A 108,819-nucleotide genomic window follows, 5' to 3' on the forward strand; every position below is an offset into this window, starting at 1 on the left:
CCGCCCCGCCCCCCCCCCCCCACCCCCCCGCCCGGGGGCGCGCGGGGCCGGGGGGGGCCCGCCCCCCCCTCCCCCCCCCCCCCCCCCCCCCCCCCCCCACTACCCTGCCGTCGGTCAGCCTACCCGTCGTCGTGACAGCCAGGCCGATATGCCCAGCATCATGATCGGGGGCAAGGCATAGGCAATGCGGTAATCAAACTTCAGCGCGCCGGCCATGCGCCCGAAAAACATCTGCAGCAGCAGGAAGCCGAGCGCGAACAACATGCCCAGGAACAGGCGTTTGCCCATGCCACCGCTGCGTAGCGAACCGAACGCAAACGGCACCGCAGCCAGGCATAGCGCCAGCACGTTCAACGGATAGAACCAGCGGCTCCAATACGTATCTTCGTACTCGCGCGCGTCCAGGCCGTTACGCTTGCGGTAATCAATGCTGGTCTTGAGCTCAGCGGCGTTGAGGTTGCGCGGTTTGGCCAGGCCAGAGGCCAAGGCAGCCGCGTCCAACTTGGAAGCCCACTTCTCGCTGGCCAGTTCCTGGCGGGTGACCGAGCGCTCGCCGAAGGTATCGCGACGTACCCCTTCCAACACCCAGCCCTGCGTATCGTGGCGCGCATTCTTGGCATAGGTCAGGGTCAGCAGACGCCCGTCCTCGCCCAGCTGATACAGGCGCACATCGTGCAACAGCAGGGTCGATTGACCATCAGCACTTACCTGTTCCTCACCGGTCTGCGCATTGAGGAACGTGTCGCCCTCACGCGCCCACAGGCCCGAATAGCGCGCGGTGGCAATGTCGGTGTTGTAGCGGGCGCTGGTCTTCAGCGCATCGGCGCGGCCCTGCGCCCACGGCGACAGGGTTTCGCCATTGACCACCATCAACACGGTCAACAAGGACAGCGAGATCGCCACCGACACCGCGATCCGCCGCCGCGACAAGCCGATCGCGCGCAATGCAGTCAATTCCGAGGTTGCGGCCAGTTGGCCCAGGCCCATCAGGGCGCCGATGACAGCAGCCATCGGGAACACGGTGTACGCCCGGCGCGGCAAGGTGTATGCCACCCACGCCAAGGCGTGACCGAAGCTGTAATGGCCCTGGCCGATTTTCCCGGCCTCGCCGGACAAGGCCATGATGGCGTCCAGGCCCAGCAGCACCATCCACACCACCAGCACCGTGAACAGCACGGTACGGCCTACATAGATGTCATGAATCCGCGGCAGCAACCTCATGCCTTTGCCCCCACACGGCGGCTACTCAGGCGCCCATCACGGAAGTACAGCCACACCGCCAGCAACAGCAGGGGTAAGGTCAGCCACCACATGCCCGCATCCACCGGCAGCTTGCCTGCCGCCAGCCATTGGCGGCCAAGAATGCTCAGGCTCACGCCCAGCGTATAGGCCAGGAAGGCCAGCATGATGCGGCCGTAGCGCTGCTGTCGCGGCGCGCTGCGGGCCAGCGGCAGGGTCAGCAAAGCAAATGCCAGCGCCAGCAGCGGCGGGGTGATACGCCAATGCAGCTGGGCCTTGGCCTCGGGCCGGGCATCGCCCAGCAACTGCGTGGTTGGCATCATTTCCGGATCATTCTGGTCGCGTACTTCGTCGCGGTCCGGCAGCGCCACTTCGTTGCGTGCATAGCGCATCAGCCGGTAATCCAGGGTTCCGCTCTCCGGACCTTCGACCCGGTAACCGTCTTCCAGCCGCAGGTAGCGCTGGCGCTCGCCTTCGAAGAACATCGCGCCGCTGTTGGCCGAGACCACGTCGATACGGCCTTCTTTCTGCCGCTGCATGAACACCTTGCCCATCTTGGTGCCGTCGCCGGCCAACGACGACAGGTAGACCACGCCACCACCGGCCAACGGGGTGAACTGGCCCGGCTCCAGGCCGGCCACCACCATGCTGCGGCTGGCGTCCTGCAGCATCCGCTCGGCGCTGCGGTCAGCCCAGGGGCCCAGCCACAGCGAGCAGGCCGCGACCAGCGCCACGATCGGCACGGTCAGCAGCAGGATCGGCTTGAGCAGGCGCTTGGGGCCGACGCCGACACCGGTCAACACCGCCATTTCCGAGTCGCGGTACAGCCGGGCAATCGACAGCGCCAAGCCCAGCATCAACGCCAGAGGCAGGATGATGGGCAGGTAAACGATGAATTGCAGACCCAGCTGGGACAACATCAGCCCGGCGGGGATGCGTCCATCGGCAATGCGGCCGAGGATATCGACCAGCACACCGCCCATGCTGACTACCAGAAGTACGGTCAAAGTGGCCAGAAAGCTCTGGAGGAAGTCACTCAGAAGGTAGCGGTCAAGCTTCGCCATAGGGTCGGTGGTTTAAACTCTCGGTTTAGTCCGCAGAACGCCCGGCCTCGATGGCCCCGCGTATACAGCCTGCGATTGTACGGATTTGGCAACGGAATCTGATCAATGTCTCTGGAATTCACCCTGAACCACGCCGCCCCCACCTCTGCCGAGGTGGATTGCATCATTGTTGGCGCCTTCTCTGACAAGTCGCTGACCCCGGCCGCAAAGGCCGTGGATACGGCCTCTGGCGGTCGCCTGACTGCTCTGATCGAGCGCGGCGACGTCGGCGGCAAGACCGGCAACACCACCCTGCTGCACGACCTGGCTGGCGTCAGCGCCGCGCGCGTGCTGGTGGTTGGCCTGGGCGACCCGGCCAAGTTCGGCGTGGTGCAGTACCTGAAGGCCGCCGGCGATGCCGCCCGCGCCCTGAAGGCCGGCAACACCCGCAGCGCGCTGTTCACCCTGAATGAACTGGAAGTCGGCGGCCGCGACGCCGCCTGGAACGTCCGCCAGGCCGTGATCACCGCCAACCATGCCAGCTACCGCTACACCGCCACCCTGGGCAAGAAGAAGCCGGAAGCGCCGGGTCTGGAGTCGCTGGCCATCGCCAGCAGCGACGAAACCGCGCTGCTGCAGGGCCAGGCCATTGCTGCCGGCGTGGAATACGCCCGCGAGCTGGGCAACCTGCCGCCGAACTACTGCACCCCGGCCTACCTGGCCGAATCCTCGCTCAAGTTCGCCGCCGAGCACGAGGGTGCCGAAGCCGAGATCCTCGACGAGGCGCAGATGGAAGCGCTGGGCATGGGCTCGCTGCTGGCCGTGGCCCGTGGCTCGGCCAACCGTCCGAAGCTGGTCGTGCTGAAGTGGAGCAACGGCGGCGACGCCAAGCCCTACGTGCTGGTCGGCAAGGGCATCACCTTCGATACCGGTGGCGTCAACCTGAAGACCCAGGGCGGCATCGAGGAAATGAAGTACGACATGTGCGGTGGCGCCAACGTCATCGGCACCTTTGTCGCCACGGTCAAGGCCAAGCTGCCGTTGAACCTGGTGGTGGTCGTGCCGGCAGTGGAGAACGCCATCGACGGCAACGCCTACCGTCCGTCCGATGTGATCACCTCGATGTCGGGCAAGACCATCGAAGTGGGCAACACCGACGCCGAAGGCCGCCTGATCCTGTGCGACGCGCTGACCTATGCGCAGCGCTTCGAGCCGGCCGCGCTGATCGACGTGGCAACGCTGACCGGCGCCTGCATGGTGGCCCTGGGCCACCAGACCGCCGGCCTGATGAGCAAGCACGACGACCTGGCCAGCGAACTGACCGCCGCTGGCGAGAACGTGTTCGACCGCGCCTGGCGCCTGCCGTTGTGGGATGAGTACCAGGGCATGCTGGATTCCAGCTTCGCCGACGTCTACAACATCGGCGGCCGCTGGGCTGGCGCCATCACCGCTGGCTGCTTCCTGTCGCGCTTCACCGAAGGCCAGCGCTGGGCGCACCTGGACATCGCCGGCGTGGCCAGCGATGAAGGCAAGCGCGGCATGGCCACCGGTCGCCCGGTCGGCCTGCTGACCCAGTGGCTGCTGGATCGCGTTGCCTAAATAACTCCGGGGTCGGAAGCGGGTTTTGCCCGGTAAAACCCGACTCTGACCCCGGTTTTGACCTTGGCTTTCCCGCTTCCACTCCCCTTCCAAATTCCAAGTGACCTGATGCGTGCCGACTTCTACCTGATTGCCAAGCCGCGCTTTCTCACCGAGCCACTGAAGCTGGTGTGCGAACTGGCGCGCAAGGCCAACGATGGTGGCCTGTACACGCTGGTACTGGCCCGCGACCAGGCCCAGGCCGAGGAGTTGGACGAGCTGCTGTGGTCGTTCGACCCCGACGCCTATATCCCACATCAGATCATCGGTGAGGACGTGGACGAAGAAGAGGCCATCGTGCTGATCGCCACGCCGGGCGCCGAAGCACCAGAGCGCCCGCTGGTGATCAACCTGCGCGACGAGCCCTACCTGGGTGCCTGCGACCGCGTGCTGGAAGTAGTACCGGCCGACCCGGCCGCACGTGAACCGCTGCGTGAGCGTTGGCGCCAGTACAAGGCGGCCGACTACACGCTCAACAAATACGACATGTAAGGGACTACACGCATGCGTCTGCTGATTGCCATCCTGCTGCCGTGGCTGGCCTTTTTCACCATTGGCCGTCCGATTTCCGGCATTGTCTGTCTCATCCTGCAGATCACCTTGATTGGCTGGCTTCCCGCTGCCATCTGGGCCGCATATGCCGTCAGCCAGTACCACACCGACAAAAAGATCCAGCGCGCACTCGGCCGCTGATCCCCCTCCCGCTTTTACCGGTTCCCCCGCATGACCCAACTCGCCTCCAGCTACGACCCCAAATCCTTTGAAACCACGCTCTATGAGTCGTGGGAGAAGGCCGGCCTGTTCAAGCCGTCCGGCAAGGGCGAGCCCTACACCATCCTGCTGCCGCCGCCGAACGTGACCGGCACCCTGCACATGGGCCACGCCTTCCAGCAGACGCTGATGGATGCGCTGATCCGTTACCACCGTATGCGTGGCTACGACACGCTGTGGCAGGTGGGTACCGACCACGCCGGCATCGCCACCGAAATGGTGGTCAGCCGCAACCTGGCGCTGGAAGGCAAGGGTGAAACCCGCGACTCGCTGGGCCGCGATGGCTTCATCGACAAGGTGTGGGAGTGGAAGGCACATTCGGGCAACGTGATCGAAGGCCAGATGCGCCGCCTCGGCACCTCGGCTGACTGGTCGCGCAGTACCTTCACCATGGACGCGGGCCCAAGCGAGGCGGTGATCGAGTCCTTCCTCCGCTGGCACGAGCAGGGCCTGATCTACCGTGGCCAGCGCCTGGTCAACTGGGACCCGGTGCTGAAGACCGCCATTTCCGATCTGGAAGTGGAGAGTGTGGAAGAAGACGGCTTCATGTGGTCGATCGCCTACGCGCTCAACGACGGTGCCAGCTATGAGCACGTCGAAGTGGATGCCGACGGCGTCGAAACCCTGCGCGAAACCCGCAACTATCTGGTTGTGGCCACTACCCGTCCGGAAACCCTGCTGGGCGATACCGCGGTGATGGTGCATCCGGAAGACCGCCGTTACGCGCACCTGATCGGCAAGAGCGTGACCCTGCCGCTGACCGGCCGCAGCGTGCCGGTGATCGGCGACGATTATGTCGACAAGGCCTTCGGTACCGGCGTGGTCAAGGTGACCCCGGCGCATGACTTCAACGATTACCAGGTCGGCGTGCGCCACAGCCTGCCGATGATCAACCTGTTCACCACCACCGCCACGCTCAACGAGAACGCCCCGGACAAATACCGTGGCTTGGACCGTTACGAAGCGCGCAAGCTGATCCTGGCCGAACTGGAAGACCTGGGCATCCTGGTCGAGACCAAGGCGCACAAGCTGCAGGTGCCGCGTGGCGACCGTACCGGCCAGGTGATCGAGCCCTATCTGACCGACCAGTGGTTCGTGAAAATGGACGGACTGGCAAAGCGCGGCCTCGAACTCGTTGAAAACGGCTCGATCAAGTTCGTGCCGGGCAACTGGATCAACACCTATCGCCATTGGATGGAAAACATCCAGGATTGGTGCATCAGCCGCCAGCTGTGGTGGGGACACCGCATTCCGGCGTGGTTCGACGAAGCTGGCAACTGCTACGTCGGCCGCAACGAAGCCGAAGCGCGTGCCAAGGCCGGGCTGGCTGACGACGTACTGCTGACCCAGGACAGCGACGTACTGGAAACCTGGTTCTCCTCGCAGCTGTGGCCGTTCTCCACCCTGGGCTGGCCGAATGAAGCAGCGATGGCCGAGCGCGGCTTCGACCGCTACCTGCCGTCGAACGTGCTGATCACCGGCTTCGACATCATCTTCTTCTGGGTGGCGCGCATGATCATGGCCACCGACAGCTTCACCGGCCAGATCCCGTTCAAGGACGTCTACATCACCGGTCTGATCCGCGACGGCCAGGGCCAGAAGATGTCCAAGTCCAAGGGCAATGTGCTGGATCCGCTGGACATCATCGACGGCATCAGCATCGACGACCTGGTTGCCAAGCGCACCCACGGCCTGATGCAGCCGAAGATGGCCGAAAAAATCGAGAAGGCCACGCGCAAGGAATTCCCGGACGGCATCATCGCCCACGGTGCCGATGCGCTGCGCTTCACCATCGCCGCGTTGGCCACCCATGGCCGCGACATCAAGTTCGACATGAGCCGCGCCGAGGGCTACAAGAACTTCTGCAACAAGCTGTGGAACGCCAGCCGCTTCACCCTGATGAACACCGAGGGCGCGAGCTTCTCTGGCGTACCGCAGGCGCGTACGGATGCTGAGAAGTGGATCCTGGCGCGCCTGGCCAAGGTTTCGGCCGAAGCGCAGCAGCACTACGCCGACTACCGCTTCGACCTGTTGTCGCAGGCGCTGTACGAGTTCGTCTGGAACGAATTCTGCGATTGGTTCCTGGAACTGACCAAGCCGGCGCTCAATGGCGACAACGCCGAGGATGCGGCCAGCACCCGTCACACCCTGCTGTACGTACTGGAAGCAGTGCTGCGCCTGCTGCATCCGTTGATCCCGTTCGTCACCGAACAGCTGTGGCAGCAGGTGGCACCGCGTCTTGGCATCAACGCCGAGTCGTTGTCGCTGCGCGCCTACCCGACCGCGGAAGAGTTTGCCGGCGATTACGCGCAGGCCGAGGTCGACGTGGAATGGTTCAAGACCATGGTCAGTGCCCTGCGTCGTGTGCGCAGCGAGTTGAACGTACCGCCGTCCAAGCAGGTTCGCCTGCTGCTGCAGGGCGGGCAGGACGCGGACCGCAGCCGCCTCGATCGCTTCGCCTCGCAGCTGCGCTTCCTGCTCAAGCTCGAGAGCATCGATTGGTTGGCTGCTGATGCGGTGACGCCGCCGGCTGCGGCTGCCATTGTCGGCGAGCTGAAATTGCTGGTGCCGCTGGAAGGTCTGGTTGATCTGGATGCCGAGCGTGCGCGTTTGGACAAGGAGATCGCCCGCGTTTCTTCGGAGAAGGAGAAGAGCGAGGTCAAGCTGTCCAAGTTCACCGACAAGGTGCCAGCGGCGGTGGTTGAGCAGGAGCGTGTGCGCTTGGTCGATTGGAACAGCCAGTTGGCTGGCCTGCAGGAGCAGCGTGCGAAGCTTTGAGTCTTGCTGATTGCTGTTGTGGAAAACGCCGCCTTCGGGCGGCGTTTTCTTTTTGCGCGTTGACCATCGAAGGGCAAGGAGCGAAGAGCCCCCTCATCCGCCCTGCCGGGCACCTTCTCCCGCACGCGGGAGAAGGGAGTGCAATGCGCCATGCACGTCTACGGGTTGACTGAGTTACTCGGGCTCAAGCGCGCAGTGCCGATCGCGCAGGGAGCCTGCGGGCCGAATAAATCTGTGCAATCCAATCCCTTCTCCCGCCTGCGGGAGAAGGTGCCCAGAGGGCGGATGAGGGGGCTTTTTGGCGTCTTGCTTTTGAGTTTTGACTTTGCCTCCCCGCAGCCCCCCCCCAATCCCAGCTACGCTCCCCCAGCACCCCAACGCCGGAACCCAATGTCCCTCGGCATCTTCTGCGCCGTCCTGTTCGCCGCCCTGCTCCACGCCAGCTGGAATGCCATCGTCAAACTCGGCGGCGACAAGCTGCTGACCACGATCCTGGTCACCGGCTGGGCCGCGATCCTGTCCGCCATCGCCCTGCCCTGGCTGCCAGCCCCCGCCGCAGCCAGCCTGCCCTGGCTGGCCGCATCAGCCATCCTTCAAACCGGCTACTACGCCTTGGTCGCCCGCGCATACCACAGCGCCGACATGAGCCTGTCCTACCCGTTGATGCGCGGCTGCGCGCCGTTGCTGGTCGCCATCGCCGGCAGCTGGCTGTTCAACGAGCATCTGTCTGCCAGCGCCTGGAGCGGTATCGCACTGATCAGCACCGGCATCCTGTGCATGGCCGGCAGCAGCACCGCTCGCAACATCCGCCTGCCGCTGTGCATCGCGCTGGTCATCGCCAGCTACACGCTGGTCGACGCACACGGCGCGCGCCTGTCCGGCAACGCCTTGAGCTACACGCTATGGCTGTTCCTGTTGTCCGGCCTGCCGCTACCACTCTGGGCTTTGCTCGTTCGTCGCCAGCAACTGGGCAATTATCTGCGCGGCAATTGGCAGCGCGGACTGGTCGGCGGCATCGGCACCACCGCATCGTATGCAATCGCGCTGTGGGCGATGACCATCGCGCCGGTGGCGGTGATCGCCGCACTTCGCGAGACCTCGATCCTGTTCGCCCTGCTGATTTCGGCGTTGTTGCTGAAAGAGCACATCAGCCGCAAGCGTCTGCTCGCGGCTGCGCTGATCATTGCTGGCGTAGTGCTGCTACGGCTCGCATAGCACCAGCAGATCTCAGAGCGGCGGCATCACGCTGATGTCGTCATCCACCAGCTCCATTGCCATCACCAGCGCGTCTTCTCGGCCACTGGCGGTCGGGTAATAGCGCGGGCGGCGGCCGATCTCGTTGAAGCCTTCGCTGTGGTACAGCGCGATCGCCGAAGTATTGGATGGCCGCACTTCCAGAAACACACGCAACGCGCCACGTTGCCGCGCAACGCGTACCAACTCGCGCAGCAGGCGCCGGCCATGACCGCGCGACTGGCACAGCGGGTCCACACAGACATTGAGCACATGCGCTTCATCGGCGGCGAGACTGAGTACGGCATAACCGACAATGCCATCGTCCTCCACCAATACCCGGCTCGGATAGTCCGCACGCAGGCAATCCTGGAAGATGCCGCGCGTCCATGGAAACGGATAGCCGCGCAGCTCCACTTCCATCACCGCATCCAGGTCCCCTTCGTGCATGGGACGCAGGACCGTTCCCGGCCTGGTCATTGCCGCGACTTCCGCCGCAATGCTCTCAGCTGCGGCCACAAGGCGCGCTTGGCGGCGGGATTGGCGCGCAGTTCGGCCAAAGGCCAGCTGTCCATCATCGCCCGCGTCTGCGGGTCGTTGGGATTGCAGCCGGATGCGCGCAGCAAGGCGATCTGCAGACGGTCAGGCATGCGCAATCCACCGCTGCGCCTTGCAGCGCCCGTCGCGCCAGCAGTGAATACCGGTGCGGGCGCGGTACTCGGTGCCTGCGGTGCCTTTGCCGCTGCTTCGCGCGCCACTACAGGCGCGGCCGGCGTGGACACCGCCGCTTGCTGCGGCGGTGCCTGCTGCATCACCGTCGGGGCGCTATCGAACGCTGGCGCGGCGACAGCGGGCGGCGCGTCCAGCGCGCCGCCTTCCAGATAAACGGTGTAGCCCATCGCCTGCAGCCATGCCTGCTGCTCGGGGGTCCACACCGGCTCGGGCGAGAAACCGATCACTGCACCTTGCCGGCCGGCTGCCGCCAGCGCTGCAACAGCCACAGCACCGGGCCGGACAGCGCGTAGATCACGCCGACCACCAACAAGGTCCGCGCCGGGTCCAGCACCACGATGGAGATGACGATGGGCACCAGCGCCAGCACCACGAACGGCACGCGCTCCGAGCGCGGACCCTTTTCATTGCCGCCCTTGAAGCTCCAGAAGCGGATCCGGCTGACCATCAGCAAGCCGGCCACGATGGTCACGCCCAAGGCCACGTAGCGCAGTTCCTCGCCACTCCAGCCCAGGTCGCCATCAGCGAAGGCCCACACGAAGGACATCATCAAACCGGCCGCCGCCGGGCTGGCCAGGCCGACAAACCAGCGCTTGTCGACGGTGCCGACCTGGGTATTGAAGCGGGCCAGGCGCAGTGCCGCGCAGGCCGCGTACAGGAAGGCCGCCGACCAGCCGACCCGGCCCAGCACGTCGCCATCGAACTTCAACGAGGACAACGCCCAGTGATACATCACCAGCGCCGGCGCCATGCCGAAGCTGACCAGGTCGGCGAGGGAGTCGTATTGCACGCCAAATTCGCTGCTGGTACCGGTCAGACGCGCAACCCGGCCGTCCAGCCCGTCCATGACCGCCGCCACGAACACGGCGACACTGGCGTTGACGAACTGCCCGTTGGAGGCGGCGATGATCGCGTAGAACCCGGCAAACAGCCCGGCAGTGGTAAACAGGTTCGGGAGCAGGTAGATGCTGCGCGAACGCGGTGGTGGTCTCAATTCGTCCATACCGGGGAGTTTAATCGACTTGCCAGCCACGTCACCGGGTGCTGCAATCGTTGCCTGCCCCGTTCCGGCGTCTGGAGTTGCCATGCTCACCCTGTCCCGCCTCTGCTGCCTGCTCCTGCTCACCGCCTCTGCCAGCGCCTCTGCCGGCAATCTGTACAAGTGGAAAGACGCCAACGGCGTGACCCAGTACTCGGAGCGGCCACCGGCCGGCAAGCAATACGAGACCCGCCGCATCACCGACAGCGGCGCATCCGTGGCCGAAACCACCGCACCGGCGGAGGCTGCCGAGTCGTCGCAATGCGTTGCCGCACGGCGCAACCTGGAGCTGCTGAACGGCAGCGGCCCGGTCATGCATGACACCGACGGCGACGGTAAACCGGACGCCGCCCTGGACGACACCCAGCGCAGCGCGCAGAAGCGCCTGGCTGAAGCCGCCGCCGCAGCATATTGCAAGGCTGGACCGAAGACCTGAGCTGGTAGCTGACAGGCAAAGCCGGCAAAACCGGGGTGGGGGGGGGGGGGGGGGGGTGGGCGAAAGAGCGCACGCGCCCCGCGGATTTGGGGGCGGCCCGGGGGTGGGGGGGGGGGGGGGGGGGGGGCCGGGGAGGGTTGGGCGGCCCCCCCCCGGGTTGGATAAGCAACGAGCGGCCCCCCCCGCCCTCCCCTCCCCCCCCCCCCACACCCCCCCCCCCCCGGCCTCGCCCGCCGCCCTCCACACACCCCCCCCCGCCCCCCACCCCGGTTTTTTCCCTGACCCCGGTTTTTCACTTCGGGCTGGCAATGCGAGCAGGCTGCAAGGCTGGCAAAATAGGGGATCGTCCGTTTTGCGAAGCCCCCTGCCATGCGTCTTTCCCGCTTCCACCTGCATACCACCAAGGAAACCCCTGCCGACGCCGAGCTGGTCAGCCATCGGCTGATGCTGCGCGCGGGCATGATCCGCAAGCTGGCATCGGGCCTGTACACCTGGTCGCCGCTGGGCCTGCGGGTGCTGCGCAAGGTGGAAGCCATCGTCCGCGAGGAAATGAACCGCGCCGGTGCGGTGGAACTGCAGCTGCCGACCATTCAGCCCAAGGAACTGTGGGAAGAGACCGGTCGCTGGGAGAAATTCGGCGGCCAGCTGCTGAAAATCAAGGACCGCAAGGAGCAGGAATACTGCTACAGCCCCACCGCCGAGGAAGCCATTACCGACTTCGCGCGCCAGGAGCTGTCCAGCTACAAGCAGCTGCCGGTCAATTTCTACCAAGTGCAGACCAAGTTCCGTGATGAAATCCGTCCGCGTTTCGGTGTGATGCGCTCGCGCGAGTTTCTGATGAAGGACGCCTATTCCTTCCATCTGGACGACGCCAGCCTGGTCGCCGAATACGAGAACATGAAGGCCGCCTACACCCGCATCTTCACCCGTCTGGGTCTGGAGTTCCGTGCGGTGCAGGCCGATTCCGGTGCGATCGGCGGTGACGCCTCGCAGGAGTTCCACGTCATCGCCGATTCCGGCGAAGACGCACTGGTGTTCTCCACCGGCTCGGATTACGCCGCCAATGTGGAGGCCGCGATTGCCGCCGATCCGGCAGCGCGCGGCGCCGCCAGCGAAGAACTGCGCAAGATCGATACCCCCACCCAGAAGACCTGCGAGGAAGTCGCCGCGCTGATGGGCATCGCCCTGCTGCGCACGGTGAAGTCGATCGCGGTAATGACCACCGAAAATGAATTCGTGCTGGCGCTGGTCCGTGGCGACCATGACGTCAACGAAATCAAACTGGCCAAGGTTGCTGGCCTTGCCGATTACCGCATGGCCAGCGAGGCCGAGATTGCCGATTATCTGGGCAGCGAGCCGGGTTTCCTCGGCCCCTTGAATCCGCGCAAGACCATCCGTGTGGTGGCAGACCGCGAAGTCGCGGCAATGGCCGATTTTGTGGTCGGCGCCAATGAGAAAGGTCTGCATATTGCCGGCGTCAACTGGGGCCGCGATCTGGCCGAGCCCGACGTTGCCGATATCCGCAACGTCAAGGCCGGCGACCGTGCCTGTGACGGCGGCGAGCTGAAGATCACCCGTGGTATCGAAGTCGGCCACGTATTCCAGCTGGGCCGCCAATATGCGCAGGCACTGAAGGCCACCGTGCTGGACCAGAACGGCAAGGCTGCGGTGATGGCGATGGGCTGTTATGGCATCGGCGTGTCACGCATCGTCGCTGCCGCCATCGAACAGAACCACGACGACGCCGGCATTATCTGGCCGGTCAGCATGGCGCCGTGGCAGGCGGTGGTATGCATGATCAACCCGAAGCAGGATCCGACGGTGACCGCAGCCGCCGAAGCACTGCTGGCCGAACTGCAGGCCGCTGGCGTGGATGCCGCGCTGGACGACCGCGGCCTGCGCCCGGGCCAGATGTTCGCCGACATGGAACTGATCGGCATTCCGCACCGCATTGTCGTGTCAGAGCGTGGCCTGGCTGCAGGCACGGTTGAATACCGCGCCCGCAATGCAGCCGAAGCAGAGAACCTGGATCAGGCCACGGTGATCAGCAAGATCGTCGGCTAAGGCTTTGTGCTTATAACGCCGGGACATTGTCCCGGCGTTTTCATTTCCGGATAACATCAAAAACGCTATTTATTTGTCATTCCCGTTACCAGCCCGCTATGCTTTGCTGCGCTGCCACGGAATGGCATACACCCCAACCCATTATCCGGAGTAGTTATTCGATGAGTATCGATCTGTCCCAGCTGTCGGCCAAAGAACTGGCCGTTCTGATCCGCGACGCACAGAAGCGCAAGACTGTTGTAGCCAAGCGCCAGCCCATCGCAAAGGCCCGCGCCCTGGTTGCGGCTGCGGCAAAGAAGGCTGGTTATACCGTCGAAGAATTGTTCGGCAGCGGCGCTGCCGTTGCAGTGAAGGCTCCGCGTGGCGCCAAGGCCAGCAAGGGCGCTGCCAAGACCGGCCGCAAGCTGCCCAAGGTTGAGCCGAAGTACCGCAACCCGGCCAATGCCGCTGAAACCTGGACCGGCCGTGGCAAGCAGCCGCGCTGGCTGGCTGAGCACACCAAGGCAGGCCGCAAGGTCGAAGATTTCCTGATCCAGAAATAATAAATCTGGAATTGGCATTACAAAACGCCGGCAGATTGCCGGCGTTTTCTTATTGCATTCCTGTATTCGCAGTAGTTACAAATTGCTTGTTGTCGGCGTTCGCTGACCAGGCCATCAACAAAGTCGCACGGATAAGCGCAGCGCATCCGGGGAACCCGGTTCGATTGAGCTTGCGAGCCATCCGCGAACGGACCCGGGTGCGCTGGGTTTACCCGGGCTGCACAGGCTGAAGCACCCTGCGCCACTGCAACTGGCAGCGCCACTCGAATAAGCTCGGCAGCGCCTGAAGCAGTTACAGATTCTTGCGCGCCGGCACCAGCAGGTTACCGAACAGCAGACCCGCCACCAGCGCCATCACCACATTGACCACGGTCAGCAGCGCCGATTCGCCTGCGCTCACATTCTGCTGCTGGATCAGGCTCAATACACCGCGCAGGCTGGTACTACCGGGCACCAGCATGATGATGCCGGGCAGGCGGATGATCGCCCCCGGGCGCTGGACGATGCGTCCAAACAGATTGCCAGCGGCAGTCACCGTCATCGCCGCCAGAAAAATGCCGGCCGGCGCGCCCCACTGCTGCCCGCCATAGCGGGAAATCGCATAACCGGCGACCGAGGCGGCCATTACCCAGAGGTAATCGCGCCTGCTGGCACGGAACAGCATGGCAAAGGCAAACGAGGCCACCAGCACCGAGCCCCATTCCACCCAGTTCGATTGCGGTCGCGAGGCACGGATTACCGGCTCCAGCCCAATCGAGTTGGCGATGGTGACCGCGATCATCGCGCCCACCGTGAGTTTCATGATGGTCGTCAACGCGCCGGCAAAGCGCGCCGTACCAGATACCCAATGCCCGCTGGCCAGCTCGTTGACCGAGTTGGTCAGCGCCATGCCGGGCAGCAACACCACCAGCGAGGCGATGATGGTGGAATTCATGTTCAACGGGCCGATGAAGCTGGCCACCAGCACTGCCACGAAACCCGCCAGCAATGCCGCCAACGCTTCGCCAGCTTCGCGAGTGGCAACGCGGCGGTCGGTATAGAACAGCATCAGGCCGATCAGCAGGCCGGTAATGCCGGCGGTGGCGATATCCAGCCACGGCAGCCGCCACAAACCGGCCACGCCGGCCGAGCCCAGAGTGAACGAGGCCAGCAACTGGATCTTGCTGCGCAGGCCGCCGTCCTTGTCGAGCTGGCGCAGTGCGGTATGCCCCTGCGCGATCGACATCTGCCCGGCGGAGACCGCATCGGCAATCTGGTCAGCCATCGCCAGTTTGTGCAGATTGGTATCGCCCGGGCCCAGCCGGATCACGCGGGTGATATCACTGGAACCAATCGCCCGGGTCGGGTCGCTGAAACTCAGGATCAAACCGGTCGGGTTCGACCACGGCTCGCAATCCAGGTCCAATTGCTGCGCCAACGCCACCACCGCCGCCTCCAGACGCTGGGCGGTGGTGCCATAACTGTGCAGGCGCCCAGCCATCTCCGAAACGAAGGCCACACGTTGCGCATAGGTAGCGCGATTGGAAGCAGTGGCCGGGGCGGCGGCAAGGGTTTCGGCAGACATGGCCGCTAGTATCACCTGAAGCGGATGAAATACTCATCTGGCTTGAAGGGCGGACAGGGTATTCTCCGTATCCAATGGTGACCATGAAAGACATTCCACCGCCCGATTGCGCTCTGCCTGCCGATGCGGACGGCCTGCTCAGGCTTTCCGGCAATTGGACCTTGGCGACCGCGCTGCGCTCGAGCGAGGTGCTGCATGCCCAGACCGGGGCGGTAACCGGCATTGATGCACGCGCCATCGACCGGCTGGATTCGGCCGGGGTTCTGCTGCTGCTGCGCTACGCGCACAAGCTGGGCCTGCCGGATGATGCGCTGCAGTTTCGCGCCGACCATCAGGCGCTGGTCTGCACCATCGAGGAAGTCGCCGACGAGCGGCCCAAACCGCAGCGCGACTTCGGTGTGGCGGCAGCCCTGGATCGCCTCGGCCGCTCGGTACATGCCATTGCCGGCAACATCGTGGTGCTGGTCAATTTCCTCGGCGAGAACCTGGCCAAGCTGGCGCGGTTGTTCCGCCAGCCCCGCCGCTTCCGGCTCACCGCTGCGGTCAACCAGATGGAAGAGGTTGGGCTGAACGCGGTGCCACTGGTGGCCCTGTTGTCGTATCTGGTGGGCGCGGTGATCGCCTTCCTCGGCTCCACTATCCTGCGCGACTTCGGTGCGGAGATTTACGTGGTGGAGTTGGTCTCCATCGCCTTCCTGCGCGAATTCGCGGTGCTGCTCACCGCCATCGTGCTGGCCGGCCGCACCGCCAGCGCCTTCACCGCGCAGATCGGTGCAATGAAGGCGCGCGAGGAGATCGACGCCATCCAGACACTCGGATTGGACCCGATCGACCTGCTCGTGCTGCCGCGCGTGGTCGCCCTGCTGATCATGCTGCCGCTGCTGACCTTCGTGGCGATGATCGCTGGCCTGGCCGGCGGCGTCACCGTTGGCGCGTTCGACCTGGATATCCCGCCGCAGATGTACCTGGCGCGCATGCACGACACCATCGAGGTGCGACACATGCTGGTCGGTCTGTCGAAGGCACCGGTGTTCGCGCTGATCATCGCCCTGATCGGCTGCCTGGAAGGCCTGAAGGTGGAAGGCACGGCACAGTCGGTCGGCGAACGCACCACATCCAGCGTGGTGCAGACGATTTCGCTGGTCATCATCCTCGACGCGCTGGCCGCGTTGTGGTTCATGCACATGGGCTGGTGATGCGATGAGCACGATGGAGAACGCCAACACCGACGGCAGCGATCTGGCCATCCGCGTACGCGGGCTGCTCAATCGCTTTGGCAGCCAGACCGTGCACGACGGGCTGGATCTGGACGTGCGCCGGGGCGAAATCCTCGGCGTGGTCGGCGGCTCGGGTACCGGCAAATCGGTGTTGATGCGTTCGATCCTTGGCCTGCGCACGCCCGATGCCGGGCAGATTGAAGTGCTGGGCGTGGATGCGCGCTCGGGCAACCCGGCCGACCGCCTGCGCATCGAGCGCAATACCGGCGTGCTGTTCCAGGACGGCGCGCTGTTCTCCTCGCTGACGGTTGGCGAGAACGTGCAGGTGCCACTGAAAGAGCATCATCCCGAACTCAGCGAGCGCTGGCACTACGAGCTGGCATTGTTGAAGGTGAAACTGGCCGGCCTGCCCGCCGATGCCATCAACAAACTCCCTTCGCAGCTCTCCGGCGGCATGCGCAAACGCGCCGGTCTGGCCCGTGCACTGGCGCTGGATCCGCCCTTGCTGTTCCTGGACGAACCAACCGCCGGCCTCGATCCGATCGGCGCAGCCGCATTCGACCGCCTGATCAAGACCCTGCAGGAAGCCCTGGGCCTGACCGTGTTCCTGATCACCCACGATCTGGACACGCTCTACGCCATCTGTGACCGCGTCGCGGTGCTGGCCGACAACAAGGTCATCGCCAACGCCCCGTTACCCGAAATTGAACAACTCGACCATCCGTGGATACGCGAATACTTCCACGGCCCCCGCGCCCGCGCTGCGCGCGGCCTCCAGCACGAGCACGCTTGATATGGAAACCAAAGCCAACTACGTCCTGATCGGTGCCTTCACTCTGCTCATCGGCGTTGCCCTGCTCGCCTTTGGACTATGGGCAGCCAAATACTCCTCCGACCGTACCTGGCAGGAGTACCAGGTGGTGTTCACCGAAGCGGTGACCGGTCTATCGGTGGGCAGCCCAGTGCAATACAACGGCATCGCGGTCGGCTCGATCACCGAGCTGACCCTGGCCCCGGATGACCCGCGCAAAGTGGTGGCCAAGCTGCGCCTCAACTCCACCACGCCGGTCAAGACCGACACCCGCGCCAAGCTGGCCATCACCAGCCTGACCGGGCCGTCGATCATCCAGCTCAGCGGCGGCACCCCGCAGGCTGCCGCGCTTACCGCAGTCAGCAAGGAGCCGGTGCCGACCATCGCCGCCGCGCCCTCGGCCCTGCAGAACATCACCGACGTGGCCAACCGCGTGGTCGAGCGCATGGACGAACTGCTCAGCGATGAGAACGTCCGCAAGATCACCACCACCCTGGCCCATCTGGAAACCATCAGCGGCGGCCTGGCCGACCGCGATGAAGGCACCCAGGCCTTGCTGGTGGAAGCCCGCGATGCGGCGCGCAACCTCAACCTCACCCTGGGTTCGGCCAACGGCGCCATCAAGAACCTGGACGAGAACGTGCTGCGGGAGCTGCCGGCGACGATGGACAAGCTTGATGCAAGCCTGGCCAAGCTTGACTCGGCCGCTGGCAATGCCGACGCCATCCTTGGCGAGAACCGCGCAGCCATCAACAGCTTTGCCAACGACGGCCTGGCCCAGCTCGGCCCGACCCTGACCGAATTGCGCGGCCTGATCCGCGACCTGCGCCGGGTCAGCGACCGGCTGGAGAACAACCCGGCGCGCTACCTGCTCGGCCGCGACGCCCCGAAGGAGTTCGAACCCAAATGAAGCGCATTCCCCTGATCAAGCTGCTCGCACCTGTCTGCCTGCTGGCGCTGGCCGGCTGTTCGGCTTTGGCCGGCGGTGACCGCCAGTCCACCACCATCTACGCGCCGCAGGTGCGGGTACAAGCCGATCCGGCGTGGCCGCAGGTGAGCTGGCAGCTGGCCATCGCCAAGCCCAGCGCCGCCCGCCTGATCGACAGCCCACGCATCAACGTGCGGCCGACGCCAGGCGAACTGGAGGTCTATCGTGGCGCCACTTGGTCACAGCCGGCCACCGATATCCTGGAAGACACCTTGCTGCGCGGCTTCGAGGATTCGGGAAAGATCGACGCCGTTGCGCGCATCGCCACCGGTATCCGCTCCGACTACAAGCTGACCACCGACCTGCGCCGTTTCGAATCGGACTACCGTGGCGGCGAGCTACCGGCAGCAACCATCGAACTCAACGCAAAGCTCATCCACAGCCTGGACCAGCGCGTGGTTGCCGCCCGCACCTTCGTCGTCGCCGAACCAGCTGCCAGCGCCGAGATCAGCAGCGTCGCCGCCGCCTTCGAAGCAGCGTTGAGCAAGACCAGCGTCGAACTGATCGGCTGGACCCTGCTCAGCGGCCAGCGCGACGCGGCACAGCTGCGATCTGGCGGAAAGTAAGGTTGATGCGCTCGCCCGACACCCGCGCAGTCTTGGGCAGCGCATGCTGATAGTCGCGCTGGCAATGCCCGCGCATCAGCAGCAGATCACCATGGCCGAGCAGGTACTCGGCCTTCTGCGCGGGATCATCGCGTCGGCGCAGTAGAAAGCGCCGCGCAGCACCCAGGCTCAGCGAGGCAATCACTGGCGTAGCCCCCAGTTCGGGCTCGTCATCGCTATGCCAGCCCATGCTGTCACGACCATCGCGGTAGCGGTTGAGCAGCACGCTGTTGAAGGGGGCTGCACAGGCCTGCTGCAGCTGTTCACGCAACTCCAGCACTGCAGGCGCCCAAGCGTGCGGAAGGAAATCGGCGCCCGAATACCGGTAATGCGCATCGGCATCGCCCATCCAGCAACTCAAGCGCGGCGAATCCAGCAAGCGGCCAAACATGCGGATGCGGTGGATTTCCCAAGGCACCTGCGTGCGCAGAGCAAGCAGCAGGGCATCGGCCTGCTCCGCCGGCAACCAGGCCGGCAGTTGTTCGACGTCGGTCAACGTGTCGGGAAACAACATCACAAAGATGCGGGGCGACGAGGCCGCCCCGCCCTTTCACTCAGGCACGCCGGAACGGCACGCCGGTCTTCTCTTTCAGCTCTTCATCGCTGACACCTGGCGCGGCTTCCACCAGCACCAGTCCATCGGCGGTCACATCGAAGATTGCCAGGTCGGTGATGACGCGATCGACCACGGCAACACCAGTCAACGGCAACGTGCAGTCCGGCAGGATCTTGTGCTCGCCGTTCTTGGCGGTGTGCTCCATCAGCACCACCACGCGCTGCACGCCGGCAACCAGGTCCATCGCGCCGCCCATGCCCTTGACCATCTTGCCCGGCACCATCCAGTTGGCCAGATCACCCTTGTCGGTGACCTGCATCGCGCCAAGGATGGCCAGGTTGATGTGGCCACCGCGGATCATCGCGAACGAGTCGTGGCTGCCGAAGTAGCTGGCACCCGCACGCGCGGTGACGGTCTGCTTGCCGGCGTTGATCAGGTCAGCATCCACTTCCGCTTCGGTCGGGAACGGGCCGATGCCGAGCAGGCCATTTTCGGACTGCAGCCATACATCCACACCTTCGGGGATATGGTTGGCCACCAGCGTCGGCAGGCCGATGCCCAGATTCACGTAGGCGCCATCAGTCAGTTCGCGCGCGGCGCGCTGTGCCATTTCGTCACGGGTCCAGGCCATCTCAGTTCCCCTCCTGACGCACGGTGCGCTGTTCGATGCGCTTCTCCGGCGTTGCGTTCAATACGATGCGATCGACGTAGATGCCGGGCAGGTGGACCTGATCCGGATCGATGGCGCCCACCGCCACGATCTCCTCCACTTCCACCACGCAGACCTTGCCAGCCATCGCGCAGGCCGGATTGAAGTTGCGCGCGGTCTTGCGGAACAACAGGTTGCCGGCCTCGTCCGCCTTCCACGCCTTAACCAGCGAGACGTCGGCCTTGAGTGCGGTTTCCAGCACGTAGTGCTTGCCGTCGATCTCACGGGTCTCCTTGCCTTCGGCAACGATGGTGCCGTAGCCGGTCGCGGTGAAGAACGCCGGGATGCCAGCGCCGCCGGCACGCAGGCGCTCGGCCAGGGTGCCCTGCGGGTTGAACTCCAGCTCCAGCTCGCCGGCCAGGTACTGGCGCTCGAACTCCTTGTTCTCGCCCACATAGGACGAAATCATCTTCTTGATCTGGCGGGTCTCCAGCAGCTGGCCCAGGCCGAAACCATCGACGCCGGCATTATTGGAAATCGCGGTCAGGCCCTTGACCCCGCTGTCGCGCAGCGCGGCAATCAGTGCCTCGGGGATGCCACACAGGCCAAAGCCACCTACGGCAAGGGTTTGCCCATCGGCCACGATGCCGGCCAGGGCGTCGGCGGCGCTGGCAAAAACCTTGCCGCGTTGCCGGGTCGGGGAGAGATCGCTCATCGCATCACGCTCACAGTGCTGAAGATGCCCATATTCTAGCCATACCGCAGGGGCAACCCCCTTGGACTTTCGGCCAGCGCGGCAATTCCGACCAGTATGCAGACCTGTTCATCGGGCACAGCTCCCCAGACCCGATCAACAACTGCGGCACCAACGCAGTTACCGCAAACGCGACACAATCAACGGCCCCGGTTAGTGGCCTGCCAGCTCACCGACAACGCACCGCAGTGCGTCCTGCCAAGCTGGCAATGTGAGGTTGAAATCACGCTGCAGCTTGGTAGTGTCCAGCACGGACCAAGCCGGACGCTGCGCCAACGTTGGGTACTGCGCGCTGGAGATCGCTTGCACAGTGGGCGCTTTTGCCAGCACGCCCGCAGCGACCGCCTCCTTGAAGATCGCTTCGGCAAAACCGTGCCAACTGGTATGTCCGGATGCAGTCAGATGCCATGTTCCTGACAAATTCCCCGGATGCTGCAGTACCTGTGCAGTGACATCGGCGATCAGTGCCGCCGGTGTCGGCGTCCCAACCTGATCTGCCACCACCCGCACTTCATCGCGCTCGGCGCCGACGCGCAGCATGGTGCGCAGGAAGTTGCTGCCGTGCGAGGCGTACACCCAGGCGGTGCGAAAGACCAGATGACGCCCCCCTGCGGCCCGTACAGCATCTTCGCCGTCGCGCTTGCTGGTGCCATAGACGCCGAGCGGTGCAGTTGTTTCGCTTTCAACATAAGGTGCAACGCCCTGGCCGTTGAACACGTAGTCGGTGGAGTAATGCACCATCGGTACACCATGTGCCGCGCACCACTGCGCGATTACACCCGGCGCCTGTGCATTGACCCGGAACGCAGCCTCCGGCTCCTGCTCAGCCCTGTCCACTGCGGTGTAGGCTGCAGCGTTGACCACGATTGCGGGTTGCAGACGATCCAATAGCGCGGGCAGGCTTTCAGGTGCATCGAGATCCGCGACCTCGCAGGCACTGCCATCGGCGAGCTTGCCGCTGCGCGTGGTGGCTACTACGCGGCCGAGCGGAGCCAGCGCGCGCAACAGTTCATGACCAACTTGACCATTACCGCCGAACAACAGAACCGTCATACCCTGTAGACCGGCAGGCAATCTTCTGCGATGTCCCTTAGAAAGGGCGTGTTCTCGTCCTTCGCCGAGAGGATGGGAGCACTGATCGGCCAGTCCACCGCCAACGTGGCGTCATCCCAGCGAATGCCAGAATCGGCTTCCTTGACGTAGACGTCGGTGCACAGATAACTGAAAACCGCACTCTCCGAAAGCACCGCAAACCCGTGTGCAAACCCTTCCGGTATCCAGAACTGCCGCTTGTTCTCTCCACTGAGGATCACGGCCTCCCAACGGCCAAAGGTAGGCGAGCCGCGACGGATATCCACTGCCACGTCATACACCTCACCCTCCAGCACGCTGACCAGCTTTCCCTGGGGCCGTGGCCATTGATAATGCAAGCCGCGCAAAACTCCCTTGCTGGAGGACGAGACATTGCTTTGCACAAAATTCCCAGGCAGCCCGAGCGCAGCAAAGCGCTCCGCATTCCAGGATTCAAAGAAGAACCCTCGCGCATCACCAAACACCGCCGGCTCAATGACAACGCATCCGGGCATGGCGGTTTTTATCACTTTCACGGAACAACACCCCGCTGCAGAAGCTTCTGTAGATACTGTCCATACCCATTTTTTGACAATGGTGCAGCCAGTGCTTCGAGCTGTTCGGCAGTGATCCAACCCTGACCATAAGCAATTTCTTCAGGACAGCACACCTGCAGGCCTTGGCGGGTCTGGATGGTCTCGATGAAATTCGACGCCTCCAGCAAAGAAACATGGGTGCCGGTGTCCAACCAGGCATAGCCACGCCCAAGCGGTTCCAGCTGCAGCTTGCCTTCATCCAGGTAGCGTTGATTCAGGTCCGTGATCTCCAGCTCACCACGCGGCGATGGCTTCAACTCGGCGGCATAGTCGCTCGCGTTGCCGTCGTAGAAGTACAAGCCGGTCACTGCATAGTTGGAGCGCGGTTCGGCCGGCTTCTCAACCAATCCGACAACCTTGCCGTCTTTGCCGAACTCGGCAACACCATAGCGCTCAGGGTCACTGACCCAATACCCAAACACCGTGGCACCGGTGTCGCGTGCATCGGCACGTTTCAGCACCTCACGAAGACCGGTACCGTGGAAAATATTGTCCCCGAGCACCAGACAGCTGGGCTTGCCGCCGACAAAATCGCGACCAATCAGGTAGGCCTGCGCCAAACCATCCGGACTGGCCTGCACGGCATACTGGATATCCATTCCCCATTGCGAACCATCACCCAGCAACTGCTGGAACAAGGCTTGTTCGTGCGGGGTATTGATGATCAGCACCTCGCGGATCCCCGCCAGCATCAAGACACTGAGCGGGTAATAGATCATGGGCTTGTCATAGACCGGCAGCAATTGCTTGCTGATGCCCTTGGTGATCGGATACAGCCGCGTACCAGAGCCGCCAGCCAGGATGATGCCTTTACGTTGCGTCATGGTTGTTCCCTTGTTGGCCCGCACAGACATGCGGGCGCTGGATCCTCGATATCAGGCTTCGGTACCGATGCGCTGCAAGCGATAGCTGCCGTCCAGCACGTCGTTTACCCACTGCTGGTTTTCCAGATACCAGTCGACGGTGAATGCGATGCCTTGTTCGAAGGTGTACTTCGGCTCCCATCCCAGTTCGTTCTTGAGCTTGGAAGCATCGATTGCATAGCGGCGATCATGGCCGGGGCGATCGGTGACATAGGTGATCTGTTCGCGGCGTGACTTGCCGTCGGCGCGCGGGCGGCGTGCGTCCAGCAACGCGCAGATCGCCTGCACTACTTCGATATTCTGCTTTTCGGAATTGCCACCGACGTTGTAGGTCTCGCCAACCTTGCCCTTGGCCAATACGCAGCGGATCGCCTCGCAATGATCAGCAACAAACAACCAGTCGCGCACCTGTTTGCCGTCGCCGTACACCGGCAACGGCTCGCTGGCCAAGGCCTTGGCAATCACCAGCGGAATTAGCTTCTCCGGGAAGTGGTACGGACCGTAGTTGTTCGAGCAGTTGGTGGTCAGCACTGGCAGACCGTAGGTGTGGTGGAATGCCCGCACCAGATGATCGGACGCTGCTTTGGACGCCGAGTACGGTGAGTTCGGGGCATAGGGCGTAGTTTCGCTGAACTTGCCGGTTTCACCCAGCGTGCCGTAGACCTCATCGGTGGAGACATGCAGGAAACGGAATGCACCCGCTTCATCAGCTGGCAGCGCCTTCCAGTAGTCGCGCACGGCCTCCAGAAGGCCAAGCGTACCAACCACATTGGTCTGGATGAAGGCTCCCGGGCCGTCGATCGAACGGTCCACATGGCTCTCGGCGGCAAAATTCAGCACCGCATCGGGGCGGTGTTCCGCCAGCAGGCCAGCCACCAGCGCGCTGTCACCGATATCGCCACGGACGAACAGGTGATCCGGATTGCCCTGCAGGCTGTCCAGCGTCTTCAGGTTGCCGGCGTAGGTCAATGCATCCAGATTGATGACCCGGATGCCCTTGGCTACAGCTTCCAATACAAAATTACCGCCGATAAAGCCGGCGCCGCCGGTCACAAGCCATGTGGTCACGCGGTGATACTCCCGTTGTTGCGTCTGCTGGGCAGCAAACAATCTCTACAAGGATATAACGCGCCCCGTTGCCAGGCCTGCACCATTGACAACGAAACCACAGTAGTCGGACATTGTCCGGACATATGGCCGTCCTGTTTCGCACCATACGCATTCGCATGGAGCCTATAACCCGGCTAGAATCGAGAAAACTTGTCCCCGGCCCGCGCCGGCCCCCCGATCAGCAACCGAAGGACCCCGCAGCACATGAAAATCCTCGTCGCGTACAAGCGCGTGGTGGACTACAACGTCCGCATTCAAGTCAAGCCGGATGGTTCCGGCGTTGTCACCGATGGCGTCAAGCTCTCGCCGAATCCGTTCGATGAAATCGCCCTGGAAGAAGCCCTGCGCCTGCGCGACAAGGGCATCGCCACGGAAGTGATCGTGGCCACCATCGCCCCGGCCGATGCCCAGGCGCACCTGCGCAACGGCCTGGCCATGGGCGCCAACCGTGCCATCCACGTGGTCACCGACCAGGCCATCCAGCCGCTGACCGCCGCCCGCACGCTGCTCAAGCTGGTTGAGAAGGAACAGCCAGACCTGGTCATCCTCGGCAAGCAGGCGATCGACGACGACGCCAACCAGACCGGGCAGATGCTGGCCACTTTGTGGGCGCGTCCGCAGGCCACCTTCGCCTCCAAGGTTGAGATCGCCGACGGCAAGGCCACGGTTACCCGTGAAGTCGACGCCGGTCTGGAAACACTGGAAGTCGATCTGCCGGCGGTGATCACCACCGACCTGCGCCTGAACGAGCCGCGTTTCATCAAGCTGCCGGACATCATGAAGGCCAAGGCCAAGCCGCTGGAAACCCTGCAGCTGGCTGACCTCGGTGTTGAAGCCGCCGACACGTTCAAGACCACCCAGTACGCCGCGCCGTCCAAGCGCAGCAAGGGCGTGATGGTGAAGGATGCTGCCGAACTGGTAGCCGCACTCAAGCAGAAGGGGTTGTTGTAATGGCCAAGATTCTCGTCATCGCCGAACACCTGGACGGCAAGCTCAACAGCGCCGTCGCCAAGACCGTGTCGGCAGCAACCGCAGTGGGCGGCGATATCCACGTGCTGGTGCTGGCCGCCGACCCGGCCGCCATCGCTGCTGAAGCCGCGCAGATCGCCGGCGTCAGCAAGGTACTGACCATCGCCAATCCGGCCAATGAGCACGCGCTGGCACAGGTACAGGCACCGCAGATCGCCAAGGCTGCGGCTGGCTACAGCCATGTATTCGGCCCGTCGACCACCACCGGCAAGGATGTGATGCCGGCCGTGGCCGCTCTGCTCGGCGTCAACCAGGTCTCGGACCTGATGTCGGTAGAAGGTGCGCATACGTTCAAGCGCCCGATCTACGCCGGCAATGCCATCATCACCGTCGAGGTGCCCGCCGACCAGGTCGTCGTCGCCACCGTACGCGCCGCCTCCTGGCAGGAAGCGGCCAAGGGCAACAACGCTCCGATCGAGGCACTGAGTGTCGACGCCGCCCTGCCCGGCCATACCCGCTTCATCGGCCTGGCGGCTGGCAAGAGCGACCGCCCCGACCTGCAGAGTGCCAAGCGCGTGGTCTCTGGCGGCCGCGGCGTAGGCTCGGAAGAGAACTTCAAGGTGATCTATGCGTTGGCCGACAAGCTCGGCGCCGGCGTTGGTGCCTCGCGCGCCGCGGTGGACGCAGGGTACGTGCCCAGCGACATGCAGGTCGGCCAGACCGGCAAGATCATCGCGCCGGAGCTGTACATCGCCGTGGGCATCTCTGGCGCCATCCAGCACCTGACCGGCATCAAGGACGCAGGCACCATCGTCGCCATCAACAAGGACGGCGATGCGCCGATCTTTGAGATTGCCGATATTGGCTTGGTGGGTGATCTGTTCACCTTGCTGCCCGAGCTGGAAGCGGCCCTGTAAACCATCAGGATCAGGGCGCTGCCGAGCTGGAGCGCCCCGACCCTGAGCAAGCGGCAGGCTGGTTTTCAGCTACAATCATCGCATCAAGATGATTCTGCCGAGCCATGACAGATAACCAAACGCAGCAACCGGCCGCAGATTCCCCTCCTGCCGGCGCGCAGCACTCGGCCGCCCCCCCATATCTCGATTGTTTCCCCGGTATACGGCTGCGTCGGTTGCCTGGAAGATCTGGTCGACCAAGTTGCTTCCAGCATCAGCGAATTGGGCCGAAGTTTTGAGCTCATTCTCGTTGATGATGCGAGCCCGGATGGATCGTGGCAGCGGATCGTCGAGCTTTCAGCGACCCATCGCTGGCTGCACGGAGTTCGCTTGGCGCGTAACTTCGGCCAACATGCCGCGATTTCAGCAGGCGTCAAGCAGGCGCGTGGCGAGTGGGTGGTCGTTATGGATTGCGATCTGCAGGACATCCCCTCGGAGATCCCGCGGCTTTATCGGCACGCGGTACAAGGCAACCATGACATCGTCTTTGCCCAGCGCGTGCAACGTCAGGACGGTGCGCTCAAACGTTTTTCCTCGTGGGCGTTCTTCAAGCTTCTTACTTGGCTCACCGGGATCAAACAGGACTCAAGTACTGCCAACTTCGGCGTGTTCCGTCGCGCCGTCATCGACGCGGTAGACGCAATGCCGGAACGGGATCGTTGCTTCCCCTTGATGATCAAGTGGGTCGGTTTCAACATGTCGTTCCTGCCGGTGGAACATGGTCGTAGAACCCACGGCCAGAGCAGCTACAACCTCAGGAAGCTGCTCAAACTGGCACTTGAGATATCGCTGAGCTACTCCGAAAAGCCCCTTCGCATGGTTGCAGGTCTTGGCATGGCCGCTTCGGCATTTGCCTTCCTGCTGGTTGGCTTTGCGGTGCTGCGCTGGTTGTCCGGCGATGTGGCAGTAGCTGGTTTCACAAGCATCGTGGCGTCGATCTGGCTCAGCAGTGGCCTGGTTCTTTTCAGCCTTGGAATCGTCGGCCTGTATGTCGGCCAGGTGTTCCGCAATGCACAGGGACGCCCCAGCTTCATCCTTGCTGAGAAAACAGCGTCATGAACCAGCACGTCGAACTTCGCCAGGGAAACGCCACAGCGCGCCTGCGGCTGACGCCTTGGGACCAACGAAGCCTTGGCCTGCGCACCGCAGAGCTATTGGAAATCACCGGAACCGGCAACGAGCTTTCCGAGCTGTGGACGCACGTTGATGCCTGGCTTCTGGAACATCGCATCGAATACAGCTTTGGACGGATTGCTACAGACGCCCCGCAGCTCAAGGAAGCGCTACAGAACCACGGCTATCACTTCATCGAGACCTCAATCCTATTGTCTCGTGCAAGAACCGAAGAGTGGCCCAGAGTATCGAAATCGCTGAAACTGGAGCTGGGCGCACCGTCGCCTGAAGACCTTGACGAGCTCAGGGACATCGCGTTCAGCGACTTCCACCATGGCCGTTTTCTTGAAGACCCGACCATCCAACCCCAGCTGGCGCGAGCACGCACCAGCGGCTGGCTCGATGACCTGCATGAACGTGAGAGCCTCAGCAGCGCGCGACTGCACGGCAAGAACATCGGCTTTATCGCCGACACGATAAACGCGGACGGCGTTGCCGACCTCATCCTGTATGGCGTCTCATCCAGCTATCCCATGCTTGCACTTCCCTTGTGGGTAGCTGCCTTGCAAAGGCTCAACGACATGGGGGCAACGCGCTACCAGGCCATGGTGTCGGCGGCAAACATCCCAATGCTCAATCTTTACCTGCGACTTGGATTCTCGGTGACCTCAGTGCACTACGGATTCCGGAAGTGGCAAAACTCAATTGACTGATTAAAGGCAACCACCGCAAATGAAGACCGACCTGACTCCAAAGATTCTTGAGATCATCGCGTCGCTGAGCGAGGTCCCGGGGACTACGATTACTGCGGAATCCTCGCTCATAGGCGAAGGTCGCGTACTTGACTCCATCAAGCTCGTGGAGCTTTGCGTGGAACTGGAAGATCTCGCCAGCGACCATGGCTTTGATTTCGACTGGACCTCGGAAACCGCAATGTCCCGTTCACGCAGCATGTTCAGGACTGCAGGGTCATTGGCGACCGAATTTGCCACGCAACAGGCCGCGCAAGTCCAATGATCCTCGTCACTGGAGCCAGCCGAGGCCTGGGAGCTGCAGTATGCGAACGACTCAGCGCAGCAGGCGCCGATGTGGTTGGGCTTGCCCGCACTCCCACAGAAGCCAGCTACCGCATGCTCCCGCTGGACGTAACCTCCTATGAAGGATGGCGCTCGCTGGCACAGAACCTGAAGCGGGAAAAGGCGCAGGTAGAGGCACTCATCAATGTTGCCGGTGTCGCATCGATGAACCTGGCCGTAACCACTCCAGAGAGTACTACCCGTCATGTGATCGAAACCAATCTCATGGGTTCGATCTTCGCCTGCCAGACCATCGCTCCTCTGATGATCCGCAGAAAGACAGGAAGCATCATAAATTTCAGCACCATCGCCGTACACCTCGGACTCAAGGGCGAGTCGATCTATGTAGCATCGAAAGCCGGTGTCGAGGGCTTTTCAAGAGCATTCGCACGTGAGATGGCAGACTTCGGAATCACCGTGAACTGCATCGCCCCGGGCCCGATCCGCACGGAGCTGCTGAGGGGAATCAGCAACAGCCAGATCGACGCCATCGTCCAACAACAGATTATCCGCACCGTATTTGACCGCGATGCCGTCTGCGACACCGTGGATATGCTGCTTGCTCCAACGGCGCGCGCGGTTACCGGGCAGGTTATTCACATAGGAGGTGCATGATGAAACTGCTGGAACTCTTGCAGGAAAGGTGGGAAGGCTCGCATGAACCCTTCCTTATCTATCAGGGCAATGAACTCCGCTTCTCGGATGTACAGAGCAGCAACAACACCGACCTGTCACTCGTCCGGCCTGGGGATGTGGTTGCATTGATTGGCGACTTTGAGCCCTCTGCGATTGCATGCCTGCTGCGGCTGATCGACCTGAAGGTCATCCTCGTCCCACTCACGCGGGAAACGGCACAGGATCACGACTACTTCTTCGAGACTGCCGCGGTCGACGTGGTCATCGAAGGCAGCAATGTCACCCGGCGCACGGTTGAGAACACCAACCCACTGGTAACTCGACTGCGTGATATCGGGCATGCCGGGTTGGTTCTGTTTTCAACAGGAACAACCGGCAGGCCCAAGGGCATCCTGCATGACATGACATTGTTCCTGCAGCGCTTCAGTCAGCCACGCCCGACATTCCGGACGTTGAGTTTTCTGTTGTTCGATCATATTGGCGGCATCAATACACTGTTGCACACGGTCTTCAATCGCGGCGTAGTCATCTCGCCCAGCGAACGCTCGGTCGAGGGTGTGCTGGAAACCTGCCGCAAGTATCAGGTAGAGGTACTGCCCACCACGCCGACCTTCCTTCGCATGCTACTGATGAGCGGACTCATCCCGGATGCATTTCCACCGTCGATAAAGGTAGTCACGTATGGCACCGAACGGATGGATCAGCCAACGCTGAGCGCGCTGTGTGAGCTGCTGCCCGCCGTTGATTTCCGGCAGACATTCGGCATGTCCGAGCTCGGCATTCTTCGCGTGAAGTCCGAGTCGCGGGATAGTCTTTTCATGAAGATCGGCGGAGAAGGAGTCGAGTCCAAGGTAGTAGACGACGTCCTGAAAATTCGCTCTGCAACCCGCATGCTTGGCTATCTCAATGCGCCGTCGCCTTTTGATGAGGACGGCTGGTACGACACCAAGGACATCGTTGAAACCCGCGATGAATACATCAAAGTCACTGGCCGGATCAGTGATGTAATCAATGTCGGCGGGCTCAAGGTCATGCCATCGGAGATCGAACGGCATGCATTGGAATTTCCAGGTATAGCGCAGGCGCAAGCTTTCGCACGCGAGAACCCGATCACCGGGCAGCATGTGGAATTGGTGGTCGAAGCATCGGCGGGCTCTGACGTACAGATTCCGCAACTACGCGAGTTTCTCGCAGCACGCCTGCAGCCGCATATGCAGCCGAGACGGGTCAAGCTTGGCGCGATCCAGGTCGGCCATCGCTTCAAGAAGAAGTGAACATCCTCGCGACCTCACCCCAGGCGCGCCTCATGATGCGTCCTGGGGGAATCGATGAAGCGCATGACTTTGGCAAACAAGCGTGGGGAGCGTTCTGTTCGCTCCCCACGCCAAGGCAGGCAGCGCCCTGCTGACCGATGCAGGCAATCGCCCGAATCAATCGCTTCGTGAACCATCTGGCTGCACAGCAAGTTCTGCCTTCAACCCGCCTCCACTCTGAATCCAGCATCCATGAGCTACGTCTTTATCGCCCTGACCATACTTCTGACTGTCTACGGCCAAATTACGCTGAAGTGGCAGGTAGGACTGAATCCAGGAGCGACCATCGACGGTTTGAATCCGCGCGCGATCCTGACCCTGCTATTGAATCCCTGGGTCATCAGTGCCTTCGCCGCGGCATTTGGCGCGTCGCTGTGCTGGATGGCAGCCATCGGGCGCATGCCCTTGAGCAAAGCCTATCCCTTTACCGCCTTGAGCTTCCCGTTGGTGGCGATATTGACTGTCTGGCTCTTCCGGGAGTCTTTCGACTCGCATAAGATCGCGGGCACCGCCCTGATCATTTTGGGGGTAGTGGTTCTTTCACGCTCAGGGACTTGAAAATGGCACAGAAAACGGATGGCTTACACGCAGTACTTTCGCACCCGCGAATCTACGACTTTCTGCAAAACCTGCTTGGCGCCAAACGTGCTCGCTCCAAGTTGATTGCTGATCACATCAGGCCCCGTCCGGGCGACCGCCTTCTGGATATCGGCTGTGGTACCGGTGAACTCTTCAGTCAGCTCCCTGACGGATTGCATTATGTGGGATTCGATCTTTCCGAGCCCTATATCGAGGCAGCGCGCCATCGCTATGGCATGGCCCAGTTCGAATGCATGGATGTTTCCAACTACCAGGTTGCAGGCAGCGACGAACAACGCGCCGATCTGGTGCTGGCAATCGGTATCCTCCACCATCTGGACGACGATCAGGCACGCGCATTGATGCGAACCGCCCACGCGGCACTGAAACCGGGCGGGCGCTTTATTTCGCTGGACGGCACCTACGTAGATGGCCAGTCCACCATCGCTCGCGCCCTGATCTCGCGTGACCGCGGGCAGAGCATCCGCACCCCCGAAGCCTATAGAGCTCTGGGTGAGGCGGAGTTCGACAAGGTAGAGGCTCGGGTCAGAACCGATATGCTCTACGTCCCTTACACCCATTACGTCATGGAATGTGTGCGCTAGGCCCTTTGCCAGCCGCTATCAGGAGCAGCAGTGATCCCGTTCAACAAGCCTTATATGACCGGCCAGGAGCTGGTGAATATCGGCCGCGCGCACAGCAACGGTCATCTGAGCGGGGATGGCCCGTTCACCAAACAATGCAATGCATGGCTGACTGAACGCACCGGCGCCAGCAGTTCGCTGCTGACCCACTCCTGCACCGCCGCGTTGGAAATGGCAGCCCTGTTGCTGGATCTGACACCGGGCGATGAAGTGATCATGCCGTCCTATACGTTTGTGTCCACCTCCAATGCCTTCGTCCTGCGCGGCGCAGTGCCGGTGTTCATCGACATACGCGCCGATACGCTCAACATCGATGAAACCTTGGTCGAAGCTGCAATCACACCTCGGACCAAGGCGATCTGCGTAGTGCACTATGCAGGTGTCGCGTGCGAGATGGATACGATCCTCGATATTGCCGCTAGACATGGTTTGGCCGTGGTGGAAGATGCCGCACAAGGCATCATGTCCACTTACAAGGGCCGCCCATTGGGCACCATCGGCGAGCTCGGCGCATTGAGCTTCCATGAAACCAAGAACATCATCTCAGGCGAGGGCGGCGCATTGCTTTGCCGCGACCGGACCCATGCCGAGCGCGCTGAGATCATCCGGGAAAAGGGCACCAACCGCAGCCGCTTCTTCCGCGGCCAAGTGGATAAATACACTTGGGTGGATGTTGGCTCGTCCTTCCTGCCCGGCGAGATCACCGCCGCCTTCCTCTCCGCCCAGATGGACGCGGCCGAACAGATCACCGAGAAACGACTGGCAATATGGGACAGCTACCACGCTTGGGCCGAAGCCCACGAACGCAATGGCAGCGTGCAACGGCCGACGGTACCTGCCCACTGCACCCACAATGCACATATGTACTACCTGTTGCTGCCTTCACTTGAGACCCGTACCCGCTTCATTTCGGAGATGAAGCAACGTGGCGTGCAGACGGTGTTCCACTACATCCCGTTGCATTCCTCCCCGGCCGGCCAAGCATACGGACGGTGCGGTTCGTTGATGGACGTAACCGATGACATCAGTGTGCGCCTGGTTCGAATGCCTCTGTGGGTAGGTGTTGAGCAACAGATGGAAACGATTCTTGAGCAAGCCGACCTGGCGCTCCAGGCTGCACTCGCCTGAGTGCGGCCCCTGGCGCCCAGGCCGCCAGGGAGCTAGCGCGATATCGCCCCCAGCAAGCTTGTCCGGTCCCGGCTGGCGGCAAGGCAACCTGAATCCTTGGCCAAGCCTCCCTGCTCAAGGCTGACCCGCCCTTACATGGCCTGTCGCTATAATTGGGCGTTCCCCTGCAAGGACCGGAATCTATGACGCTCCCCTGCTTCAAAGCCTATGACATCCGCGGGCGGGTGCCGGAAGAACTGAACCCCACCTTGGCCGAACGCATTGGTGCAGGTACCGATACCTTGCTCGGCCCTGGCCCCGTGGTTCTGGGCTATGACATCCGCTTGAGCAGTCCAGAGCTTCATCAGGCCTTGGCTCAAGGCTTCCGCAATGCAGGCCGTGACGTGATCGACATTGGCCTGTGTGGGACCGAAGAAGTCTATTTCCAGACCTTTCACCGCAGCGCTGCCGGGGGCGTGATGGTGACAGCAAGCCACAATCCCATGGATTACAACGGCATGAAGCTCGTACGCGAACACTCGCGTCCGATCAGCGGCGATACTGGCTTGTTTGACGTGCGCGACTACGCCGCAACTGCCAGTGAGTTGCCTGCTGGCGGCGAGGGCAAGCTCTTCCAGGACCCGGACAAGCGTGACTACATTGCCCATCTTCTGGGTTATATCGACAGCAGTGTGCTGAAGCCATTGAAGATCGTCGTCAATGCCGGCAACGGTGGTGCTGGCCTGGTAATCGACCAGTTGGCCCCTCACCTTCCATTTGAGTTCATTCGCATCCAGCATGAACCTGATGGGCGCTTTCCCAACGGCATTCCCAATCCGTTGTTGATCGAGAATCGTGACGCAACCGCCAACGCCGTGCGCACCCATGATGCCGACTTCGGCATCGCCTGGGATGGCGACTTTGACCGTTGCTTCTTCTTTGATGCGCAGGGCAACTTCATCGAAGGTTATTACCTGGTTGGTCTGCTCGCCACCGCACTGCTGAAACGCAATCCGGGCGGCAAGATCATTCATGATCCTCGCCTGACCTGGAACACGGTGGAGATGGTCGAGCAAGCCGGTGGCATACCGATCATGAGCAAAACCGGCCACGCTTTCATCAAGGAACGCATGCGTGCCGAAGACGCAATCTACGGCGGCGAAATGAGTGCTCACCACTATTTCCGTGAGTTCGCGTATTGCGACTCGGGCATGATCCCGTGGCTGCTGATCGCCGAACTCGTATCGCAGAGCGGTACCAGCTTGGGCGACCTGGTCGCAGATCGCATGAAAGCCTTCCCTTGCAGTGGTGAAATCAACTTCCGGGTCGACGACGCAAAAGCAACCGTGGCACGCGTGATGGCGCACTACACAGATCAGAATCCCGTCCTCGACTACACTGACGGCGTCAGCGCCGAATTCGATCAATGGCGCTTCAATCTACGCAGTTCGAATACCGAGCCGCTTCTACGTCTGAATGTGGAGACGCGTGGCGATACACAATTGCTGCGCACCCGCACTGAAGAGCTCACCGCCCTTATCGGCGGCAGCACAGACCAACACTGACCAGGACGCATACATGTTGCCCATTGTTCCCGTCATTCTTTCCGGTGGTTCTGGCACCCGCCTGTGGCCACTTTCCCGCGAAGCCTACCCCAAGCAGTTCCTGCCACTGGTCGGCAAGGACACGATGCTGCAGGCAACCTGGAAGCGTGTTGCGCAGATTGCTGGCGCACCTCCTATTGTTGTTGCCAACCAGGAACATCGGTTCATGGCGGCCGAGCAACTGCGTGAGTGCAAGGTTACCCCACAGGCACTGATCCTCGAACCGGTAGGCCGCAATACTGCCCCCGCTATCGCCATCGCCGCCCTGCAGGCACTGGCAACTGGTGAAGACGCCCTGCTGCTGGTACTACCCTCTGACCATGTGGTCCGCGACCAACACGCATTCCACCAGGCCGTGGCACAGGCCGCCATCGCGGCTGAATCCGGCAAGTTGGTGACATTCGGTATTGTGCCAACCGCCCCCGAGACAGGTTACGGCTACATCAAGGCAGTAATCGGTGAAGGCGTGCGCCCGGTTGAGAGATTTGTGGAGAAGCCAGATCTGCAAACCGCCAAACAGTATGTCAGTTCAGGCGAGTTCTTCTGGAATAGCGGCATGTTCCTGTTCAAGGCATCGCGCTACTTGAATGAACTGGAAAATCTGCAGCCAGCCATTCTCGCAGCCTGCCGCAACGCGCTCGACAACGCCGGGCGCGACAACGACTTCATACGTCTTGACGCAGAAGCATTCGCTGCAAGCCCAAGTGATTCGATCGATTACGCGGTAATGGAAAAAACCGTCGACGCTGCTGTTGTACCGCTGGATGCAGGCTGGAATGACGTGGGCTCCTGGTCAGCCCTCTGGGAAGTATCAGACAAGGACAGCAATGGAAATGCCTGCCATGGCGACGTCATCGCACTGGACTGTAAAGACAGCTATGCCTATGGCAACCGACTGATCGCCATGGTCGGCTTGCAGGACACCGTTGTTGTGGAGACCGACGATGCGGTATTTGTCGGCCACAAGGATCGTGTTCAGGACGTCAAGGAAATCGTCGCCCGGATCAAGAAAGAAGGGCGTAGCGAGGCCAGCGCACACCGGAAGGTTTATCGCCCCTGGGGCGCATACGACTCGATCGATAACGGCACTCGCTTCCAGGTCAAACGTATTACGGTCAATCCCGGCGCCACCCTGAGCCTGCAGATGCACCACCATCGCGCGGAGCACTGGATTGTCGTCAGTGGTACGGCTGAGGTTACCCGAGGCGAGGATGTGATCCTCCTGACCGAGAATCAAAGCACCTATATTCCACTTGGCGTAACCCATCGCCTGAAGAATCCAGGCAAGCTACCGCTCGAGCTGATTGAAGTACAGTCCGGCAGCTATCTGGGCGAAGACGACATTGTGCGCTTCGAGGATAGTTACGGACGCGCCTGATCGTTCACACCTGGAAAAGCCCTGCACAAGCAGGGCTTTTTTTATAGCCAATCAGCGGAAGCCCTGTAGGGAACATGCCGTGCGGGAGAGGATCGGTTGCTGCATCTCCAGCACTATCTGGCAAACGGCATCAAAAAACCTTTCCCTGCGTCGCACTCATCCCTCGTGATGAGTACGACACAGATCAGATCAGCTCTTCGCTGCCAGCACTATTCCCTTGTAGGTGACTTCGCCAGCACCGTTCGTCAGCACGCGCAGCTCCAGATTCTTCACAGGCTCATCAAGGCTGAATTCGATGGTGTGCAGTTCCACCCCATCCCCCTTCACCTCAACCGTACCCAATGTCCTGCTTCCGCCTTCTGCCACGACATCCAACGTCGCCACCACCTGCTGCGCAGGGTCTGCAGAACCAGACACCTCGAATGAAGCGGTGTAGCGCCCCCGCCCTAGCACCATATACGGCCCATACTGCAGAAAACCTGCTTGACCCTGCTTGGCCCGCAACGCGCCATCAGCTGCCGTCCATTGCCCAACTGTCTTCGAGCCGTCCGGTGCCGCCAGTATCTGAACTGGCTTGCGCAGCTTCATGCTCCAGCCGGGAATATCCTCGGCAATGTTCCGCGGAAAAACGAACACTCGCAACGAACCAATACGGGCCTCTCTAACGGGTTGTCCCACATATCGCGTCAACTCCCCCCAGTTGATCGCTGCGACTTCTACATCTTCAAGCAGCAGAAAACTCTCACCCTGCCACGCCTCGGGCTCATACCAGCGGTCAGAAGACAGATGCCGCATGGGCAATGGCAGCCCATTGAAGATATTGATCTGACGCGTCTTTACCGCGCCATCAGTCAGCACCGTGGTTACCCCGGCGTTCCAGTAGCCAGCATAACCATACCGAAGCCCCATTGACGTCAACTGATCAATCCGCGCGTCGCGCTGGGGATTCATCCAACCAGGATTGATGAACGACCCTGGACTAAACCGAACCAGATTGCCCGTTGCAAGCAACAACGCCAGCCCGACCACCAACGCAGCCCCGAGACCCGGCGGCTTTCTGAGCGGTGAGCAGAGCAATACCACGAGACACAGCACGACCGTTGGGGCGAGGTAGCGCGCCACAGCCACCGGATCCGTCATGTCAGCGATGGTGGTGGTGACATGCAAGAACAAGAAGCAGGCCGCCACACCTGCGACCAAGCCACCTGCAAATCGGGCCCGGTCACTGCTGCTTCGGCAAAGCTCAACTATCTTCCACCCCATCAAGACCAGCAGAATCAACGCCGCACTCATTCGAAGCGCTGCGTAGATACCGACTGCGCCGATGACATTGCCACCAGCCGTTGGAATCCCCCCTAGCAGCGCCATCAATGCCTGGAGGGTATGCGCGGCGTTGTCGACCATCCCGTCGAAACCAAGCCATCTGGCTGCACCCACGCCCTCGTTGTTGTTTACATGCCGCAGCGTCCACGTGCTGAGCATGACCCCCACGATGCATCCAATAGCCGTCGCGCCCAGCACCGGGAGCAAGGCCCGCAGCCTGCCCTCCCAGTTCTTGCCCCACAGGTATGCCAGCAAGCCACAGCACAGCGGCAAGACATAGGTCGCCAACGCCCGCTGCGGGTTGCTCCACGCAAGCAAGGCGACCACGACAACCAGGACCAGCAGCCAAACCGGCCGGCGCCGTGCGTCGGCGGTTATAACGCTCCACGACAGCATCGCAGTCAGACAGGTCAACATGACCATGACCCCGTAGGCGGCCTGTCCGAAAATGTCCTCGTCGATATTGGCTGAAATACCGCCAGCAAGAGCCGCAAGCGCCAGCAATCGCTGCCAGACCTTACCGCCCAGCAGCCCAGAGAACCACCAGATGCATGCGAGAATCAGTAGCGAAGTGACAGCTCCAACAACTGCAAATGCGGCATAGCTGTTGTCAGTAAAGAACAACAACAGCCACACCCCCAGTTGCGGGAAGACAACCATCAAATCCTTGTTTACGTAGTTCCAGCCCGGCGGAAAGAAGCTGCCGGTATCGTGCATCTCTTGCGCCAGCAGGCTTCTGACCGAAGAATCCGAGTGAAACGCCCCCTTGTAGCCGGTGAACAGATACACCACCAGCAGCACCAGGTTCAGCGCCAACAAGAGTGAAGCAAGGGTATTTCGCCCTCGATCACTGGCCACATATGCGCAAATACGTGCCAGCCCCGCGCCCAGCTTGCTACCGACCGAGGGGAACGCATCTGAAGTGGATTTACTCACAAGGGATTTCCATACATCCAGGCCAGTGTTGTGGAGAAGTCATACGCAGGCATCGCACCAACCCTGGCCAATACCTTTTCATTTGTGCCACGCAGTGACTTGACCTCGTTGTCGCGTACGAATGCCGGATTCACGCGCACTTCGATGTTGTGCCCGGACAGTTCACGTAGCGTCTCCACCACCCGCTGCAATGACCACTCGACCCCCGAACATATGTTGTAGACCTCACCACTTGCTGGAACAGCCAGCAATCGCGAGTACAGTACAGCGACACAACGCACGTCATAGAAATCACGTGAGACATCTATGTTTCCGAGCTCGATCACCGGAGCGCGTCGTTGGAAATGCGACACGATCTTCGGGATGAGGAATCGCTCTGATTGACCGACTCCGGTGTAGTTGAAAGGCCTGACAATGGTGATCGGCAGCTGATCCTTCCATAGCGAAGCCATGGCTTCCATGGCCATCTTGCTAACCGCGTAGTCGTTCTGTGGCGAGTAGGGCGCACACTCATCGAGTATTCCCCCGACGTTACCGTAAACGTTCGCACTGCTCGCCAGCAGCACGTGCGCTGGCGGCGTTGGAAGTGCCGCCAGCGCTTCCAGCAAATTACGTGTACCCACGATATTGACGCGATAGATCTCGTCAGCGTCACCATGGGCAACAAAAGAGATCGCCGCCAGATGCACCACGAGTTCAGGCTGCAATTCATGCAGGAGTCGACGCAACCCCTCGCGATCCAGCAGGTTCACCGAACCCGATGCGAGCGAGCCCGTGCCACCAGAGAGATTGAGCACCTCGCATCCATCGGCGAGCAGCCGCTCGATGACATAGCGTCCGGTAAAACCGGACGCTCCCGTCACCAGTACCCGCTTACCGGCCAGGTCAGAAAGAGAAGCCACGCTCATTCCTCTTAAGATCAGCTTCCACCATCATCTGGCAGAGCTGCTCCAAGGTGGTCTGCGGCTTCCAGCCAAGAATACGCTCAGCCTTCTCTGGGTTACCGATCAAAAGATCGACCTCTGCCGGGCGGTGGAACTTTGCATTGATACGCATCACCGTCTTGCCGGTGGCGGTGTCAATTGCAGTTTCGTCCTGGTCGCTGCCGCGGAACTCCACTTCGATACCTGCACCCTTGAACGCCATCTGCACGAAGTCACGCACGGTTTCGGTACGGTTGGTAGCCAGAACGAAAGTGTCCGGCTGATCGGCCTGCAGCATGCGCCACATTCCTTCCACGTACTCCTTGGCGAAGCCCCAGTCACGTTTGGCATCCAGGTTGCCCAGCTCCAGGCAGTCCAGCTGACCCAGTTTGATCTTTGCCACCGAATCGGTGATTTTGCGCGTTACGAATTCACGCCCACGCAGCGGGCTTTCATGATTGAACAAGATGCCGCTGGAACCAAAGATGTCATAGCTCTCACGGTAGTTGACCGTGATCCAATGCGCATAAAGCTTGGCAACACCATAGGGGCTACGCGGATAGAACGGCGTTTCTTCGATCTGCGGAATTGCCTGCACTTTTCCGAACATTTCCGACGTCGATGCCTGATAAAAGCGGATCTTCGGATTGATCAGACGAATTGCCTCAAGCAGATGCAGCGCGCCGACACCAGTGATCTGCGCGGTGGTCGTGGGCTGTTCGAAGCTGACGCCGACGAAGCTCTGCGCGGCCAGATTGTAGATCTCATCCGGCTGGATCTTCTGCACCATCGCAATGGTGGTGCCAAGATCGGTCAAATCGTACTCGACAAGATGCAGATTGGGGTGTTTGGCAACGCCCACTTCCTCCAGGCGCCAGAAGTTGACCGAACTGGTGCGACGGTAGGTACCGTGGACTTCGTAGCCCTTGGCGAGCAGCAGTTCAGTCAGATACGCACCGTCCTGACCCGTAATACCAGTGATGATTGCCTTCTTCATGGTCTCTCTTCTTCAATAAAAATGATCAATTCGGTATCGAAGCCATTCTCCGCGCACCAGAACCTGCCGCGACTGGCTCCGTTGTTCGTCAAGCCATTGATGGGGGCGCGCGCCGGGATACGCCCGATGCCGCAAAATCACTCCCATCTGGTGGTAAATACCGGAAATCATGCCGCGCCTGTTCACGACTGGGCATGGGCCTGCCCAACGAATGACGCGCGCCCAACACCCCAACACCATTTACCTGGCATGACATTCGGCTCGCCAACATACTCAAGCAGCCCCCTCCTCAAGGCAAGTGAACTGGTCGGCCCAGTCGGAGAGAGATGACTCAACAACGCCACACCAGCGCAGGCGCCGACGCGCCGGCGAATCTTCGTCCGGTGATCCAGGCCCAAGCAGCAGGACATCGACCGACCGGGCATCGACGGGTTCTTCCGGCAGCATGTCTGCCGGGCACCCGAGCAGCTCGAGCGTGAAACGACGCGCGTATCGATATGTCCCATCGCCGTCGGCGGATACCGGCTCAATTCGCCATCCAGATGGCGGCGCAAGCAGCAGTTCACGTAGCCTGGACAGATTCGTCTTTGCCCCATCAATGACAAGCGACCCGATATCGACAAAGGCCTGCCGCGCGGACAGCTTGGCCGTAAAGCCCCACGCCAATGCCTGACCCAATGCGCCTTCATCCACGGGGCGCCCACCAGCAGCCAAATGCCGGCCCAACGCCGACAACAGTCCACGCTGCGAACCAGGCGACTCTGCATAGAACTCTTCGATCGCCCGCGCGTAGTCGGTGGCACATTGACGCGGCTTGTGCACCTCCAACATCAGTGCCTTGCCCGCAGCGGCCAGCTTCGCTCGTCGCGCTGAATCCCCGTGGAGACTTATCAATGCTTCCCGCAAGGCGGCATCATCAAACTCGTCGGGCAGTTTTATCAGGGCATCATCAGGTAGATCAGCCATGGATCCATTGGCATTGACTACTGTAGCCAAACCATAATTCAAGGCATCCAATACTGCTGCCGAGGTTTCGCCGCGCGACATCGAGCGCAATTGAACAGCAATATCGCCGGCCAGTAGATACCCGTGGAAATCCTCAGGACTCGCAAAGCCGGTAATTCGAATACGCCCACTCGCTGGACTGGACTGGATCCGGCGACGGATTGCATCGCCATATTCGTTGGGATCTCCCTCACCGACAAAAACCAGATAGCAACGTTCATCCTGTGCCAAGGGAGATGCCAGCCATGCATCGAGCAGGCGCGCGTTGAGTTTTGATGGCGCCATGAAACCGAAGCTGCACACCACGAATGCATCGGCAGGGAGATCCAATGACGTCCGTGCTGCGGCCTGGTCGGCAGCCGTGAACAGAGCTGTCGCCCGCATCAGTGGCACCTGCTTCCAGCGAACGGCATCTGCACCGGGATAGAAATGGTCAGCCATCCGCGTGGATACCGGCGAATGGACAATCAAGCCCAACGCGGCAGCAAGAACCGGGTAGTTACAGGGATAGTCCCGAACCAGCACCTCGTGTTGATATGCAGCGAGCTTGACCAGCGGTTCATAGCCGTGAGACCGATACAGAACGTCGGCCCAAGTCCCCCGCATACCCATTGCGAGCTCGCGATAGGCAGCCAGGCCACTAAGGAAGAAGTCGTGCAGAACAACGACCCCTGGCACCCGTTCGAGCAGCTCAACCATGTGTACATGAAAAGCTGAATTTCCGAAGTGATAGATCACTCGATCATAGCTGGCTCCATTGGCTTGAAACCACGCCAAATCACGAACCCGCGCCGCGCCGATGACTGCGCCACCCGCAACGTCCTGCTGTGCAATGATGACGTCAATTTCATAGTGCCTGGCCAACTCTGGAATCAGCTGGGCGCTGTAATCAGCGATACCACTGCGCTCTGGCGGCAAGGGCGACACATATGCCAATCGCGGCCGCGCGGGTGCCGTTGGCCTCGCACAGCATACCTCCATCGCCTCGATGGCCTTGATCGCACTTGCATCCCAGGAGAACTTTGAGGCCTGCACCGGCGCGTGTGCGAGCAGACGCTGGCGGAACGCCTCATCCGTCAAGCCCTGTGCGATTTTCTCCATGATCGCGTGATCGTCGTATGGATCGAACAGCGCCTCTTCCAGCCCAATGACCTCGGGGAGACTGGAGGTACCCGCACCGATTACCGGTGCACCACATTGCATCGCTTCAAGCGCGGGCAAGCCAAAGCCTTCATGCCAAGACGGGAACACAAACAGGCGGGCAAGATTGTAGAGCCCCACCAGATCCTCGTCAGACACGAAGCCGGTAAGCACCACTTCGTCTTCATCGAGGCCGCAATCGCGCATCAGGCGAGTCAATTGTTGCCTGGGCTCCTCATGCACAGAGCACACAATCGCCAACTGGTGGGCAGCACGCAGCTGCGGCGGCAGCATCGCATATGCGCGAATCAAGCCTTCGATATTCTTTCGGTAGTCGATGCCACCGGTATACATGACAAACGGACGATGCAAGGCGTACTTGCCGCGCAACCCTGGTTCATCCAGGAGATCAGGATGCAGGCGTTTGAATCCGCCATCGATGGCAGACGATATGTTGACAACATCTGTGGAATCGAAGCCGAGATGATCGACGGCCTCTTGCGCAGCTGAAGATGATATTCCGAGCAGCAGGTCTGCCCTGCGCATGTGCGCCACTTTCTCGTGATACCAGCGCGCCATGGTCTCACTGCCCAGATAGCGCTTCTGATAGATCAACGGAATCAGGTCGAACAACGTCACCGCGGTTCGCAGCCGCGACTCGCCGACACCAACACTGGTGATGGCAGGTTCACCCAGCCCTTCAAAGAGGCTGGAGACATGCACGATGTCCGGCTTCAGCGAAGCCAGGAAAGCATCCCGCAATCGCTCATCAACGCCATCATCAACGGCCAAACCAACACTACGCACCGGTAGCCAGACATGAAAATGATCTTCTGGCAGCAGGCCCTCGAACGCCTTGATGATCGGCTCGATGCTATCTGCAAAGCTGCCATTGAGCAGCACACGAATCTCATGCCGACCAGCATTGCGAGCCATCGCCGTTGCCAATGACAGCGAATAGCGTCCGATGCCCCGGAAGCGACTGCCGGTCTGCGCACCCTGGAGATCAATGACGATACGCACTTAGTTTCTGGCTCCTGCAACGGAATGGCGCAGACGCAACAGGCTCTGCTTCGCTTGGACGGAAATGCCCTCTGGCAAAGGAGCTGAAAGCATGCTCAGCAGTGCATCAGAGTCCCTGTCGGTCCGGACATTGTGGGAAGCCGCGATCGCAGCAGGACGCGTGACTACGCCATGCAGTCGGCGCAGGTGACCATCCAACGAAGGAACCACATTGATTGCTCGACGAGCGATGCGTCTGAGCACAACGGATCGAGCAGCACGCTGCAGTGCACTGCGCATCTTGCGCTTGATGAGCTGCACGAGACGCGAGAACGCGGCAGCCAGGCGTCGAGCCAGGTACACGGGAGCTTTCAACATGGCTCTGGCCGAGCGCGCAAGTACACGCAAGGGCGCTGTGACTACCCACGAGGTACTGCGGTGTATCACCATCAGGTCAGCATGCAGGTGGGCTGCTCGAGCCAAGGCAGCATCCCGCTCCTCGGATACCGCTCCAATTGCAGCGGCGACTGCATCAGCCGTCATCCGATGGGCTTCCAGCAACTGTTCTTGAAGGCTGCTGGCTCGACTCAATGCCTCGGCTTGAGCGTCCAGCAAGGCATTCTCGCGATCACGGGCTTCGAGGCCCATACGCAATTTCTGCTGTTCAAGAACCTCTCCTTGCTGGAGCAGAGTCTGCTGTACCTGGGCCCTGGCTTCTTCCGAACTGGAAACATCACTCAAGGCTCGCGCCAGCTCGCCACGCAGCACCGCGATGTCCCGATTCAGTGTCGAGGTAAAGGTCGAGGTTGCCGTCCCAGCCAGACTGAAACGGTCAAAAACGTTGGGCCCCGCACGAAACGCATCAACGAGTTTTTCATGTGCGTCGCTCACATAGAAACGATTGAGCCCATCGAAATAGACAAACCGGTAGCCCTTGCCTGTGACCAGTTCCTCCCACTCCTCATGATTCTGCTCCTGGCTCATGGGACGGGTGCTCTCAATCACCAGCACCCATGGCCGGACAGCTCCATGCCAGCCCTCCAGGACCTGGCGCTCAGCGCCCTCGACATCGATCTTGAGCCAATGAATCGGGCCAGAAACCAGATCCAGAACATGATCAAGCGTTACCACTGGCACAACCTCGCGGCTGACCTCCCGCCCCGCTCGCTCGTATCCCTCCGCCAGGTCCTCTCGCGAAGTACTCAAGCCCGTCCCTGACATTGCGAACAGCGAGCCCAAACCTTGTTCAGCCCCTACCATCGCCTGAACGATCACATCGCCGGGGCGCTCCTTGCGAAGCTGCGCGGCGTAAACCGGCATGGGCTCGACATGAACCCCTTTCCAGCCATTCTCATGGAAGGCCCGGCTTACCGAATCCTCATAGGCGCTCTGTGCACCGACGTCGACGTAGTTTCCTTGACCCACATGGGCCAACGCACGCCACAAGATGACGTCTTCGAAATTCTGTGCATACGAGACAATTCCTTCACTCACGCTGCACCTCCCGCACTGCCGGCCGCTGCGGCAGCGCTGCGTTCGATTCCGAAGGCAGCATCCAACCAATTGGTACCGATGAAAACATCACGATCTACATTGATCACGTCAAACACCAACAGGTTGTCGACCCACTCGTAGTTGTTTTCCAGGTGATTGTCGCCACTGACCAGCGCAGGCGACACCGAATATGATCCCGGGCCCAGTGTGCAGCTGAAAGGCAACGAAAACACCACCGTCTCCCCTGCTTCAAGCTTGTATTCGACCTGCCCTGTGTGCCAGGTATTGGTACCCCAGACCACATGCCCATACTTGTCGCGGATCATGTAGCCCAGAACCAGGCGATCCACAGCAGCATGAACTCCAGCGGTGAGTCTGAGCTCCACTTTCTGGCCCACGGTAGCAACCTTGACAGGATTGCCGTCTGCATCAAGCAACGCCAGCGAATCACAGGTCACTTCGCGGGTCCCGCTACGCGTCAGCAGCCATCCATCATCTTCGCGATGCTGTTCGATACTGAGCGCCTGGTTCTCCTTCTTTGCGACCAAGGCGTTGTAGTAGTCCACAACCTCATCAGGCGAGCCGTCCTTCAACACACGTCCTGCATCCAGCAGAATCACTCGATCGCACAAGGTCTTTATCTCGGACATGCCGTGCGATACAAACAGGATCGACGTCCCCTGCTCGCGGAATGCACGAATGCGGTCGAAACTCTTATGCTGAAAATACGAGTCACCTACTGACAGCGCTTCATCCACGATCAGAATATCCGGCTTGAATGCGGTCGCAACACTGAATGCCACACGCATCTGCATGCCACTGGAATAGGTCCGCACAGGCTGATCAAAATACTCCCCGATCTCGGCAAATGCTTCGATGTCGGGCATCGCAGCAAGGATCTTCGCCAGCTCATGCCCCATCAGACCGGCAGCGTGCACCACATTCTGGCGGCCAGTCAGCTCCGGATTGAACCCCATGCCGAGTTCAAGAATCGCTGCAATGCTTCCGCTGCGACCGGCACTGCCCACGGTAGGGCGAACGGTTCCGGTCACGATTTTTAGCAGGGTACTCTTGCCCGCTCCATTCTGACCAATCAGGCCTATCGTCTCACCCGGGCCAACGTGCAGATTGATGTCCTGCAGAACCCAGTTTTCCTCCTTGGGACGAGCCGGCAAACCAAACCAGGATGCCACCCGCTTCCACTCGCTGCCCCAGTTTCGGTAGGCCTTGCCCACACCACTCAGTGTAAGTTCGCCGCTCACAGTGCATCCACCATTTCCGGGCTGGCGCGACGAAACACGACCAGCGAAACAAAAGTCAGAATAACAGTCGCAACGAGCAACCAGACCATGTCACCCCAGAGCGGGGGCTGTTCATAGAGCAGCACATTTTGGTAGCTGCTGACCAATGGATATAGCGGATTCAGCTTAAATATGTCCTGCACCGCCTCAGGCAAGATGCGAATGTTGTAGACAATCGGGGTAAGCCAGAACATCGCCTGCAGTACAACCGGCACCACCTGCCCGATATCGCGCATGAACACGTTCAATACACCCAGGATCAAGCCAATGGACATGGCGAAGCACAAGGTGACCAACATCAGCGCGGGCAACCACAGCACGTGAATACCTGGGTAGTGCCCCAATACTGCAAACACCGCCAAGATGGCAACCAACAGCAATACGTTGTTGACCAGCATTGTGCCGGCAGTGATGAAAGGCAGGCATATCCTTGGAAACGCCATTTTTTTCATCAGGTTCCCACTGTCAACAAACAACGTAACGCACTTTCCCACCGTCTCAGCAAACAGGCTCCAGCACAACGTTCCGGCCATCAGATACAAGGCGTAGCCGTACTTGTTATCAATGCCCGGCAGTTTCGCCGACAGTACTTCGGACAGGATCGTGGCAAAAATCAGAACCTGCATCAGCGGATGGATGATCATCCATAGAGCACCCAGCTTGCTTCTGATGAAACGCACCCTCAACTCGTTCTTGATCGAGGAGAGGATGAAGTATCGATAGGCCCATATGGACCGGATTATGCCGCTCATTGCGTTCCTCGCACTTCAATATCAATGTGACGATTGCGGCTCTGCGCAGCCCCGTCCTGGATCTGCGCCAACCTCTCAAGGATGCCCGCTGCAGCTGCCTGCCCCGACAATGTAGTTTCGACCTTGTGCTTGGCCTTGCGCCCGAGCTCCGCAGCTACGGCGGGCTCATCGACCAATCTGCGCATCCAGCTGGCCGCCTGAACAATGTCCGCATCGGCCCAGCGCTGCCCCTCCCCCCCCGGATACTCACCTTCCGTCAAGGGCACCAAGGTGTAATCAACGAGTGCAACCGACTCGGCATCCATGAATTCCATGTTGCCGGACCAGGCAGTCGCGATCACCGGCTTACCCAAAGCCATACACTCCGCCAATCCCATGCCGAAGCCTTCGGCGCGATGCAGTGACACGTAAGCATCACAGCAACGATGCAAGGCGCTGAGATGTTCGCGTTCGATCACCTCATCGCGAATGAGGATACGATCATCGCCATCTACCAGTTGCAGCAGATGCTGCAACCAATGCGGGAAACGATAGCCATTGCTGCTCTTCACCAGCAAGCGCACATCTGCCCGGTCACGCGGGAATGCCTCGAGAAACGAGCGTATTGCCGCCTCAGGATTTTTACGCTCCATGCGAGAGCTGAAATCAAAAGTAACCAGAAAAACGAACGCATCATCCGGCAAACCAAAATCCGTTCGCGTCAAACCACTGTCCATGCTCGGCCCCAGCGGCATTGGCACCTTCAGCACTGGCTTGTTGGTGACACGGCGTAGCGCCTGCTCCACGAAAGAGGTAGCTACAAGCACCTCGTCAACCAAATCCAATGCCGGCAACCAAGCCGTGGGGATGCTCTCCAGCTCCCAGAACCAGCATGCGATCAGGTAACGCCCTTGCAGCCGAGCGCTGCCTATCTCGGCCAGCGCCTGATCTAGATAATCCGGATTGACGAAGACGATGCAAACCCTATGCGGCATATCATTGTCAATATACGAATCAAGCTCATGCTCATCCCGCGCATTGGGCAAACCCAGGTCGACATTCCGCAATGCGATCGGCACGCCATTGGCAATCAAGGCACGGGCATAACTACGCGCGGCTTCGGCAAGGCCGAACTGACCATTGATATAGCCAATGATATTGACGCCCGGAAGCTCCGCATTGGCCACCGTTGCCTTCACCATCGGGGAAGTGGACTTGCGCGACTGCCAAGAGAGCCACGCAGAGGTGCGCTCGAAGCGCGTCCGCGCCTGCAACCGTCGCGTCAGCAAGCGCAACACACCCTCGCGAAACGGCCCCGGCAGCGCGCGATAGGAAATACGCAGCCATTTCTGACTGCGCAGCCACGCCAATGCACGCACCTTTGCAGTGAGATGTCCTGATTCGGAAGAGGTCGTCATGGTGGGTACAAAGACGGTGGTCAGCCCACCAACGCCCTATCCAGATCCATCCGCAGATCCTCAACATCCTCCACGCCCACGCTCAACCGCACCAGCGCATCACTGATGCCCAGCTGCTCGCGGCGAACCACGGGAATCGAGGCGTGCGTCATCACTGCCGGGTGATTGACCAGGCTTTCCACGCCGCCGAGCGACTCGGCCAGGGTGAACAGTTCGGTCTTCTCGCAGAAGCGCTTGGCGGCTTCGAAGCCACCCTTCAGCACGATCGAGACGATGCCGCCGTAGCCGGCCATCTGCTTGCCCGCCAGTTCGTGCTGCGGGTGCGAGGCCAGGCCCGGGTAGATCACCTTCTCCACCGCCGGATGGGATTCCAGCCACTTGGCCAGGTCCATAGCGTTGGCGCAATGCGCCTTCATGCGCAGCGGCAGGGTCTTCAGGCCACGCAGGGCGAGGAAGCTGTCGAACGGGCCCTGCACGCCACCGATGGAGTTCTGCAGGAAGGCCATCTGCTCGGCAAGTTCGGCGTTGTCACCGACCACCACCATGCCACCGACCATGTCGGAATGGCCGTTGAGGTATTTGGTGGCCGAATGCAGCACCAAGTCCGCACCCAGCTCCAGCGGACGCTGCAGCATCGGCGAGGCGAAGGTGTTGTCCACCACCACGATCAGGCCGTGACGCTTGGCAATGGCGGCCACCGCGGCGATGTCCACGATCTTCAGCATCGGGTTGGTCGGGGTCTCGATCCACACCATCTTGGTCTTCGGCGTGATCGCGGCTTCAAACGCGGCCGGGTCGGTCAGGTCGACGAAGCTGAAATCCAGTGCGGCGGTGCGGCGACGCACGCGTTCGAACAGGCGGAAGCTGCCGCCGTAGATGTCGTCCATCGCCACCACGTGGCTGCCGGCATCCAGCAGCTCGATGACGGTGGAGCTGGCGGCCATGCCAGAGGCGAAGGCGAAACCACGGGTACCGCCTTCCAGCGAGGCCACGCAACGTTCGTAGGCGAAGCGTGTCGGGTTGTGGGTACGCGAGTACTCAAAACCCTGATGCTCGCCCGGGCTGGACTGGGCATAGGTCGAGGTCGCGTAGATCGGCGGCATTACTGCGCCGGTGCTGGGGTCAGGCGACTGCCCGCCGTGGATGGCCAAAGTGGCAAGCGACAAGGCGCGCTCGCCGCCCTGGCTGCGTGAATGCTGATCCGTCATAAGGGCTTCCAGCTAAAAGAGAAAAGTCTATCAGTGTGGCCTGAACTGGCCATGGCAGCACCTCCCCCCAGGTGCTGCCGGCCATGCCGCGCTTACTGAACGCGGCGACGCAGGTAGTTCAACAAGTCGATGCGGGTGATCAAACCGAGGAATGCATCACCATCGGTGATGATCGCCACCTGGCCGCGGTCGAACACCGGCAGCAATGCCTCGATCGGCGACTTCACGTCCAGGCTGTCCAGCTTGCTGACCATGGCCACCGACACCGGATCGCGGAAACGGGCTTCATCGCCATACACATGCAGCAGCACGTCGCTTTCATCGATGATGCCGACCAGCTGGCTGCCTTCCATCACCGGCAGCTGCGACACGTCGTACAGCTTCATGCGCTGGTAGGCGGTGGTCAGCAGGTCCTTCGGGCCCACCACCACGGTGTCGCGCTGGCTGTACGGGCGCAGGATCAGGTCGCGCAGGTCGCCGAACTGCGGGCGCTCGAGGAAGCCGTTGTCCAGCATCCAGTAATCGTTGTACATCTTGGACAGGTACTTGTTGCCGGTATCCGGCACCAGCACCAGCACCTTTTTCGGCGTGGTCTGCTCGCGGCAGTACTTCAGCGCGGCGGCCAGCAGAGTGCCGGTCGAGGAGCCGCCGAGGATGCCTTCCTTGCCCAGCAGCTCGCGCGCGGTATGGAAGCTCTCGGCATCGGTGATCGCATACGCCTTCTTGACCCGACTGAAATCGGAGATGTCCGGCAGGAAGTCCTCGCCGATGCCTTCCACCAGCCAACTGCCCGACTTCTCGTTCAGCGTGCCCTCGTTGATGTACTCGGCCAGGATCGAGCCGACCGGGTCAGCCAGCACCAGCTCGGTCTTGGGCGAAAGCTTGGCGAAGGCGCGCGACAGGCCGGTCATGGTGCCGGAGCTGCCGCAGCCGAACACGATGGCGTCCAGATCGCCGCCCATCTGCTCGATGATCTCCGGACCGGTGCCGAACTCGTGCGCGGCCGGGTTGTCGGGATTGCCGAACTGGTTGATGAAGTAGGCGCCCGGGGTGCGGTCGGCAACGGTCTTGGCCAGGTCCTGGTAGTACTCGGGGTGACCCTTGGCCACGTCCGAACGGGTCAGCACCACTTCGGCGCCCATGGCCTTCAGGTTGAAGATCTTCTCCCGGCTCATCTTGTCCGGCACCACGAGGATCAGCTTGTAGCCCTTCTGCTGCGCCACCAGTGCCAGGCCCAGGCCGGTATTGCCGGCGGTGCCTTCCACCAGCGTCGCGCCGGGCTTGAGATCACCGCGCTTCTCGGCCGCCTCGATCATCGACAGGCCGATGCGGTCCTTGATCGACCCACCCGGGTTTGCGCTCTCCATCTTGAGGTACAGCTCGCACACGCCGGCATCCAGGCGCTGGGCCTTGATGATGGGCGTATTGCCGATGAGTTCGAGGATGGAGGAATGGATGGGCATCGGTTTACTTCAGATCGCGCCGCTCTGCGGCCGGACCGATGATTATCCGATGGTTGTGCCCGAAAGTCAGGTAATCACGTTCAGACGCAACTACCGTGCTGCCAAGTGACGCGGACAATGACGGCCGACGAGGAGGCCGCCACCGTCCGCGACATAAACGGTCTAGCGCGGGGAAGGTTCAGTTGATGCTGTTTTCGTAAATCCGCAGGAGCTTCTGCTTGGCCAGCAGTTTTTCCCGTTTCATCTGTCCCAGGGTTGCCCCATCAATCGGGAGCACACCCAGCTCCGCGTCCATGCATTTCTTGTTCAGCTTCTTATGCTGTTGGTAGAGCTGCTTGAACTCCGGGTTGGCCTTGGCCAATGCGTCGATTTCACTCTGCGGCTGCCCTTCGAACATGACTACCTCCTTCATGCAGAAACAAGAACGCCCCGGCCTGGCGGCACGGGGCGTTGCTGGATTGGAAAGCCAAGCCGCTCAACGTGGCACCACCAACCGCCCTCCGGCCAACCTGCCAGGAGCTATCGGTTACTGGTTCGCGCCACGCTTGCACCGGCTCGGCCCTCCGTTGTCCGGACGACGAAATTGCCGCCCGGACAATTGACCCTACGCCTGCAAAAAGGTTCCGGCAAGGGCTATACGGAAACGTTTACTGAATATTCAAACCGTTCCGCATTCAGTCTCACGCGAATGACAAAAACCTAACAAGTTCAGCCATTTAGGTTTGTCACGGCGCGATAATAACTTCCGCTGAACGGGCCCGGGTGGAGGCTGCTTTCTTGCCCGTCACCTGGATCCGGTTGGCCGCGACACCGGCCGCCACCAAGGCATCCTTGAGCGCCTGCGCGCGCCGCTGACCGACGCCGTTGGCGCTGTCGTAGGCTTCGATGGTGACCCGACCCTTCTTGCCGATGTTCAGGTACTCGGCCAGCGCCTTGGCCTGGTTGCCGGCCGCGCCGGAAAGCGCCGCCTGGCCAGCCGCAAAGGCATCGCCAGTGAAGGTGTAGACCTCCCCTCGGCCATCGAACCTGGACGCCGGCAACTTCTGCCCGGACACCAGCTCGGCTTCTTCGCGGGCCAGCTTCGCCGCATTCTGCTGGGCCGTGCTCAAACGCGCCTGCTGGCGGCCGGCCACGCTGGTGAGCGCGGTTTCCGCATCCTGGCGGGCCAAAGTCTCAGCCTCGGCAGCCAGACGCAGGCGCTCGGCCTCCTCGGCCTGGATCTGGGTCTGTACCCGCAACTGCTCGGCTTCCTGACGGGCCCGGGCCGCGTCGCGGCGGCTGGCCTCGATCAGCAGTTCACTGCGGGTGCGTTCCAGCTCACCCGCCTCACGCCGTGCCAGCGCCGCACGGCTGGCCGCCTCGGCGATGGCGACGCGACGTTCTGCCAGATAACGGGCGTCGTCCAGCTCCTTGCGCTTGGCCTTGGCCAGGGTCGCAATCGCCTGCTGCGCCTGCAGCTTCTCAAACGAGGCCACATCGGCCGTGGCCATATCGGCCTGCAGCAGCATCAGCCGGTGGCTGAGCGCACCAACTGCCGGATCTTCCGCCGCCACCGCCAGCAAGGGCATGGCCAGCAGGCTTGCAACCATCAGATTCCTGATCCGCATCAGCGTCCCTCCCCTGTCGCCAACTGGCGTTGCAGCTGTGCAACCTCGGCCTTGCGCTGGGCCAGCTGGGCCTGTGCGACGGCTTCCTCGCTCTGCGCACGCGCCAGATCCGCATCGGCGGCGGCGCGCAGTGCCAGTACCGGCACCTGCTTGCGCAGACGGCGATCGGTGGCTGCCTGCTGGGCCTGGCCCAACTGCTGGCGGGCCATGGCCATGGTGTCCGGCGCGTACTGATCGGCGTCGGCGCGGTCGGCCTTTTCCACTGCCTGTTGTGCGGTAAGCAATTCCATTGCACCCGGATCCTGCGCCAACGCACTGCCGCATAGCACGAATGTGCAGGCGGTAGCACACAGGAATCGTCTTAATTGTGCGAAGCTAGATTTCATTGGGGAGCCGTGGCTTGGGTGACTGAGCGCGGCCATTGTGGTCAAGCCAGAGGCGTGCTTGCAACGGCACGCCGCCGTTTGTTGGGGAAAATTTCGCATGGATATCGGCTATTTCTTGAAGCTGATGACCGAAAAGAACGCTTCGGACATGTTTTTGACCACCGGAGCGCCGGTTTACATCAAGATTGAAGGCAAGCTGTACCCGCTGGGCAATACCGGCCTGCCGCCGGGCATGGTCAAGAAAATCGCCTATTCGCTGATGGACGAGGGCCAGGTGCCGCAGTTCGAGCGCGACCTAGAGCTCAACATGGCCATCGCCCTGGCCGACGCCGGGCGCTTCCGCGTCAACGTGTTCAAGCAGCGCGGCGAAGTCGGCATGGTCATCCGTGCGATCAAGAGCCGCATCCCCAGCATCGAGGAGCTCAACCTCCCGCAGGTGCTGAAGGACGTGATCATGACCCCGCGCGGGCTGGTACTGGTGGTTGGCTCGACCGGCTCGGGCAAGTCGACCTCGCTGGCGTCGATGATCGACCACCGCAACAGCACCTCGACCGGGCACATCCTCACCATCGAGGACCCGATCGAGTTCCTGCACAAGCACAAGCAGTCCATCGTCAACCAGCGCGAAGTAGGCCTGGATACGCATGCCTTCCACAACGCGCTGAAGAACGCGATGCGTGAAGCACCGGACGTGATCCTGATCGGTGAGATCCTGGACGCCGAAACCATGGAAGCGGCCATTGCCTTCGCCGAAACCGGCCACCTGTGCCTGGCCACGCTGCACTCCAACAATGCAGACCAGGCGATCGAGCGCATCCTCAACTTCTTCCCGGAAAGCGCGCACAAGAACGTGCTGATGAACCTGTCCTTGAACCTGCGCGGGGTGATCTCGCAGCGCCTGGTCAAGGGCAAGGATGGCCGTCGCCGCCCGGCAACCGAGGTGCTGCTCAACACGCCGATGATCCGCGACCTGCTGCGCCGCGGTGAAGTGCACGCAATCAAGCAGGCAATGGAAGAGTCGCTGGAAGAAGGCATGCAGAGCTTCGACCAATGCCTGTTCCGGATGGCCAAGGAAGGCATCATCGAGCAGGAGGAAGCGCTGCGCGCCGCCGACTCGCGCGACGGCCTGGCCTTGAAGTTCCGCCTGTCCGAAGGAGGCAGCGGCGAGCATGACCCGTATGCGGACTTCGCGGTATCGGCGCCTGCGGCGATCACGCACGGCTTCTGAGCTGGCGGTTCGTACAACAAAAGGCCCCGCATTGCGGGGCTTTTTGTTGAACCAAGCTTTTGTAGGAGCGGCGTAAGCCGCGAAACCACAGCTGCATCGGTCAGCAGATATCCCCGACCCTCACCTTCGCTGTGCGAAAAACAGGGGGACTGTAGTGCCGAGCCATGCTCGGCAATGGGCATTACCGACCATGCTGCAGAACCGGCGCAAGCCGATTGGCCAACGGCAAAGCCGCGCCCAGCCTTCGTCCGGAACATGTTGATCCGCTGTTTCGGTGGGATTGTCGGCTTCGCGGCTTACGCCGCTCCTACAAACCCCCGGGCCTGCCTAGACCGCGTCGATCTGGTTTTCCGGACGGGCCGCATCGAATGCCGGCAGCGCCAGGCAGGCTTCCTCGATCCGGCGCAAGGTCGGATACGGCGTCAGATCGAGGTGGAAACGGCGTGCGTTGTACAGCTGCGGCACCAGGCAGCAATCCGCCAACCCCGGCTCGGCACCGTGGCAATAACGACCGGTGTCGAACGAACCTGCCAGCATCGCCTCCAGCGAGGCGAAGCCAACCCGCATCCAGTGCAGCGTCCACTCATCACGCTCGGGCTGCGGCACGTTCCACTCGCGGTCGAAGAACTGCATCACCCGCAGGTTGTTCAACGGATGGAGGTCACAGGCCACCTGCTGGGCCAGCGCGCGCACGCGGGCGCGGCCACCGGCATCGTCCGGCAACAGTGCGGCCTCGGGAAAGACCTCTTCCAGGTATTCAAGAATGGCCAGCGACTGCGTCAGTACACGCTCACCATGACGCAGCGTCGGCACCAGCTCCTGCGGATTGAGCGCGGCGTAATCCGCTGCGTGCTGCTGCCCACCATCGCGCACCAGATGAACCGGAACGACGGCATACGCCAGGCCTTTCAGGTTCAGGCCAATACGCACGCGGTATGCGGCACTCGAGCGCCAGTAACTGTAGAGCGTCAGCCCTGCTTCCATGTCAGCCCCCCCCTTCCAATGCCACACAACAATACCCGTCGGTGGTGAGGACACCTTCACCACCAACGCACTGCAAACGTATTGTCGGCCTTCTCAGGGACGGGATGCCTGCTCGATCTGCTGTTCGATCGCACCAAAAATGCTGGCGCCGTCACGGTCCAGCATCTCAATGCGAACCACATCACCAAAACTCATGAACGGCGTCGACGGCTTGCCGTCACGCAGGGTTTCGACGGTGCGCTGCTCGGCGAAGCAGGACGCGCCCAATGCGGTGTCTTCGTTGGCGATGGTGCCCGAGCCGACAATCGCGCCAGCCGAGAGCGGCCGGGTCTTGGCCGCGTGCGCCACCAGCTGGGCAAAGTTGAACTGCATGTCCACGCCGGCTTCCGGCGCACCGAACCACTTTCCGTTGATATGAGTGACCAGCGGCAGGTGCAGCTTGCTGTCCTGCCAGGCAGCGCCCAGCTCGTCCGGGGTCACGAACACCGGGCTCAGCGCCGAGCGTGGCTTGGACTGCAGGAAGCCGAAGCCCTTGGCCAGTTCGCCCGGGATCAGGTTGCGCAGGCTGACGTCATTGACCAGGCCGACCAGTTGAATGTGGCCGGCAGCCTGCCCCGGCGTCACCGCCATCGGCACGTCATCGGTGATGACCACGATTTCGGCTTCCAGATCGATGCCGTAGTCCTCGCTGATCACCTTCACTGAGTCGCGCGGGCCGTAAAAGCCGGCGCTGGTGGCCTGGTACATCAGCGGATCGGTGTAGAAGCTTTCCGGCACTTCGGCACCGCGCGCCTTGCGCACCCGCGCCACGTGCGGCAGGTAGGCGCTGCCGTCGACGAATTCATAGGCACGCGGCAGCGGCGCGGCCAGCGCCTGCATGTCCACGCCGAACTCACCTTCCACGGCACCGGCATTGAGCTGCTCGGACAGCGCGTTCAGGCGGGGCGCCAGATTTGACCAGTCTTCCAACGCCTGCTGCAGGGTGGCGGCAATGCCAGCGGCCCGCACTGCACGGGTCAGGTCACGCGAAACCACGATCAGGGTGCCGTCGCGGCCGCCTTCCTTCAGGGAACCAAGCTTCATGGGAGTGTCCAGTCTGCGGAGAAATAAGTTTCAATTGTAATGAATAAGCCAGCTACCACCAGCCTCACCAGCCGAATGCTGAACGGGCGTTTTTGTGCCAGCCGAAACAATCCCTTAGACTAGCGCGGTCTGCCAGCGGCCGTCCGTTTCCCTCAGGGATCGCCGGCGGTGCAGGATCAGCGGCCATCTGGCCCATCCGCCCGCCCGCCCCCACTCCGACGCCTATCGTCACGCATTCCAGCCAACGCACCGCGTTGGTTGCATCCAGATCTTGCAGCGCGGTTTACGGGAACGCTCCGAGATCAGCTGGTCTTCAATGATCAGCAACGCAAGCCCCTGCGGGCGCGCGTTATTCATGTTTCGGAGCACTCCATGTCGTTTGAAAACCTGGGCCTTGCGCCCTTCCTGCTGCGCGCGCTCGCCGAGCAGGGCTACGAAAACCCGACCCCGATCCAGGAGCAGGCCATTCCGCTTGCGCTGGACGGTCGCGACCTGCTGGCCGGCGCCCAGACCGGTACCGGCAAGACCGCCGCGTTCGGCCTGCCGCTGCTGCAACACCTGGCCACCTCGCCGCAGAGCGTGGGCAATGGCCCGCGCCGCCCGCGCGCCCTGGTGCTGGCACCAACCCGCGAACTCGCCACCCAGGTGCATGACAGCCTGCGTGGCTACAGCAAGTACCTGCGTATCCCCAGCGCCTGCATCTACGGTGGCGTGGGCATGGGCAACCAGCTGGACATGCTGCGCCGTGGCGTCGACCTGCTGGTCGCCTGCCCGGGCCGCCTGATCGACCACCTGGAGCGTCGCAGCGTCGACCTGTCCGGCGTCGAGATCCTGGTGCTGGACGAAGCTGACCGCATGCTCGACATGGGCTTCCTGCCCTCGATCAAGCGCATCCTGGCCAAGCTGCCGCGCCAGAACCGCCAGACCCTGCTGTTCTCGGCCACCTTCGAAGACAGCATCAAGCAGCTGGCGCTGGAGTTCATGCACAACCCGGAGCAGATCCAGGTCACGCCGAAGAACACCGTTGCCGAGACCATCACCCACCGCGTGCACCCGGTGGATGGCGCGCGCAAGCGTGAGCTGCTGTTGCACCTGCTGGCCAAGGACTCCCGCGTGCAGACGCTGGTGTTCGGTCGCACCAAGCATGGTTGCGACAAGCTGGCCGACTTCCTGGAGAAGTCCGGCATCAAGACTGCGGCGATCCACGGCAACAAGAGCCAGGGCCAGCGCCTGCGCGCACTGGCTGACTTCAAGGCCGGCCGCGTGACCGTGCTGGTGGCCACCGATATCGCTGCCCGCGGCATCGACATCAACGAGCTGCCGAAGGTCATCAACTACGACCTGCCGATGGTGCCGGAAGACTACGTGCACCGCATCGGCCGTACTGGCCGTAACGGTTCGACCGGTGAGGCTGTCTCGCTGGTTGCCCAGGACGAAGCCAAGCTGCTGCGCCAGATCGTGCGTCTGCTCGACCGCGACATGGACATCCGTGACGTGCCGGGCTTTGAGCCGCACACCCCGATTCGCTGGGGCAACAGCGCACCGGGCAAGGCTGAGCATCCGGGCGGCCACAAGGCACCGCGCCGCGGCAACGGCGGCCATGCCGCACGTCGCCCGACCGGCGATGCACCGCGCGGTGGCCGTGGCGGCCAGCCGCAGAAGCCGGGCGGCCAGCGCAATGCCGGCAATGGCCAGCAGCGTCGTGATGCGCACCCGGGTGGTGGTCAGCGTCGTGGCGGTGGCGGCCGTGGCCAAAGCCGTACCAGCGCCTGATTCCAGCGTTTTGCTGGGATGAGTTGAAAAGAAAGGCCGACGCATTGCGTCGGCCTTTCTGGTTTATGGGTGTTGAGCTTTTTGTTTCGTGTGTCAGCCAAATCAATAGCAACAGCGCCCCTCATCCGCCCCTCATCCGCCCCTTCGGGGCACCTTCTCCCGCATGCGGGAGAAGGGAAGGCCCGTCATTGCCACGTCGAGAACCTGGCATCGCGCTTGCCCCGAACTGGCCGCAGCCAAGCGGCTTTGGCTTTGGGTTTGGGGTTTGGGGTTGGGTGCTATGGCTTTGGCTTTGGCTTTGGGTTTGGCTTTGGCTTGTCCCTTCTCCCGTTTACGGGAGAAGGTGCTCCGCAGGAGCGGATGAGGGCAGCTTTCGCCTTTGCGATACCCGCTGCATGCATAGACAAAGCAGAACAGCACGGCGCTGCGCACCGCCCCCTCTCCCCAACCCCTCTCCCGTAAACGGGAGAGGGGCTAAAGCCTTACTCCCCGCGCTGGCGCGGTGTGCTCAGGTGGTTCGCCTGCAACAAGGCATTGAGCAGCAAGCGCTCGGTACCATGCCAATACTTGCGATGCGCCGGATCATCGGCAAACAACACCACGTTGCCACTCCCCGTAGGCACCACCTGCAGGTAACTGGAACCGGCTACGCGCGCACGATTCGCATCGGACAGGTAGCCATTCACCACCGGCTCGCGATCAATGTTCACCACATTGAGGAAGGCATTCTTCACCGGCTCGAACACCAGCCCACCTTCCTTGTTGACCCAGATCCGACGCTGCTGAACACCGAAGCCCAGCGGATGAGTCGGATCGATATCCGCACTAAGAATGTTGCCACTGACCCGGCCCAGCGCGAACACATCACGCACCGTACCAAAATCCAACCGCTCAGCCTCATCCTTCTTGTCGCCTTCGCGCAGCTTGGCTTCGGCAAGACCCTTGTCGATCGCCCAGCGCGCACCGCTGCCATACACCACCAGCGAACCACCGGCGGCAATCCAACGCTTGAGCGCAGCCACACCGGCATCACTGACGTTGGCATAGGTGCCGCCGGAGAGCACGATCGACGTATAGCGCGCCAGATCAACGCTGGCCAGCTGCACAGGATCAAGCTTGGTCGACGGCAAGCCCAACGAGGTATCCAGCGAGAACCAGGTCGAACCAATCTCGGTTGCGGACACCCCCTCGCCCATCACCAGCGCAATGCTTGGCGTACGCAGTACGCGAACATTGTCACTACCCAGATCGATGCCGCTGGCCGCGCGGCCACTGGCCAATGCGTAGACCATGACACCTGCTTCCTGTGCACGCGCCAACACTTTGGCTTGCAATGACTCGCCATCCAGGGTTTGCCCCACGACCGGAATCACCACCGCGCCATGACCGAACGCCACATCACCATTCGCAGTAGCCGCGGTGAAGGGCTGATGCGCGGTGCGCACCCGCACGTTGTCGCGCAGCAGACCACCCAATAGACGGAAGCTGCCAAAGTCGCGCGCATCGGCCACATAGGCGAAGCCAGCACGACCGCCGCTGATGCCGCCCTGCGCCACCGGCACCGCATCCACCGTCGCACCGCTCGGCAAGGCGCCACGGCTGCCGGCATAGCGAAGACCATAGGCAGGCGCCACCGCATACGAGGTGCCGCTGTAGAACACATCGCCCTTCACCGCCGGGGTGAACTCGAAGATCGAATGTGCGAGACGGAACTGCGGCTGCCGTGCTGGCACCACATAAGCCGAACCGGCCTGGAAGCGCTTGCCATCCACGTCCACATCGCGCGCCAGCGCATGAACCTCGATGCGGTGCTGCAACAGCACGGCGAGAAGCTTGCGGGTCAAAGTGGCATCGGCGGCGTCACCGAACACCCAGTCATGCACCGGATAGGCCGCCGCCTGCTTCAAGGCGCTGCGGAAGAACTCCTTCTGCAGTGCAAACAGACGATCACGGTCTTCAACGACACCACGCACGCTGGCCAGGCCGGTAGCGACCTGGTTGCGGACGGTGAAATTGAAATGCAGCGGACCATTGACCGACTCCTGCACCAGTCCGCGCGAGCTGGCCTGCTCCACCGTCACACCCACCGCACCGTGGAAATCCGGATAGGTGGAGCCATAGATCGGCGAGAAGTTGTCGAAGTTCTCGCCGGTGTAGTACAGCGAGCCAAGATCATCCAGGGCCTTGGCATGGAAACGTGCCAGCCACTTGTTCGCCTCATACGAAGACTTGGGCAGCAGCGGGCTTTCCATGCTCTTCGGCGAGGGCTCGAAGTAATAGGTGCTGTCCTTGCCCATCTCGTGGAAGTCGATCTGGATGTTCGGATACCAGCGGTGGAACTGGGCGACCTTCGGCCAGCTGTCGGTCTGTGCCAAGGCAAGCCAGTCGCGGTTGAGATCGGTGAAGTAGTGATTGACACGGCCACTCGGGAACGGCTCGACGTGTTCCTTGTCGGCTGGATCAGCAGATGGTGGACGCGAACCCCAGCCGTTATGCCAGTTGGCGGCACGGTCGCGTCCATCCGGGTTCTGTGCCGGATCAATCACAACTACCGCATGGTCAAGCCAGCGTGCGGTTTCCGCGTCCTGGTTGGCAGCCAGATAGTAAGCGGTGAGCATCGCGGCCTCGCCGCTGGAGGTTTCGTTGCCATGAACGCTGTAGCCCAGCCACGCCACCGCCGGAGCATCAGCACCGGGCAATGGCTGTGCAGGATCGATCAGTGCTTGTCGCTGCGCGGCGATCTCGGCGCTGCGTGCGTGGTTGCGTGCAGAAGTGATCGTTACCAGCAGCAGCGGACGCTGCTCGTAACTCTGGCCGATGACCTCGACCTTGACCTTGTCCGAAACCCGCGCCAATTCGTTGAAGTAGGCCACCAGCTGGTCATGCCGGGTGTAATGGCTGCCGATCTCGTAGCCGAGGAACTGCTGCGGTGATGGCACCTTGGCATCGAACTGCTGCGCGGTGGGGAAGTAGTAGCTGTTCTGGGCATGGGCCGGCGACAGGCTGACAAGTGTTGCCAGCAACAGCACTGGCAGCAGACGTGAAAAGCGGAACGACATCGGTGTAGCACTCCCCTATTGCATGAACGTTGTTGCGACTATTTGCTGACAGCACCACCTGTAGTGCCGAGCCATGCTCGGCAGGGGCTCTACCGGTAGTGTTCCAGCGCCGTAAAGCTGCCCTCACCCCAACCCCTCTCCCGTGAACGGGAGAGGGGCTAGATCGCTACGGGCTGCAGGGCCATGTAGTGCCCAGCCATGCCCGGCAGGGGCCTTCCCTGAAATGTTCCAGCGCCGTAAAGCTGCCCTCACCCCAACCCCTCTCCCGCAGGCGGGAGAGGGGCTAGATCGCTACGGGCTGCAGGGCCATGTAGTGCCGAGCCATGCTCGGCAGGGGCCTTCCCGGCAAGGTTCCTGCGCCGCAGGGCTGCCCTCACCCCAACCCATCTCCCGCGGGCGGGAGAGGGGCTTCAGATCAGAAGCGGTAATCAAAACCCAGCGTGTAATAGCGCCCGCGCAGGTCGTACTGGCTGAAGTCATACGGTGCACGCACACCCGGGAAGGTGGCGTCGTACGGCGGCTGGCGGTCACCGATGTTCTGCATCTTTGCGTACATGGTCAGCTTGTCGATGCCGGTGTAGCCCAGGTACAGATCGAACTGGCTGTAGCTGGCCACCTCCTTCTGCACGGCCTTCGCCGCGGCACTGCCTTGCTGGTCATAGCTGCTGGTGTAGTACCAGGTCAGCGCGGTACGCCAATCACCCAGCGCCCAGTCCAGCGTCGTGGTGGCCTTGGTATCCGGCAGCGACGGGCCGAGGTTGGAGCCAGCGTAGTCGACCAGCGGACCACCAACCACCTGCGGTCGCTTGTAATCGATGACATAGGTCAGCGCCGAGGACAGGCCGAAGTCACCTGCAGCTGCCGTCTGCCAACGCTGGCGCAGCTCGATGTCGATGCCAGAGGTCTCCAGCTGGCTCAGGTTCTGGTAGCGGTTGTAGACCGCCAGCAACTTGCCGCGTGAATCGCGCAGCACATCGGCCGGGTTGTTGTCCGCCACCAGCGTGGTGGTGTTGCCGGTGCCGATCAGGTTGTCCAGCTTGATGCGGTAGTAATCGACGCTGAGGTTGGTGTTCTGCCACGGCGACAGCACGAAGCCGGCGTTGAAGCTGCGCGTGCGCTCCGGATCGAGGTTGGTGTTGCCGACGGTGAAGAAGGTCGGGTTCTGGCGCGAACCGGCGACATCCGGATCGTGCGGATCCACCACCGAGCCATACGCGATGCTGGTCGATGCCGAGTTCTCCGACAGCGACGGCGCACGGAAGCCGCGCGAAGCAGCAGCGCGTACCAGCAACCAATCCAGCGGCTGCCAGCGCAGGCCGAGCTTGGGCGAGAACGCATTGCCGAAGTCACTGTAATGATCGGCGCGCGCGGCCGCCTGCAACTCCAGCGTGCTGTGCAGCGGCACGCTGACTTCCGCATAGGCGGCGCTGACCTGGCGCTGGCCGTGCACTTCAGCGATCGCCGGGCGCACCTGCAGGCCGGCATCGATCTGCCAGGGGTTGTCGGAGTCGAGCTTTTCCTGGCGCCATTCGGCACCGGCGGCAAAACCAATCTGGCCTGCCCAGGTCTCACCCAGGGTGCCGGAGACTTTGGCATCGACACCCTTGAGCACCGACTCCGCCGGGCGCAGCGTGCTCAGGCCGATCGCGGCAAGTACCGCCGGATCGGTTGCCGAAGGATTGAGCAGGTTGTAGCTGCCGCTGGCCAATGCGTCGTACAGCGTCCAGCGGTTGGCAAAACCACCGGAGACGGTTTCGCGCTGCTTGCTGGCGGCCTGGAACGCGCCCAGCTCCCAATCCCACTTCTCGGTCTGACCGCGCAGGCCAAGCACGCCGCGATAGGAACGCGAGCGGTTGGTCTTGATGGTGCCGCCAAGGTCAAAGAAGGTGTATTCGATCGGCACGTCCACGCCGTAGGGGTTGTACGGATTGGCTGCCGGCAGGGTCGAACGCACCGGCTCGGCCAGGCCGGTATCGGCGTTGAGCGCGAAGCGACCGCTTTCGAGGGTGAAGAACGGGCTGGAGCCAAACCAGGACACACCTTTGATGTCGCTGTAGATCACATCGGCGAAGGCTTCCACCGAATCGTTGATGCGCAGCGTGCCGTTGATGTACGCCTGCCAGCGCTTGGTCGACGGGATCAGCGTGGTGTACGGCGCCTGGTTGAAGGCGCAGGTATCACCGGCCAGGCCATCGATGGGGCCACTGGCGGTGAGCACGGTGCCTTCCGGGCAGTTGCCGGCCGCATCAAGCATCGGCACCGACTTGCCGCCGATCAGGTAACGCGCACCCTTTGCCGACCAGCCATTCCAGCGGCCACCTGCCTTGTCGGTATAGATGCCCGAGCGGGTCAGGTCGCGCTGGTCCTGGTCGAGGCGATCGCGGTTATAACCTTCCAGCGAGAACAGGATGTTGTAGCCATCACTGTCCAGGTCACCGAGCCCACCGATGAACTTGAGGTTCTGCTGATCCAGCCCGCCAGCATCGGAAGTGCCACCACTGACGCCGACCTCGGCGCCTTCAAAATTCTGCCGGGTGATGATGTTGACCACGCCAGCCACCGCGTCGGAGCCATACACCGCCGAGGCGCCGTCCTTCAGTACTTCGATACGCTCAACAGCGACCAGCGGCAGTGCGTTCAAGTCGACGAAGGTGTCCGACAGGCCGCCGGCCGGGAAGCCGTAGTTGGCCAGGCGGCGACCATTGAGCAGCACCAGCGTGTTCTTCTGCGACAGGCCGCGCAGGCCGATGCCGGCCGAACCCGAGGCCCAGCCGCTATTGCTGGTTTCATTGCTGGCGTTGCCGGTATTGGCGGAGATCGAGCGCAGCAGGTCAGCCACGCTGGCCTTGCCGGTCTGCTCCAGTTGCTGGCGCTCGATCACTTGCACCGGGTTGGCGCTTTCAGTATCGGTGCGCTTGATGTTGGAGCCAGTGACACGGACCGCATCGAGGGTCTTGCTGCCGTCGGCAGCGGCTTCAGCCAGGGCGAGGGAGGGTGCAGCGATGGCAGCGGCCACCGCGAAGGCGAGCAAGGAACGAGTAGGCATGGAATCCGGGAGAGGTGAATGACAACGACGCCAGTACCTCATGAACGGCAAATGTCCGGCCAATCACTTTGCTGCATTCGCACATAACGATTTGTTACATCGCTTCATCAGGATGGATATGAAAGATGGACTGACATCGTCCATCCATGCGCGCGGAGGCGGCAGCACCCTACAATTGCGCCCATGGATATTTTCAAGGTTTTCACCCTGGAGGCCGCCCACCGGCTGCCCAACGTCCCGGTCGGCCACAAGTGCTCGCGCCTGCACGGCCACTCGTTCCGCGTGGAATTGCGGGTCAGCGGCGAGCCCGGCCCGGAAACCGGCTGGATCATGGACTTCAGCGAGCTGAAGGCCGCCTTCCAGCCGCTGTACGACCAGCTCGACCACAACTACCTCAACGACATCCCCGGCCTGGAGAACCCCACCAGCGAGCGCCTGGCGATGTGGATCTGGGAAAAGCTGAAGCCGGCACTGCCGCTGCTCAGCGAAGTAGTCGTGCACGAAACCTGCACCTCCGGCTGCAGCTACAAGGGCGACAAAGCCGCCTGACAGAAGCTGTAGTGCCGAGCCATGCTCGGCAGAGGCTCTACCGGGAACGCTCCAGCCGAGCATGGCTCGGCTCTACATGGGCCTCCCGGCCATGCAGCAGCCCTTGTAGGAGCGGCGTAAGCCGCGAAGCCAGAGCTGCAATACCCAGCGAAGAGCCAACCCCTCCCCAGCCCTCCCCTTGCCTGCGGCAAAGGGAGGGAGCAGAGCGTAGTGCCGAGCCATGCTCGGCAGAGGCCATCCCGGGAATGCTCCAGCCGAGCATGGCTCGGCTCTACATGGCCTTCCCGGCCATGCAGCAGCCCTTGTAGGAGCGGCGTAAGCCGCGAAGCTGGCCGTGCATGAAGCCTCAAAGCCAACCCCTCCCCAGCCCTCCCCTTGCCTGCGGGCTGGGCCGGTACGGCCATGTAGAGCCGAGCCATGCTCGGCAGTGGCTCTACCGGCAACGCCCCCGCCTAGCATGGCTCGGCTCTACCGACGGCGCGAGCGCTTAATCATTCAGAATTTAATGTTGCACCGCGCCAAAACCGCGTTATGCTGCAACGCAACAAGACCCGCCGGATTGCACCGATGTCCGCTCAGCCCAACGACTTCAGCAGCTATACCCAGCAGTTCGCTGCTGCGGCCAACCGTGCCAACCGACTGGCGCTGGAAAATGCTGAAAGCGTGTTTGGCGTGCAGCTGCGCACCTTCGAGCGCAATACCACCGCTGCGGCCGGTTTCTTCGGCGAACTGGCCCAGGCCGGTGCGCAGGCGGATCTGCAGGCACTGCTGCCCAAGGGCATGCAGTTGGCGCGCGACAACATGGAACGGCTGGCCAGTGCCAACCAGGAAGTGCTTGGGCTCAGCCTGAAGACCAGCGAAGCCTTGGGCGCATTGGTCCGCCAACCTTTCGCTGGTAAGCCCGAGCGCAAGACGCGCTGATACCCAGACAACAGAATTTGCGCGGTCCCTCCCCCGCGCAATCCCAGACCCGGTAGCTCCCTCCTGCTACCGGGTCTTTTTTTGCCTGCGATCCAGCATTCCATTGCCGATGGCTGCACTTGGCGGCGACGGCTGGCAAAATCGGGAGTCACGCAGCGGCTAGACTCCCAAGATGTTCAACACCGACACCCTCACCGGCAGCAAGCCGGAACAGTACGCCCAGCTGCTGGCCCAGGCCCGCGCTCTGGTCCACGGCGAAGCCGACCGTATTGCCAATGCCGCCAATCTGTCTGCCCTGGTCTACCACGCGCTGCCGCAGCTCAACTGGGTGGGTTTTTACTTCTACGACGGCAAGGAACTGGTCGTCGGCCCGTTCCAGGGCTTGCCGGCCTGCGTGCGCATTCCGCTGTCCAAGGGCGTGTGTGGCGCAGCTGCCAGCAGCCGCCAGACCCAGCGCATCGAGGACGTGGACGCTTTCCCCGGTCATATCGCCTGCGATTCGGCCTCACGCTCGGAGCTGGTCGTACCCTTGGTCCACAACGACACGCTGATCGGCGTATTCGATATCGACAGCCCGGTGATCGCGCGTTTCGATGCGGATGATCAGTTGGGGCTGGAAGCCATCGCCCAGGTATTCATCGAGGCACTGCAATGAGCGCGCCCAAGCTGCGCAACATCGGCCCCAAGAGTGCAGCCTGGCTGCGTCAGGTCGGTTTGCGCAGCGAGCAGGATTTGAGCGCGATCGGCCCGGTCGCAGCGTTCATGAAGGTACGCCGCGCCGGCTTCAAGCCCAGCCTCAACCTGCTGTATTCGCTGGAAGGCGCGTTGGTCGGCTGCCATTGGCAGGAGATACCGGAGGCGCGTCGCCAGCAACTGGTGGCGGAGTATGAAGTCGCCGCTGGTGCGCTGCCCACCACGCGTGCGGGACAGCAGGCCGGGCCGGTGCATGAAACGCATATGCAGGCCGATGCCGACGAAGAAGAGACCACCGAGATCCGCTTCGAAGACTGAAGCCCGCCCTGCTTTTGTGGGAACGGCGTGAGCCGTGAAGCTGACGGAACTGTCCGACGCAGCGTCTGCAAGGCCCCTGCCGAGCATGGCTCGGCACTACAGGTGGTCACCTTGTGGGAGCGGTGTCAGCCGCGAAGCTGACCATTCTTCAGATCGCACAGCAATGATCGCTGGTGGTTGCAGTTAAATGGCTCCGGTTGCAACTGTGGCTTCGCGGCTTACGCCGCTCCTGCAAACCCGCTGGCTAGCGGTGCGAGGATTACCAAGGCGAGCAGCAGCAAGCTCTCAACTACTTCGACGCTTGCACCCAGGCCATCGCCGGAGATGCCACCCAGCTTGCGCTTCCACCACAGCGCAACAAGCGGCACCAGCAGCAGTGCCAGCAACAACGGCCACGCGAACACCACGCTGATAGCAGCCAACAAGGCCGCCCACAACCACATCGCTGACGGTCGCAGCTGCCAGGAAAAACGCTCACCCAAACCATCGCCATGCAGCGACGGAATGCGCTGGCTCCACCACAAGGTGCCCCAGCGTGCCCACGCCGGCACCAGCACGATGCCGAACCACAACGGGCCCACCGCAAGCTCGGTCAGCAGCACGAACTTCAGCAGCAGCTGCATGATCAGCGTCACTACGCCGAACACGCCCATGTGCGGGTCCTTGAGTACTTCCAGGAAGCGCTGCGGATTGCGATGCGCCGCACCGAAGGCATCGGCGACATCGCCCAGGCCATCCAGATGCAGGGCGCCGGTCACCCAAACCCATAGCAACAAGGTCAACGCACCCGCCAGCCACGGACGATCCGACAGGCCATACAGCGGCAGTGCCAGCAGCACGCCGATGATGGCGCCAACCAAGGGGTAATACACCGCCGACCTGCTCAGATCCTCCTGACGGAAGTCGCGCACCTGTGGCGTCGGCAACCGGGTCAGGAACTGGATGGCCAGGATCAGGCGGCGTCCAATCATGGTTGTCGCAACTCCAGCAGTTCACCCCACAACTGGCCGTCTTCGCCACGTTCCACACGCAGGCGTACACGCGTGCCGTAATCGATGCGCATCGCCCATAGCGAGGACAGGCTCATGCCGCAGACCCGCGATACCACCAGTCGCAATACACCGGCATGGCTGACCACCAACACCGGCTGGCCGTCGCAATCGTCTTCGTCCACCAGCCGATGCAGCTGCCCTTCCACACGCGCCTGGAACTGCTGCCAGGATTCACCATTGGGCGGCACCACATCGTGCGGTTCGCTGTAGAAGCCAGCAAGCTGCTCGGCAGGAACGTCATCGAAATGCAGCCCGTCCCAATCGCCGAAGTCGAGTTCGGCCCAGTCCGGGTGGATCTCGCAGAACTGGTTGCTGCCAGCCACCAATGCATGCGCGGTATCCAGCGCGCGCCGACGCGGTGAGGTGATCACCCGGCTCCAGCCAATGCCTGCATGGCAGCGGTGCAAGGCGTCCATCGCGCCATCGATCAAGGGCGGATCGGTGCGTCCGTCCAGATGGCCGGCACGTCCAGTGGAGGCGTGCCGCATGAGATCAAGAATCATCGGCTGCCACCGCGATCGGCGACGGCCGCTTCGGCGAACGTGGCCATGCGGTTGTGCAGGGCGCAGGCCATGCGTACCAGCGGCAAGGCCAGCGCGGCGCCGGAGCCTTCGCCCAGCCGCAGGTCCAACGACAGCAGTGGCTGCGCCTGCAGGTTTTCCAACAGGCGGATATGGCCGCGCTCGGCCGACTGGTGCGAGAACAGCAGCCACGGCCGCAGGCTCGGGTTGATGCGCACCGCGGCCAATGCCGCAGCAGAGACGATGAAGCCATCCACCAGCACCGGAATGCTGCGCTGCGCGGCGGCGATCATCGCCGCGCTCAGCGCCGCGATTTCCAAACCGCCGACCCGGTGCAGTGCCGCGCAACCGGGAGATTCTGCGGTGGTGATCGCCTCGCCATGCAGGCTCAAGGCGCGTGCGATCAGGTTCTTTTTCTGCACCATGCGCACCGCGTCCAGCCCGGTGCCAGCACCGACCAACTCATCCAGCGACATCTCGCCCAGTGCGGCTGCGACGGCGCTGGCAGCGGTGGTGTTGCCGATGCCCATCTCGCCGAGCACCAGCAGGTCCGCGCCGTCGGCGCAGGCGGCTTCCACCGCGCGACGACCAGCATCGAACGCAGCGACCAGATCATCGGCCGACATCGCCGGGCCGGTGCTGAAATCCGCCGTGCCATGCAGGGTCTTGGCGCTGACCACACCGGCAATCGCCGCGGTGGCGCGGCTGCCCACATCCCAGACATGCAGCGGCAAGCCAAGCTCGCGGGCGAGCACCGCAATGGCAGCGCCACCAGCAGCGAAGTTGTGCAGCATCTGCACCGTCACCTCGGCCGGGTAGGCCGACACGCCCTGCGCGGTGACGCCATGGTCGCCAGCAAACACGATCACCGGCACACGCTGCGCCGCTGGCTGATCCACGCCTTGCAGCGCGGCCAGTTCCACCGCCAGCGTCTCCAGGCGACCCAAGGCGCCTTCCGGCTTGGTCAACTGACGCTGGCGGACCAGGGCGCGCTGCCGGTATTCCTGCGAAGGCTGGCCGCAGGCCTGCCCGTACCATGTTTCTGTCACGACACTTCCGATACTGCGTTTGCAGCGCGCATTCTAGCCATTCAGCAACAGCGCTGCGCATTGCGGCCCCGCCAGCCAGCAATCAGCCGCAACAAGCGCACAACCGTAGCCCGCCGGGTAAGCGCAGCGCACCCGGCGAATAAGATTGCGACACCGCTGCAGGCCTGCAGCGTCATGCGCTCCCCGGGTGCGCCGCTTGCCCGGGCTACGTTGAGCCGCGGTTGCAGACACTGTGCTGTGGCAGCCGTTGCCGCCCGTTCCGGCAGCGCTGGCGGCAATGGCTTAGAATGCGCGCACTTTCAGGTGACCGCCCGGCATTGCTGGTCGGTTGAAACGGGAAGCCGGTGCCGCGCACTGCTGGATCTCCAGCATGTCGCCATTCCGGCGCTGCCCCCGCAACGGTAAGCAGGACAAGACCAGGCATACCGCCACTGTGCACAGCACGGGAAGGCGCCTGGACGGAAGCGGCACATGCCGCCTCGCCTGCGAGTCCGGAGACCGGCCCGAAAGCCGACTGGTTGCGATGCGGAGGGCATGGCGGCGGCTGTAGCGCCGTGTGCGCCGCCTCCGTCTTCTCCCTCTTCTGGCAGCCTTCCCCATCCGCCTGCGCGGGAGCGTGCAGGCCCAGGAGCTTCCATGAAACTGTCTTACCACTCTCTTTCGCTCGCCCTTGCCCTCGCACTGCCGGGCGTTGCCGCCGCGCAGAACGCACCGACCGAGCTGGACGACGTCACCGTCACCGCTACCCGCACCCCGGTCTCCATCGAGAACAGCGTGGTGCCGGTGCAGGTCATCGACCGTGCGCAGATCGATCACAGCCAGGCCAACTCGCTGCAGGACCTGCTGCGCGGCCGCGCCGGTCTGGACTTCGCCAACCAGGGCGGCAACGGCAAGATCACCTCGCTGTTCCTGCGTGGCAGCAACTCCAACCAGGTGCTGGTGCTGGTTGACGGCGTGCGCGTGGCCTCGGCCACCAGCGGCATGGCCGCACTGCAGGACCTGCCGGTCGACCAGATCGAGCGCATTGAGATCGTGCGTGGCCCGCGTTCGAGCCTGTACGGCTCCGAGGCCATCGGCGGCGTGATCCAGATCTTCACCCGCAACGCTGGCAAGGGCCTGCAGCAGAACCTGGCGATCACCGCCGGCAGCAACAACCTGCGCCAGGTCAGCGCCGGCTTCAGCAACCGCGGTGAGCGCGGCTGGATCTCGGCCCAGGGCGGCTACCAGGAAACCGACGGCATCAACGCCTGCCGCGGCACCGCCGCTGGTTGGGGCGCTGGTTGGGGCGCTGGCTGCTTCGCCGACGAGCCGGACCGCGATGGCTACCGCAACACCTCCATCAACGTGCGCGGTGGCTACGCCCTGACCGACACGCTGAGCCTGGAAGGCCATGTGCTCAATGCCGACAGCTTCAACGAATACGACGGCAGCATCTTCGGCGGCAACGAAGCCGACAACCGCCAGCAGGTCTTCGGCGCCAAGCTCGCCTGGGCTGCATCGGAGCGCTTCAACCTGAGCGCACAGGTTGGCCGCAACCGCGACGAAGCCGACAACTACTTCGCTGATGCCAGCACCGGCACCCGCAGCTTCGCCAGCGCCTTCGATACCCGCCGCGACACCGCCAGCGTGCAGGGCGACTTCACCATCGCCGAAGGCCAGCAGATCACCGCCGGTGCCGATTGGCAGAACGACAAGGTCACCAGCTCCACCGCCTTCGACGTCGACCAGCGCGACAATCTCGGCGTGTTTGCCGAGTACCAGGGCCAGTTCGGCGCGCACTCGCTGCAGGCCAGCGTGCGCAACGACGACAACGAGCAATTCGGCAACCACACCACCGGCAGCCTCGGTTACGGCTTTGCCTTCGGTAATGGCTTCCGCCTGACCGCCAGCGCCGGTACCGGCTTCAAGGCACCGACCTTCAACGACCTGTACTACCCGGGCTTCAGCAACCCGAACCTGAAGCCGGAAGAATCCAAGAGCCTGAACCTCGGCATCGCGCAGTACGCCGACAACTGGAACTGGACCTTCAACGCCTACGAAACCCGCGTCGACCAGCTGATCGGCTATGACAGCAACTTCGACCTGGTCAACGTTGCCGAAGCCCGCATCCGCGGCGCCGAGCTGACCGGCTACCTGTCGCTGGCCGGTTTCGACATCAACGCCCAGGCCAGCTTCACCGACCCGCGCGACCACACCTCCGGCGCTGCCACCTATGACAACCTGCTGGCCCGCCGCGCGCGCACCAGCGGCCGTCTGGACGTGGACAAGAGCTTCGGCCCGCTGCGCCTGGGCGTGACCGCTGCCGGCAGCGGCCATCGCTTCGACAACGCTGCCAACAGCGTGCGTCTGGCTGGCTACGGCACCGTTGACCTGCGTGTCGAATACGCCATCAACGACGCATGGAGCCTGCAGGCCAAGGCCGCCAACGTGTTCGACCGCGAGTACGAAACCGTTGCCTGGTACAACCAGCCGGGCCGCGAGTACCAGCTGACCCTGCGTTACAACAGCAAGGCCAACTGAGCCAGCGAAGCCGCAGCACCGCTGCGGTTTCCACCAGGCTGAAAACAAACAGGGCCGACGGTCATCCCGTCGGCCCTGTTCTTTTGCACTCAGCGAAGATCGTCAGAGCTTCATGCGCAGACCAATGTTGAAGGTGCGGCCCAGCACGTCATAGACCGCGGCCTGATAGCCGCTCTGGTTGAAGCCGGCACCGCCGGCCTCCGCGCCCGGCACACGCGGCGGCGCGCGATCGAAGGCGTTGTTGAGCCCGCCGAACACGCTGAACTTCGGCGTGAGCTGATAGCTGGCGTAGAAATCGCTGTAGAAGGTATTGCCTGCCCACTCGCGCTCATACGCTGCAGTCGAAGTATTGCTGCCACGCATCTTCGACACATGCCGCAAGGTCCAGTAGACGCTGAGCTTGGGATTGGACCAGCCGGTACGCACCGTGCCCTTCCACTTCGGCGTGCCCCAGAGCGTGAGGTAATCCCATGCATCATCCGGATTCTGCGGATCGGCGACGAACTTGCGTTCCAGCGTACGGCCATAACTCAGATCAACCAGAATGCGGCCAGCATTGGAACCCGCTGCCCCACCCAGGTCGTAGAACCAGTTGGCATTGATGTCGACGCCGCGGGCAATGCTCTGCGACAGGTTCAACTGCTGTACCGCCACTTCGACGATATCGCCAGCCGAATCGCGGGTAACCAGATCACAGAACGCGTTGCTCAAGCTGGCCTGGTCGACGCAGCGGTTGAGGATGGTCTGGTAATCCAGGGTGGAGATCACCCCGCGCAGATCGATCTTGTAGTAATCGGCCGAGACGGTCAGGTTGGAAATGAAGCGCGGCCGCAACACAACACCAAAGGTGGTGGTTTTGGCGGTTTCCGGCTTCAGATTGACGTTGCCCGAGTAGACGATGTCCTTCCACTGCCAGTAGTTGCTGACACTGGTATCGCTGGGGCTGATGGTCGCGCAGTTGCCTGCCGTGTAGCTGGTGGCACTGGTGCGGTTGGCCAGCGCGTAGTCGTTGCAGGGATCGTAGATCCACGCCGACGACACGCTGCCGGCGGTGTACAGCTCACCGATGTTGGGTGCACGGATCGCCTTGCCGTAGGTGCCACGCACGGTGATGTCTTCGATCGGCGCCCATTCCAGTCCGAGCTTCGTCGTCGTGGTGCGGCCGGCGGTGCTGTAGTCCGAGACGCGCCCGGCCAGCTCCAGTGACAGGCGCTCTGCGCCGGTCACACCCGACAGCAGCGGCAGGCTGAGCTCGCTGAAGATCTCCTTGACGCTGAACTCGCCGTTCAAACCGTTCTGGGTGGTGCCAAGGCTGGCGTCATAGGCCGGATTGGTCGGGTCGTACTGGGCGATGGTGCCGATCTCGTTGCGTTCCTTGCGGTACTCCGCACCGACCACGATCTTGGCTTCACCACCGGGCAGGTCGAACAGGCCGCCGGAGGCATAGGCCGATGCAACCTTCTGGGTCAGCGTGGTCGTTGACCAGTCGGTGTCATAGGTCAGCCAGTCGACCATCTCCGAGGTCAAGCGCTTGAACGGATTGATCGCCACGCAGCCGGCCGGACCATCCCAGCAGATCGGGTTGCCAGCGCCATCCACATAGGAATTCAGACCCGACAGCAGCCGGTCGTAGGAGCCTGCGTTGAGTTCGCGGGTGCGTTGGCGGCTGCGTCCGTAGGAGTAATAAGCCTCGTAATTCCAGCTACGGCCAAGGAGCTCGAAATAGCCTTCGGCGCCGACGGTGGCCTGCAACAGCTTGCGATCGGTCTGCTGGCGCATATGCCCCAGCTCTTCATCGAAGTGGCGGCCGAAGGCGATGCCATTGGTGAACGCACCACCGTTGGCGGTGATCATTTCCTGGGTGATGAAGGGGCTGTAATACGGCACCACTTCACTGCCGCCCGAGCCATAGGTGCTGAGCGAGCGCCAGGACGCTTCGGACTGGCTCTGCGAGTAGTTGACCGTACCGACCAGGCGCAGCGCATCGTTGACGTCGAAATCCAACGTCGAGCGCACGGTCTGGCGATCCGAGGGCGTCACCAGGTACCAGGAATCGTAGCGGCCGCCAAACTCACCGCCATCGGTGGTGCCCTGCTGCAGCACGTTGAAACCGGTGCTGAGGTTGGTCAGCCCGCCCGGGCCAAGTTGCGAGTGACGCAGCGAGCCGTCCGGATTGAAGGTGTACAGGCAGTTGGCGGCATTGGCCACCGTGCAGTTGCCCAGCGACACGGTCGCATTGGGCGAGTTGTAGACGTTGCGGCTGTTGTCGAGGATCACATACGGATCGGTGCTCTTGGCGCGTGCGTAATACGGGTAGCCGTTGGCGGTCCAGGGACGGTCCTGGCCGCGCACAGTGCCGGAGTTCTCTTCCCAGAACCCGTACAAGGTGAAGTTGCCGCGGTTGTCAGCGAAGTTCTTGCCGAACAGAACATCGCCTGTATACGTAGGCATGTCGCCGCGCGAGGAATCACCATAGCGCACGCTGGCTTCCAAGCCTTCGTAGTCGCGCTTGAGCACGAAGTTGACCACGCCGTTGACGGCATCGGCACCGTACAGCGCGGATGCGCCACCGGTGACCACGTCCACACGCTCGATCATGCTTGCAGGCAATGCGCTTACGTCGACACCGGCGGTGCCGGGGATCGACGCAACCTGGCGGCGCCCATCCACCAGCGTCAGGGTGCGCTGCACGCCCATGCCACGCAGGTCCAGCGCACTGACACCGACATTGCCGGTCTGGTTGGCGGTCTGGCTGGTCTGGGTTGCCGCAAAGCTCGGCAACTGGTTCACCAGATCGGCGATCTGGGTGTAGCCGGAGGCCTGGATCTTCTCCGCACTGATGGCGGTAACCGGCGCGGGGCCTTCGAAACCCGGCTCACGGCGAATGCGCGAGCCCGTGACGATCACGGTATCCAGATCCTTGGCATCCAACGCAGCGGCTGCCTGCTTCTCCTGCGCGGCCCCTGCCGCGGCGTCCTGCGCCCATGCAGCGCCCGTAGCGGTGGCACACAGGGCAATGGCAACAGCCACTGCCAACTGGCCACGGCGACGACATGGAATGCGCTCGGCGCGATGATTCGTCTTCATCTACTTCCCCTTGAATATGAAATGCGAAACGAAATGTGAGCAAGCAACTACGAAGTGGCTGCTGCCCCCAGCCAATGGCTGCCGGCATGCACCACTGCAACGGCGGCGTTGCTGCCGCGAAGCCTCCGGTATCTCCCGCGCACACGCCGACCGACCTCGGCGCGGGCAAGCGCAATGGTCGACAGCAAATGACGTAATCACGATCCCGACGGCACCGAACGAGCCCGCACCGAAGGCGAACAAGCACACGAAAGCCAACGCCAGGCCAGCCACCGCGTGCGTCGCTTCTGGCGCCCGCGCGCTACCTTGGCACAACCGGCATATGTTTTGAGATCCGCCTAATACCAGCCCCCTGACTGGCCTCGGCGCATGCCCGCACGCTGATCAACGTGCAGGGCCGAAAAAAACAGAACAACCTGTAACAACTGCAACCAACTGATTTAAAGGCATCTGCAGAAACGAAAGCACGTCATGACCGTACATTTCGAGCTCAATATTCCACTGCAGCCGCAGCCGCGCGCTAGGCGTATCTTGGCCTGCACGATGCGGATTTCAGCATACTAATTCCGCTTGAGAGACGGCCCGCGGAATGGCAGGGTGTGCGCTCTGCAACGGAGAGCACTGCCATGGCCGTCACCCTGTCACCGCAGGTATTGGTGCGCATGTTTGATCCACTTCCCGACGTGGTGTTCTTCATCAAGGACACCGAATGCCGGTATACGCACGTCAACCAGACCTTGATGCAACGGCTGGCGAAGAAGAGCCGCGAGGAGATCGTCGGCAGGAGCGTATTGCAGCTTTATCCTGCACACCTGGCCGCGCGCTACATCCTGCAGGACCGTCGCGTACTGACCGGTGAAGTCATCGAAGACATGCTTGAGCTGCAGCTCTATGCCAACCGCAGCCCGGGCTGGTGCCTCACCCTCAAGCAGCCGCTGGTGGAGGACAACCGCATCGTCGGCTTGATCGGAATCTCGCGTGATCTTGGCCAACCCGACCGCGAGGACTCATCCTTCCAGCGCCTGCACGCTGCAGTGGAATACATGCAGGCGCATTTCCACGAGCCGCTGCGCGTGCGCACGCTGGCCGGCAAGAGTGGCGTATCGGTCGCGCAGCTGGAGCGCTTGTTCAAGAAGGTATTCCAGCTGACGCCACAGCAGTTGCTGACCAAGTTCCGCATCGAGGCCGCCACCCGCATGCTGTTCACCGAGACCAGCATCGCCAGTGTTGGCCAGGCCTGCGGATTCTCCGACCAGAGTGCATTCGCGCGGCAGTTCAAGCACACCGTGGGCATGACGCCGCGCGACTATCGGGCGCTGGCGGCGGCGCCGAAGTAGCCATCCTGCCAATGCACGAAGCGATGTGTGCGAACAGCACGACTTCGCCCACGCGCCGCCGGCTGCTCAATCGTCGCAGGCAACCACCAGCGGTACGCCACGCGTTGGGTGCTCGATCACCTGCACCGGCTGGCCGTAGACCTTGCCGATGGTGTCGCGGGTCAGCACTTCGCGCGGTGAACCATCAGCGGCAATGCGTCCATCGCATAGCATCACGATGCGGTCGGCGTAAGCCGATGCCAGATTGAGGTCGTGCAATACCACCACCACGCAACGGCCTTGCGCTGCGAGCTCACGGGCGCTGCGCAAGCTGCGCTCCTGATGACGAAGATCGAGCGCGGCAGTTGGCTCATCCAGCAGCAGCAACGGCGTCTGTTGCGCCAGAGCACGCGCCAGCGAGGTGCGTGCCGCCTCACCACCGGACAGCGTCTGCACATCGCGACCGGCGAGGCCGGCGACATCGACTTCAAGCAATGCCGCTTCGACGATCTCCGCATCCTGTCGTGGTTGCGGTGGATGCGGCAGGCGCCCCATCGCCACCACTTCGCGCACGCTGAAGGCAAAGTGCACGGCGTGATCCTGCGCCATCACCGCCCGCTGCAGCGCAAGCTCACGCACCGGCCACGTAGCCAGCGCACGGCCATGCAGTAGTGCCTGCCCGGTGTCCGGCTCGGCATCACCGGCGAGCAGGGCCAATAACGTCGACTTGCCTGCGCCATTGGGGCCAACCAGGGCAGTCAGCGTGCCAGCCTGCAAGGACAGATCCACACCCGCCAACACCTGGCGGCTGCCGCGCAGCACGCTGACCCCGCGCAGTTCCAGCAAGGGCTTGCTCATCCCCGCCCCCCGCGCTTGCGCAATACCAGCCACAGGAAGAACGGTGCGCCCAAGGCAGCAGAGAACAGGCCAAGCGGGATCTCCGACGGTGGATCCAGCGTGCGCGCGGCGGTATCGGCCACCACGATCAACAGCGCGCCAACCACGCCAGACAAAGGCAGCAGCCAACGGTGGCCCGGGCCGACCAGCATCCGCACCAGATGCGGCACCACCAGCCCGACGAAACTGACGCTGCCGGCAAACGCCACCGCAGCACCCACCAGCAATGCGCTGAAAGCGACCAGCAACAGCCGCGTGCGCGCGACATCCAGGCCGATGTGACGTGCCTGGCGCTCACCGAGCGCGAGCATGTCCAAGGGCGTAGCCAGCCGCAGCAGGGCCAGCAGGCCGATCACGAATACCGGCGTGACCGCCGCCACGTCGCTCCAACTGGCCTGCGCCAAGGAGCCCATCTGCCAGAACACCAGCGACTGCAACTCGCTCTCGCTGGCGATGTAGGTCAGGAAGCCGACTGCCGCCGAGCAGCCCGCACCAATCGCGATACCGACCAGCAGCAGGGTCGCGGTGCCTTCACCGCGCCCCGGCCGCGCCAACAGATAGATCAAGGTCGTCGCACCGGCACCGCCAACGAATGCCGCCAGTGGAATCAACCACACAGCGAATGCACCCGCGCCGAGCACGATCGCCGCCACCGCACCCAGCGCCGCACCCTGGCTGACGCCGACGATGCCGGGATCAGCCAGCGGGTTGCCAAACAGGCCTTGCAGCGCGACACCGGCCATTGCCAGCGACGCACCAACCAGCGCGCCCAACAGTGCGCGTGGAATGCGCAGCTGCCAGACCACGCCCATGTCGCGGGCGCTGATCGATTGCGGATCCGCCAAACCAAACTGCGCCGCCATTGCGCGCAGCACGTCGGCTGCAGGCAGCTTCAGCGGACCGGTGCCGAACGACAGCAGCACCGCGCCCAGCAGCACCGCCAGCAACAGACACAGCAGCAGCACGCCGTTCGGCCGCCGGACCTGCGCCGACATCATCCGCGCGACAACTCCGCCAAGGCCTGCGCCAAGGCCAGCGCACCGGCGCCGGAGCCCACGCTGGTGGATTTGAGTTCGACATCCGGCATCACCCAGACACGGTTGGCCGTACCGGCCGGCGTGTGCTTCAGGGTTGGATAGGCCTTCCACAGGCCGGCTTCACCGCCGAACAGGCGCAGGTCATTCTCCGTCACCAGGATCACCTCCGGCGCCGCCGCGACAACACCCTCATTGCTGAGCTGGGAGTAATTGGCCACGCCCGCTTCTTCGCCGATATTGATGCCGCCGGCAATGGTGATCAGCTGGTTGGCGGCGCTGTCAGCGCCGGCCACGGTTGGCAGGCCACCGGCGCCGCTGGCCGACAGCGCGATCACCCGTGGGCGCTTTGCGTTGTCCTTGGCGATGGCTGCGGCCTGATCGAGCTGTGCCTGCACCTTGCCAGCCAACTCCTCGCCCTGTGCAGACAGGCCAAGCGCAGCGGCGACCTTGCGCACCTTGTCCGCCGGCGGCTGCAGGTCGTCGATCACCACCGCGGCATGGCCGGTGGCGCGCAGGCGCTCGGCCAGCACCGCGTGGCGGCGCAGGCTGTTGCCGAGGAACAGGCTTCCTTCCAGGCTCAGCACGCCCTCCACACCGGTAGTGCGGTTGAACAGGAAGTGCTTGGGGGCAGCCCGGCCTGCAGCGGTCGCCGAGCGTTCCGGCGCGGCAAAGACCTTGTCGGCCAGCCCTAGTGCTTCGATCACCGCGATCACATCATCGCCGCCAGCGACGATGCGACTGATATCGGTCACTTCAACGTCCACACCATCGTCCGAGCGCAGCTTGGCCGGTAGCTGCGGTGCTGCTGCCGCCACCTGCGGCACGTCCTGCCCGGCCACACGCTTCCAGCCGGCCGGCAACACGCTCGCATCAGCGGCATCGGTAGCAGGCGCTGCAACTGCAGGGGCTTCGGCTGCGGCCTGCGGTGGTGCGGGGCTGCGATCACAGCCGGCAACAAGCGCAGCCAACAGCAGGCCAAGGCCAGTCGGAACAAGGGTGGTGGCTTTCATCAATACGTCCTCGGTGTCCAGATTGGCCGACGCATTGGAGCTGCATAGCGGCCAGATTTTGATGGCAGTGCGGGAGAGGCCGTTGCCGGCATCTCCCGCGCGGTTTCCGCCTTGCCGCGCACAAGGCGCGACGGATAACTCAGCGCTGCACAGGCAGCAGACGGGTGATGCGATCGCCCTTGGCGTCATCGGCGCCCTTGGACTTGTTGATCGCGAACATCACCGCATCCGGCCCCTTGCTGACGTGGTTCGGGTAGGTGCCGCCGTCGAGGTTGGCAACGATCTTGCCGCCTTCATCAACCACCGTGACCGTACCGGCAGCGCGGTTGCTGACATAGGCCAGGCGCGTGCTCGGGCTGTAGGACACGTTCAAGGAGCCGGCGCCGACGTAGACATCGTGCTCGACCTTGGCCGTGGCCGGGTCGACGATCAGCAGGTTGTCGCTGCCCTGCGATACCACCAACAGGCGCTTGGCCACCGGGTTCCATGCAACGCCGATCGCATCACGCGCGCCGGCCAGCGGGAACACCTTCTCCACCTTGCCGCTGGCGCCGTCGATGATCGCCGCTTCCGCAGCGGCCAGGCTGACGGTATAGACCTTGCCGGTAGCCGTATCGATGTCCAGGCTGCCCGGAGTGAAGGTCTCGCCGCGCTTGCCGGAAGCAATGGTGATGTTGTCCAGCTGCTGCAGCGTGCGGGTGTCGAACACGCTGATGTAGTCGGCACCGGTGGCCGAGACATAGGCACGGTTGCGCTGTGCATCGACCACCACGTCACGCGCATGCGACACCGCGCCGACCGGGTACTGCTTGACCAGCGACAGGTCGGACTGGCGGTAGACCGCCACCGTGTCCTGGCGGGTATTGGTCACCCACACATTGCCGTTGGCGTCATCCACGCCAACGCCGTACACGGCGAACAGGTTGCCGTCATTGCCTGGTGCCGCCTGCGGCGATACACGGGCGATGATCTGCAGCGATTCCGGATCCACCTTGAGCAGCTCGGACTGCTTCACCGGCGGGCGGCCGACCGCGCTGGTCACGAATGCCGCCTTGCTGGCCGGGCTGTAAGCCACCTGGTACAAACCCTGCACCAGACGGTTGCTGGCGGCCTGGATGCGCTCCTGGCCGGAAAGCGGCACTTCGCGCGAGACCTTCAGCGAGAACACCGCTGCGGCGTCCGGCGCAGCTGCACGCACCACGATCGGCTGCGGGCCGGCGACGGCATCAGCCGGAATCGCCAGCGTGCCGCTGAACTTGCCTTCGCCATTGGCGACATAAGGCTGTGCGTTGAGCACGGTCTCACCGCGCAGCAAGGTCACCTTCTGTCCCGGGGTGAAGCCATTGCCCTCGATACCGGTTTCGCTGCCCGGCAATATCACCGGCGCGGTGGCACGCACGCTGCCATTGAACGCGGTATCCGGCTGTGCGAACACCTGCGCGCCGGCAACGCCGGTGGCCAGCAACAAGGCCAGGCCGAGCAGGTGCGGGCGCGCAGCGCGGGCGGTGGTGGAAGCAGTAATAGAACGAACGTTTGCCATCGGGCATTACCTCTTGGGTGCTGCGCGACGTCGCGCGCATCGTGGGTTTCTGCCTGGGCGTTGACGCTGCCTGGGTAATTGAGATGCCGGGCCTGTGAGCCCGGACTGGAGTGTCAAATCAGGAGCGCGGCTCCGCGCTGCGATCACGCACACCGGTGATTTCATGCAGCGCGCGCATCAACGAGGCGCGGAACATCGGGCCATGGCCGAGGCCGTCGAACTGGTGGTACTCGACATCCAGCCCCGGCACCTGGCGCAGGCGCGCAGACAGCTGCTCGGCGGCATCGGAAGGTGCGCCGGAGACACGCTTCAGGTGTGCGAGCACCCGCGGATTGCTCATGTCGCGGTTGCTGGTATCGCGCTCACGCTCACCGCCACCAAGCATCATCAGCACGCGCGCCGGATGACCGGCGTTGTTGCCAATGAACTGGCGCTCGGGAGCGCCCAGCATCGCGCCCTGCTGCCACCACAACGACGGGCTGGCTGGCACATAGGTCTGGAATGCGCCGCCCCGTGTGTACAGCGTGTGCAACACGAACAGCCCGCCCAGCGAATGGCCCCACAGGGCCTGCTTGTTGGCATCGGTTGCCACGTGCTGCGCCAGCTGCGGACGGATGCGCCGCTCGATCACTTCCAGGAACGCATCGGCGCCACCACCAACCGCCGCGCCACCGTCTTCGGGCTGGTCGGCAATCGGCGTGTAGTCGCGGGTACGGGCGGGCGAATCGATGCGCTGCTGGTTGTCGTAGCCGACGAACACCAGCACCGTTGGCTGCTTCTGCGCCAGCTCCTCCAGCAGTGGCGCATCGAATTCCATCAACGCGCCATTGCCATCCAGCATCCACAGCGCCGGGAAACCCGCTGCCGGTGCCTTACCGGCAGGGATGCCCAGGTTGACCCGCCAGCTGCGCTGGCCATCATCACTGCGTACCACGAAGCGTTCGAAGCGGTAGTGCTTCGAACCGGTGTCGGCAACGGTCTGGCCGATCAGCTGCGCCGGGTTGCGTTGCTGGGCCGCAGCCATCGGTGCGACTGCGCCGAGCAGCAACAGCGAGGCCACGGCGAGCAGTGAGTGAAAGCGGATACGCATGTGAGTTGTCATCGCTATGCCTGGATCAGAAGCCGACGGTCAGGTTCACCCAGTAGCTGCGGCCGGGTTCGTTGTAGGTAGCGGCGCCTGCACCGGTGGCACTGGTACTGGTGGTGCCTTCGCGGAACAGACGCTTGTCGAACAGGTTGTTGATGCCGCCACCGACGCGCACCTTCGGCGTGATCCGGTACTGGCCAGCCAGGCTCCACAGGTCATAGGCAGCGCGCGTATCCGGCGGCAATGCCGCACCGGTGGTGCTGGCCTGCGTGGCCGATTCCTGCTTGCCGTAGAACGTACCGGTCAGCATGAACGACAACTGCGTATTGACCTGCCAATCCAGGAAGGTATTGACGGTGTACTCGGGAATGATGGACAGCGGCTGGTCGGTGGTCTTGTCGACGTTCTCGATCATCCAGGTGACATTGGTGTTCCACGACAGCACATCGCCACCGCCGAGCAGCGGCACCTTCACGTTGCCTTCGACGCCACGGATGATGGCTTCCGGCGCGTTGGTCCACTGGAACACCTGGCCCTTGGTGTCGTTGGTGATGCCGATGCGATCCTGACCGGCAACGATCTTGTCCTTGTAGTCGTTGTGGAAATAGGTGACCGAGGCGTGCCAACCGTTGTCCGGTGCCCACTCGATACCGATCTCCTTGTTGATGCTGGTTTCCGGATCGAGGTTGGCGTTGCCCATCACGTAGCAGCCGGAGCCCTTGTTCGGACTCAGCACCGGGCAGCCATTGCCGCGCGTGTAGTAGAGGTAATCCGGGTTGGCCTGGTACAGGTTTGGCGCCTTGAACGCGCGCGCGATGCCGCCCTTGATCGCCCAATCCTGTGCCAGCTTGAACTGCACGTTGAGGCTAGGGCTGAGGTTGTTGCCGAACTGCGAATGGTGATCGAAGCGCAGGCCCGGGGTCAGCGTCCAGCGCTCGCCGATGTACAGGTTGTCCTCGACAAACACGGCCGCGAACTGCTGGTCGCTCTTGCCGGTACGCACACCGTCGTAGCCCGGGATGCCGCCGCCGCTGCTGGAGGTCTGGGTCACCGAGTACGGGTCATCCAGCTTCATGTCGCGGTACTCGAAGCCCAGCGTTGCGACCTGCTCGATGCCGCCCCAGTTCAGCGGCACGTTGATCTCGCCGTCGACGCGGGTCGACGTCAGCTCGGAGGTGGAGAAGCTCGCACCTTCGGTGATCGAGCCTTCCGGGCCACCGGCCAGGCCTTCGTTCAAGCGGGTGTTGTCGGTGTCGTCGTAGGCAGCGGTGATGCGCGAGCTGCCCCAATCGTAGCTGCCGCGATGGGTCAGGCCGAACGAACGGCGCAGCATCACATTGGTTTCCGCGCCATACAGCGCATTCAAGCGTTCGAAGCCGTCGCTGCTGACGCCGCGCTCGCCGGAGTAGATATTGCCCTGGCGGCTGACGCTGGCATCCAGCTCCAGCACATGGTTGGCATTGATGTCATAGCGCAGCAGGCCGCTGATATCGCGGTTGCGCACACCTTCGCGGCCAGCCGGCGGCGTCACGCCGGTGGCGAACTCCTCATTGAGCGACAATGCATCCGGCTCGGTTTTGTTGACGTTGCCGAACAGGCGGAACGACAGCTGTTCGCTCAACGGGCCGGACAACTGGAAGCCAACGCGCTCGCTGTCGCCTTCGTCACTGTGCTCGGCCTGGCTGCCGTACAAGGTCAGCGAGCCGGTCAGGTCACCGGTTGGCTTCTTGGTGATGATGTTGACCACGCCACCGGAAGCACCCGAGCCATAACGTGCAGCAGCCGGACCACGCAGCACCTCGATGCGCTCAACCGCTTCGGCCGGCACCCAGTTGCTGTCGCCGCGGCTGTTGCGCTCACCGCTGCGGCCCATGCGCACCGAATCGCGTGAGCTGACCGGGCGGCCATCAATCAGGATCAAGGTGTTTTCCGGGCCCATGCCACGGATGTCGATCTGGCGGAAATTGCCATACGAACCCGACGCGGTATTGCCGATCAGGTTGATACCCGGCATGCGCCGGATCACTTCGGACAAGTCATTGGCCGGCGGCAGACGCTCCAGATCGACCGCAGTGATTACCGAGCTGCCCAAGGCTTGCTTGGCGATCTGTTCGGCGGTGACATGCACGGTGTCGATGTCGGTAGCCGCTGCTGCGCCTTCGGCCAGTGCCGGACCGGCGAGCAAGGCGCTCAATGCCAGCGCAGCGGAAAGGGGATGGCGGGACAACAAGGCACGCACGGACAACCGCGACGACGAACGACGGGACATGGGGGAAGCCTCTCGACAGTGGGGGTGCGCCCCTCTGGCGAACAGCTTGAGGAACGACGGATATCGAATGCAGCTGCCGGAAACAAACGCCAGACACGCTGCGGATTGCCCGCATCCTACACTAAATGAGAATGATTATTGATAACCAAGGGTGATCAGATTGTGGGAGCGGCATAAGCCGCGAAGCAACTGGATCGTCCGATTGCAGAAAGTCCTGCGACTTCATTGCTGTCGGCTTCGCGGCTGACGCCGCTCCCACAAATGCTACCGGTCAGGCGACGATCGCCACCAACTCACGCATATCATCGATCACCGCCACTGCCTCAGCCGCATCCAGATCCAGGTCACGCGAATAGCCGTAGCGCACCAGCACGATCGGCATGCCGGCATTGTTGGCCGCGCCCAGATCCGTGCCCGAATCACCAACCATCAGGCAATCTGCCACCGGCTGCTGCAACAAGCCTGCAACATGCAACAGCGGCTCTGCGGCGGGCTTGCGCTGCGGCAAGGAATCGCCACCAATGATGTGGGCGAAGAAGCCGGCAATGCCCATATGCTGCAACAAGGGCGCAACCATTGCCGCCGGTTTGTTGGTACAGATGGCCATCGGCAGCCCGCGTGCCTGCAATGCAGTCAAGGCCTCGCCCACACCGTCGTAGAGGCGCGGGCTGCGCAGCAGGCACGCCTTGTAATGGCCCATGAAAACCGCCATTACCTCTTCCAGCGTCAAGGTGCTGCCAGCATTCGCCAAAGCAGTGGCAACCAGATTGCGTACGCCCTCACCTATCCAGCTGCGCACCGTTGCCTCGGAGACGCGCGGCAACGCCAGCGCTTCCAATGTGAGGTTCACTGCCTCGGCGATATCACCTGCGCTGTCCACCAGCGTGCCATCCAAATCGAACACCAAGGCCTTGATCGCCACGCATCCACACTCCCTGAATTGAGCATCGATTGTAGCGGCGCGGCGTTGCGTAAAGGATGTACTCAATCCAACGTGATGCTGCGAAACAAATCACCCTGAATCACCAGTTCTTCGCGATCACGGAAACCTGACAAGCCCACGCCAACCAGGCGATAGCGCGTATCTGCCGGCAACTGCACGCGTTGGCACAAGGCCAAGGCGATGTCGCGAATATCCTCCACCGAACCTGGCGGCGTATCCGGCGTATAGCTGCGGGTGAGAATGCGGAACTGCGCGGTCTTCAACTTCAGCACAACGGTGTGACCGATGCGTTCGGTACGCCCGGTTGCACGCCAGGTACGTTCGGCCAATTGGGTGATCGCTTCATCGAACTCACCCATGTGCAGGTCTTCGGCAAAGGTGTCTTCGGAAGAAATGGACTGCACTGGCTGATCGGGTTCCACCGGCCGCTCGTCGATGCCACGCGCGCGCCGGTACAAGCCCGTGCCAAAACTACCGAACAAGGCCTGCAACTGCTCAAGTGGCAGCGCGCGCAGATCACCGACGGTAACAATGCCCAGCGCCGACAGCTTGCCCTCCATCACCTTGCCCACGCCCGGCACCCGCTTGACCGGCAACGGTGTCAGGAACTCCTCGACCCGCGACGGCCGCACCACGAACTGACCATCGGGCTTGCGCCAATCCGAGGCGACCTTGGCCAGGAACTTGTTCGGGGCAATGCCGGCCGAGGCAGTCAGGCCGGTGGTCTCGCGGATCTGCGCGCGGATGGTGCGGGCGATCTCGGTGGCGATACCGTCGCAGCTTGGCGATTCGGTTACGTCGAGGAAGGCCTCATCCAGCGACAGCGGCTCAACCAGCGGGGTGTGCTGCAGGAATATCTCGCGGATCTGCCGCGACACCGCCTTGTAACGGGCAAAGTCGGGCGGCACGAACACCGCATCCGGGCACAAGCGCTCGGCGCGCAACGCCGGCATCGCCGAACGCACCCCGAATTTGCGGGCTTCGTAAGAGGCCGCACACACCACCGAACGCGCCCCGCGCCAGGCCACCACCACCGGCCTCCCGCGCAAACCGGGGTCATCACGCTGCTCCACGGACGCATAGAAGGCGTCCATGTCGACGTGAATGATCTTGCGTTGTTGGCTCAAGGCAACAGTCTCAAAAGGTCGTCAACATGATAGCTGTTGTCGCTAAATGCACACTTGTCCTCACAAATGTACTTATTCATACCTCCCGTAACAGCCCGCGAACGGCGCTTATCTGCAGCTAACATACGCAACCGTCCAGTTAAAACATTTGATTGAACGCCGATGCTGCAGCATGCTCCGGGGCTCGCAATGGCTTTGGATTACCCCGGATGACCCGTCTGCATGCTTTCTCGCGCGACCAGCTGCTGGCCAGCGCGCGTGGCGAACTTTTCGGCCCCAACAAAGGCCGCCTGCCCAATGACCCGATGCTGATGTTCGACCGCATCACCGAGATCCGTGAGGACGGTGGCGCACACGGCAAGGGCATGATCCGAGCCGAACTGGATATCCGTCCTGACCTGTGGTTCTTCGGTTGCCACTTCATCGGCGACCCGGTGATGCCGGGCTGCCTGGGCCTGGATGCCATGTGGCAGCTGACCGGCTTCTATCTCACCTGGCTGGGCGCAGAAGGCCGCGGCCGTGCGCTGGGCTGTGGCGAGGTCAAGTTCACCGGCCAGGTGCTGCCCAGCGCCAAGCTGGTGCAGTACGAAATTGATGTCTCGCGCGTGATCAACCGCAAGCTGGTGATGGCACAGACCGACGCCCGCATGCTGGTCGACGGCCGCGAGATCTACACCGCCAAGGACCTGCGCGTAGGTCTGTTCACTTCTACCGAGAGCTTCTGATGCGTCGTGTCGTCATTACCGGCATGGGCATCACGTCCTGCCTTGGCAACGATCTGGATACCGTCTCCAGCGCCCTGCGTGACAGCCGTCCCGGCATCGTCGCCCTGCCCGACCACGCCGAAGCCGGCCTGCGCAGCCAGGTTGGCGGCAAGGTCGAGATCGATCTGGACGCGCAGGTTGACCGCAAGCTCAAGCGTTTCATGAGCGACGCAGCGGCCTACAGCTACGTGTCCATGCGTGACGCCATCGCCGATGCCGGCCTGGACGAAAGCCAGGTCAGCAACGTGCGTACCGGCCTGATCGCCGGTTCCGGCGGTGGTTCCAGCGAATGGCAGGTGGAAGCCGCCGATCTGCTGCGCAACCGTGGTGTGCGCAAGGTAGGCCCGTACATGGTGCCGCGCACGATGTGCTCGACCGTGTCGGCCAACCTGGCCACCGCCTTCAGCATCAAGGGCCTGAGCTACTCGCTGTCGGCTGCCTGCGCGACCTCGGCGCATTGCATCGGCGCTGCCGCCGACCTGATCCGCCACGGCGCCCAGGACGTGATGTTTGCCGGCGGCGGTGAAGACCTGCACTGGTCGATGAGCGTGATGTTTGACGCCATGGGTGCACTGTCCACCAGCTTCAACGAGACCCCGGCCACCGCGTCGCGTCCGTACGACGCCAACCGCGACGGCTTCGTCATCGCTGGCGGCGCTGGCATGCTGGTGCTGGAAGACTATGACCACGCAGTTGCCCGTGGCGCACGCATCTATGCCGAACTGGTTGGTTACGGCGTGACATCCGATGGTGCCGACATGGTCGCCCCGTCGGGCGAAGGCGCGGTGCGTTGCATGAAGATGGCGATGGAAGGCCTGGACCGTCCGATCGATTATCTGAACACCCACGGCACCTCGACCCCGCTGGGCGACGTGACCGAGCTGGGCGCAGTGCGCCAGGTGTTTGGCGATGCAGTACCGCCGCTGTCCTCGACCAAGGCATTGTCGGGTCACTCGTTGGGCGCAGCCAGCGTGCATGAGGCGATCTACTGCCTGCTGATGATGCGTGATGGCTTCATGGCGGGCTCGGCCAATATCGAAACCCTGGACGAGCGCGTGGAAGGCTTCCCGATTCTGCGCAAGACCCAGGATGCGAAGCTGGACACGGTGATGTCGAACAGCTTCGGCTTTGGCGGCACCAATGCGACGTTGATCTTCGGCCGGGTTTGATGGCCGATTGATCTGAAAAAACAGCCGCGAAAGCGGCTGTTTTTTTTTGTGCTTTTGCTTTTGCTTTGGCTTTGGCTTTGGCTTTGGCTTTGCTGTTGCTCTGGCTCTGGCTCTTGCTCTTGCTGTCCCCTCTCCCGTTTACGGGAGAGGGGTTGGGGTGAGGGGAAGCTTTTGCTTTTGCTTTTGCTTTTGCTTCAGCTATAGCCCTTGCTCTGCTGCTCCGAAAAACAACGGCAACAGCAATGGCGACAGCAACAAGCAGGAGCTGCCCTCACCCCTACCCCTCTCCCGCGGGCGGGAGAGGGGAAAGCAGAGCAAGAGCAAAGCCCAGCTTCCTCAGTCGTAATTACTCAACGCCAGCGACAACAGCGCCTTGGCCTGCTCACGCAGGGACTGCGGCTCCACGATTTCCGCGTCCGAGCCGTAATGCAGCACGTCCATCAACAACTCGCGCGACACGCTGTACGGCACCTTCAGTTCATAACGCCCATCAGCAAGGAACCGTCCCTGCTGCTTGGAATGCCAATGCTCATCGGCCACCCAGCGCGCCGCCTTGGCACTGAATACGATCGTCGCCCAGCCCTTCGGTGCGCCCGAGAAAATGCCGTAGCTGGCGGCCAACTGCTCGTTCAACTCCTCATCGGCGACATCGCGCGCAGGCTGGTCCAGCAACCGCGCCTGATGGACGCGGTCCACCGCGAAGCTGCGAACCGCTTCACGGCTATGGTCCCAGGCATCCAGATACCAGTTGTCCCGGTAATGGGTAATGCGCTGCGGCGATACCGTGCGGCGGGTCGCCTCATCGGTGGAACGCGCGCGGTATTCAAAGGACAGCTGCTTGCGCTCCAGAACGCCGGAGGCCACGGTACGGAAACTGGCTTCATCCAGCTTGCGGCCACGGTGCGGAATCACCCGCACCCGCTCCACCGGCCAATGCGAGGCACCCGCCTGCGCGGCCAGCAAACCCTCGATGCGCTGCTGCAGCGGTGCCAGCATTGACGACAACACGCCGCCGCCAGTACGCGACAACAGGTGCTGGGATGCCAGCAAGGCGTGCAGTTCCTCCGAGCTCAACCACAGGCCTGGCAGCTCGAAACGGTCGCTCTCCCCACTCAGGTAGCGGAACCCGGCCTCGCCATCGCCCTCCACCGGCGCCATCAGCGCATCACGCAGGAAGGCCAGGTCGCGGTAGACCGTGGCACGGGAACAGCTCAACTCCTCCTGCAGCCGCATCACCGTGACCGGATAGCGGGCGGACTTGAGCAGACGATGCAGCGCGTTGATGCGTTCATAGCGGTCCATGCCCGAATTATGTCCGACTCCGGGCGCCAATGGAGCAGGCCGCGTCCCGTATAACAGCGAATGAAGCCCCAGCCCGCCATCGGCCTGGGGGTCAGGGACCATCCGGTATCATCCAATCGCCAACCATTCCCGCCTCTCCCTTGGAGATATCCCTGATGTCCCTGCGTGTTTCCTTGATGCTGCCGTTGCTGCTGGCCGCCCCGCTGGCCTGGGCCGACGACGCCTCCGATCTTGCCGCCATGACCTCCCCTTGGAGCGGCAGCGGCGGTGAGCTGGGCTTTGCCTCGGCCCACGGCAACAGCACCACCGAAAGCTTCAACGGCCGCCTGAAGCTGCGCTACACCGATGATGACTGGATCCACACGATGGACCTGTTCGGTCTGCGCTCCAGCGCCGAGTACACCGAAACCTCCGATGACGGCAGCACCCGCCGCAAGCGCCAGACCACCGCCAATCGTTACACCGGCAGCGCCGGCAGTGCATTGCAGCTGGGCGAGCACCGCCAGCTCACCGCCACCGTGCGTTACGAAAGCGACGATTTCGCCACCTACGACCGCCAGGCCAGCTTCGGTCTGGGTTACGGCACGCGCCTGATCGATGGTGAGCGCCTGATCCTGGACACGCAGATCGGCCCGGGTGTGCGTCGTTCGCACAACGCCGATACCGACGAAGACCGCACCGGCCTGATTGGCCGCGGCCTGTTCGACCTGAAGTACGCGCTCACCGAGAACACCGAACTGGTGAACTCGCTGCTGGTGGAATCGGGCTCATACAACACCTTCGCGCAAAACGACTTCGGCGTCTCGGTCAGCATGAACAAGCACTTCGCACTGAAGGCCGGCTGGCAGGCCCGCCACAACAGCGACGTCGCCGAAGACAAGCGCAAGACCGACACCCTGACCACGATGAACGTGGTTTACAGCTTCAAGTGATGATGCGGGTGTTTGCGGGCGCGGCGTAGGCAACGTCCAAAGCACCCCTCCCAACCCTCCCCTTGCCTACGGCAAAGGGAGGGCTCGGCGGCTCAGCATGTAGTGCTGAGCCATGCTCGGCAGAGGCCTTGCAGGCAAACCCCGGCCAGCCAATTCTCCGGATCTTGTGGGAGCGGCATACGCCGCGAAGCTGACCGTGCTTCCGCGCCGATAGAACCGGCGCTCATGCGGCCTTCCTGCAGTTGTGGCTTCGCGGCTTGCGCCGCTCCTACAACAGCTACCTCAGCGCAACAGCTCGCCCGCACCGCCGGCCAGCAGCTGACGCGCCACTTCGCGCCCCAGGGCTTCCGGGTCGCTGGCTGGGCCTTGCGCCTGCGCACGTACCGCGCGGCCATCGGCGACACCGCCGACCAGGCCCTGCAACCACAGATCTTCGCCGCGCCACTGCGCCAAACCGGCTACTGGTACATGGCAGCTGCCATCGAGCGCGCGGTTCATCGCCCGCTCCGCTTCCACGCAGGTGCGGGTAGCGGCATCGTCCAGCGCCTTGAGCAGCGCAATCGTGTCCGCATCGTCCTGTCGGCACTCAATCGCCACCGCCGCCTGTGCCGGCGCCGGCAGCCACTGCGGGGCGACCAGGCGATCACGGATACGCGCGCCCAGTTCCAGGCGCTGCAGACCGGCGCAGGCCAGGATGATGGCGTCGTATTCGCCGGCATCCAGCTTGGCCAGACGAGTGTTGACGTTGCCACGCAGGTCACGCGATTGCAGGTCCGGACGCAGCGCGCGCAACTGTGCCTGCCGACGCAGCGAGGACGTGCCGACGCAGGCGCCCTGCGGCAGGGCATCCAGCGACGCATAGGTATTGGAGACGAAGGCATCGGCCGAGTCGGCGCGGGTCAGGATGGCCGGCAACACGAACGGCGCTTCCAGCTCCATCGGCACGTCCTTGAGCGAATGCACCGCGCAATCGGCGTCGCCGCGCAGCATCGCCAGCTCCAGTTCCTTCAGGAACAGGCCCTTGCCGCCGATGGCCGCCAGCGAGCGGTCGAGGATTTCATCGCCGCGCGTGCTCATCGGCACAAGTTCCACCTGCAGCCCCGGATGGGCCTGGCGCAGGCGGTCGGCGACGTGTTCGCTCTGCCACAGGGCAAGCGGGCTCTTTCGGGTGGCGATACGCAGGATGCTCATGCGGCCATTATCGCCGCTGCCAGCCCTTGGGTCACAGCCGTTCCATCTCGGTCTTCAGCCCGGCCACGCAGCGGCGGCTGATTTCCAGCGGATGTGGTACATCGCGAAGCACCGCCTGCACCTGTCCGGCCGGGGTACGGCGGACTTCCTGCAGCCTATCGCGGGCGATCAGGCAGTTGCGGTGGATACGGATGAAGCGCCCGGAAAACTCGTCCTCCAGCGAGCGCAGCGACTCTTCGATCAGGTCCTCGCCGCGCAGGTGGTGCACCACCACGTACTTTTCCTCGGCCTGCAGGTAGAGGATGTCTTCCACCGGCACCAGACGCAGGCTGCCGCGCAGGCGCGCGCACAGCGTCCGCCGTGGTTGCGTGGCTGCCGCCGGGGCGGCATTGGCGCGACCGGCGATGAAGGTGCGGGCGCGTTCCAGCGCGGCGGCCAGGCGCTCGCCGCGCACTGGCTTCATCAGGTAATCGATTGCCGCCGCCTCGAAGGCCGACAAGGCATGGGCGTCGTAGGCGGTGCAGAACACCACCGCTGGGCGCGGCTCGAAACGCGCCAGATGACGGGCGACCTCCAACCCGTCGATGCCCGGCATGGCGATATCCAGCAACACCAGATCCGGCTGGGTCTGCGCGCAGACCTGCAAGGCGTCGTTGCCGTTGGCAGCCTCGCCAACCACGTCCACCCCCGCAAGCTCGGCCAGCAGCGCGCGCAAACGCTCGCGTGCCAATGGCTCGTCATCGGCGATTACTACCTTCACACCACTACCTCGCTCACGGCTCCCCAGTCGTGGCGACATGGTAGCCGGGTTCACTGCACGCCGCCGTCAACACTCCGGCAACTGCGGTGCAGCTCACAAAGCGATCAGATCTGCGTGAAACGGGCCTGCAGCCAGTCGCCCAGCGCATGGATCTCTTCACCGCAGACCTGGTGGGCCATCGGGTAACGGTGCCATTCCACGCCGAAGCCCAGCGTCTTGAGCACCTGCGCGCTGTGTTCGGCGATCTGCAGCGGAATCACCGGGTCGGCGCTGCCATGGGCCATGAACACCGGCTGGACGATGGCACCGTCCACCAGCTGCGAGGGAGCGGCATCCACTTCCGGCAGATAGGTCGACAAGGCTGCCAGGCCCGCTACCGGCTCGCTGCGCTTCAGGCCGGCGGACAGGATGATTGCCCCGCCCTGCGAGAAACCGGCCAGCACGATACGCTTGGCGGGAATGCCGCGGGCCTGTTCACGGGCGATCAGTTCTTCCAGCTGCGCTACCGATTCGGCAACCCCCTTGGCATCGGCGCGGCTGCGGAAATCCATGCTGACGATGTCGTACCAGGCGCGCATCGGCATGCCGTTGTTGATGCTGACCGGGCGCTTGGGCGCATGCGGGAACACGAAGCGGATCGCCGGCCACTGCGGACGCACCAGCTCGGGCACGATAGGCGCGAAATCATGGCCGTCGGCACCCAGGCCATGCAGCCAGATCACCGACCATTCCGGCGACGCGCCGGTTTCCTGCTCCACTGTTTCCAGCATGTGTACGACTCCCAAAGACAGGCGGGAATTATGCCTGCCCGGCGCAGCCATCGGTGCAGCCCCTGCTTTTGTAGGAGCGGCGTAAGCCGCGAAGCTGGTGGTACGTCCGATTGAAGCCAATCCGGCTACCTGCACGTAGATCGCCAGCCAAATGGCGGTGCATTGCTATCGGCTTCGCGGCTTACGCCGCTCCCACAACAGCAATTAATCCTGCAGCGGTTCCTTCAGCGCGGCCGCACGCAGCTCGGCGGCACGCAGCAGTACCCGCGGCGGGGCGTTTTCTTCCGGGATGCACAACAGGCCGTGCCTGCGCAGCCAGTCACCGGCCTTGCGCGAGGAGGTCCATGCCACCACCGGCACCGCCAGCGCCATACCGATCACCACCGGTGCCATCCACGCGGCCAGCGGCGGCGATACCAGATAGGCGGCCACGCCCATCACCACGCCGAACACGCTCAGGCCACCATAGCTGCGCAGCAAATCGCGCACCGAGATGCTGCCGTCATCACGCTGCTGTGCGTCCCAGCCCGAGTCCTTGCCGGCCAGTACTTCGGCAACACCGCGCGACTGCACGTACATCACCACTGGCGCCATCAGTGCCGCCAGCACGGTTTCCAGCAGCATCGATATCAACGCGCGGAACCAGCCGCCGCAACCTATGCGCTCCTTGCGCGAGGTCAGCATCGCCACATAGCCCATGAGCTTGGGCGACAGCAGCGCGACCATGGTCACCACGAACACCCAGAACACGCCATCCTGGTCCAGCCCGCGCCAGTAACTGGCAGGTGCCATCTGCAGATTCAGATGCAGCTCTTCGGCCAGATCAATGCCGCCGTGGATCAGCGGAATGGCGATACCGATCAGCATCAGCATCGCCCACATCGGCGCGGTGAAGTAATGGCCGATGCCGATCAACATATGCACGCGGTTGACCCAGTGCAGGCCGGGCGTAGCCACGACCTTGGAGTGCTGCAGGTTGCCCTGGCACCAGCGGCGGTCGCGGATCAGCAGATCGGTCAGGGTCGGCGGGCCTTCTTCGTAGCTGCCGTGCAGATAGGGCACCATGTGCGCGGCCCAGCCACCACGGCGTATCAGTGCGGCCTCAACGAAGTCATGGCTCAGCACATGACCACCAAACGGCTTGCGCCCCGGCAGCTCCGGCAGGCCCGCCTCTTCGGCAAATGCCTGGGTGCGGATCACCGCGTTGTGGCCCCAGTAATTGCTCTCGGCGCCATGCCACCAGGCCACGCCATAGGCCATCACCGGCCCGTACACGCGGCCACCAAACTGCTGCATGCGGGCAAACGCGGTGCGGCCACCGACCACCGCCGGCAGCGACTGGATCAGGCCGACGGTCGGGTGGTTCTCCATTGCCGACACCAGACGCACGATCACATCGCCGGTCATCAGGCTGTCGGCGTCGAGGATCAGCATGTGCGGGTAGGCACCACCGAAGCGGCGCACCCAGTCGGCGATATTGCCGGCCTTGCGGCCCACATTGCTGGCGCGGCGGCGGTAATACAGCCGCTCGGCACCGCCGGTGGCCTCCACCAGACGCGCGAACACCTGCTCTTCAGCGCGGCCAATCGCGTCACGGGTGGTGTCGCTGAGCACGTAGAAATCGAAGTGCTCCAGCTGCCCAGTGGCGGCCACCGATTCGTAGATCGCCTGCAGGCCGGCCATCATCCGGCGCGGGTCTTCGTTATAGGTGGGCATCAACAAGGCGGTACGGCTGCGCAGCTGCGGCAGCGGCGTATCCGGGTAGATGCCCAGCTTGCGGCGGCCACGCAGCAGCGCTTGCAGGCCGGCCAGGCTGCTGACGAAGGACATCGCGATCCAGGCGAACAACAGCACGAACAGGCCGAGCAGACAGGCTTCCAGCACGTTGATGCCACCATTGGACAGCACCCGCGCCATCAGCCAGGTGGCGAGCAGCGTGGTCAGCGCCGTGCTGCCGAATACGTATAGCCGCCGCAGGCCGATATTGGCCGGCGCAGTCTTCTGCCGCGGCACGTGCAGCGTGCCCTTGCGCAGCGACTGCTCGGGCATGGCCAAGGGGTGCTCGGCCGGGAGCACGGCGATGCCGGCATCCAACCCATTGCCGGTGCTGACGGTAGAGCTCATCGACCACCCCGCTGCGTCACCTGCAGCCCGTCCTGGCGACACACCTTGCCGTAACGCTGTTTGCTTGCGTGTTGCACCTGAAATCCTTGAAGGAGAAGCCGACCAGCCGGGAAAACTAGAAGAACCAACTTAAACCTGCGGCAAACGAAGCCTGCCGGTCGCGATGCGGGAGCCCCCTCGAACCACCTCGCTGCAGGCGGCAGCCACGCCACCCGGGCCGTTCCAGGCCCAACCGCCGCAATCCCTTCACGGCATTGGCGATGGGGGGAATTATCCATCATCAAATCGACAGGTACACCTGTGCCAGTCAGTTTGGCCGTGGCGCGGGGTGCAGATGGGGCGTGCGGCAAGCTCCCGTAGCGCAGGAGCCAAGCGTGCAACGGGGCAGCATCAAACCGGTGCAGTTGCGTTCTTGCCCATCGGACCGGGAGCCGAAGCGCGGGCAAAACCACGCGTTCGGCAGGCCCCGGGCTGCGCCGGCATGCTACCGCCAGCTGGCCTCCCGGTGGCGGCATTCAAGCACCATCGATGAGCCACACGACGCAGCGCGGACGCCATGGCTGGCCCACTGCCCGAACAACAGCGCCACTGGCACGGCTCCACATCCGCAATGACTTCGCCTCAGGCAACTGAATCCGGCGGCGGCAAACCGCGGTGAACAGGGCACAAACACGCGCACGCACAACGCAGGCTAAACCCGGCCCTGCACGCAACGCGATCACAACATTGCACTCACCTGTTGCAAACCCGGCAATGCGCAGTCTGGGGCTGTCTGCAGCGACGCAGACGTTTCCGGAGACCGTTCGTGGACCGCAACCGTGTTGAAGGCACCAAACACGAAATCAAGGGTGCCATCAAGGAAGCTGCCGGGAGGATGACAGGCAACAAAGCCCAGCAGATGGCCGGCAACATGGAGAAAAATGCAGGAAAAGCACAGAAAGCAATGGGCAAGGCTGCAGACGAGGTAAAGCATCGACATTCATGACGACCGCATCACTGCGCAAGAACTGCTTCCGCAACGCACATAACCGGAGCCCGTAACACCCGGCAACACTGTGCAGTTCCAATGGCGCGACCGTGTGGAAGCCGGCCGCGCCATTACATCAGCAGCGGGTCAGCGCGGGCGCTCGGACAACAGGCCAATGCGACGGAACCACATTTCCAGCGGCACCGTCACCAGCGGCGGCAGCGCTGCCAACAAGGCCAGCAGCACTGCCCACAGCGGCCAACGCAGTTTGAACCACGCGTACAGCGTGACCACGACATAGAACAGGAAGGCCAGGCCGTGCAGGCGGCCGAACAGCCATACACCCAACTCGGTGGTGCCGGTACCGTACTTGAGCAGCATGCCGATCAGCAGGCCGGCCCAGGTCACGCCTTCAATCAGTGCGGCAGCGGCAAACAGCTTGCCGGCGGGGGTCATCGGTTTGGCAGACATCGATTCCATCAGGGGTTCGAGAGAACTGCGATTGTAGGCGAGAATGCGTCGCATCCGCGCAGCTCATATCCACCCCCGTCGCTTGAACCACAGCAGCGGCACCACGATGCTCAGGCCAACCGCGGCCAGCGCGATGGCGTAGCCGTAATGCCAATGCAGTTCCGGCATCGAGGCGAAGTTCATGCCCCACACCCCGACCAGCACGGTCGGCGGAATGCCGACCACCGAGGCCACGGCCATCACCTTCATCACCTCGTTCTGGTCCATGTTGATCAGGCCGAGCACGCTGTCCAGCAGGAACTCGTTGCGGTCGCCCAGTTGCTGCTCGAACTCGCTCAGCGAGGTCAGGTCCTTGACCACCAGCTTGATGCGCTTGGGCGCATCCGCGCCAAACCAGTCCGGCGTGGCTTCATCCAGATAGCTCATCATCCGCAGCATGCCGTGCAAGGTGTTATGCAGCGCGCCGATGCGGCGGCCCATCATGCCCACCTCGTGCAGCATCTGCTCCAGCCGGCGTGAGGCACGCTTGCCTCTGGGGTGGTTGAAGGCCTGGCGCGAGAACTCGCTCATCGTGCTTTCCAGCGATTCCAGCAGATCGGCCAGGCGATCAACGATGTGTTCGATCATGCGCAGGAACAGGTCCGCCGAGCCGTGGCAGGGATGCTTGCCCAGCTCCGCTTCAACGCCTTCCAGCGCGTCGATGCGGTGCTCGCGCTGCACCACCAGCGCATTGGGCGCGACCACGAAGCCCAGTGGCCCGACCACATGCTCCACCTCGTACTGGAAGCGCGGCAGGTTCAGTACCAAGGCCTCGCCTTCAACGCGTACCCGGCTGCTGAATTCGATCTCGCTGATGCCGGCACGATCGGGAATAAGGAAGCCCACCTGCGCTGAAGCCTGCGCCAATTCCTCAGGTGTTGGCTGGCACAGATCCACCCACAACGACGTTGGCGCCGTGCCGCCAACAGCGGTGGCGAGGGTGCGGCATTGGAGCATGGCGTGATTCCGCGTCGAGACCAGCGTTCATCCTCGTCTGCGCGGCACCCCGAGTAAAGGCTCAGGGCTGTTGCTGCGCGGCGTACCAGCTCGCATACGGCGTGTTCCTGGCCAGGTAACGGTTGAAGTCCGGTGCACCGTCCTGCCACCACACCGGCCCGCGCTCACCCAAGCCACGTTTGGCCGCATCCACTGCCGCCCCGGCCTTGGCCAGCAGCGCCCTGTCACCTGAACGACGCGCCGCACCGACCTCCCGCCGCGCGGCCATCAGCTGGCTGACCAGCGAAGCGCGAACCGGTTCCGCCAGGCCCGGATTGCTGGCCCGCCACAGCCGCCCGCGCACCACCAGATAGCGGCCGTCAGGCGTGCGCAGCGGTGCGTCGGCCACCTCGGGCCTCCTGTGGGCATACGGTATTCCAGTATCCCATTGGCACCTGGTTGCAAAGCGCGCCCGGCTTCACGCAAGCTCGCCTTTCCTTCAACCACCAGTCCAGCCATGCAAGACAACATCATCCAGATCATCCCCGCCGACGGCTGGGTAGCCGTGTTCGAAGAAGCAGGTGACGAGAGCGCGCAGAGCCTGGTGTGCTTTGCGGTAGTGGAAGAACCCGGCAAGCGCGCCGTGCGCCCGATGCTGGCCAACGGCAAGCAGATCAGCTTCGCCGACACCCTGCCCAACTTCGTCCGCGTCGAAGAAGCCGATGCTTTCGAAGAAGAGGATGAAGACGAAGAGGACGAGGAAGAAGAAGACGAAGAAGAGGAGGAGGAAGAAGAGGCCTGAGCCATCTTCCCGCCTGGGGAGCGGCCGGCATCACGCCGGCTGCTCGCTTCAGTCCACGCCCTGCCCCGGCTGAGCAACAGCCTGCGCGCACTGCTTGCTGGCGGGCTGGACGGGTAGACGAAGCAATGAACCATCGGTTGCGACTTCATTGACCTTCAGCGTGCATACGCCTCCGGAGAAATCGACATCCAGGGCAACTTCGTAGTCCTTGCCCGCTTCCGGCGTAAAGACCGAACTGATCAGGCGATCACATCGCCAACCTGCCGGTGAGCCCATGCCGGCTTCCACCACTACCGATTGCCCTGCCACCAACGGGTACTCCTTGAAGTACGCCTTGGACAAAACCATGCCGCGCTGCTTCAAGCCGCGGCTGGTTTCAGTGTCTGGCATGCCAAGGCTTTCATTCTTCACTTTGCCAAGCATCGACCCGAATGCGCTACCGAGCGAACCGGACGCACGGATCTTTTCCGAATACTCCGAAGTGCAGCTGGTATTGGTGTAAAGCACCATGCCCACGCCGTTCTGACCGAACAAACGCAGTCGCGATGATGCTGGCTCGTCCGGGGCGGGTTGCTGCGCGCCCGCCTGGCTTGCCACCAGCAGAAAAAATGCACCGAAAATTCCGCTTTTGAAACGCATGCTGATCTTTCCTTGAGTAATGACATCCTTGCCGACAATTGAACCACACACGCGGAAAAAAGCCGGAGCCAGCTCCAGCCTCCTTTCGCAGCATCGCGCTGCAGGAGCGGCGTACCGCGCGAAACCGGTACCGCCCAGTATCGTCAGCTTCGCGGCTCACGCCGCTCCCACATGCCACGCTGCGGGTGCGCAGCCATCAGGTTTGGAGTTCCTTGGCACTCAAGGTGATGGTGAAGAACTCAGCGGTTTTGTCTGCCGGCACACCCGCGAGATCTGCCTTGCCGAAATCCCTGAAAGCGCCCATGGTTGCGCGCGGGTAGTAGCCACTCCAGAAGTAGCGTGTCTGTGCGCTTTGCTGCCCGATCGACTTCGCATCCAGGCCTGATACATAGCGGGTGCTGGCAACATCAGCGTCGGCGACCAGCACCACACGTGCTTCGGTCAATCCCCAGCGGCACATCTCACGACCGTAGTAAGCCTCATCAATGATCCGGTCCAGATAGACGGTGCCGGTGTATTCGCCCTCCGACACCTTGGTCAGCTCGAAGGATTCATTGCTGGTGATGCGTGGAATGGCGCCAACGAAGGCGTTGATCTTGCCGCAAGCCCCTCCGTTCTCGACATCGTATTGCGCGGTGGCATGCACTGATTCGAACGGACCGGGGACATTGGCAAGCCGAAGCCGGAGCTCGTAGGCCTGCTTGGGAGCTGGGTTGAGTTTTCGCAGTGGTGGAGCACGTTCACCGCCATCCTTGCTGGCAGACGGCGGCGCCGTTCCGCCAGTACTCGCGCAGGCAGTGACTACCAGCGCCAAGGCACAAGCGATGCCCGACGAAACCATTCCGGGAAGAAGTTCCCTGGGTGAGCGCTTCATCATCCTTGTCCTCAATTGTCTGCGCGCCACAGCCAGGCACCATCCACGCGCCAGGAAGCCATGTTACCCGCAATGCAGGAGCCACCCTGTAGTGGGGGGGGGGGGGGGGGGGGGGGGGGGGGCGGGGGGCCCCCACCGCCCGGCCCCCCCCCCCCGCCCCCCCCCCCCCCCCCCCCCCCCCCCCCCCCCCCCCCCCCCCCCCCCCCCCCCCCCCCCACTACCGGGTTGCAGACGATTCCTGCTTCGCGGCTTACGCCGCTCCTACACCCGCATCCGCCGCAGCGCCAGGTTGTAGCTGCTTGCGTAGATCGCGGTTACCGATAGCGGTACCACGATCGTCTTCAGGATCTCAGGTGTTCCGGCGATCCAATGGATGCTACTTAACAGGGTCACTGAAACCGCAACAGCAACCACTGGCGGAACCCAATAACCGCTGGTCCCTGGCAAACGAGCCGACAGTGCCTCGATCATGCGCTTCAGGAACAAGGTGATCAGCGCCGACAAGGTGCCCTGCACTACCCCGGCGATCAACGGCCGCGGCATCGGGTGCGCAAGATTCGCGAACGTGGCCCAGCTGCCCATCGCCATGAAAGCCACGGCCATATGCACGGCGCTGTTGCGGGCGGTTGCAGCGGTGGTTGGTGGCACGTAGCGGTCCTGTCTACTGGGCTATGGTGTGGATCTGCAGCATGACGGATGCGACCGCCGCCAATCAACATCGCTCCGCCAAACCGATGCCTCCCGCAGTGTCGACCTCACCCAGCCAATCCAAGAAACACCCGCATACGGCTCATCTCCGCGTCCAGCCCTTCGACAAACGCTGCGTCACGCGGCGCCCGTCCTTCGACGTAATTCAACTGCGCATTCAACACACCACCGGCCACCGAAAGATTGCCCCAACCAATAACCCGGTCACCCCACAGCAGCGGCAACGCGTAATAGCCCAACTTGCGCTTCGCTGGCGGCGTATACGCTTCGAAACGGTAAGCCCAGCCCCACAACAACTCGAAGCGGCGGCGATCCCAAACCACGGGGTCGAACGGGGTCAGCAAGCGCACCTGTGCGTCGGGTCTCCAGCGGCGGCTGTCCGCGCGCTCCTCGGCAGGCCAGAGCCAATCGATGCCATCCACCCTCGCCCGCTGCAAACGCTGGCGCGCACGTGCCAATGCGGCTTTTCGCGCATCCTTCCATTGCGGAACACCATTCCCAAGATAGGCCACCAGCTGACCCAGGCTGGCATCTGGCAACGGCGCGTACTTGCCAACAATCAGATCGATCAATGCATCCATGCGCGCATCGATCTCGGCGCCACCAACCGGCTGTGCCGCATCGCGAACCGCATAGACCCGAGTACCACCATCACGTCGCGCCACCCGCAGCAGCCCACGGTAATGCATGCCATCGAGCAACTGGGTGCTGGCATTGGACGAGCCGCCGAACCAGTTGGTGGTCTTGCCATGCGCAAAGTGCGCATCCACTTCGCGCGGATGAACAGCGCCGCGCTCGGCGATGAACGCCTGCACCGCCTGTGCCTGTTTCCAGCGCGCCGGCGTCCACTCCATCCGCGCCTGGCGCGGGTGCATCAACGCATGGTGTCCGCGTGGCAGGAAGCCATAGTTGACGAAGAAGTCCTCCTCCACCGGCAAGCGCGGATAGCGCCGTTCCAGGTCACCCGCTCGATACCCGACAACCCGGTGCCGCAAGGTCAGATCCTGCGCCCTGGCGGGCGCGCGGATCGGATCAGCCTGTACGAAGCCCAGCTTCGCAATCGCCCGCATCAGCGTGGTCGGCTTGAACAGCGAGCGGGCGACGGCGTAGCGGCGCAGGTGGTCGAGGGTGAGCGTCATGGGGCGATGATGCCACTAAAGTCGTTGACAGAAAGCCACTGTCGACAACAGCCAAATGGCACCAATGCCTACATCGCATCCGTTCGTATGGAACATCAGCAACGCCACAACACCTGACAGTATCTCCAAAGCCAATTCCACGAGAATTCCTTGCAACCACAACCGCGCAAAGGAAGACAACCATGAGAGGGATAGCATCCAGTGCCATCAAAGCGATCCTTGCACTGCTGTTAGTATCACTATCACCACCGACCATCGCGGGTGGTGTTGTGGAGTGCAATCGCTGCCCTTCAACTGCAAGCGCGGCAATATCAAAGGGTAATGGACTCACCGTCGTTGTTGACTTTGAGAGAGCCGAAATGACGGCCTACGAGGTAGAGTACGACCGAGAACTCCGACGCTGGCGAACCATGCGCACCGCGGTACCCACCTCTGTCTCGGCTGCGTTCTACCGCATCATGGATGCGGCCTCCCTGGCACCGTCCTCGACATCACACAAAGTGGACGGCATCAACGGCGAACATCGGCCAGCAAACGTCCCCACTCAAACACTGCCTGACAAAGATAGGGGCGGGCTGGTGGTGACCGTACACCCCGACAATCCACAACTCTCCAACCCCACCGGCTTCACATTTCCAGATGCATATAAAGACTACAGCGCCAGCGACGTCGTCCTGTCGTCGACAGCAAGAACCAGGTTCGGGCAATATCTGGCCGAAGGCCTCGCAGGCGCGAGTACCGGAAACGCTGCGTGGAATTCCGTTGCGTTCTCGATCCAGGAACTCGCGCTCTCATGGGCCTCGAAGCACGGCGCCGGTGCAATTGTCGTTGTAGTCCATTGGCGGGATGGATCACGGACCGTCTACAAGGTGACAACCGACAATGTCACCGAGGCAAAGTACGTTGAAGGAGAGAGCCGGGACGCCCTTGGAAACAAGTTCCCCGACGCCACCATCGCCGCACCCAGTACGGCACCTGGTTACGTAGGCGACTACTACTTCGGCGAGGGGAGCCAGGGCAGTCGAAACCTGGGAAGGTGGCTGGAGTCAGCGCGCCGCTACGGCATTCCAATCACCGGTTCGAGCGAGCGTCGAAACCGCATGCTTTGCAGTTGGGATGGCAGAACCATCAACTGCAGAGTGCACTAAGATCGCTCACGTCCGGAGACTGGGGGGCGAGCGGTCTTACACCTTCACAGCACGCTGCTCGCGATGAACGTGAAAGAGGAACGAATAAACAAGGTACCAGCCACATGGGGCAGCGCTTGCTGCCCCTGTTCGACGCAGAGCTCCACGGTGATGCAATCAACGCAGCTTGCTGATCGACCCGCAGTAGTACTCAGCCAATGCAAAGCCCAGCGGCTGCTGTTCGGTCAGGCCCCACTCCGAGCTCAGTGCATTTGCATCAACCCGCACCACTTGCGACTGCACCCCACGCTTTTCCAGCAGCGCGGGCAGCTTCTTGGCGAACTCGCTGGCACTGCTATCGGCGCTGGCGACGATACATACCGCCGTGGCCGCGGGGATGGGCGCTTCTGCGATCATCTCTTCCAGGTCTTCGAGGCTGTCTTCGTCGTTGTCCAGCTCGTCGATGCCAGCATCTTCTTCGGCAAGGCGATATTGCAGGTTGTCCGCGTCCATCAGCATGACCATCAGCGACGGGGTGCGCGTGGGCCTGGCCTCACATTTGGAGGGTGGAATTTGGCCGACCATGCGCGTCGTGGTGCCGTCCGCCGCTATCCGGCGGATGGCGATGCCGCAGTTGCCACCTTCGAAGTCGCGGATCATGTCGCCCTCGTAGTCCACGCCGGGTTCCGGCACAAAGCCGAGCTCGATGCCGCGGCCGCGGTTGCAGGTCCATCCTGAACCACTGGCGATGTTCGCCTGCAACAACACCGGCTGACCTGGCACCAAGGCGTGCTCGGCGTAGTACGGGCTGGCCCAGAGCTTGTCGCGCATGGCCAGGTTGCGGCTGTCGTCGGTCTCAGGCATGCCGATGGAAATATTTTCCGGCTTCTTGCGAACCAGCGTCTTGAAGTAGTTCCCGAGCGAGCCCGATGCTTCGATTTCTTCGTCGTACTCCTTCTTGCACACCGCGTTGGTATACATGGTGAGTCCCACGCCGTTCTGACCGAACAGACGGATACGCGCAGGGCGCTCTACTTTGGCTGCGGGCTCAGGGGCGACAACGCTCTCAACCGCAGCGTCATCTGCACGGGCATCCGCGCAGGCAAACGCCAACAGGGCCAGCGACAACAAACGAATCTGCATTTACTCGACTTCCGTTTCGACAAGGATGTAGTGAGGAACAGGCATCCGGCGCCGCGCCGTGGCGGGCGTGATCAAAGGTGACTGGTATTTCCCCGAACGGAATTCTATAGGCGGTGATGCATAGCGTATACACGCCAGGCGCAGCGAATCGCCCTCGCAACCGCGTCAAAATTTTGGCCCGAGCAGCGCCGCTTCGCATCCCGTGCTATGCAATTAGCCTCCGCCCTGCTGAACCCTGATCGCGATCGTGCGTGCAGCTGCGCGGTCCCGCGCTCTTGGCGGAATACTGGCCGGCCATGCCGCACGCCGCTAGCTGGAATACAGGCACTGTGCTCGCGCTTCGCATGCGACGGAGCTGCGATCCGCCGCTGGCCACCACACAAAAGAAGGGCCGAGGCAGCAAGCATGCTGGCCTCGGCCCACGCAGCAGTGGACGCTGCAAATAGCGTTGTTTCAGCTGCCCAGGTCGATGCGGGCAACGGCTTCTTCTGCGCCCTTCGGGTCGCCTTCGCCGTTCTTGATGCTGACGTACAGCACGTTGTTCTTCGTATCCAGCGCCAGGCTGTTCGGGTGGGATGGCACCGACCAGCTGGCCACCTGCTGGTAGCTGTCGCTGTCGTAGGCGGTGACGCTGCCCGCTTCGCGGTTGGTCACGTACAGGCGCTTGCGCGGTGCATCCAGCAGGATGCCGAGCGGGCCAGCGTCGGTAGGGATGCTGGCCAGTTCAGCGCCGCTGCTGCGGTCCAATACCAGCACGCGCTTGCCCGGGTGACGCGAGACAAAGCCTTCGATGCTGCTGCCCTGGTACTTGCGGATCATCTCCAGGCCCTGGTCGGTGACGAACAAGCGCGTGCCCGCAGGATCGAGCGCGATGTTCATCGGCTGCTCGGCACTGACCTGGTGGCGCTGCTCGACCTTGCCACTGTCGGTGCCAACAGTGACCACCTCGCCGAGCAGATTGCTGGTGTAAACGCGCTTGCCGGCGGCATCCAGCGCCAGACCTGGCGCCTTGGCCTTGCCCAGCCCTTCAATGGTGTCGATCAAACGCAGCGATTGCGTATCGACCACAAACAGCACGCTGCCTTCCTGCGAATGACCGGTGACATACAGGCGATGGTTGGGCGCATCCACCACCAGCTCACGCAGATCGTGGCTGTAATAGGACTTGCCATCCTTGCCTGTGACCTTCTCCATCAGCTGTACCGTGCCGATGGGCTTGTTCTGCGCGGTATCGACCACCGTCACCGAGGTATCGACGGTATTGCCGACGTAGAGACGGTTGTTGGTGTCATCCAGTACCACACCGAAGCCCTTGCGCTCCAGCGGAATGCGCTGCTGCACGGTAAGCGTGGTGGGGTCCAGTCGCAGCACCTGGGCCGGACCGGCAGCATCACCAAAGCCACCCGAAGATGCGACGAAAACGGCGTTCTGCGCGGGACTGTAAGCCAGCTCATACAGGCCCTTGGCGACGGCCTGGCGCTGCACATTGGTGGTAGCGCTACTGGTTGCAGCAACCGGCGAGGTCGCCGAAGCAGCCGGCGCAACTACCGCAAGAGAGACCGCCAGCGCAAGCGCAGCAGAACGGAACAGGGGGGATTTCGACATTGCGAGCTTCCTTGATAGGGCACGAAGGGTGTCCTGGCTCGCTGCGCCGTTGTCGAACGGCGGGCCCGCAGATCATGCGGAATGGCTTGCTGGTGGCGGCATGTTAGAGCAAAACCGGGGTCAGAGTCAGGTTCTTACAGCAAACAGCCCACTCCACGGATCGATCCACCACACCAGTCGCCTTAGCGTTGCAGACGAACAGCGACTGGAGTTCAACATGGCAAGACGACCGCGAATCGATCCACCAGGCGTAACCCAGCACGTGATTCAGCGTGGCAACGACCGGCAACCATGCTTCTTCCGCGACATCGACCGCATGCGTTACCTGCAGGATCTGCACACACTCAGCATCGAACGCGAATGCAGCGTGCATGCCTATGTATTGATGACCAACCACGTCCACCTGCTGATGACCCCCAGCGAATCCGGCGCGATCAGCGGGCTGATGCAGGCATTGGGCCGGCGCTATGTCCGCTACATCAACGATGCGTATGAGCGTACCGGCACGCTGTGGGAAGGCCGCTACAAATCGCACCTGATCGCGAACGACGAGCACCTTCTGCGTTGCTATCGCTACATCGAGTTGAATCCCGTGCGCGCTGGAATGGTGCAGCGACCCGCCGATTACCCGTGGTCAAGTCACCGGCACAATGCCTTCGGTGTGGCGAACCCGGCCCTACACGCCCACGTCTGCTACGTCGCGCTGGGTGCCTGTGAAACGCAGCGACAGGCGGCATACCGCGAATTCGTTCAACATGTGAGCGACGAAGACACAGCGAGCTTCCGCGACCACCTCAACCGCCAGCAGCCCATGGGCAACGATCGCTTCCGGGCCGCGATCGAGGTGCAAATCGGCCGCAGCTTGACGCCCGGCAAGAGTGGCCGGCCCCGGAAAGCGGGGGCGGCGCGCTAGCGCATCGAATGCACTGGCGGCCTTGCGCTAGTCAGTTCGCCGAGCTGCGAATACCTGACTCTGACCCCGGTTTTGCTTTTGCTCCTCCGAGATGCTGGCTGAAAGCCGCTGACAACCGTGAAAACCGGGGTCAGAGTCAGGTTTCCGCATCGCTCCCGCTGCGTCCCAGCCGATCCTCTATTTCCTGGCTTCGCGCTTCTCGAGATCCGCCCTGCACTGCAGCCGCACTGCGTGTTCAACCCCGTAGCCGATTTTGCGAGCCATCGCATCCACGCCATCAAGACGCGCGTGCAGAAAGCTGTTCGCCGGCAACAGTGCTCTCAAATGCTCGCTGATTGGAATGGACCAGTTCTCCTTCGCTGAATCACTCTCATAGCCTGGCTCGTCAAGGTTCCAAGGCAGCATCAGCGCTTTCTGCGATCTCGAGTGCAATATCTGCCGCCGCCCGTCGGCCCAGATCAATTGGATGACCGCGAATGGATAGTCATCGGTCCAGCTGATGCCGTTGCCGTACAGGTCGTCCACCAGTGCCCGCACGCCTATGTTCTTGACGTATTGGGCGCCGACCAGGCGCTGCGCAGCCTTGCTGCAGCCACTCGGCGGAAAGGTTTCCCAGTCCCCGCTCGGGATCAACTGGCCGCGACGGTAGCGCGCGGCCACACCGCTAACACCACGTCCCCGATCCCAGGCTGGCTCCCGAACCGCTTCAACCAAGGCGGTTGCCGCAGCGGCATCGACGTCACGGTGCACGCGCTTGCGACCGCCATTGCGGTCCTCATAGCTGCCTTGCAGGGTGTAGTCCTGCCTGCCGGCCAGCCGCTCGAGCACGAAGCTCTCCTCGATCATGTCCCAGCCCATGTGCTGGTAGCTGATCACCACGCGGGTTGGCAGGTCCTCCCCTTGCGCAGTGGCGGTCGTCGGCAGGATCAGGCCAAGCAGCAGGAGCAGCGCCGCCCCGGCCATCCAATGGCGACGCGGATGCCGCAAGGCTTCAGCGTGCCCCGGATCTGTACAGCTGAGAAGCGAATACGGAGAACGGATGCGACGACGTACGAACGAGGCGCGAATGTCAGCACGCTGAGCAAACCATGACCTGTGCAACGCAAGTACGAACCAGAGCCGCATGCCACTTTCCTTGATGTTCAGCCACCGCCGGGTGATTCGGCTTGGCCCAAGCGTGCCAGCTATCCGCCCCCGGCGCAGCCGACTAATGCACCGTATCCAGCGCCGCATTAACCCGACTCTGACCCCGGTTTTGCTCTACGCGGTTGCGGCCGGTGTGTTTGCCGCGGTAGAGGGCGGCGTCGGCTTGTTGCATGGCGTGGGCCAGGCCGGCTTCGCTGGAGAAGCTGTCGGAGACGCCGATGGTGACGGTGCAGCGCAGGCCTTCGTAGCGCGGGCCCTGCAGCATCACTGCCCGTTCGATGCTGCTGCGTACACGCTCGGCCACGCGCAAGGCCGAGGCTTCGTTGGCGCCGACGCAGATGGCGGCAAACTCCTCGCCGCCCAGCCGGCACAGCAGGTCGTCCTTGCGCACCGAGGCACGCAAGGCCTCGGCCACGCCGCAGAGCACCGCGTCGCCGGTCTGATGGCCGTAGTTGTCGTTGATGCGCTTGAAATGGTCGACGTCGATCAGTAGTAAGCGCGCGGTGGTAGCCGGCCGCCGGAAGCAGGCTTCCAGCGCCGTGCCCAGGCCACGGCGGTTGAGCAGTTGAGTAAGCGGATCATGGGCAGCAATACCGCGCAGCCTGTCGGTCAGGCGGCGCAGCACCAGCCAGACGATCGATGGCGGCAGGATGGTCGCCAGCGAGCACATATAGACATAGAAGATCATCGAGAACTGACCGTCCATGCTCAGCGCCGCGAAGCCACCGGACAGCAGCTTGCTGAGCTTGATGACGTTCAGAACGCAGATACCGCTGATCAAACCGGCAAACAGCAGCACCTCACCGCGCAGGTCCCTGGCGAAGCTGCGCACGCCGTACAGCAGCACCGCCACCATGCCGACGAAGGACACCGCACAGGTGCCGGCCAACAGCACGTAGCGCGCCACCGGGCCGAGCGTCCAGTTCACCAGGATCTGCAGCAGGCTGTAGCCCACCGCCAGGTACAGCAAGGGCATCGCCAGCGGCGTGGAGCGGCCAAAAAACCGCGCCCCGCCCACGCAATACGCCAGCAGCGAGCACAGCGTGAGCGTGTGGTTGAGCATGCTCAACCAGCTCCAGCCCGGCGCACCTTCCATCAGCTGCAGCACATAGGCCCCGCCGAGCATCAGGTTGCCCACGCCGAACACGTCCATGCCCATCTTCTCGTCCTGCAGGCGACGACTGATGAGCAGGAACATCACGGTGAAGCTCAGCAGGTAAACGCAGAGCATGCCGACTAGGAGGGTGGCGATCATTGGGTGTTCGACAAAAAGGCAGGCGAAGGCGCGCTGGTCCACCCCATGTGGAACGACGGATGCCAAACAAGAACTCGCAACGCTGCCGCTGATCCCCCGGCACCGCGTTGTCCCCGCGCGTATCGTACCGAATTCGGTTGGGGTTACGGGGTTTGCGGCGGGCGGGACGGGGTATGTAAACGGTTACGGGGGCTCTTACGTTGGCCGGGGGCAAAACCGGGGTGGGGGTGGGGGGGGGTTAAAGAAAAACCCCCAACCACCCCCGATGTTAGGGTGGCGCGGGGGGGGGGAACCGCGAAGAGTGACGCGGACATAGTGGCGAGGAG

The 108,819-nt window shown here is 62.7% G+C and carries 97 protein-coding genes, 1 pseudogene and 1 riboswitch; of the genes and pseudogenes, 39 read left to right on the forward strand and 59 right to left on the reverse strand.

The genetic code is table 11. The features are described from left to right. Positions 1-114: 114 nt before the first annotated feature. Both lptG and lptF read right to left on the reverse strand, forming a co-directional pair. Entirely contained in the window at positions 115-1,221 is a 1,107-nt protein-coding gene (lptG, locus tag ACVOLV_RS02525) for an LPS export ABC transporter permease LptG (RefSeq protein ID WP_481552992.1), read from the reverse strand. Further along, positions 1,218-2,303, reverse strand: coding sequence for an LPS export ABC transporter permease LptF (lptF, locus tag ACVOLV_RS02530; protein ID WP_481552993.1), 1,086 nt, complete (start codon positions 2,301-2,303; stop codon positions 1,218-1,220). Before lptF ends, lptG begins: the two co-directional genes overlap by 4 nt. Before the next feature lie 105 nt (positions 2,304-2,408). On the opposite strand from lptF, the gene ACVOLV_RS02535 reads away from it, so the two are divergent. The 5 genes from ACVOLV_RS02535 to ACVOLV_RS02555 all read left to right on the forward strand — a co-directional run bounded on the left by ACVOLV_RS02535 (position 2,409) and on the right by ACVOLV_RS02555 (position 8,684). Next, entirely contained in the window at positions 2,409-3,881 is a 1,473-nt protein-coding gene (locus ACVOLV_RS02535; protein WP_481552994.1) for a leucyl aminopeptidase, read from the forward strand. Positions 3,882-3,986: 105 nt separating this feature from the next. After that, positions 3,987-4,412 carry a DNA polymerase III subunit chi gene (locus ACVOLV_RS02540; protein WP_481530122.1) on the forward strand — a complete coding sequence of 142 codons (426 nt, stop codon included), beginning with the start codon at positions 3,987-3,989 and terminating at the stop codon, positions 4,410-4,412. Between the two features lie 12 nt (positions 4,413-4,424). Next, positions 4,425-4,613 (forward strand): YqaE/Pmp3 family membrane protein, encoded by a 189-nt coding sequence (locus ACVOLV_RS02545; RefSeq protein ID WP_057627321.1) that lies wholly within the window; start codon positions 4,425-4,427, stop codon positions 4,611-4,613. A 30-nt stretch (positions 4,614-4,643) separates the two neighbouring features. After that, positions 4,644-7,469 (forward strand): valine--tRNA ligase, encoded by a 2,826-nt coding sequence (locus ACVOLV_RS02550; RefSeq protein WP_481552995.1) that lies wholly within the window; start codon positions 4,644-4,646, stop codon positions 7,467-7,469. A 390-nt stretch (positions 7,470-7,859) separates the two neighbouring features. Further along, complete coding sequence (locus tag ACVOLV_RS02555; protein WP_481552996.1) at positions 7,860-8,684, forward strand: EamA family transporter; 825 nt, start codon at positions 7,860-7,862, stop codon at positions 8,682-8,684. 12 nt (positions 8,685-8,696) lie between these two features. On the opposite strand, the gene rimI is transcribed toward ACVOLV_RS02555, so the two are convergent. From rimI to pssA, 3 genes are read right to left on the reverse strand one after another with little or no spacing between them, the layout of a single operon-like run. Next, complete coding sequence (rimI, locus tag ACVOLV_RS02560; protein WP_481552997.1) at positions 8,697-9,182, reverse strand: ribosomal protein S18-alanine N-acetyltransferase; 486 nt, start codon at positions 9,180-9,182, stop codon at positions 8,697-8,699. Continuing rightward, entirely contained in the window at positions 9,179-9,601 is a 423-nt protein-coding gene (locus ACVOLV_RS02565) for an alanine acetyltransferase (RefSeq protein WP_481553074.1), read from the reverse strand. Before ACVOLV_RS02565 ends, rimI begins: the two co-directional genes overlap by 4 nt. Positions 9,602-9,657: 56 nt before the next feature. Then, a complete protein-coding gene (pssA, locus tag ACVOLV_RS02570) occupies positions 9,658-10,437 on the reverse strand; it encodes a CDP-diacylglycerol--serine O-phosphatidyltransferase (RefSeq protein WP_481553075.1) in 780 nt (259 codons plus the stop codon). Positions 10,438-10,519: 82 nt separating this feature from the next. Here pssA and ACVOLV_RS02575 point away from each other — a divergent pair, with 82 nt between their 5' ends. The 3 genes and pseudogenes from ACVOLV_RS02575 to ACVOLV_RS02585 form a co-directional block, all read left to right on the forward strand. Further along, on the forward strand, positions 10,520-10,909 hold the full coding sequence (locus ACVOLV_RS02575; RefSeq protein ID WP_481552998.1) for a DUF4124 domain-containing protein: 390 nt from the start codon (positions 10,520-10,522) through the stop codon (positions 10,907-10,909). A 369-nt stretch (positions 10,910-11,278) separates the two neighbouring features. Beyond that, a complete protein-coding gene (locus ACVOLV_RS02580) occupies positions 11,279-12,973 on the forward strand; it encodes a proline--tRNA ligase (protein ID WP_481552999.1) in 1,695 nt (564 codons plus the stop codon). Between the two features lie 161 nt (positions 12,974-13,134). Continuing rightward, a pseudogene (locus ACVOLV_RS02585) lies at positions 13,135-13,512 on the forward strand (H-NS histone family protein); the annotation flags it as partial. 295 nt (positions 13,513-13,807) lie between these two features. Here ACVOLV_RS02585 and ACVOLV_RS02590 read toward each other — a convergent pair. Next, a complete protein-coding gene (locus ACVOLV_RS02590; protein ID WP_481553000.1) occupies positions 13,808-15,079 on the reverse strand; it encodes a threonine/serine exporter family protein in 1,272 nt (423 codons plus the stop codon). A gap of 83 nt (positions 15,080-15,162) precedes the next feature. Here ACVOLV_RS02590 and ACVOLV_RS02595 point away from each other — a divergent pair, with 83 nt between their 5' ends. Genes ACVOLV_RS02595 through ACVOLV_RS02610 form a run of 4 tightly spaced genes read left to right on the forward strand, consistent with a single transcriptional unit; the run spans position 15,163 to position 18,661 of the window. Next, on the forward strand, positions 15,163-16,275 hold the full coding sequence (locus ACVOLV_RS02595; protein WP_481553001.1) for an ABC transporter permease: 1,113 nt from the start codon (positions 15,163-15,165) through the stop codon (positions 16,273-16,275). Between the two features lie 4 nt (positions 16,276-16,279). Continuing rightward, positions 16,280-17,089 carry an ABC transporter ATP-binding protein gene (locus ACVOLV_RS02600; RefSeq protein ID WP_481553002.1) on the forward strand — a complete coding sequence of 270 codons (810 nt, stop codon included), beginning with the start codon at positions 16,280-16,282 and terminating at the stop codon, positions 17,087-17,089. A 1-nt stretch (position 17,090) separates the two neighbouring features. Then, on the forward strand, positions 17,091-18,017 hold the full coding sequence (locus tag ACVOLV_RS02605; protein ID WP_481553003.1) for an MlaD family protein: 927 nt from the start codon (positions 17,091-17,093) through the stop codon (positions 18,015-18,017). Further along, a complete protein-coding gene (locus tag ACVOLV_RS02610; RefSeq protein ID WP_481553004.1) occupies positions 18,014-18,661 on the forward strand; it encodes an ABC-type transport auxiliary lipoprotein family protein in 648 nt (215 codons plus the stop codon). The genes ACVOLV_RS02605 and ACVOLV_RS02610 overlap by 4 nt, the downstream gene beginning before the upstream one ends. Here ACVOLV_RS02610 and ACVOLV_RS02615 read toward each other — a convergent pair. The 7 genes from ACVOLV_RS02615 to rfbB all read right to left on the reverse strand — a co-directional run bounded on the left by ACVOLV_RS02615 (position 18,615) and on the right by rfbB (position 24,257). After that, positions 18,615-19,214 carry an alpha-ketoglutarate-dependent dioxygenase AlkB family protein gene (locus ACVOLV_RS02615; RefSeq protein WP_481553005.1) on the reverse strand — a complete coding sequence of 200 codons (600 nt, stop codon included), beginning with the start codon at positions 19,212-19,214 and terminating at the stop codon, positions 18,615-18,617. The two genes, ACVOLV_RS02610 and ACVOLV_RS02615, sit on opposite strands and share 47 nt — an antisense overlap. Before the next feature lie 40 nt (positions 19,215-19,254). After that, positions 19,255-19,887, reverse strand: a complete 633-nt coding sequence (locus ACVOLV_RS02620; protein WP_481553006.1) for a CoA transferase subunit B — start codon at positions 19,885-19,887, stop codon at positions 19,255-19,257. A gap of 1 nt (position 19,888) precedes the next feature. Next, positions 19,889-20,620: a CoA transferase subunit A gene (locus tag ACVOLV_RS02625; protein WP_481534597.1), complete on the reverse strand. Its 732-nt coding sequence runs from the start codon at positions 20,618-20,620 to the stop codon at positions 19,889-19,891. A gap of 192 nt (positions 20,621-20,812) precedes the next feature. Then, positions 20,813-21,712 (reverse strand): dTDP-4-dehydrorhamnose reductase, encoded by a 900-nt coding sequence (gene rfbD, locus ACVOLV_RS02630; RefSeq protein ID WP_481553007.1) that lies wholly within the window; start codon positions 21,710-21,712, stop codon positions 20,813-20,815. Beyond that, complete coding sequence (gene rfbC, locus ACVOLV_RS02635) at positions 21,709-22,266, reverse strand: dTDP-4-dehydrorhamnose 3,5-epimerase (RefSeq protein ID WP_481553008.1); 558 nt, start codon at positions 22,264-22,266, stop codon at positions 21,709-21,711. Before rfbC ends, rfbD begins: the two co-directional genes overlap by 4 nt. Beyond that, on the reverse strand, positions 22,263-23,150 hold the full coding sequence (gene rfbA / locus ACVOLV_RS02640) for a glucose-1-phosphate thymidylyltransferase RfbA (protein ID WP_481553009.1): 888 nt from the start codon (positions 23,148-23,150) through the stop codon (positions 22,263-22,265). The genes rfbC and rfbA overlap by 4 nt, the downstream gene beginning before the upstream one ends. 51 nt (positions 23,151-23,201) lie before the next feature. Further along, on the reverse strand, positions 23,202-24,257 hold the full coding sequence (rfbB, locus tag ACVOLV_RS02645) for a dTDP-glucose 4,6-dehydratase (protein WP_481553010.1): 1,056 nt from the start codon (positions 24,255-24,257) through the stop codon (positions 23,202-23,204). Positions 24,258-24,503: 246 nt separating this feature from the next. On the opposite strand from rfbB, the gene ACVOLV_RS02650 reads away from it, so the two are divergent. From ACVOLV_RS02650 to ACVOLV_RS02705, 12 genes are all read left to right on the forward strand, one after another. Next, a complete protein-coding gene (locus ACVOLV_RS02650; RefSeq protein WP_481513749.1) occupies positions 24,504-25,250 on the forward strand; it encodes an electron transfer flavoprotein subunit beta/FixA family protein in 747 nt (248 codons plus the stop codon). Next, on the forward strand, positions 25,250-26,185 hold the full coding sequence (locus ACVOLV_RS02655; protein ID WP_481553011.1) for an electron transfer flavoprotein subunit alpha/FixB family protein: 936 nt from the start codon (positions 25,250-25,252) through the stop codon (positions 26,183-26,185). Before ACVOLV_RS02650 ends, ACVOLV_RS02655 begins: the two co-directional genes overlap by 1 nt. A gap of 186 nt (positions 26,186-26,371) precedes the next feature. Continuing rightward, on the forward strand, positions 26,372-27,283 hold the full coding sequence (locus ACVOLV_RS02660) for a glycosyltransferase family 2 protein (RefSeq protein WP_481553076.1): 912 nt from the start codon (positions 26,372-26,374) through the stop codon (positions 27,281-27,283). Next, a complete protein-coding gene (locus ACVOLV_RS02665) occupies positions 27,280-28,050 on the forward strand; it encodes a hypothetical protein (protein ID WP_481553012.1) in 771 nt (256 codons plus the stop codon). Before ACVOLV_RS02660 ends, ACVOLV_RS02665 begins: the two co-directional genes overlap by 4 nt. 19 nt (positions 28,051-28,069) lie before the next feature. Beyond that, positions 28,070-28,354, forward strand: a complete 285-nt coding sequence (locus tag ACVOLV_RS02670; protein WP_481553013.1) for an acyl carrier protein — start codon at positions 28,070-28,072, stop codon at positions 28,352-28,354. Beyond that, positions 28,351-29,028: an SDR family NAD(P)-dependent oxidoreductase gene (locus tag ACVOLV_RS02675; RefSeq protein ID WP_481553014.1), complete on the forward strand. Its 678-nt coding sequence runs from the start codon at positions 28,351-28,353 to the stop codon at positions 29,026-29,028. The genes ACVOLV_RS02670 and ACVOLV_RS02675 overlap by 4 nt, the downstream gene beginning before the upstream one ends. After that, a complete protein-coding gene (locus ACVOLV_RS02680; protein ID WP_481553015.1) occupies positions 29,028-30,323 on the forward strand; it encodes an ANL family adenylate-forming protein in 1,296 nt (431 codons plus the stop codon). The genes ACVOLV_RS02675 and ACVOLV_RS02680 overlap by 1 nt, the downstream gene beginning before the upstream one ends. 231 nt (positions 30,324-30,554) lie before the next feature. Next, positions 30,555-30,920, forward strand: coding sequence for an EamA family transporter (locus ACVOLV_RS02685; RefSeq protein ID WP_481553016.1), 366 nt, complete (start codon positions 30,555-30,557; stop codon positions 30,918-30,920). A gap of 2 nt (positions 30,921-30,922) precedes the next feature. Further along, a complete protein-coding gene (locus ACVOLV_RS02690; RefSeq protein WP_481553017.1) occupies positions 30,923-31,546 on the forward strand; it encodes a class I SAM-dependent methyltransferase in 624 nt (207 codons plus the stop codon). Between the two features lie 30 nt (positions 31,547-31,576). Then, positions 31,577-32,713 carry a dTDP-4-amino-4,6-dideoxygalactose transaminase gene (rffA, locus tag ACVOLV_RS02695; protein ID WP_481553018.1) on the forward strand — a complete coding sequence of 379 codons (1,137 nt, stop codon included), beginning with the start codon at positions 31,577-31,579 and terminating at the stop codon, positions 32,711-32,713. Between the two features lie 182 nt (positions 32,714-32,895). Further along, on the forward strand, positions 32,896-34,257 hold the full coding sequence (locus ACVOLV_RS02700; RefSeq protein ID WP_481553077.1) for a phosphohexomutase domain-containing protein: 1,362 nt from the start codon (positions 32,896-32,898) through the stop codon (positions 34,255-34,257). A gap of 13 nt (positions 34,258-34,270) precedes the next feature. After that, positions 34,271-35,674 carry a mannose-1-phosphate guanylyltransferase/mannose-6-phosphate isomerase gene (locus ACVOLV_RS02705; RefSeq protein WP_481553019.1) on the forward strand — a complete coding sequence of 468 codons (1,404 nt, stop codon included), beginning with the start codon at positions 34,271-34,273 and terminating at the stop codon, positions 35,672-35,674. Between the two features lie 189 nt (positions 35,675-35,863). Here the strand turns inward: ACVOLV_RS02705 and ACVOLV_RS02710 are convergent, their stop codons facing one another. The 13 genes from ACVOLV_RS02710 to ACVOLV_RS02770 form a co-directional block, all read right to left on the reverse strand. Further along, positions 35,864-37,933, reverse strand: a complete 2,070-nt coding sequence (locus ACVOLV_RS02710) for a hypothetical protein (RefSeq protein ID WP_481553020.1) — start codon at positions 37,931-37,933, stop codon at positions 35,864-35,866. Beyond that, positions 37,930-38,841 (reverse strand): GDP-mannose 4,6-dehydratase, encoded by a 912-nt coding sequence (locus tag ACVOLV_RS02715; RefSeq protein WP_481553021.1) that lies wholly within the window; start codon positions 38,839-38,841, stop codon positions 37,930-37,932. Before ACVOLV_RS02715 ends, ACVOLV_RS02710 begins: the two co-directional genes overlap by 4 nt. Next, complete coding sequence (gene gmd, locus ACVOLV_RS02720; RefSeq protein ID WP_481553022.1) at positions 38,819-39,853, reverse strand: GDP-mannose 4,6-dehydratase; 1,035 nt, start codon at positions 39,851-39,853, stop codon at positions 38,819-38,821. Before gmd ends, ACVOLV_RS02715 begins: the two co-directional genes overlap by 23 nt. 273 nt (positions 39,854-40,126) lie before the next feature. Further along, positions 40,127-43,021 (reverse strand): glycosyltransferase, encoded by a 2,895-nt coding sequence (locus ACVOLV_RS02725; protein WP_481553023.1) that lies wholly within the window; start codon positions 43,019-43,021, stop codon positions 40,127-40,129. Continuing rightward, positions 43,022-44,494, reverse strand: coding sequence for an FkbM family methyltransferase (locus ACVOLV_RS02730; protein WP_481553024.1), 1,473 nt, complete (start codon positions 44,492-44,494; stop codon positions 43,022-43,024). After that, complete coding sequence (locus ACVOLV_RS02735; protein WP_481553025.1) at positions 44,491-45,756, reverse strand: ABC transporter ATP-binding protein; 1,266 nt, start codon at positions 45,754-45,756, stop codon at positions 44,491-44,493. Before ACVOLV_RS02735 ends, ACVOLV_RS02730 begins: the two co-directional genes overlap by 4 nt. Next, positions 45,753-46,547: an ABC transporter permease gene (locus tag ACVOLV_RS02740; protein WP_481553026.1), complete on the reverse strand. Its 795-nt coding sequence runs from the start codon at positions 46,545-46,547 to the stop codon at positions 45,753-45,755. The genes ACVOLV_RS02735 and ACVOLV_RS02740 overlap by 4 nt, the downstream gene beginning before the upstream one ends. Continuing rightward, positions 46,544-47,944 (reverse strand): glycosyltransferase family 4 protein, encoded by a 1,401-nt coding sequence (locus tag ACVOLV_RS02745; protein ID WP_481553027.1) that lies wholly within the window; start codon positions 47,942-47,944, stop codon positions 46,544-46,546. Before ACVOLV_RS02745 ends, ACVOLV_RS02740 begins: the two co-directional genes overlap by 4 nt. Positions 47,945-47,964: 20 nt before the next feature. Beyond that, positions 47,965-49,152: a cystathionine gamma-synthase gene (locus ACVOLV_RS02750; RefSeq protein ID WP_481553028.1), complete on the reverse strand. Its 1,188-nt coding sequence runs from the start codon at positions 49,150-49,152 to the stop codon at positions 47,965-47,967. A gap of 92 nt (positions 49,153-49,244) precedes the next feature. Further along, entirely contained in the window at positions 49,245-50,615 is a 1,371-nt protein-coding gene (locus ACVOLV_RS02755; RefSeq protein WP_481553029.1) for a pyridoxal-phosphate dependent enzyme, read from the reverse strand. 178 nt (positions 50,616-50,793) lie between these two features. After that, positions 50,794-51,012, reverse strand: a complete 219-nt coding sequence (locus ACVOLV_RS02760) for an HP1242/YdcH family protein (RefSeq protein ID WP_282266820.1) — start codon at positions 51,010-51,012, stop codon at positions 50,794-50,796. A 328-nt stretch (positions 51,013-51,340) separates the two neighbouring features. Then, on the reverse strand, positions 51,341-52,222 hold the full coding sequence (locus tag ACVOLV_RS02765) for an OmpA family protein (protein ID WP_481553030.1): 882 nt from the start codon (positions 52,220-52,222) through the stop codon (positions 51,341-51,343). Beyond that, positions 52,222-52,608 (reverse strand): DUF4398 domain-containing protein, encoded by a 387-nt coding sequence (locus ACVOLV_RS02770; RefSeq protein ID WP_303748791.1) that lies wholly within the window; start codon positions 52,606-52,608, stop codon positions 52,222-52,224. The genes ACVOLV_RS02765 and ACVOLV_RS02770 overlap by 1 nt, the downstream gene beginning before the upstream one ends. Positions 52,609-52,705: 97 nt before the next feature. Between ACVOLV_RS02770 and ACVOLV_RS02775 the strand changes: the two genes are divergently transcribed. After that, a complete protein-coding gene (locus ACVOLV_RS02775; RefSeq protein WP_481553031.1) occupies positions 52,706-53,836 on the forward strand; it encodes a PilT/PilU family type 4a pilus ATPase in 1,131 nt (376 codons plus the stop codon). 327 nt (positions 53,837-54,163) lie between these two features. Here the strand turns inward: ACVOLV_RS02775 and maiA are convergent, their stop codons facing one another. The 3 genes from maiA to ACVOLV_RS02790 form a co-directional block, all read right to left on the reverse strand. Next, positions 54,164-54,820 (reverse strand): maleylacetoacetate isomerase, encoded by a 657-nt coding sequence (gene maiA, locus ACVOLV_RS02780; RefSeq protein WP_481553032.1) that lies wholly within the window; start codon positions 54,818-54,820, stop codon positions 54,164-54,166. 93 nt (positions 54,821-54,913) lie between these two features. Next, the gene (locus tag ACVOLV_RS02785) at positions 54,914-55,903 is read right to left on the reverse strand and encodes a fumarylacetoacetate hydrolase family protein (protein ID WP_481553033.1); all 990 of its coding nucleotides are present in this window, start codon (positions 55,901-55,903) and stop codon (positions 54,914-54,916) included. A 228-nt stretch (positions 55,904-56,131) separates the two neighbouring features. Next, a complete protein-coding gene (locus ACVOLV_RS02790; RefSeq protein WP_481553034.1) occupies positions 56,132-56,260 on the reverse strand; it encodes a hypothetical protein in 129 nt (42 codons plus the stop codon). 15 nt (positions 56,261-56,275) lie between these two features. On the opposite strand from ACVOLV_RS02790, the gene ACVOLV_RS02795 reads away from it, so the two are divergent. Further along, on the forward strand, positions 56,276-57,676 hold the full coding sequence (locus ACVOLV_RS02795; protein ID WP_481553035.1) for a DEAD/DEAH box helicase: 1,401 nt from the start codon (positions 56,276-56,278) through the stop codon (positions 57,674-57,676). A gap of 482 nt (positions 57,677-58,158) precedes the next feature. Here ACVOLV_RS02795 and ACVOLV_RS02800 read toward each other — a convergent pair whose 3' ends face one another. Then, positions 58,159-60,735: a M14 family zinc carboxypeptidase gene (locus ACVOLV_RS02800; protein ID WP_481553036.1), complete on the reverse strand. Its 2,577-nt coding sequence runs from the start codon at positions 60,733-60,735 to the stop codon at positions 58,159-58,161. Positions 60,736-61,150: 415 nt separating this feature from the next. After that, entirely contained in the window at positions 61,151-63,781 is a 2,631-nt protein-coding gene (locus ACVOLV_RS02805) for a TonB-dependent receptor plug domain-containing protein (protein WP_481553037.1), read from the reverse strand. Between the two features lie 183 nt (positions 63,782-63,964). Here ACVOLV_RS02805 and queD point away from each other — a divergent pair, with 183 nt between their 5' ends. The 4 genes from queD (at position 63,965) to ACVOLV_RS02825 (ending at position 66,262) form a co-directional block, all read left to right on the forward strand. Next, a complete protein-coding gene (queD, locus tag ACVOLV_RS02810) occupies positions 63,965-64,330 on the forward strand; it encodes a 6-carboxytetrahydropterin synthase QueD (RefSeq protein WP_057627955.1) in 366 nt (121 codons plus the stop codon). 567 nt (positions 64,331-64,897) lie between these two features. Continuing rightward, a complete protein-coding gene (locus ACVOLV_RS02815; protein WP_481553038.1) occupies positions 64,898-65,251 on the forward strand; it encodes a phasin family protein in 354 nt (117 codons plus the stop codon). 172 nt (positions 65,252-65,423) lie between these two features. After that, the gene (locus ACVOLV_RS02820) at positions 65,424-65,906 is read left to right on the forward strand and encodes a GAF domain-containing protein (protein WP_481553039.1); all 483 of its coding nucleotides are present in this window, start codon (positions 65,424-65,426) and stop codon (positions 65,904-65,906) included. Further along, positions 65,903-66,262: a TfoX/Sxy family protein gene (locus tag ACVOLV_RS02825; protein WP_303748782.1), complete on the forward strand. Its 360-nt coding sequence runs from the start codon at positions 65,903-65,905 to the stop codon at positions 66,260-66,262. Before ACVOLV_RS02820 ends, ACVOLV_RS02825 begins: the two co-directional genes overlap by 4 nt. Before the next feature lie 218 nt (positions 66,263-66,480). Here the strand turns inward: ACVOLV_RS02825 and cobS are convergent, their stop codons facing one another. From cobS to cobT, 3 genes are read right to left on the reverse strand one after another with little or no spacing between them, the layout of a single operon-like run. Beyond that, complete coding sequence (gene cobS / locus ACVOLV_RS02830) at positions 66,481-67,233, reverse strand: adenosylcobinamide-GDP ribazoletransferase (protein ID WP_481553040.1); 753 nt, start codon at positions 67,231-67,233, stop codon at positions 66,481-66,483. Then, on the reverse strand, positions 67,230-67,817 hold the full coding sequence (locus tag ACVOLV_RS02835) for a histidine phosphatase family protein (RefSeq protein ID WP_481553041.1): 588 nt from the start codon (positions 67,815-67,817) through the stop codon (positions 67,230-67,232). The genes cobS and ACVOLV_RS02835 overlap by 4 nt, the downstream gene beginning before the upstream one ends. Beyond that, positions 67,814-68,884, reverse strand: a complete 1,071-nt coding sequence (gene cobT, locus ACVOLV_RS02840) for a nicotinate-nucleotide--dimethylbenzimidazole phosphoribosyltransferase (protein WP_481553042.1) — start codon at positions 68,882-68,884, stop codon at positions 67,814-67,816. The genes ACVOLV_RS02835 and cobT overlap by 4 nt, the downstream gene beginning before the upstream one ends. Before the next feature lie 284 nt (positions 68,885-69,168). Then, a riboswitch (cobalamin riboswitch) is annotated at positions 69,169-69,405 on the forward strand. 115 nt (positions 69,406-69,520) lie between these two features. Here cobT and btuB point away from each other — a divergent pair. Next, positions 69,521-71,404, forward strand: coding sequence for a TonB-dependent vitamin B12 receptor (gene btuB, locus ACVOLV_RS02845; RefSeq protein WP_481553043.1), 1,884 nt, complete (start codon positions 69,521-69,523; stop codon positions 71,402-71,404). Positions 71,405-71,506: 102 nt separating this feature from the next. On the opposite strand, the gene ACVOLV_RS02850 is transcribed toward btuB, so the two are convergent. Beyond that, complete coding sequence (locus ACVOLV_RS02850) at positions 71,507-74,491, reverse strand: TonB-dependent receptor domain-containing protein (protein ID WP_481553044.1); 2,985 nt, start codon at positions 74,489-74,491, stop codon at positions 71,507-71,509. Positions 74,492-75,117: 626 nt separating this feature from the next. Between ACVOLV_RS02850 and ACVOLV_RS02855 the strand changes: the two genes are divergently transcribed. Further along, positions 75,118-75,828 (forward strand): AraC family transcriptional regulator, encoded by a 711-nt coding sequence (locus ACVOLV_RS02855; protein WP_481536939.1) that lies wholly within the window; start codon positions 75,118-75,120, stop codon positions 75,826-75,828. 66 nt (positions 75,829-75,894) lie between these two features. Here the strand turns inward: ACVOLV_RS02855 and ACVOLV_RS02860 are convergent, their stop codons facing one another. From ACVOLV_RS02860 to dinB, 8 genes are all read right to left on the reverse strand, one after another. Beyond that, the gene (locus tag ACVOLV_RS02860) at positions 75,895-76,665 is read right to left on the reverse strand and encodes a heme ABC transporter ATP-binding protein (protein WP_481553045.1); all 771 of its coding nucleotides are present in this window, start codon (positions 76,663-76,665) and stop codon (positions 75,895-75,897) included. Further along, positions 76,662-77,702: a FecCD family ABC transporter permease gene (locus tag ACVOLV_RS02865; RefSeq protein ID WP_481553046.1), complete on the reverse strand. Its 1,041-nt coding sequence runs from the start codon at positions 77,700-77,702 to the stop codon at positions 76,662-76,664. Before ACVOLV_RS02865 ends, ACVOLV_RS02860 begins: the two co-directional genes overlap by 4 nt. Further along, complete coding sequence (locus ACVOLV_RS02870) at positions 77,699-78,751, reverse strand: heme/hemin ABC transporter substrate-binding protein (RefSeq protein WP_481553047.1); 1,053 nt, start codon at positions 78,749-78,751, stop codon at positions 77,699-77,701. Before ACVOLV_RS02870 ends, ACVOLV_RS02865 begins: the two co-directional genes overlap by 4 nt. Before the next feature lie 139 nt (positions 78,752-78,890). Then, on the reverse strand, positions 78,891-80,291 hold the full coding sequence (locus ACVOLV_RS02875) for a YncE family protein (protein WP_481553048.1): 1,401 nt from the start codon (positions 80,289-80,291) through the stop codon (positions 78,891-78,893). Positions 80,292-80,409: 118 nt separating this feature from the next. Further along, positions 80,410-81,381 (reverse strand): alpha/beta hydrolase, encoded by a 972-nt coding sequence (locus tag ACVOLV_RS02880; protein WP_481553049.1) that lies wholly within the window; start codon positions 81,379-81,381, stop codon positions 80,410-80,412. A gap of 25 nt (positions 81,382-81,406) precedes the next feature. Continuing rightward, complete coding sequence (locus ACVOLV_RS02885) at positions 81,407-83,647, reverse strand: TonB-dependent siderophore receptor (protein ID WP_481553050.1); 2,241 nt, start codon at positions 83,645-83,647, stop codon at positions 81,407-81,409. Positions 83,648-83,918: 271 nt separating this feature from the next. Beyond that, positions 83,919-84,569, reverse strand: a complete 651-nt coding sequence (gph, locus tag ACVOLV_RS02890) for a phosphoglycolate phosphatase (protein ID WP_481553051.1) — start codon at positions 84,567-84,569, stop codon at positions 83,919-83,921. Between the two features lie 62 nt (positions 84,570-84,631). Then, entirely contained in the window at positions 84,632-85,717 is a 1,086-nt protein-coding gene (gene dinB, locus ACVOLV_RS02895; RefSeq protein ID WP_481553052.1) for a DNA polymerase IV, read from the reverse strand. 209 nt (positions 85,718-85,926) lie between these two features. Here dinB and fabA point away from each other — a divergent pair, with 209 nt between their 5' ends. Further along, a complete protein-coding gene (gene fabA, locus ACVOLV_RS02900) occupies positions 85,927-86,442 on the forward strand; it encodes a 3-hydroxyacyl-[acyl-carrier-protein] dehydratase FabA (RefSeq protein WP_296251034.1) in 516 nt (171 codons plus the stop codon). After that, a complete protein-coding gene (fabB, locus tag ACVOLV_RS02905) occupies positions 86,442-87,650 on the forward strand; it encodes a beta-ketoacyl-ACP synthase I (protein ID WP_481553053.1) in 1,209 nt (402 codons plus the stop codon). Before fabA ends, fabB begins: the two co-directional genes overlap by 1 nt. Before the next feature lie 336 nt (positions 87,651-87,986). Here the strand turns inward: fabB and ACVOLV_RS02910 are convergent, their stop codons facing one another. Then, on the reverse strand, positions 87,987-88,952 hold the full coding sequence (locus ACVOLV_RS02910; RefSeq protein WP_481553054.1) for a helix-turn-helix transcriptional regulator: 966 nt from the start codon (positions 88,950-88,952) through the stop codon (positions 87,987-87,989). A 155-nt stretch (positions 88,953-89,107) separates the two neighbouring features. Between ACVOLV_RS02910 and ACVOLV_RS02915 the strand changes: the two genes are divergently transcribed. After that, positions 89,108-89,884, forward strand: a complete 777-nt coding sequence (locus tag ACVOLV_RS02915) for a DUF481 domain-containing protein (RefSeq protein WP_481553055.1) — start codon at positions 89,108-89,110, stop codon at positions 89,882-89,884. Positions 89,885-90,166: 282 nt separating this feature from the next. Here the strand turns inward: ACVOLV_RS02915 and hemC are convergent, their stop codons facing one another. From hemC to mdoH, 4 genes are all read right to left on the reverse strand, one after another. Continuing rightward, positions 90,167-91,075: a hydroxymethylbilane synthase gene (hemC, locus tag ACVOLV_RS02920; protein WP_481553056.1), complete on the reverse strand. Its 909-nt coding sequence runs from the start codon at positions 91,073-91,075 to the stop codon at positions 90,167-90,169. Between the two features lie 31 nt (positions 91,076-91,106). Beyond that, complete coding sequence (locus tag ACVOLV_RS02925) at positions 91,107-91,835, reverse strand: LytR/AlgR family response regulator transcription factor (RefSeq protein ID WP_481553057.1); 729 nt, start codon at positions 91,833-91,835, stop codon at positions 91,107-91,109. A gap of 104 nt (positions 91,836-91,939) precedes the next feature. Further along, positions 91,940-92,605, reverse strand: coding sequence for an alpha/beta hydrolase (locus ACVOLV_RS02930; RefSeq protein WP_481553058.1), 666 nt, complete (start codon positions 92,603-92,605; stop codon positions 91,940-91,942). A gap of 204 nt (positions 92,606-92,809) precedes the next feature. Beyond that, positions 92,810-94,729 carry a glucans biosynthesis glucosyltransferase MdoH gene (gene mdoH, locus ACVOLV_RS02935; protein ID WP_481553059.1) on the reverse strand — a complete coding sequence of 640 codons (1,920 nt, stop codon included), beginning with the start codon at positions 94,727-94,729 and terminating at the stop codon, positions 92,810-92,812. Between the two features lie 805 nt (positions 94,730-95,534). On the opposite strand from mdoH, the gene ACVOLV_RS02940 reads away from it, so the two are divergent. Next, positions 95,535-95,714 (forward strand): CsbD family protein, encoded by a 180-nt coding sequence (locus tag ACVOLV_RS02940; RefSeq protein WP_481553060.1) that lies wholly within the window; start codon positions 95,535-95,537, stop codon positions 95,712-95,714. A 129-nt stretch (positions 95,715-95,843) separates the two neighbouring features. On the opposite strand, the gene ACVOLV_RS02945 is transcribed toward ACVOLV_RS02940, so the two are convergent. The 3 genes from ACVOLV_RS02945 to ACVOLV_RS02955 form a co-directional block, all read right to left on the reverse strand. Next, on the reverse strand, positions 95,844-96,152 hold the full coding sequence (locus ACVOLV_RS02945; RefSeq protein WP_481553078.1) for a DUF3817 domain-containing protein: 309 nt from the start codon (positions 96,150-96,152) through the stop codon (positions 95,844-95,846). Positions 96,153-96,230: 78 nt separating this feature from the next. After that, on the reverse strand, positions 96,231-97,163 hold the full coding sequence (locus tag ACVOLV_RS02950) for a CorA family divalent cation transporter (RefSeq protein WP_481553061.1): 933 nt from the start codon (positions 97,161-97,163) through the stop codon (positions 96,231-96,233). Positions 97,164-97,224: 61 nt separating this feature from the next. After that, complete coding sequence (locus ACVOLV_RS02955) at positions 97,225-97,551, reverse strand: hypothetical protein (protein ID WP_481553062.1); 327 nt, start codon at positions 97,549-97,551, stop codon at positions 97,225-97,227. Positions 97,552-97,659: 108 nt separating this feature from the next. Here ACVOLV_RS02955 and ACVOLV_RS02960 point away from each other — a divergent pair, with 108 nt between their 5' ends. Continuing rightward, entirely contained in the window at positions 97,660-97,944 is a 285-nt protein-coding gene (locus tag ACVOLV_RS02960) for a hypothetical protein (protein WP_481553063.1), read from the forward strand. Between the two features lie 48 nt (positions 97,945-97,992). Here the strand turns inward: ACVOLV_RS02960 and ACVOLV_RS02965 are convergent, their stop codons facing one another. The 4 genes from ACVOLV_RS02965 to ACVOLV_RS02980 all read right to left on the reverse strand — a co-directional run bounded on the left by ACVOLV_RS02965 (position 97,993) and on the right by ACVOLV_RS02980 (position 101,304). Then, a complete protein-coding gene (locus ACVOLV_RS02965) occupies positions 97,993-98,583 on the reverse strand; it encodes a hypothetical protein (protein ID WP_481553064.1) in 591 nt (196 codons plus the stop codon). A 196-nt stretch (positions 98,584-98,779) separates the two neighbouring features. Then, positions 98,780-99,457: a hypothetical protein gene (locus tag ACVOLV_RS02970; RefSeq protein ID WP_481553065.1), complete on the reverse strand. Its 678-nt coding sequence runs from the start codon at positions 99,455-99,457 to the stop codon at positions 98,780-98,782. A 261-nt stretch (positions 99,458-99,718) separates the two neighbouring features. Then, positions 99,719-100,105 carry a hypothetical protein gene (locus tag ACVOLV_RS02975; RefSeq protein WP_481553066.1) on the reverse strand — a complete coding sequence of 129 codons (387 nt, stop codon included), beginning with the start codon at positions 100,103-100,105 and terminating at the stop codon, positions 99,719-99,721. A gap of 107 nt (positions 100,106-100,212) precedes the next feature. Next, a complete protein-coding gene (locus ACVOLV_RS02980) occupies positions 100,213-101,304 on the reverse strand; it encodes a DNA glycosylase AlkZ-like family protein (RefSeq protein WP_481553067.1) in 1,092 nt (363 codons plus the stop codon). Between the two features lie 182 nt (positions 101,305-101,486). Between ACVOLV_RS02980 and ACVOLV_RS02985 the strand changes: the two genes are divergently transcribed. Next, positions 101,487-102,452, forward strand: a complete 966-nt coding sequence (locus tag ACVOLV_RS02985) for a hypothetical protein (protein ID WP_481553068.1) — start codon at positions 101,487-101,489, stop codon at positions 102,450-102,452. A gap of 156 nt (positions 102,453-102,608) precedes the next feature. Here ACVOLV_RS02985 and ACVOLV_RS02990 read toward each other — a convergent pair whose 3' ends face one another. Further along, positions 102,609-103,574: a hypothetical protein gene (locus ACVOLV_RS02990; protein WP_481553069.1), complete on the reverse strand. Its 966-nt coding sequence runs from the start codon at positions 103,572-103,574 to the stop codon at positions 102,609-102,611. Positions 103,575-104,027: 453 nt separating this feature from the next. Continuing rightward, positions 104,028-105,179 (reverse strand): YncE family protein, encoded by a 1,152-nt coding sequence (locus ACVOLV_RS02995; RefSeq protein WP_481553070.1) that lies wholly within the window; start codon positions 105,177-105,179, stop codon positions 104,028-104,030. Positions 105,180-105,207: 28 nt separating this feature from the next. Between ACVOLV_RS02995 and ACVOLV_RS03000 the strand changes: the two genes are divergently transcribed. Beyond that, the gene (locus ACVOLV_RS03000; RefSeq protein WP_481553071.1) at positions 105,208-106,092 is read left to right on the forward strand and encodes an REP-associated tyrosine transposase; all 885 of its coding nucleotides are present in this window, start codon (positions 105,208-105,210) and stop codon (positions 106,090-106,092) included. A gap of 177 nt (positions 106,093-106,269) precedes the next feature. Here the strand turns inward: ACVOLV_RS03000 and ACVOLV_RS03005 are convergent, their stop codons facing one another. After that, on the reverse strand, positions 106,270-107,079 hold the full coding sequence (locus ACVOLV_RS03005; protein ID WP_481553072.1) for a hypothetical protein: 810 nt from the start codon (positions 107,077-107,079) through the stop codon (positions 106,270-106,272). Positions 107,080-107,299: 220 nt separating this feature from the next. Further along, the gene (locus ACVOLV_RS03010; protein ID WP_481553073.1) at positions 107,300-108,493 is read right to left on the reverse strand and encodes a GGDEF domain-containing protein; all 1,194 of its coding nucleotides are present in this window, start codon (positions 108,491-108,493) and stop codon (positions 107,300-107,302) included. Between the last annotated feature and the right edge of the window lie 326 nt (positions 108,494-108,819).

Source organism: Stenotrophomonas sp. STEN023, from assembly GCF_056760135.1.

What these genes read in the sequence shown, in the direction of transcription:
- lptG (WP_481552992.1), bottom strand. Translation starts at nt 1,221, where the DNA reads ATGAGGTTGCTGCCGCGGATTCATGACATCTATGTAGGCCGTACCGTG.
- lptF (WP_481552993.1), bottom strand. Translation starts at nt 2,303, where the DNA reads ATGGCGAAGCTTGACCGCTACCTTCTGAGTGACTTCCTCCAGAGCTTT.
- ACVOLV_RS02535 (WP_481552994.1), top strand. Translation starts at nt 2,409, where the DNA reads ATGTCTCTGGAATTCACCCTGAACCACGCCGCCCCCACCTCTGCCGAG.
- ACVOLV_RS02545 (WP_057627321.1), top strand. Translation starts at nt 4,425, where the DNA reads ATGCGTCTGCTGATTGCCATCCTGCTGCCGTGGCTGGCCTTTTTCACC.
- ACVOLV_RS02550 (WP_481552995.1), top strand. Translation starts at nt 4,644, where the DNA reads ATGACCCAACTCGCCTCCAGCTACGACCCCAAATCCTTTGAAACCACG.
- ACVOLV_RS02555 (WP_481552996.1), top strand. Translation starts at nt 7,860, where the DNA reads ATGTCCCTCGGCATCTTCTGCGCCGTCCTGTTCGCCGCCCTGCTCCAC.
- rimI (WP_481552997.1), bottom strand. Translation starts at nt 9,182, where the DNA reads ATGACCAGGCCGGGAACGGTCCTGCGTCCCATGCACGAAGGGGACCTG.
- ACVOLV_RS02565 (WP_481553074.1), bottom strand. Translation starts at nt 9,601, where the DNA reads ATGGGCTACACCGTTTATCTGGAAGGCGGCGCGCTGGACGCGCCGCCC.
- pssA (WP_481553075.1), bottom strand. Translation starts at nt 10,437, where the DNA reads ATGGACGAATTGAGACCACCACCGCGTTCGCGCAGCATCTACCTGCTC.
- ACVOLV_RS02575 (WP_481552998.1), top strand. Translation starts at nt 10,520, where the DNA reads ATGCTCACCCTGTCCCGCCTCTGCTGCCTGCTCCTGCTCACCGCCTCT.
- ACVOLV_RS02580 (WP_481552999.1), top strand. Translation starts at nt 11,279, where the DNA reads ATGCGTCTTTCCCGCTTCCACCTGCATACCACCAAGGAAACCCCTGCC.
- ACVOLV_RS02590 (WP_481553000.1), bottom strand. Translation starts at nt 15,079, where the DNA reads ATGTCTGCCGAAACCCTTGCCGCCGCCCCGGCCACTGCTTCCAATCGC.
- ACVOLV_RS02595 (WP_481553001.1), top strand. Translation starts at nt 15,163, where the DNA reads ATGAAAGACATTCCACCGCCCGATTGCGCTCTGCCTGCCGATGCGGAC.
- ACVOLV_RS02600 (WP_481553002.1), top strand. Translation starts at nt 16,280, where the DNA reads ATGAGCACGATGGAGAACGCCAACACCGACGGCAGCGATCTGGCCATC.
- ACVOLV_RS02605 (WP_481553003.1), top strand. Translation starts at nt 17,091, where the DNA reads ATGGAAACCAAAGCCAACTACGTCCTGATCGGTGCCTTCACTCTGCTC.
- ACVOLV_RS02610 (WP_481553004.1), top strand. Translation starts at nt 18,014, where the DNA reads ATGAAGCGCATTCCCCTGATCAAGCTGCTCGCACCTGTCTGCCTGCTG.
- ACVOLV_RS02615 (WP_481553005.1), bottom strand. Translation starts at nt 19,214, where the DNA reads ATGTTGTTTCCCGACACGTTGACCGACGTCGAACAACTGCCGGCCTGG.
- ACVOLV_RS02620 (WP_481553006.1), bottom strand. Translation starts at nt 19,887, where the DNA reads ATGGCCTGGACCCGTGACGAAATGGCACAGCGCGCCGCGCGCGAACTG.
- ACVOLV_RS02625 (WP_481534597.1), bottom strand. Translation starts at nt 20,620, where the DNA reads ATGAGCGATCTCTCCCCGACCCGGCAACGCGGCAAGGTTTTTGCCAGC.
- rfbD (WP_481553007.1), bottom strand. Translation starts at nt 21,712, where the DNA reads ATGACGGTTCTGTTGTTCGGCGGTAATGGTCAAGTTGGTCATGAACTG.
- rfbA (WP_481553009.1), bottom strand. Translation starts at nt 23,150, where the DNA reads ATGACGCAACGTAAAGGCATCATCCTGGCTGGCGGCTCTGGTACGCGG.
- ACVOLV_RS02650 (WP_481513749.1), top strand. Translation starts at nt 24,504, where the DNA reads ATGAAAATCCTCGTCGCGTACAAGCGCGTGGTGGACTACAACGTCCGC.
- ACVOLV_RS02655 (WP_481553011.1), top strand. Translation starts at nt 25,250, where the DNA reads ATGGCCAAGATTCTCGTCATCGCCGAACACCTGGACGGCAAGCTCAAC.
- ACVOLV_RS02665 (WP_481553012.1), top strand. Translation starts at nt 27,280, where the DNA reads ATGAACCAGCACGTCGAACTTCGCCAGGGAAACGCCACAGCGCGCCTG.
- ACVOLV_RS02670 (WP_481553013.1), top strand. Translation starts at nt 28,070, where the DNA reads ATGAAGACCGACCTGACTCCAAAGATTCTTGAGATCATCGCGTCGCTG.
- ACVOLV_RS02675 (WP_481553014.1), top strand. Translation starts at nt 28,351, where the DNA reads ATGATCCTCGTCACTGGAGCCAGCCGAGGCCTGGGAGCTGCAGTATGC.
- ACVOLV_RS02680 (WP_481553015.1), top strand. Translation starts at nt 29,028, where the DNA reads ATGAAACTGCTGGAACTCTTGCAGGAAAGGTGGGAAGGCTCGCATGAA.
- ACVOLV_RS02685 (WP_481553016.1), top strand. Translation starts at nt 30,555, where the DNA reads ATGAGCTACGTCTTTATCGCCCTGACCATACTTCTGACTGTCTACGGC.
- ACVOLV_RS02690 (WP_481553017.1), top strand. Translation starts at nt 30,923, where the DNA reads ATGGCACAGAAAACGGATGGCTTACACGCAGTACTTTCGCACCCGCGA.
- ACVOLV_RS02700 (WP_481553077.1), top strand. Translation starts at nt 32,896, where the DNA reads ATGACGCTCCCCTGCTTCAAAGCCTATGACATCCGCGGGCGGGTGCCG.
- ACVOLV_RS02705 (WP_481553019.1), top strand. Translation starts at nt 34,271, where the DNA reads ATGTTGCCCATTGTTCCCGTCATTCTTTCCGGTGGTTCTGGCACCCGC.
- ACVOLV_RS02715 (WP_481553021.1), bottom strand. Translation starts at nt 38,841, where the DNA reads ATGAGCGTGGCTTCTCTTTCTGACCTGGCCGGTAAGCGGGTACTGGTG.
- gmd (WP_481553022.1), bottom strand. Translation starts at nt 39,853, where the DNA reads ATGAAGAAGGCAATCATCACTGGTATTACGGGTCAGGACGGTGCGTAT.
- ACVOLV_RS02740 (WP_481553026.1), bottom strand. Translation starts at nt 46,547, where the DNA reads ATGAGCGGCATAATCCGGTCCATATGGGCCTATCGATACTTCATCCTC.
- ACVOLV_RS02745 (WP_481553027.1), bottom strand. Translation starts at nt 47,944, where the DNA reads ATGACGACCTCTTCCGAATCAGGACATCTCACTGCAAAGGTGCGTGCA.
- ACVOLV_RS02750 (WP_481553028.1), bottom strand. Translation starts at nt 49,152, where the DNA reads ATGACGGATCAGCATTCACGCAGCCAGGGCGGCGAGCGCGCCTTGTCG.
- ACVOLV_RS02755 (WP_481553029.1), bottom strand. Translation starts at nt 50,615, where the DNA reads ATGCCCATCCATTCCTCCATCCTCGAACTCATCGGCAATACGCCCATC.
- ACVOLV_RS02760 (WP_282266820.1), bottom strand. Translation starts at nt 51,012, where the DNA reads ATGTTCGAAGGGCAGCCGCAGAGTGAAATCGACGCATTGGCCAAGGCC.
- ACVOLV_RS02765 (WP_481553030.1), bottom strand. Translation starts at nt 52,222, where the DNA reads ATGCGGATCAGGAATCTGATGGTTGCAAGCCTGCTGGCCATGCCCTTG.
- ACVOLV_RS02770 (WP_303748791.1), bottom strand. Translation starts at nt 52,608, where the DNA reads ATGAAATCTAGCTTCGCACAATTAAGACGATTCCTGTGTGCTACCGCC.
- ACVOLV_RS02775 (WP_481553031.1), top strand. Translation starts at nt 52,706, where the DNA reads ATGGATATCGGCTATTTCTTGAAGCTGATGACCGAAAAGAACGCTTCG.
- maiA (WP_481553032.1), bottom strand. Translation starts at nt 54,820, where the DNA reads ATGGAAGCAGGGCTGACGCTCTACAGTTACTGGCGCTCGAGTGCCGCA.
- ACVOLV_RS02785 (WP_481553033.1), bottom strand. Translation starts at nt 55,903, where the DNA reads ATGAAGCTTGGTTCCCTGAAGGAAGGCGGCCGCGACGGCACCCTGATC.
- ACVOLV_RS02790 (WP_481553034.1), bottom strand. Translation starts at nt 56,260, where the DNA reads ATGAATAACGCGCGCCCGCAGGGGCTTGCGTTGCTGATCATTGAAGAC.
- ACVOLV_RS02795 (WP_481553035.1), top strand. Translation starts at nt 56,276, where the DNA reads ATGTCGTTTGAAAACCTGGGCCTTGCGCCCTTCCTGCTGCGCGCGCTC.
- ACVOLV_RS02800 (WP_481553036.1), bottom strand. Translation starts at nt 60,735, where the DNA reads ATGTCGTTCCGCTTTTCACGTCTGCTGCCAGTGCTGTTGCTGGCAACA.
- ACVOLV_RS02805 (WP_481553037.1), bottom strand. Translation starts at nt 63,781, where the DNA reads ATGCCTACTCGTTCCTTGCTCGCCTTCGCGGTGGCCGCTGCCATCGCT.
- queD (WP_057627955.1), top strand. Translation starts at nt 63,965, where the DNA reads ATGGATATTTTCAAGGTTTTCACCCTGGAGGCCGCCCACCGGCTGCCC.
- ACVOLV_RS02815 (WP_481553038.1), top strand. Translation starts at nt 64,898, where the DNA reads ATGTCCGCTCAGCCCAACGACTTCAGCAGCTATACCCAGCAGTTCGCT.
- ACVOLV_RS02820 (WP_481553039.1), top strand. Translation starts at nt 65,424, where the DNA reads ATGTTCAACACCGACACCCTCACCGGCAGCAAGCCGGAACAGTACGCC.
- ACVOLV_RS02825 (WP_303748782.1), top strand. Translation starts at nt 65,903, where the DNA reads ATGAGCGCGCCCAAGCTGCGCAACATCGGCCCCAAGAGTGCAGCCTGG.
- cobS (WP_481553040.1), bottom strand. Translation starts at nt 67,233, where the DNA reads ATGATTGGACGCCGCCTGATCCTGGCCATCCAGTTCCTGACCCGGTTG.
- ACVOLV_RS02835 (WP_481553041.1), bottom strand. Translation starts at nt 67,817, where the DNA reads ATGATTCTTGATCTCATGCGGCACGCCTCCACTGGACGTGCCGGCCAT.
- btuB (WP_481553043.1), top strand. Translation starts at nt 69,521, where the DNA reads ATGAAACTGTCTTACCACTCTCTTTCGCTCGCCCTTGCCCTCGCACTG.
- ACVOLV_RS02850 (WP_481553044.1), bottom strand. Translation starts at nt 74,491, where the DNA reads ATGAAGACGAATCATCGCGCCGAGCGCATTCCATGTCGTCGCCGTGGC.
- ACVOLV_RS02855 (WP_481536939.1), top strand. Translation starts at nt 75,118, where the DNA reads ATGGCCGTCACCCTGTCACCGCAGGTATTGGTGCGCATGTTTGATCCA.
- ACVOLV_RS02860 (WP_481553045.1), bottom strand. Translation starts at nt 76,665, where the DNA reads ATGAGCAAGCCCTTGCTGGAACTGCGCGGGGTCAGCGTGCTGCGCGGC.
- ACVOLV_RS02865 (WP_481553046.1), bottom strand. Translation starts at nt 77,702, where the DNA reads ATGATGTCGGCGCAGGTCCGGCGGCCGAACGGCGTGCTGCTGCTGTGT.
- ACVOLV_RS02870 (WP_481553047.1), bottom strand. Translation starts at nt 78,751, where the DNA reads ATGAAAGCCACCACCCTTGTTCCGACTGGCCTTGGCCTGCTGTTGGCT.
- ACVOLV_RS02875 (WP_481553048.1), bottom strand. Translation starts at nt 80,291, where the DNA reads ATGGCAAACGTTCGTTCTATTACTGCTTCCACCACCGCCCGCGCTGCG.
- ACVOLV_RS02880 (WP_481553049.1), bottom strand. Translation starts at nt 81,381, where the DNA reads ATGCGTATCCGCTTTCACTCACTGCTCGCCGTGGCCTCGCTGTTGCTG.
- ACVOLV_RS02885 (WP_481553050.1), bottom strand. Translation starts at nt 83,647, where the DNA reads ATGTCCCGTCGTTCGTCGTCGCGGTTGTCCGTGCGTGCCTTGTTGTCC.
- fabA (WP_296251034.1), top strand. Translation starts at nt 85,927, where the DNA reads ATGACCCGTCTGCATGCTTTCTCGCGCGACCAGCTGCTGGCCAGCGCG.
- fabB (WP_481553053.1), top strand. Translation starts at nt 86,442, where the DNA reads ATGCGTCGTGTCGTCATTACCGGCATGGGCATCACGTCCTGCCTTGGC.
- ACVOLV_RS02910 (WP_481553054.1), bottom strand. Translation starts at nt 88,952, where the DNA reads ATGGACCGCTATGAACGCATCAACGCGCTGCATCGTCTGCTCAAGTCC.
- ACVOLV_RS02915 (WP_481553055.1), top strand. Translation starts at nt 89,108, where the DNA reads ATGTCCCTGCGTGTTTCCTTGATGCTGCCGTTGCTGCTGGCCGCCCCG.
- hemC (WP_481553056.1), bottom strand. Translation starts at nt 91,075, where the DNA reads ATGAGCATCCTGCGTATCGCCACCCGAAAGAGCCCGCTTGCCCTGTGG.
- ACVOLV_RS02930 (WP_481553058.1), bottom strand. Translation starts at nt 92,605, where the DNA reads ATGCTGGAAACAGTGGAGCAGGAAACCGGCGCGTCGCCGGAATGGTCG.
- mdoH (WP_481553059.1), bottom strand. Translation starts at nt 94,729, where the DNA reads ATGAGCTCTACCGTCAGCACCGGCAATGGGTTGGATGCCGGCATCGCC.
- ACVOLV_RS02945 (WP_481553078.1), bottom strand. Translation starts at nt 96,152, where the DNA reads ATGACCCCCGCCGGCAAGCTGTTTGCCGCTGCCGCACTGATTGAAGGC.
- ACVOLV_RS02950 (WP_481553061.1), bottom strand. Translation starts at nt 97,163, where the DNA reads ATGCTCCAATGCCGCACCCTCGCCACCGCTGTTGGCGGCACGGCGCCA.
- ACVOLV_RS02960 (WP_481553063.1), top strand. Translation starts at nt 97,660, where the DNA reads ATGCAAGACAACATCATCCAGATCATCCCCGCCGACGGCTGGGTAGCC.
- ACVOLV_RS02965 (WP_481553064.1), bottom strand. Translation starts at nt 98,583, where the DNA reads ATGCGTTTCAAAAGCGGAATTTTCGGTGCATTTTTTCTGCTGGTGGCA.
- ACVOLV_RS02970 (WP_481553065.1), bottom strand. Translation starts at nt 99,457, where the DNA reads ATGAAGCGCTCACCCAGGGAACTTCTTCCCGGAATGGTTTCGTCGGGC.
- ACVOLV_RS02980 (WP_481553067.1), bottom strand. Translation starts at nt 101,304, where the DNA reads ATGACGCTCACCCTCGACCACCTGCGCCGCTACGCCGTCGCCCGCTCG.
- ACVOLV_RS02985 (WP_481553068.1), top strand. Translation starts at nt 101,487, where the DNA reads ATGAGAGGGATAGCATCCAGTGCCATCAAAGCGATCCTTGCACTGCTG.
- ACVOLV_RS02990 (WP_481553069.1), bottom strand. Translation starts at nt 103,574, where the DNA reads ATGCAGATTCGTTTGTTGTCGCTGGCCCTGTTGGCGTTTGCCTGCGCG.
- ACVOLV_RS02995 (WP_481553070.1), bottom strand. Translation starts at nt 105,179, where the DNA reads ATGTCGAAATCCCCCCTGTTCCGTTCTGCTGCGCTTGCGCTGGCGGTC.
- ACVOLV_RS03010 (WP_481553073.1), bottom strand. Translation starts at nt 108,493, where the DNA reads ATGATCGCCACCCTCCTAGTCGGCATGCTCTGCGTTTACCTGCTGAGC.